Here is a 115,343-nt window from a genome sequence, read left to right as displayed (position 1 = left end):
CTAAGAATAAAGCCATTAGAAGTGTTAATAAAACTTTGATTTGTTTTTGCATAAAATGCTCCTTTATTTAAATTAAAAAATTAAAAGCTGTTCAATAAAAGAGTGCAGGATTTTTTAGATAGCACACTCGACTATTTAAATGGTATCCGACTTCGTTAATTCTTTTATATTAAAATTATAAAATTGTTTATAAATAGAATTAAATTTTACGGTTAAGGATTCTCACCCTCATTCCCATAAAATAAAATATATTATATATGCTTTTTTTATTCTATCAAGCTATAATCTTATTTTTTATCAAAATATTATATTTTTTGCTGAGATTATGATATTATAATTTTTGTTTGAAAGTAATTATTAATTGACATTATTATTATATATAGTATAATTACTGTATATAGTTTCTTAGTAATTTTTTATAAAAATAGGAGTCAATCATGAAAAAATATTTATATTCTTTATTTATTATAACATCACTTATATTTATTTCATGTTCTTCTGGTAACTCATCTTCTTCAAACGCATCAGGAGATAAAGTATTTAAAATAGGAATTTTACAGTTAATAGAGCATGATGCTTTAGATGCTTCTTATAGAGGCTTTGTTGATGGGCTTAAAGAAGCAGGATATGAAGACGGAAAAAATATTATTATAGATTATCAAAATGCTCAAGGCGAACAGGCTAACTGTGTTACAATAGGTCAGAAATTTGTTAATGATAAAAGCGATTTAATTTTGGCAATAGCAACACCTGCAGCACAGGCAGTTGCAAATATGACAAAAGATATACCTATATTAGTTACAGCAGTTACAGATCCAGCCGCTGCTAAACTTGTTGCTGATAATAATGCTCCAGGAGGAAATGTTTCAGGTACTTCTGATTTAACTCCTGTAGAAGCTCAAATAGAATTATTAAATGAGATTACTCCGAACTTGAAAACAGTTGGACTTTTATATTGTTCAAGCGAACAGAACTCAGTATTTCAAATGGATATAGCAAAGAAAAAATTAGATTCTATGGGATTAAAATATATAGATGCCACAGTAACATCTGCTAATGAAATACAGCAGGTTGTTCAAAGTTTAGTTGGAAAAGTTGAAGCTATTTATACGCCAACTGATAATATGATTGCAGCTGGTATGGCTACAGTTGCTTTAGTTGCTGAACCTGCTAAACTTCCTGTAGTTTGCGGTGAGGGCGGTATGACTATGCTTGGCGGAACTGCTACTTATGCAATAAGCTATTATGAACTTGGAAAATTGACAGCTGCTCAGGCAGTATCTATATTAAAAGGCGAGAAAAAACCTGCAGATATGCCTATAGAAACTTTAAAAACTTTTGATTTGGTAGTTAATACTAATATGGTTAATAGTATAGGAATAACAATACCTGAGTCATTATATAATAAGTAATAAATTATAAAAATTGGGCTTTTATATTTAAAAATTTTTATACTCAGTTTTTATTAATAAAATAAACTAGAATATGATAAACCGAAATTTATTATATTCTAGTTAATAAATAGCGATATTATAAAGATATATAAACGACAGTTGATATTTATAATAGAATTAAAAAATATTTTGTTAGCAATGATATATAGAAGGACTTTATATGGAAGGGATTTTTTTGGCAATAGAAGGTGCTGCATCTCAGGGTATCATTTGGGGAATAATGACTCTAGGGGTTTATATTACATTTAAAGTTTTGGATTTTCCGGATTTGACTGTTGATGGAAGTTTTGCATTAGGCGGTGCTGTAAGTGCGATACTTATATCTAATGGTATGAATCCTTTTATAACTTTATTTTTTGCTTTTTTGGCAGGTGCTTTGGCAGGATTTGCAACAGGTTTTTTAAATACAAAACTCCAAATACCCGGAATATTAGCAGGAATTCTTACAATGATTGCATTATATTCTATCAATATCAGAGTTATGGGAAACAGACCTAATATACCGCTTTTGGGAATGGATACTTCTTTGACTATAATTCAAAATATGCTCTCACTAAGTAAAGTATTATCCGATTTGCTAGTAGGATTTATCTTTTCTGTAATAATAATCCTTTTAATGTATTGGTTTTTCGGTACGGAGATGGGCTGTGCTATAAGGGCAACAGGCAACAATGAGAGAATGATTAGGGCATTGGGGGTTGATACTAATGTTATGAAAATAATAGGACTTATGCTGTCAAATGCATTGGTTTCTTTATCTGGTGCTTTGGTTACTCAGAGTCAGGGATATGCTGATGTTGGTATGGGAACGGGTACTATAGTTATAGGTCTTGCATCTGTTATAATAGGGGAGGTTGTATTTGGAAACAGATTCTCATTCTGGTATAAACTTGCTTCTGTTGTAATGGGTTCTATAATATACAGAATAATAATTGCTATAGTTCTTCAGCTTGGATTAAAGGCTACAGATTTAAAACTTCTTACTGCTATTATAGTTGCATTTGCTCTTTCAGTGCCTGTACTCAATAGGAAAGTTACAAGAGCAGTAGGCGGAAAAAGAAAATAAATATTTGGGGGAGTTTATGCTAGAATTAAAAGAAGTTTATAAAACATTCAATAGAGGCACCATCACAGAAAAAAAAGCCATTAAAGGAGTTAACCTCAAATTAAATGACGGTGATTTTGTTACTGTTATAGGAGGAAACGGAGCTGGTAAATCTACGCTTCTCAATTTGATTGCAGGTGTTTATGAAGTTGATTATGGTACTATATCAGTTGACGGAGTTGATATTACAGATAAGAAAGAATATGCAAGAGCAGGACTTTTTGGAAGAGTATTTCAAGACCCTATGGTTGGCACTGCTTCAAATATGGGTATAGAAGAAAATTTGGCACTTGCTAAGAGAAAAGGAAAGAGAAGAACTTTAAGATGGGGCATAACTCATGCAGAAAGAGAAGAGTATGTGGAAAAATTAAAAAGACTTGATTTAGGACTTGAAACAAGGCTTCAGTCAAAAGTAGGACTTTTATCAGGCGGTCAAAGACAGGCATTAACACTTCTTATGGCCACTCTTAAAAAACCTAGACTTTTATTATTAGATGAGCATACTGCAGCACTTGACCCAAAAACTGCTAAAAGAGTATTAGAACTTACAGAAGAAATCATTAGAGAAGATAAACTTACAGCTTTTATGGTTACGCATAATATTAAAGATGCCATTCATTACGGCAACAGACTTATAATGATGAATGACGGTAATATTATATATGATGTTTCAGGCGAAGAGAAAAAATCTTTGGAGATATCTGATTTACTCAAGAAATTTGAAACAGCTGAAGGTTCTTTAAGTGATAAACTCTTATTATCTTAATATTACAATAGCAGACTATATTATAATAATATAATCTGCTTATAATTTATTAATTTTGAGTTAATGTTATTTTTGATACATTTTTTTCATTGATTAAAAGTCTTATTATTATAGATATAAATGTTAATATCAAAAATATTATTCCGCATATAGGCAGATTCTTAATTGTTGTATTTGCTATAAATAGTCCTCCTAAAGAAGTTCCTATGGTTATTCCCAGATTTCCAAAAGATATAAAAAGTCCATTTGAAAATTCAGGAGCTTGAGGAAGTGCTGATGTAATCCAATACTGCTGAATGTTATTACCCATTCCATATACTATTCCCCAAATAAATGCCATTACAAACATTAAAGCAAATATACCTCCTAAAAGAAATACTAAAATATATATTAGAATAAATATAAATGGATATGCTGTAACAAATTTTATAGCATTTTTAGATAAAAACTTTCCTGCTAAAAAATTTCCTACTATGCTTGATATACCAAATAGAAAAAGTATAATGCTTGAATATTTTCCATTGATATTTGATACATCTTTTATATATTGAACAAAATAACTGTATACTGATGACATAGAAGCTGCAATCAAAGCAACAGCGGCAAGTGATATCCAAGTTATAGGAAGTTTTAATACTGAAAGCTGAGATCCATAAGAAAGTCTTTTGTTTACAGGCATTGAAGGAACTAAGAATATTATTGCTATAAATGATACTATATTTAAAGCTGCCGCAAACAACATTGATGCTTTATAGGAATAAGTTTCAGCAAAAAAATTTGATGCAGGAGTTCCTATTACTATTCCAGCAGAAACTCCCATCATTATTATAGATACAACTTTAGGAATATCTCTTTCTTCAGCAGTTTCTGAAGCTACAATAAATGACATAGAACAGTATATAGGGTGAAAAATAGCAGGTATTATTCTAAACATTAAAAGAACATTAAAACTATTTGTAAATGCTGATACTATATTGCTTATTATAAATACTCCAATTACTATTAGCATAGATATTTTTTTATTGATACCAGAAAATAATAAAGGCATTATTATACCAGATATGGCTATTGTAAAGGCAAAAGCACTAACTAAAATTCCTGATTTTTCTATAGTTACATTAAAAGTTTCTGCAATGATAGGAAGCACTCCTACTATTCCTATCTCCGTATTTAATATTGCAAATATAGCAAATGCCAATATTAATACTAAAATATTATTTTGTTTTTTCATTATAATAATTCTCCTAATATTATTAATTTTGAGAATTATATCATTGAAGTTAACTCAAGGTGCAATATGTAAATTAGATTTTTTTTGATATTATACTTTTTAGAAAAAACTCGGCAAGATTATATATAAAATTTCAATAATTTATTAACTATTAAAATAATAGATTTGTTTCAAAAGTACTTGACAAACAATTTTATGAGTTTATTATTTTATACCAATACCGAAAGGTACCTAACTCGGTAAAAGAACTGGGGGTTGGCACGAATGTGTGCTTCGCAGCAAAGTCCCAACTATAATTTAAAATATTAAATAAAAATTTATAAATCTAGTTTTGAAACAAGTCTATTATGTTAGTATAAAATTTGAAATTTTATGTTTTTTATATAAACCATCCCCAGATATATACAATCTATATAATAGAAGAATATAATGAAAAATAAATCAAGCTAACATAATATTATAATATGTTAGCTTGATTATGTTAATTTGGTTATTTATATGTTTTATGTACATGACTCACATACTTCTTCAAGTTCAAAATTAGATTTAGGCGTTTTCATATAATAAAGAGTTTTTAAACCTAAATCCATAGCATATTGAATGTCTTCCCAAAGTTCTTTAGCAGATTCTGGTTTTACATAATATAAATTTAATGACTGAGACTGATCTATATATCTCTGCCTTACAGCAGCAAGCTCTATTATAGTTTTTGCAGGAATATTCCAGCATCTCTGATAATATTCTCTATTCTTTTTTATATTAGGTACTAAGCTAGGAAGAGTTTGTATACCTTCTTCTACAAAGAATAAATCTACTATAGGCTCTATACTTTCTGTTGCAGATACGCTCTTTCCTGATGTAGCAGTAGGGGCTATTGCACCATGGAATGAAAATCTTACTCCGTTATTTTTTATGTTTTCTGCAAGTTTATCCCATTTTTCTTTATCTATGCTTACATCAAGATTATTATTTTTATTATTATTTAAAAGTGATATATGAAATGGAGTTAATCCGTCTTTCCATTTAGATTCATTGAAAGTTTTATAAGGTCCTCTTTCTCTTGCCAATATATTAGATGCTTCATATATGTGATAATATAGATCATCAAAAACTTTATTTGTAAATTCCAAAGCCTCTTTATCTGTATATTTTATTTTATTTGAAGCAAGTAAATTAGCATAATTGATAACCCCTATTCCTATAGGTCTATTTTTTTTGTTGGCAATTTCTCCTTCTTTAACAGGATAAAACTGAGTATCTATGATATTATCGCATCCTCTTAAAAGAGTGTAGCAGAATGATTTTTTCTTTTCAGGTGAGAAAGTTACCCAAGACATTAAATTAACAGAAACCAAATTGCATATACCTATCTCACCGCTTTTCTTTCTTTGTACAATTTCATATTCTCCATCTTCATTAATAATATATTTTTCTTTTATGAGTTTAGAAGGGTAGGAAGGTATTACTATTTCCTGACATAGATTGGAAGATCCTACAAATCTATTAACCATATTCTGTTCATTAATATTATCTACAAATGTAAGATATAAGTTTCCTGTTTCCTGTCTCACTTTTAATATTTGAAATAATAAATCTTTGGCTTTTATTCTTTTTTTTCTTATAGATGATTTACTTTCATAATACATATAAGCAACATCAAATTTTTTTCCGTATTCTTCGTTTAAAAGAGGAGTTTCTTTAGGATCAAAAAGCGTTACATATCCGTCTTTATTAACTCTTTCTCTAAATATATTGCTTATTCTGATAGAATAAACTAATTTTCTAGCCCTAGTATCTTCAGTGCCGCCTGCATCTTTAAGCATAATAAGGTCTAATACATCTAAATGCCACCAAGGAAAAGTTACAACACAAGCTCCTTTTCTTACTCCGCCCTGATTAAATGATGATATAGTTTGCTCAACTCTTTTTATGAAAGGTATAGGTCCGTCAGAACGGCCTCTATTAGTTTGTATTGTAGAACCAGATGCCCTTATATATGAAGCATCATAAGCTATCCCGCCTGAAAATTTTGAGTATAATGCCATATTTCCGTCTGTCTGATTCAAGCTCCAAGTATCATCATCAGGGGTATTTAATATGCAGCTTGCTAATTGTGCTTTTATCGTCATACTATTTGCTATCCTAGGAGTTGCAAATGTAATTTCATGTTTAGAAAGCATATCATAGGTTCTTTTTATATATTTAAGTCTTTCAGTTTTACTTATTTCTAATTTATCTTTATTTTCACCTTTATAATAATCATTATAGAAAGAAAACATAGCAGCTACCATATATGTTATTTGAGGAAGCTCTAATTTTTTATTTCCTATATTTTTACAGTATTTTTTATAAAATATGGCTAATCCTTTATATGTAAAAAGTAAATCCCTATTGGGCTCTATCATAGAATTGATTTTATCTAATTCTTTATCTGTAAAAAGTTTTATTATATCCTTATCGTATATTTTATATTTTATACCTTTTTTTAAGAAATTTTTTATATGAGGATATGATCCTATTTTTTTTAGTCCGCATGTTTCTTTATATATTTTCATTAAATAGAGTTTTTCTGCTATTGTATCGTACATAGGATATAACGGACTTATCATATTAACAGCTGTATTTATAAGCTCATCATATAATACTTCTATTTTCATTTTATCATTGATTTTTATATTGAGTCCTTCTAATAGGTTATTAGTGAAAGCCTCTTTACCTTCGGTAGCCCAATCTATAACTTTTCTTAATTTTTCATCGTTAAAAGGTTCTTCTCTGCCGTTCCTTTTAATTATTATATGTTTTTTATCTTTTGTAAGTTCTATCATAATTTTACCCTGATAATTATTTTTTATTTTGTAATTTTTAATTAAGTATAAATTATAAATCGTTTTTTAAGGCACCTTTTTGATAAGAAGTATTAGTTGTTTCCTGTAAAGCTGCATTTTGTTTATTTATATCTCTATAGCTATTAAACCAATCTATAATGTCTGACTTCTTTTCAGATAGATATTCAGTTTCTACTCCTAAATCTTTTAATCTTACGCCAGCCCAATATTTAATAAAATGCTCGCTTATAGATGAGTTAATACCTGATACTTCATGTCCGTCAAAAAGATATTTAGCCCATTTTATTTCTTCATTAACAGTGAATTCTGTCATTGCTTTAGCCGTATCATTAAACCATCCGCTTTTAAACAAATGCGTGAAGCCTTGTTCATTTTCTTTTCTAAGTATATTCATTAAATTTTTACCTGTAGGTACATGAACATTAAGCTCGTCATGTGCTATAAGTTTAATAGTTTTTGTAAATCCTGCTATGGCATTGTCATAACTATTATTTATTGTGAAAGTTACAAGAAAAGAGAATGGGAATTTTATACCTTCAAGTAAATATATTCCTATTAATAGTTTTAATATAGATTGTTTTTTTTCATCTAATGAAGCATTAGAGTTTTCTAAATTACATAATTCATCAACTTTTCCGAATAATTCAACTTCTTTTTCCATTCTGTGCTTTACAAAATCATCATTATATACTAAATCCAATGTTTCGCTTGCCTGATGACCGAATACTTCAGAAAGTCCGTAAGAATAACTTTCAGCATGTATATTTTCTTCTATGGCTATTCTTGCATAAAGTATAGACCATATTGAACTTGTTACTATTCTATTTAATATAGATGAAAATCCTGATGTAACTCCGCTGTCCATTAGAGTTTGATATGCTATATTTAGTTTGAAAGCCCTTTGAGCATCTTCAGGAAGTGAAGAGAATCTAGTTTTATCAGATTTATAATCAACTTCTTTAGAAAACCAAGTATTTCCTTCGCTTGCTTCCTTTAATTTTTTGGCTATTTCATGGCTTACAGAATCTATTCTTATATAATGCCCAAAATCTCCAAAAAATATTTTTTCATTTTCTGGTTTTTTATCTATATCTATTACCTTCATAATTTCCTCTTAACTTTTTAAGCATATTGGAATTTAATTAGTTATTCTAATTTTCTTTTTTATATTTGTCAAGGATATATTTTATTTATTTTTATATATTTATTGTACATATACTACTAATAAAAAATGTTTTATTAATAATAATATATGTTTTATACTATTTATGATATGAAAACATTTTAATCAAATTTTATAGATATTATTTTATTGACTTTTATTGTTTATACTATTATTATATATTATGTTAATTTATATATGATAATAAGGATAAATTATGAAATTTAATAATAAAATTTATTATAAATTTACAATATTAATACTATTTATAATATTATTGTCATGTTCTAATAGTCAGGAAGAAATTGAACAGAAAGAAATAGACAGAGGCGGAGCATTAATAGATAAAATAATATACGAAGTAAGAACAGATATGACAATAGCCATTAAAGATGTAGCGGCCGGAAGAGCAGATTTAATGGCAAGCGGAATAGACGGAAGTACATATTTATCATTAGGTGAAAGTGATTTGGAGAAACTAGATACATATGCAGTTCCTTCAGGCTCTTGGTCTTTGCTTTTTAATCCTGTACCTAATAAAGCCCCGTATACTGTTACTACAAGAGACGGTAAAACTTATTTTAATCCTTTAGCTATAAAAGAAGTAAGATTTGCTATGAATTTTTTGATTGACAGAAAAAAGCTGGTTGATGAAATATTAAGAGGAGCTGGGGAGCCTTCATTTACTCAGGCTACACCGGGACAGCCGGGTACTTACAGATATAATCTTATACCTTCAAAAATGGGTATGACAGCAAATGGTAATGAAGAGAAAGCAATTAATGATATAAATAAAGCTATGGAAAAAGCTGCCAATTTGCCTGAGAATAGAGGAAAGTTAAAAAAAGAAAATGGCTGGTGGAAATATAATGGTGAAACAGTAACTATTAAATTTGTTATAAGAGTTGATGATCCTACAGGAAGACTTCCAGCAGGTAATGCAATATCCGATTTGATAGAAAAAACAGGTATAAAAGTAGAAAAGTTACTGTATGATAGAAATAAATCTACACAGGTAGTATACGGTTCAGACCCAAAAGATTATGAATGGAATATTATAACAGAGGCTTGGGGAGCAGGTGCAACAAGAGCTTGGTGGGATGTTACATTAAGACAGATGTATGTAAGAGAAGGCAACTATATGCCGGGCGGAAATATTTCTGAGTTTTGGAATTATGATAATAAAGAGGCTTCAAGGATAAGCGATAAAAATTCAAACGGATGGTTTTTGACTGCCGATGAATATTGGAATGGTAATATGCGTTTGCAGGAAATAGGGCTTGAAGACGCTGTAAGAATATATTTAAACTCACAGACTCAGTTTTTTGTAGCGAATAAAGAAAGATTCAATAGAAGAATGCTTTATGGAGTAGGAGACGGTGTTAATGATTGGTCTATAAGAAGTGCAGATATAAAACCAAATCGTAATGGCGAAAAAGTATTAAGAGTTCTTCAGCATTCAGCACAAGGTTCATTATTTATAAGTCCTTGGGATCCTGTGGGTGTCGGCGGATTTTCTGATGCTTATTCTGCTATAATGATAGGTCCTTGTTCAGATGCAGGTGCTACTTTTGAATCGCCATCTACTGCTAAAACAGAGTTTATACTTGGAGAGGCTGACACTAATAGTTTAGAGATAGGAGTGAGAGCTGGAAATAATGGAATACCTGTTGGTACTATAAAGGTGCCTCAAAATGCCAAGATGTATAACCCTTATACTCAGAAATGGGAAGAGGGACTTACTGTAAAAGTTAATGAAAATGGTGAATTAGTTTATCAAAAATCTGATAATCTTACTGCTTATGTGAAATGCGATTTTAAACCTAGAAGTTTTAAATGGCATCATGGCATAGAATCTTCTTTAGTTGATTTGATGTACGGAAGTGTATTTATAGCTAATGTTATAACAAAAACTAATGAAAACGATAAATATTATGATTCTGCCATGGCTGGAAGATATCTTTCTGCTATGGACGGAGCTGTTGGAAGTATTATAAATGAAGACGGAAGTTTTACTCTTTATGGAAATTATTATTGGCCTATGGATATGGACAGACAAATTGCTGTTGCAGCAGTTAGTCCTAAAATAGGAAACCCTAATAGAAATACTGTTATTCCTTTTGAGATAAATGAAGCTATAATGAAAATTGTACTTGAAGGATCTAAATCTGGAAATGTTTATACCATATCGCAGGATCAGTCTTTAACTTCTATAGATGTAAAAAATCCTACATGTGTATCGGATATAAAAGAAAAATTAATTGAGATGAGAGACAGTGAATACATACCTGCCGGCATAGAAGATTTTATAACAAAAGAAGAAGCTGTTAAAAGATATCAGGCTGCTATTGACTTTATAGATAAATACGGACATGCATATATATCAAACGGACCTTTCTTTATATCAAGAATAGATTCAAAGGCTAATTATATAGAATTAACTGCTTTTAAAGATTATAGTTATACTGCTGAATATTGGATTGAAAGACTGTCTACTAAAATGAGCAGGATAGAAGATATTGAAATGCCTGCTATAGCAAATAGAAACAATGATATGAATATAGATATTTATGTTTCTTCATACAACTATCCAGATAATGCTTTGGAGCTTCCAGACCCTAATACTACTGTAAAAGTTCTTCTTCAATTGCAAAATGGAAATGAAAGAGAGTATAAGGCTGTTTTGGAAAATGATGTATTTAAATTAACTATAGCTAAAGAAGAATTAGCATCTTTGCCTAGAGGAAATTATATTATTGTAGTAGAGTCCTATATAGCAGACGAAACTCCATATATAGAAACTAGAAGTTTTGCATTACAATAGGACAGTATATAAATTTTTAATTACGGTATTTAAAATTTATTTAAAATATGTTATTATATCTTTCAAATTAATATATGGGGATAGTTTGTTTATGGAAAATTTAGAAAATAATAACAGTGAAAATAATAATTTAATCAATAATAATCAAAACAATTCAATTAATAATGTAAATTCTAATATTCAAAGAATAGATAAAGCTAAAGAAGCAGAAGAAAATAAAAAATATATATTTAAAGTAGCTGTAGTAGCTTGTGCTATTGTCTTTGTGCTTCTTATTGGTGCCGGTATACTTGTAGGTTTGTTCTTATTTATAAAGGGCAAATCTGATATGGAGAAAATGGTTAGAAACTATGAAATATACAGCGAAGAGATATATAATAAAAAATACGGAGATAGTATCGTAAAAGAAATGGTTAATAATTATGGAGCTGATGTTAATGAAACAGACAATAATAATCAAACACCGTTATTTTATGCCGTGCAGAATAATAATCTTAAAGCTGTTAAATTTTTGATAGAAAATAAGGCTGATACAGAAATAGGCAATGATTCAGGAATTAGTCCTCTTGTACTTGCTGTAAGCAATAATAATACAAAAATAGCTGAACTTCTTATAAAAGAAGGAAAAGCTAATGTATATGGTTCTTATGCGGGCAAGTATTTAGATCATTATCCTATGTATTATGCTGTTTCTCAAACTAATAAAACTATGATAAAACTTCTTTTAGATAATTCATTTGATTTAAAAAGAGAGCCTTCTCTTTTAGGTTATGCCATCGCCAATAGTGATGAAAGTATAGTTCGTTATTTAATAGATAATGGTGCGGATATTAATTATAAAAATGCTGACGGAACTACTGTACTTTATAATGCTGTTTTATCTCTTAATCCTGCTTTAGTTGATTACTTTTTATCAAAAGGGGCTAAAGTAGAAGATGCAGGTGAAAGTGATGTATATGGAAATATAATAATGGCGGCTGCTGGTTCTAAATTTAATAATACTAGTTCATCTCCTGTAGATTTAGTATTGGTTCAGCAGAAATCAGCAGACAGTGCTAGAGTAATGGAGAAAATAATTACAAGCATAGATAAAAATATACTTAATAGGCTTGTTAATGGAAAAAATGCATTGATAATAGCGAGCGGTAATTCATATATAGATACAGTTAAAGTGCTTCTTACAAACGGTGCGGATATAAACTCTTCAGATAATGACGGCTGGACTTCTCTAATGTATGCGGCAAATAACGGAGATATTGAACTTGCAAAAATTTTAATAGAAAATAAAGCTAATGTTAATGCTAAAAGCTATGAAGAGAAAACCCCTCTTTTATATGCTATGAATAGTCCTATAGAATCAAGCAGAAATGATATGATAAAACTTTTAATAGAAAATAAAGCAAATATCAATGTAGAAGATAGTAATGGTCTTAGTCCTTTAACTATTGCTGTTATGAATAATGATATTGAACTTACAAAATTATTAATAGCTAATAAAGCTAATCTTTCAGTTGTAACTAAAGACGGAGAGAGTTTAATTGAATATGCCATTAACAATGATAATGTTGATTTATTACAAATATTAGTTGAAAATGGTGCTGATATAAACTATGCTGGAATATCAAGCTATACGCCTTTGATGATAGCGGCTAAAAGCGGAGCAGAAAACATTACTAGAATATTATTAACTCAGAAGGTGGATTTAAATGCCGTTGATAAATACGGAGATACTGCTTTGCATATAGCTTCAGGATATTCAAAACTTCCTATTGTTAGAATGTTATTAGAAAAAAAGCCCAATCTTAATATACAAGATCAGGATGGGGATACTCCATTGCATAAAGCGGTTAATTCAGGAAATGTTGATATAGTAAGCGAATTAGTACTATCAGGGGCTGATGTTCTTGTTAGAAATAACAGAGGAAAGTATCCTATTGATATAGCAAGGGATAATAATAACAGTGCTATATTTGAGATTTTAAAAGAGGCTGAAGAAAAGCAGAATAATAATTTATAAAGAATTATATTATTTATACCGTTAATAAAAACAGTGATATTTAAATTATAAGCTGTGAATCATGAAAAAAATAATATTATTATTTGTTTTTATATTTAGTATAAGCCTATACCCTAAAATAGGTATGAAAGAATCAACTATAGTAGAGAAAAAAGACTATGGTTATATAGTTTATGCAGAAGATTATTATAGACTTTATGCCTTGCCTTCCTACTATGGAGAATATGATTTGCTTAGAAATGTTGATTATCTTGAAAGAGCGTTAGATGCACCTTTTGATTTTGTTAATAGGGCTTTAACTATCATAGAAACAGAAGAGGCATACACTAGATATAAAGATCTTATGCATATGCAGTTTAACTATCTGATAACTCAGAATTATATTTATCTTGCCGGTCTTTATGATAAAGAAAATTATTATTTTTATAATTCTCAGTTTGATGAGGATATAAAGAAAAGTTTTGAATATGCAGTATTTTTCTATAATCTAGCCAAAGAGAGATGGGCTTTAACTAAAGAATTAGCAGAGAAAGTTATGAAAAATAAAGCTAAACTTGAAATGGATAATTTGATTGATAAAGCATACAAAATAGCACTTGGTGAGATAGATTATAATAAAACAGCAGACAGACAGCTTAAACATATAGATGAAATTTTACAAGAAATGGAAAATTAATAGTTCAATTATAAAAAATAAATATGGGAAGTAAATTATGTTTAAGGCGATGAATAAATACTATGAGATTAACTTTGATAAGATCATAGAAATGAAAGAAATGATAATTAAAGAAAATATAGAGCTTACTTGTATTAACTCTAATGGTATAAGCATCATTATACCGGGGACGGCAGTTAATATCCTGCTAGAGCAAAAAGAGAATGCTTTAATTAAAGGTGCTAAGTTTTATATATCATCATTTTCTACAAAGTTTTTTAACTTAAATAATCCTCAAACCAATAAAAGCAGTGTAATAGATGGCACAGATGAAAATAAATATGGAGAATTTGAATATTTTTATCATATTTATAAAAACTGCATATCTAATAATAATGAAAAATTAAAGACTGCAAATAATGATCTCTTATCCAAAATAGTAAAAGAGAGAGTTAATAACAGACTTTATTTATTAAAACCTAATCTGGATCAATTAAAATTAGAATCTAAAGCTCCAAAAGTTACATCAGAGATTGCAGTTACTATAGAGCGTTTATTAACAGGAATGGGAATTATAGGAAGATTAGACTTTATCAGGCATTTAAAATATATAAAGAGTTCTAGTATAAAAAGAAATGATATTATTAATACAGAAACTGAAATTATGATATCAAGTATAATGAATGCTGTAGTAACATATTTAGAAAAAGAATATTTTTATAGAGATATATTCGATAATTTAGATATGCTTAATGATTCAAATATATTAAGTCATAGTAATAGAGTATGTATACTTATGATAGAATTTTTATACTATTATAATAATATATTCAATAAAGGCTTGAGCAGTAAATTAAGACAAGATTATAAAAGCATATATCTCGAAAAATACAGAACAGTTTTGGGCAGATTTAATATTTCTAAAAGTATAGAAAAATTGGAAAATGTATTTAGACTTGGAATAAGGAAGTTCACAGGCTCTGAAATAGTAAGTTATGCTACAGGTGCTTTTTATCATGATGTTGCTATGCTTAATATGACGGATTTTGTTCCTACAGATGATTTTATTAAAGACGGAGATTTCAAAGATTTTCATACGGCTAAGGCATATTATTTTCTAAAATATGTATTGAATCAGAAAGATGAGGCTTCTTTAATTGTAGGGCTTCATCATGAATGCTATGGTTACGGCAGCGGAATATTAAAGAACTTTATGGATAAAAAAGTAAATGATCCTAAACATAAAATTGATTTTCTAATGAGTTTTGAAACAGAAGATATTATAAATGCAGATGTTCTTGCATATTTTCCTGCTAAAATGTTTGAGATAGTTGATATATATGATACATTAAGTTTTATGGAAGGTCGTAGAAATAAAAATCCTCAGGAAGTTGCATTATTTATGAAGAAGATGTTTACAGAAAATAAAATAGCAGTAGACCCTATAATATTGGATTTATTTATTCAATTTTTATCTGATGTAAAAGGCATAGAAGTTATAGAAGAATAGCATTATTAATTTATTTGATAATTTATATTTGACTTTTAACAATAAAAATATATAATCAATAATGTTATGTATAATGTTATAGTAGCTGGTTCAACCGATTTTACAAGAGATTGTATCTTACAATTAATGGAATTAGATAATGTTAATCTTAATGGAGTAATAGCTCCCATAGATACCAAAAAAGATAGAAAGGGTAATATTATCAATTCTCCTGTAGTAGAAATTGCTTTAGATAAACATCTTAATCTTTTTCAGCCGGAGAGTATAAATAAAGATGACTTTTATAATACTTTATTAGATTTGGCTCCTGATTTTCTTATAATAGTAGCTTATGGTAAAATATTAAATAAGAGAACTTTATCATTACCAAAAATTATGCCGCTTAATATACATGGTTCTTTGTTACCTGTTCTTAGAGGGGCTAGTCCTGTAGAACATGCTTTGCTTTATGGTTTTGAAAAAAGCGGTACTACATTGCAGAAAATGGATATCAAATTAGATGAAGGTGATATTATTCTTCAACATGAGGTTAGTATAGATAAAAATTGGCAATTTAATGATTTATATGATAAAATAAAAGAAAGCGGAGTATATTTATTAAAAGAGTTTTTTAAAGATACTGATAAATATATATCTAGTATGATAAAGCAAGATGATTCTTTAGCTACTTATTGCAGTAAGATAAAAAAAGAGGATGGTAAACTTGATTTTTCAAAGGATGCTCTAAGTTTGCATAATATGACAAGGGCTTTTGTAAGATGGCCTACTGCTTATTGTTTTTACAAAAATATTTCTATAAAAGTTTTTAATAGTGAATATATATATAAATCAAATAGCAGTGATTTTGGTAAAATAGCAGATATTAATAATAATGGTATTTATATAGAGGCTCTTAATGGTTTATATGTAATAAAAGAACTTCAAAGAGAAGGTAAAAAAAGACAGACTGTTAAAGAGTTTTTATGCGGAAATAAATTAGCTGTAGGAGAATATTTTAATTAAAAATGGATAAAATAAAAGAATTTTTTAATAAATTACTATTCTTTATAAAAAAAATAATAAACAAAATTTTACCTGATGGTATAATCAGTGATCCTAAGTCATTTTTAGTATTTAAAAGATTAATACTTTTCGCTGTTTTTCTTTTTGTTTTACAAGGTATTGTTGTTACTTTAATAGTATTTATAGTTGTTAAATCTGGGGGAGAATCGTTTAATCTTCCAGATGTTCAAGGAAAAGAAATATTTGAAGCATTTAATTTGTTAGAAAAAGAGGGTATGAATCTCAATGTTCAAACACACTATTTTGATAATTACCCGTTAGGTACTATTGTAAGTCAGGAGCCTAAAAGCGGAGTAAAGGTTAAAAGAGGCAGAACAGTATATTTGGTAGTTAATGTTGCAGAGCAATCTCTTATAAAAATGCCGGATGTTACAGGTATGAAATATAATGAGGCTGTTAGTATAATCAGTAATAAAGTTTTAAATAGCATGACTAATGTAAATCTTTTACCTAGGGTAAATATATCTGATGATATGTACGAAAATGATGTGGTATTATCTCAAATTCCAGCAGCAGATGAAGTAGTTGGACTTAATAGTGAGATAATATTAACTGTTAATAAAAAAGAATCCAATATTCAATAGAATATATGATATGTTGTTGAATATGTAAAGAAACAATCTTTTTTTCCGAATATATATTGGAGAGTCTTACAGTGGAAAAGAAAGAATGTGAATTTTGCGGCAGCACTGAGTCTGAAGTTTATATAAAAACAGATTTAGTGAGCTATAATAAATGTTTAAATTGCGGGCTTATATATCAGTATCCTGTTTTAAGTCAGGAAGAAATAAATGATATATATAGCGATAATTATTTTGAGTATGAAGTAGCTAATCAGGAAAATTTTTTTAGTCTTATGAAGCTTGCTATGAAGGATATAGGTTTTGAAAAAATAGAAAGCAAACTTCCTAATAAAAATGTTCTTGATATAGGCTGTGCTACAGGTATGATGTTAAATTATTTAAAAACTAAAGGTTATAATGCACAAGGTATTGAAATATGTTCATCTTCGGCTGAGTATGCTAGAAAAAATTATGGTATAACAGTGCATGAAAAACCTTTGCTTGATGTCGGATTTGATAGTGAATATTTTTCTTTCATACATTTTTCGCATGTTATAGAACATGTTCCTAATCCGGCAGATACTATTAAAGAAATTTACAGAATACTTGCCAAAGGCGGATATTTAGCAATAACAACTCCAAATGCGGATGGTTTATTTGCTAAAAAATATGGGGGAGCTTGGAGGGCAGTAATGCCGCAGCATTTATGGCTATTTTCAAAGACTACATTGTCTAAATATATGGAAAGTATAGGTTTTAAGATAATCAGTGATTTTTCTTGGGGGTCTATACCTATAGAGAAAAAGCCCAATAAAATAATTAAAGCTTTTTTTGATAAATATGTTAAATTATTTAATATGGGTGATGTTATGCTTTTCTTATGTAAAAAAAGTTGAGTATACTGATTTGTTTTTTAAGGAGAATATATGGCTAAAGAAGTTGTAAATCAAACATTATCAATTGATCCAAATAATTATGAATTTTATTATGATAATCTTATAAATACAAGAGATATATACGATCAAATTGTAGATGTTGATAGCAATAATGATAGTTTATATAATGAATTGTTAAAAAATTATGTTCGTCCTGGAGATCCCGTATTAAAATCAATTTCAAAAAGAGAGGGTGTAAAAGCTAGTAAAAATATAAAATTTGATAAAATGACAGGTATTTATAAAAGTACCGTTTATGGGTATGTATTTTATGATGAGTTAAAATCAGTTTCTGTAATACCTGTTATCAATGTAGGAGATAAATGGAGAGGTGTAATGGTTCTTCCTCCTCAAAAACATTTGAAAAAGCAGCTTTCACTTGAGGAAATACAAGCTATTATAGCTGAAATGCCTATCAAATTAATGGTTAATTATGATAAAATAGCCGAACTTGTGGCACATAATTTGAAATATGATGAAGGGGTTATGTGTGTATTTGTAGAAGGCAGGAAGCCTATAGATGGTAATGTTCAAAAGGTTATACTTGATTATGATTTTACTTTGGACAGCGGAAAAGAGTCTGAAACAGGTTCTATAGACTTTAAAGAACGGGGATTTATACATAATATAGAAGCAGGAATTCAAATAGCTCATTTTATGGAAGAAAAACCTTCTATTGACGGACTTGATATATACGATGTTCTTATGGAAGCACATTATGATGATGATCCTTGCTATAAATTAGGAAAAAATATAGTCGTTGATGATGACGGTATTACTATTAGAAGCGGTATCAGAGGAATATTAAGCAATCATAATAGTACTTTATCAGTTAGTACGGTAGCTGAAATAGATAAAGTAGATTTATCAACAGGTAATATTGAAGTTAATGGTTCTCTTATTATTAGGGATAATGTTGCTCCGGGATTTTCTATAAAAACAGAGGGCGATATATATGTACATGGTAATATTGAAGATGCATATATAGAATGTGCAGGTAATTTGATAGTATCCGGAGGTATAATAGGAGGTCCTAATAGTACAATACATGTTAATGGAAAGATGTATTCTCAATTCATTAGAAATGCCAATATAATATGTAAAGGTGATGTATTGGCTCAGCAGCTTGTTAATGCCGAAATAGCGGGAAATGATAGAGTTATTGTATTGGAAGGCAAGGGTGTTATTATTGGAGGAAATGTTAAGGCTTTGAATGGGGTTTGGGCTAAAAGTATAGGTTCTATGAGTGAATCAAAAACTACTATTACAGTTGGAAGAGATGCTGAAGCTGATGCAGAGTTTAAAAATATTGTTGCAACAGTGAAAACCAACAAGGAAGAAATGAGTAAGATTAAATCCCTTTTAGGTACAGAGTATTTTAAAAATCCAAAAGCCTTTATAGAGAGAATACCGCCTAATAAAAGAGAGGGTATAAAAGATATACTTAAAAGAATTACAAATCTTGTAAGAGAAACGGCACAATTAGAGGCTAAAAGAGATGAAATGAGTGCAGAATTTGAAAAATTATACCATAGCAGTATTACTTCTATGGAAGGATTTTTCCCAGGAGTTACTATATATATTTCAAGTATGAGAAAATATATATCTAAAAAAATTTCAGGTACAGAGTATTTCTATTCAAAAGAGCTTAGAGATATATCTGAAAAAGCTCCTAAATTACTGCCTTTAGAAGAATATGATTTTCCTAGAGAAATAAAAAAGGATTAATCTTTTAATAGTTATATTTGTATATAATATAAAGAATAGATATGCATAAATAAAAATGCTTTATAATATATTCTAAGTATAGCTTATATAAAAAAGACAAGACTTTAGATAGATCTTGTCTTTTTTATAATCTATAATTTTTATATCGCACAAACAGGTGATTGTCTCACTCTTATTTTTACTGCACTTCCTTCACCGAATATTGAGTTCATATATTTTTTATATTCTTCAACTTTATTTACAGGTATTAAAGCCTGTATAGTTCCTGCAAATCCTCCTCCATGTACACGGCATGCACCTTCTCCTTCTAAGAAGTCTTTTGTAAGTGCAAGACCTAAAGCAACTCCCATATTTTTTGAGCTTGTAACAGAATAGCAGTTTTGTAAATACATAAAGCTTGAAAGTCCGGATTCATTCATAAGTTTTATGTATGTATTTATATCATCTTTTTTAAGTGCATTTATTTGATTAATTACTCTTTCATTTTCCTCTAAGAAGTGATAAGCTCTCATTATAGCTCTGTCTCCAACTTTAGCTCTTAATTTAGAAGCATTATCAATTAATTCTTTTTTAGTTATCTCTCGGCATACTTTTTTACCAAAATAATTAGCCACAGCATTCATTTCTTCTCTTATAGCAGCATATTCATTTGTAAGACCGCTATGATCTCCTTTGGCATCAACTATCATAAGAGCATAACCTTTACTTTCAAAATCATATTCAACTTTTTCTATTATAGGGTTTTCATTATTTTTAAAATCTATGGACATAATACCGCCTACAGAACAGCCCATTTGATCCATAAGTCCGCAAGGCTTTCCAAAATAAACATTTTCAGCATACTGACCTATTTTTGCTATATCAACTTTACTTATTTTATCATCATTGTATAATGCATTCTGTATTTCACCAATCAAAGATTCAAAGCTAGCTGAACTGCTTAATCCGCTTCCTATAAGCACTTTATTATTCAAAGTTACTGTGCATCCTCCTATATTGCATCCTTTATTTTTTATTCCGGCACAAACTCCTCTTGTTAAAGCATTAGATTTACCGTATTCTTCTTTATTTATTTCTAAATCATTAATATCTATAATGTCAGGAGTATTTGAATAATCAGTATAAACTATTATTTTATTATCATCTCTTTTTGAAACTACTGCCAGCTTATCTAAATTTATAGATGCTGTTAATACGCATCCGTTATTATGATCTGTATGATTACCGGATAACTCAGTTCTTCCTGAAGCACTAAAAACATATATTTCCTGAGTATTATCTATACTTTCAAAATGTTTTATTGTATCGCTTAATCTAGTATATGCTTCGGATATACTGTATGCATCATCTCCGTAAATGAAAGAAAATTTATCATTCATATTCTTTTCTTTTAATAGATCTTTTATTTGGCTGATATTATACATATTGAATCCTTGGTTTTTATGATGCTATTATGATATACAATTATATTAATTTTGTCAAAGAAAAAAATAAAAAATAAAAAAATAAAAATAATTTACAATATTATTATAAATTTACTAAATATTTACTTTTTATGTAAAAAAAATAATATTTTTTAATATTTTTAGTAAAAATTATTTACAAATATATAGACTTTTTAAAGAAAATATCATATACTATTATTATAATAATTGAGTTATTTATGGGAGTTATTTATGAAATTCATGCAAACTTTAAAGTTTAAAATGCCTTTTACTATCATATCATCTGTAGCTGTAATGCTTTTGATACTTATGATAGTAATAATATCTGCTTCAGCTGTATTTATAGAAAGAACGGCTTTAAGAGGTTTTCAGGAAACTGCAGATGGTTATAGAGATTTAGTTTCAGTGTGGTTAAATGATCAGAAGGATTTAACTTCTGTAATAGCCAAAGAATCTGAATTTTTAGATTATTTTAAAAATCCTAATGATTTGACTTTTATAATTGCTAAAACTGAATTAGAAGAGTTAGTTCAAGAGTTAGGTACATATGTTTCTTCACTTTCTTTATATGATTTAAATGGAAATCTTTTAACAGATAGTTCAAGCGGAAGTACTATACAAACTAATATATCAGATAGAAGTTTATGGGAAAGATTTATAAATACAGGGTATCAATATTCGATAGATGATGAGATAGAAGTTTCTCCTATTAATCAGGAGTATGTTATTAGTATATTAGCAGGGGTTATTGACTATACAGGAAAACCTGCTGGAGTTTTAGCAGCAGAATTAAAATGGAATAATTTTGCTAAAAAATATTTTTCTGAAATAACTATAGGAAAAACAGGAAATATTTATGTTGTAGATGAAGACGGAAAAAGAGTAGCTCATAAAGATGTTGAAAAAATCAATACTATATCTGAAGGTTCAAGAAATGCTTTACAGGCTGCATCTACTCATAAAAAAGGTTCTCTTCATTATGAAGATGATGGAGAAAAAGTTATGGTATTTTCAAGACTAGAAAATATAGATTGGATAATGTGTGTTACTATGCTTGACAGTGAATTTTATTCCGATAGAAATACACTTATAATGATAACTATCATATTAAGTATATTATTACTCTTTATTACATCATTCATAGTCGTGTTATATGTTAATAAAAATATATCAGGGGTTCTATCAAGAATAGCAAACGATTTAAATAGACTTGGAAATGGGGATTTAACTGTATCTGCACCAAGTAAATTCCTAACTAATAAATATAAAAATCATGAGTTTGGTATAATAGCCAACGGATTTAATAACACTATAGAAAAATTGAAAAATATAGTTACGAATATAATAGATTCTTCTAATAATATAGAATTAACTTCAAAAGAATTAGAAAGCGGAAATAATGATTTAGCTTTAAGAACTCAATCTCAGTCTTCATCATTAGAAGAGACTGCAAGTTCTATGGAGCAGATGTCTTCAAATATAAAAAATTCCGCTGAGAAATCAGTTATAGGAAATAATATGATGAATGATTCTAAAAGATCTGTAGAAGAAGCAGGACTTATAATAGACAGCACTACAAAAAGTATGGAAATGGTTTTTGAAGCAAGCAGAAAAATAACTAATATAACAAAATTAATAGAAGATATTGCTTTTCAAACTAATATATTGGCACTTAATGCTTCAGTAGAAGCAGCTCGTGCAGGAGAGCAGGGCAGAGGTTTCTCTGTTGTAGCTTCTGAGGTTAGAACATTAGCTCAAAATACACAAACTTCTGTTAAAGACATTACTGCTTTGATAGCAGATTCTGATGAGAAGATAAAGATAGCTACAGAAGCGGCTAGAAAATCTCAGGAAATATTTACTGATATAAAAGATAAAATAGAAAATACCGCAAGTATAATGAAAGATATTTCTACAACAGCAGTAGAACAGCAAAGCGGAGTTGAGCAGGTTAATCAGGCGGTACTAAAAATGGATGCAAGCACACAGGAAAATGCTAGTTTAGTGGAGCAGTCAAAAGAAGCTAGTATAACTTTAAGCAGCGAAGCACAGAAATTAATAGATGCTGTAAGTTATTTCAAATTGTAAAACTCTATAATATTAAAATTATATTTTGAATGGGCTTGAGAAATCAGGCTCATTTTTTTATTTAATAAATATTCTTAATTTAAATGAATTAATTTTCATTATAATCTATATATCCTCTTTCTTCCAATAATTTCTTTGTTCGTTTATCCCAATTTTTATCATCGCTTATAATAGATACATATTTCAATCTAGGAGCTGTTTCTTTTGAAAGCATATCTATATTAAAGCATTTTATATTTTCTAATATTAGAGTCCTTATTCTAGTATGATTTAATATAGAGTCCATATTTTCAAGACTCCTTAGATTAGTTAAAATAACTTTTGTTAAATTTTCTAAATTACTTAAATTAGGAATTTCTTTTAATGATGGTATATTATTTAATTCCAATGTTTTAAGTGTTTTCATTTCAGATATAAAATTAAAAGATCTTATATTTTTTCCTTTTTCAATATAAAGCTCTTCTAATTCAGGAAGTTTTTTAGGCATTTCTTCTTCATGAGAAACTCCTGTAAGAATGGCTATTTTTTTCAAATTAGGATTTTTATCAAAAGATTCCATTCTAAATATACCGGCACCTATTTCTCTTATAGTGCTTCTCATAGATAAATAAACATCTTGTTTTAAAGTAAGTCCGTTTTCTATGTACATACTTTCCAAATTTACTATATTATCGAGAGGCTTTAATTCCATATCTTTAGGTAAATCACCGTATAGATGCAGACTTCTTAAATTGATAAGTTTAGAAAATATTGATATATTTTTCAATGGATATTTAAGCGATGCATGATATATAAGATTTCTCATTTCAGGCAAAGCTGTAAGCAAATCATTACCGCTTATATTATTTTTATTACTTTCATTTTTTTCCGATGATATATTCACAAAGAAATCTTCTCTAGTTTTTAAAAGTTCATTAAGCATATTAATATTTTCTTTTTTTATTCCTATATCATCTATAAAAAGAATATGCCTTTCTTTTGAAAGTCCTAAATCAAAAATAGCTTGATTATCTAATTCTGATATTTTTATTTTTTTCATCATAATTATTTACCGTATTCAAAAATATAAACTATTATAATACAGGAGCTATAATTCTGCAAGCTGAATTTCTAAGTCTTACAAGCATTGACTGTTTGGAATACTCCTCTATAGTTACTTTATGAGAATTAAGTATATCTTTTTTAAATATATCCTCAAATTTTTTAGCAATATCAATATCATATATAACTGCATTCATTTCATAATGTAAATAAAAACTTCTTATATCCATATTACAAGTACCGCATGATACTATTCTTCCATCCATAACACAGAATTTACTATGCAGAAAACCTTTTTCATATAAATAAATGTTTACTCCAGCATTGAGCAAAGGTTCAAAATATGTCTGAGCCACCCACCAAGGAATTAATTTATCAGGCTTTCCTGTTATCATAAGATTTACATCTACTTCAGATAATGCCGCATTTTCTAAAGTTCTTAAAAAACCGTCATCAGGTACAAAATAAGGACTTTCTATATAAATACTTTCTTTAGCCTCTTCTATCATTTTGGAGTAGACTTTCTGTATGCTGTCCCACTTTGAGTCTGCTCCTGAAGTTATTATTTGAACAGGAAGAAATTTATCAGTAAATGATTGCGGAAATAGATCTTTTCTTATAATTGAGACTTTTTCTTCGTTTAAATCTTTATCAGCATATTTTATTTTTTTGAAGTGTTTATGTTTATATTCTTCTATATTATAGATTTCTAAGTCTCTTCCTCCGGCATTATACCAATCACATACAAAAACATTCTGTATGAGATTGCATGAATCTCCTACTATTCTCATATGAACATCTTTCCAAGAATTAAAATGTTTTCCTCCGTCTATATATTCCTGCCCTAGATTCATTCCGCCCATATAAGCTACTACGCCATCAACTACAACGATTTTTCTATGATTTCTATAATTAACAAATCTAGTCCATAATATAGAAAAAGGATCATGATAATATAAAAATTTTATACCATTTGCTTTTAACTCTCTTCTGTATTTTCTGCTTATTCTTTTTAATGATCCTACACCGTCGAATATAAGTCTAATTTCAACTCCTTCTTTTGCTTTTTTTATTAGAACATCTTTTATTCTATTTCCAAGCTTATCGCTTCTCCATATAAAATATTCCATGTGTATCGTTTTTTCTGCCAATTTCAAATCCTGAATTATGGCATCAAAAAGTTTATCTCCTTCATCAAAGACATAAACTTCATTTTGAACTGTTATAGGAGAGTAGCCGCTTTTTATTGCAAGCTTAACTAAATTTATATTTTTGCTGTAATTGCCCTGCATATTGTCAAGTATTTTTATTTGTTCTTTCAGAAGCGAAGAAAAATAATTTTTTATCATATCTTCAGGAAGTTTAGCAGAAATTTTCTTTTTTGATTTTTTCCAATCCATACCAAGAAATATATAGAATATTACTCCAATATAAGGCAGAAATACTAAAACGGTTAGCCAAGCTATAAATGAGTATGGAGGTCTATTTTCAAGAAGCATTTTTATAGCTATAGAGACCACATACAAGAAAAATATAATAGTTAATGTATAAAATACCATATTTACCAATACTATTTTCAGTTTATTACTCTCAATAATAAAATAGAAAATAATAAAAGTCAATCAATTAATATTAACATAATAATAAATTTTATTAAAGTACTTGACAAAAATCATTAGTAAGTTAAAATAAAATCACTTCCGAAAATATTTGTAATGAAGGGCGTTGGTTTTTGGCAGCAAAAACTGACACTCTTTTTTTTATTTAGTAGGAAAATAATAAAAAAGTGTTTATATGAATAAAAAAACTAAACCTCAGAAACAAAAAGAATACGGCAGAGAACCTAAAAAAAAGAAATTTAAAAAAGAGAAATCAATTAAGAAAATAGATAATAATATAATAGATGAAGCTGTATTGTTTAATGGTATAAAAGATGTTTTAGAGGAAAATAATATATATCTTCTTGATTTGAAGGTAAGAGCTATTTCTGATAATAAAAAAGTATATGCTGTTATCTTTAAGAATAAAGAAAGTGTATCTCATACTCATTGTATAGAAACTACAAGAAGGATTCAGGATTGCATAAAGGCTAATGGTTATGATGAGGGAGATTATACTATAACAGTTTCTTCTGCGGGGTTCAGATGGAAGTTTAATGACAGATATGAATTATTTGAAGATATGCCTATAAAAATAAAATATAAAAGCGGCGATGAGTTTATTACTGCTTATGCAATGCTGAAAAAGGTTGAAGATGACTGTATTATAATAACTGTAACTGATGAAGATAATGTTATTAATGAAAAAAATATAAAAATATTAAAAAAAGATATCATAAAAGCAAGATTAAATTGTTAATATTGATATACTATAAACATGTTTAATAATAAAAATAAAAAAATGGAGAGTCAAAATGTTTGAAAATGTTGGAACTTATTTACAGCAGCTTTCTGATGAAAAAGATATTAGTGTAGAGCTTTTGAAAGAGGTTATAGCATCTACTATGGAATTAGCTTTGAAGAAAAAATATGGCGATGATATAAAATTTCATATTCATTTTGACAATAAGAATAATCCTACTGTATATAAAGGTGCCAGCGTTGTAGAAGAAGTTAGAAATAAAAATAAAGAAATATCTTTGGAAGATGCTAAGAAATTAGATCAGGATATTAATTTGGGTGATGAGGTATTAATACTTGTAGATCAGGTTGAAGCATTTGGAAGAATAGAGAGTACAGTAGCTAGAACAGCATTTTTTCAAAAAATTTCTGAATTAGAAAAAAATATTATATACAATGAATTTAAAAGAAGAGAAAATCAGCTTGTAAACGGATATTTTCAGAGAGAACATAGAGGAACTATTTATATAAATTTAGGAAAAACAGAAGGTGAATTACAGAAAAAAGATCAGTCTCCTAGAGAACATTATACATCAGGCGATAGAATAAGAGCCTATATATATAAAGTACAGGGCGGTAAAGATGAAAAAGGCAAGGAAATACCTACTAAAATACTGCTTACTAGAACAAAACCTGATTTTATCAAAAAATTATTTGAACTTGAAATACCAGAGATAGCTGATGGTACTATAGAGATTAAAAATGTAGTAAGGCAGCCGGGTTTAAAAATAAAAGTTGCTGTTTCTTCTAATAAGCCTGAAGTAGATCCTATAGGAGCTTGTATAGGTCAGAAAGGTATTCGTATACAGTCTATTATTAAAGAAATAGAAGGTGAAAAGATAGATGTTGTAAAATGGTCTAAGGACATAAGAGAATATATTGCTGAGGCTATAACTCCTGCTAAGCCAATACGAATTATTATTACGGATCCTGAAAAAAAGGAAGCTATGATTATTATACCAGATGAGCAGCTTTCTTTAGCATTGGGAAAAAGCGGTTATAATGTGAAATTAGCTTCTCAGCTTACAGGATATTATTTTGATATAAAAACTGAAACAGATATAAAAGAAAATCCGGAATTATTAAAAGATATAGTTCCTCTAAATCAAATATTCTCAGATAATACAGAAGAAATTGAGTCTGCTGATGAAGAATTAGAAAATACTGAAGTATTTGAAAGTAATTTGTATTCATTGCAGGGCATTAATGAAGCAATTATAAAAACGCTTATAGATAATAATATCAATTCTATAGAAGAATTATATAATATGTCGGCTGAAGACATTATAGAAAAAACTAATCTTGAAAAAGAAATTGTAGATAATTTAATGCTTGTAATGAAAGATGTTGTTGAGGTTGTAGAGGCTTCAGATGATGAATATGAAACTACTTCCGAAGAGGTTGTTGAGGAAATTGAAGTTTATGAATGCCCTAATTGCGGATCAAGTATTACAGAAGATATGACTAAATGTCCTAAATGCGGAATTGAGCTTTCTTTTGAATAATTGAGTTATTTATATGAAATGCAGTGTTTGCTATAGTAATAATTATACTGAAATAGGTATTATAAAAAATATATGGGATAGTGATAAAAAAGTTTATCAGTGTAATGACTGCAAATTATATTATATTGAGCCGCCTACTGAAGATGAAATGAATAATTTATATAAAAATGAATATCATAAATATTGGCTGTACCATAATGGAAATAATAAAATAAAAAATAAAATATTTGAATATGCTAAATTTAGAATTCGTTATTCAAGAAGTTTGTCTCAATTTAAATTTGTAAATTATTTATTTAATGATATTAAAAATAAGCATAATATTAAGGTCTGTGAAATAGGTGCTTTTGACGGACTTTTATTAAAAATATTTAAAGATAATGGTTTTAGTGTCTATGGATATGAACTTAATGATTATGCTAGAAACTATGCTGAAAATAAATATAGTATAAAATTAGAATCAGATTTTTTGAGCAGTAATGAAAAATATGATATTATAATGCTTTCGCATGTTTTAGAGCATTTTGTTAGTCCTAGAGATATATTACTAAAAATAAAATCTATGCTTAATGACAATGGATATCTATATATAGAAGTTCCTAATTCTCCTATGCGGGAAGAAGTTGATAATGATATATTAATTGATTGTTTGACTACGGAACATACTGTTAATTTTAATCCATATAATTTAAAAATGTTATTAGAAAGTGTTAAATTTGAAATAGTAGATATTAAATATAGTAATTATAATGTTGATAAAGATAATATTAGTTTAAAAGCTGATATATTAAAGGGCAATATGACGAGTTTAAAAAATATTGTACCATTTTCTATATTTGGTATAAAGACATTCATCTTTCCAAGTTTATCATTTGTTAATTATGATTGTGAAAAAACTAAATGGAGTTATGGAGAAAATATTAGGCTTATAGCTAAAAATGTTTGTTAATTTTGTATTATAATTACTAATTTCAAAAGTTATAAAACCAACTATTATTGATTATAAAAGAGAAATATATTAAAAAAATTAAAAATTTAAAAAATTATATAAAAATTCATTATTATCTTTGACTTTATGCATATAATTTTCTATATTATTTATAAAGAAGATTATAAATTTTATAAAGGTTATTATAATGAAAAATAAATTAATGATAAAGTTCTTAGCTCCTTTCATAATATTTCTTTTGATTTTATTTATAGGTATATATATTCTTTATAAGCCCTTATATAAATCCAGATTTTTAAGAGAGAAGAATCTTCAATCATTAGAGGCAAAGACTAGAACGGAAGGTTATGTTGAAGGATTGAAAAATACTATTTATGTTATGGATGCATATTTATCATCTAATCCTAATTGGGTGGAGTTTGGTAATTTTATAACTAATGTTCAGAAACTTAATGAAGGGTATTTGAATGTATATTTTGGAAATACTACTCCATATCCTCAAGGCGGAGTTTTTATTAATACATTAGAAGTTTATCCGCTTACTTATGATCAAACTTCAAGAGATTGGTATAAAGATTCTGTTGCAACTAATAATATAATGATTAGCGATCCTTATATAGATTTTGCAGTAAATAAACTTACTATTACATTTGCAAAGGCTGTTTATACTAATGGGGCTTTAAAAGGTGTATGTGCTATAGATTTTGCTAATATAAATACTATATCTGAGAGTATAAAGAAAAATTTTGAAGATGAAATTTATATAGTTTCAGATAATGGTATTTTTATGACGCATGACAATAAAGATTATATATTAAATGAAACTAATAATTTATTTACATATCCTATATTTGCTGATTTTAAAAATAATTTATCATCGCATATAGGGGATTTAGATATAATAGATAATGAATGGTATACTATTAAAAAAACAGATAATGCTCCTTGGATATTAGTATTCAAAGGAAGTGCTGAAATGTTTTATTCTCAATTTAGGTTTCTTATGATAAGTTTGTTTCTATGTATATTATTTCTTATAATTTTAGAATTTCTTTTAGTTGCTAGAATAGTAATACCATTATCAAATAATCTATATCATGCTATTACAGTAATGACATTAATGCAAGATGGAAGATTTGACAGTCAATTTGATGATAAAGATTTAAAAAGAAAAGATGTTGCCGGCGTTTTGGCAAATTCAATCAATGATATGCAGAATATAATGCATACTATTGTTTCTGAATTAAAAGAAAATATATCATTAATTAACAATTCATCAGAAAAAATATCAATGGGCATAGATAATTTATCAGACAGAACATCTTCTCAAGCTGCGGCTGTTGAAGAAATAACTAGTTCTGTAGAAAACCTGCTTTCAGCCATTTCTAATACTTCAAAAAACTCTTATAATGCTAAGAATATGAGTTCTAAAGTTACTGAATCCACTCAAAATGGAGTAGCGGCAGTTAATGAAATATCAAATAATATGAATGAAATTTCAGAATCTAGTAAGGAAATATCAAATATTACAAAACTAATACAATCAATAGCTTTCCAAACTAATATATTAGCACTTAATGCAGCAGTAGAGGCGGCTCGTGCTGGTGAACAGGGAAGAGGATTTGCTGTAGTAGCTTCAGAAATAAGAAGTTTAGCTCAAAATGTTAATGAAGCTGCCGGCAATATTACAAATATTATAGAAAATACTGTATCTAAAATAGAGATTGGTGATGAATCTGTAAAAAGATCTTTGGATATACTTGTGGAAATAGAAAATTCCGCCAAAGAAGTTTCTGATATACTAGTCAATATATATGAATCTACATCAGAAGAAGAAGAGAGTGTAAGACAGATTAATACATCTATGAATGAATTAAATAAAATCACTCAGGAAAATGCTGAATTAGTTAATGACAGTTCATTGCTCGGAAAAGATGTTGTAAATGGAACTAATAATTTATATTCTGAATTAGAATATTTTAAATTAGACAATAATTTTAAATAAATAAAATAGAAAGAGTATACTTATAATAAAAAGTATACTCTTTTTTATTAGATTGTTTCTTAATTATATTTTTAAACTTTTGATGATTTCGCAAACTTTATCTATTTCAGCCATACTTATATCTCTATGAGTAACAAATCTTATTTTATAATCACCAAAAGAACTTGCTTTGATTCCTTTTTCTAAAAGTTTTAGCAATATTTCTGATGATGATTTTTCTGTATCTGCTATTACAATATTAGTTTCTACATTTTCTAAATTAAGAGTTCCCATTCCAGAATCAAGTATTGCTTTTGCTATTTTTTTTGCTTTTTGATGATCTTCCTCTAATGACGGTATATTATTTTCTAAAGCATATATTCCTGCAGCAGCCATAAGTCCTATTTGTCTCATTCCACCTCCTATTAATTTTCTTATTCTAAATGCTTCATCAATAAAATCCTTATTAGAGCATATCATAGCACCCATAGGAGCACCTAAGCCTTTAGATAAACAGAAAGTTATTGAATCAGTATTTGAAGCTATTTCTTTTACAGATACTTTGCTTGCTATAGATGCATTGAAAACTCTTGCCCCGTCCATATGAAGATGAACATTTTTTAATTTAGTGAAATCATGCAATTCTTTTAATATTTCTATAGGATAAACAGAACCTCCATGTCTGTTATGAGTATTTTCTACTTCTACTATATTAACAGATGACATATAATAAGGCTGTTCTTTTAAATAATCTTTAATAATATCTTTAGTTAATATTCCTCTTTCAGCTTTAACAGGTAATGGTATTATATCAGCCAAAGATGAAACACCTCCAAGTTCATAATGTATTATATGAGACTCTTCTTCTAAAAGTACCTGTCTAGTTTTTCTTCCTAATATCATCATAGGTATTAAATTACCCATAGTACCGCTTGAAACGAATATTGCTTTTTCTTTTCCTGTTATATCACAAGCAATTTCCTGAAGTTTATTTACTGTAGGATCTTCCATATAAACATCATCACCGCATTCTGCATTGTATATTGCTTTACGCATTTCTTCGCTTGGTTTTGTAATAGTATCGCTTCTTAAGTCATAAATTTCCATTTTAATTGCTCCGTATATTAAAAAAATATTTTAATGCAATAATTCTAATTCTTTTTTTGTAAATTACAACTATTAAAAAATAATTGAAAAATTTATAATTTTATCTATAATAATTTATTATTTTATAATTTTTTATATTAAGGATAAATAATCTATGATAAAAAGATATACTAGAAAAGAAATGGGAGAACTTTGGAGCTTACAAAATGAGTTTCAGGTTATGCTTGATGTTGAAATTGCTGCTTGTGAGGCTATGGCTGAAATAGGAGAGATTCCTCATGAGGCAGTAAAAAATATTAAAGAAAAAGCAACTTTTACAGTAGAGAGAATTGCCGAAATAGAAAAAGAAACTAATCATGATATAATTTCATTTGTAACTGCCGTTCAGGAAAATGTAGGAGAAGGAGGACAGTATATACATAAAGGTTTAACTTCAAGCGATGTTAAAGATACTGCATTGGCTGTAATGATGAAAAGATCTGCTGAGATAATACTTGATGATTTGAAAAGATTATCAGAGGTTTTATTAAGAAGAGCAAAAGAACATAAATATACTCCTTGTATAGGAAGAACACATGGTATACATGCTGAGCCTATGACATTAGGATTAAAATTTATATTATGGTATGATGAAAATGAAAGAAATATAAAAAGGGTAGAGGAAGCTAAAAAACAGGTTTCTGTAGGTAAACTATCAGGAGCAGTAGGTACTTATAGTAATATTGATCCTAGAATAGAAGAGATTGTTTGTAAAAAGCTAGGAATAGAAGCTGATAAAGTCTCTACTCAGATAATTCAAAGAGATAGGCATGCACAGTACCTTACTACATTGGCAATAGTGGCTAGTTCATTAGAAAAATTTGCTACAGAAATCAGAAATTTGCAGAGAACAGATATAAGAGAAGCAGAGGAATATTTCAGCGAAAAACAAAAAGGTTCATCAGCCATGCCTCATAAAAGAAATCCTATAACTTGCGAGAGAATATCTGGACTAGCAAGAATTGTAAGAGGTAATGCATTGGCTTCTATGGAAGACATTACACTTTGGCATGAAAGAGATATAAGCCATTCATCTGTAGAACGTGTTATACTTCCAGATTCTACTATTGCCGTTGATTATGCTATTAATAAATTTATTGATATAGTAGATAAACTTTTAATATATCCAGAGGCTATGAAGGCTAATATTGAAAAAACAGGCGGTTTGATATTCAGTCAAAGAATATTGATAAGTTTAGTTAATAAAGGCATTGACAGAGATAATGCCTATAGATGGGTGCAGAGAAATGCAATGAAAAGATGGCTAAATAATGAAGACTTCAGAGAGAATGTCCATAAAGATGAAGATATTACAAAATATTTAAGCTCGCAGGAAATTGATGACTGCTTTGATTATGCATACTATTTAAGAAATATTGATGTTATAATGAAAAGGTTTGGAATATAATTTTAATTAAATAAAAGAATGATAATTGATTATAAAATAATTAGTTATCATTCTTTTTTATTGCATTAATTTTAATAATTATACTCGTTTCAAAACATATTAATAAATTATTTTATATATAAAAATAATATAACCTAAAACATTTATTTAGTTTTTAAATAACTCTATTTTATAATTGATTATAGTAAATAAATTTCTACTCAATTATAATCTTATTTAGCACTTTTATTTTTATTATATTTTTTATTCAGAACTCTTGAGAAGCAATCTAAATTATAATCAGCAAAATCCTGTTTATCTTTCATATAGTAAGCAAGCCCTGCAACCATAGCCGCGTTATCGGTTGTATATTTTAAAGCAGGAAGATAACATTCAAAGTCTTTAGAGTTTCCAAATCTATCTCTCAAATAACTATTGCATGCTACTCCTCCAGATAATGTAACTCTTTTTATACCGCTTTTTTCAGCATATTTTAAAGTCTTAATATATAGAGGTTCTATTGCACTTATTTGAAAAGCTGCCGCTATATTTTCATTAGTTGCTTCGTATCCTTCTTTAAGATATTTTTTTGTAGAGTAAACGCATGCTGTTTTAAGTCCGCTATATGAAAAATTAAATTCATCTATGCCATTTAATAATACAATAGGATATTTTATTGCTTCTTTGTTTCCTTCTTTAGCTAATCTGTCTATTATAGGTCCGCCCGGATATCCTAGATTTAAAAATTTTGAAACTTTATCATAAGCCTCTCCAACAGCATCATCTAAAGTAGTGCCTATAACTTTATATTCACCGTAATCATGAACTTCTGTTATTATAGTATGTCCTCCGGATACTACTAACGCTATATAAGGAAACTCTATATCATTTGTAAGGTGAGGAGAATAAATATGTGCTGCTATATGATCCAAGGCTAGTAATGGTTTATTTAAGGAAAATGCCAATGATTTTGCACTTGCCACCCCTACAAGCAGGGAACCTAACAACCCCGGTCTGTTAGTAACGGCAAATAAATCTATATCATTTAAAGTAGTGTCTGCATCTTTTAATGCCTTATCTATGACATATAGTATAGCTTCTAAATGTTTTCTTGCCGCAATTTCAGGAACTACTCCCTGAAATTCTTTGTGGGCATCTATTGATGAGCTTAATACTGAAGAAAGTACATTTTTTCCATCTTCAACTATAGCCGCAGAAGTATCATCGCATGAAGTATCTATACCTAATATTTTCATCTTATCTCCGATATTAATTTTATCTTAAAGTATAATATATTTTTTTATATTATTTGTAAATAGTATATTTTTTAATTATCTTTATAATTTATTTTTATAAGCTTCAAATCTGCTGATATCATAAAAAGACAAGGCAGAAGAATCAATGTTAAAAGTGCTGAAAATAAAAGTCCGTAAGCCATAGCCATAACCATAGGTACGATTAAATCGGCACTTCCTCCTATACCATAAACAGTTGGAAGGAGTCCGAATATTGTAGTTACAGTTGTAAGAAATATGGCTCTGAATCTGTCTCCTGCACCTTCCACAACGGCATTTAATACATCTTGTTTGTTATGTATATTGCCTCCTTCAAGTATTCTGTTTATTAAATCAACCATTATAATACCATTATTCACAACAATTCCTGCAAGCCCAACTATACCAACAGCACCTACAAATGACATAGGCATTCTATGGGCTGCAAATCCAAGTATAACGCCGATTATTCCAAAAGGTATTATACCAAGTATCATAAAAGGCTGAACGAATTTATTAAACTGAAGCAGAAGTATTACATATATAGCTATTATGGCAATTAAATATCCCCATGCAATACCTATTATAGATCCTCTAGTTTCTTTTACCTCTCCTGCAAACTCTACGCTTATATTAGGATAATCTTTAGATATAGAATTAAAATAGTCCTGCATTGCATAAGTTACTTGTATGGCAGTATTTTTTCCCTGTTCAAGATCTGCAGTCATAGTTATAGATTTTTTACCGTTATAGTGTCTTATGCTTGACTGATTGTTTGTGATATATATATGTGCTATATCTTTTAATTGTATGAGTCTGTTATATGTATTCGGTATATAAAGATTATTAAGTACATTAGTGTCATAAGTATATTTTTTATCTAATCTTACTCTGAAGTCTAATTTATTTTCAAACTGCTGAATTGAAGTGGCTACTATTCCAGCATAAGCCGCTCTTAATTCTCTTGCTGCATAAGCTACATTAACTCCAAGTTCTGACATTCTGTCATAATCAAATATTACTCTCAATTCTTCCTGTCCTATTTTATCATCATCATCGTAATTAACCACTCCATTTAAACTTAAAAGATGCTCTTTCATTTTATCTTTTACTTCTTTAACCATAGCAGTGTCATTTCCTATTATCTTTATATCAACTGCTTTTCCGGGATTTATAGGAAGTTTAGTATTTACTGTGATTAATGATAATTCATCTTTTATTGTGCTTTTTTCTATAGCCGCATTTAAATCATCTGCTATATCATAAGCTATCTTTTCTCTGTTATTAGCAGGTACTAAATATATCATAATACCGGCAAGATTATCCATCTCTTCCGATACTTCTACAGTATTTTTATCTAATTGCTTTCCAAGTAAACTGTATACTGCTACTATATCATTGGTATTTATTGTTTCATATATAATATTTTCTACTTGCTGAAGATATTTTTCTGTTTTGTATATAGAACTTCCAACACCTGTATCGATATTAACTACTATAACATCAGCACTTGTATCATAAATTAAAGTAAACTTAGAAAATATTACTTTTGCTATTAAAAGAGTAATGAACAATGTAACTATAAAAAATATAAGAACAATATACCTAAACTTTAATGTAAATCTTAAAAACTTAACAAAAGGAATTTTTAATTTATCAAATAATTTATCTTTATCAAAATCAAGCGGATTTTTAAAATTAAATCTTTTTCTTTTATGTTCGCCTGTTAGTTCTTCTTTAGTGATTAAGTTATTTGGAAGAAGCAAAACAGCCTGAAAAATACTCACTACTAATGCCACAATAACAACTCTAGGATACTGATTAATTAATCTTCCCATAGTACCTGTAACAAATATTATAGGAGCAAATGATGCAACTGTTGTGAGAGTAGAAACAAGCATAGGCATAAATACTTCTCCTACAGCATTTTTTGTAGCTTCAAGACCTCTTATACCTCTTTGATGATAGTTAAAAATATTTTCTGACACTACTATAGAATTGTCCACTATCATACCAAGTACGGTTATGATTCCTCCGAGAGATATTATATTGAAAGTAATTCCAGAATATGTCATATAAATAAGTGAAACTGATATAACTATAAGCATTCCAAGCGAAGTGAATACTGCACTCTTAAAATCCAGAAATATTATAAGTATTATAAATATGATGATAAAACCTGTTATAATATTTGAAGAAACTGCATTAAGCAAGTCTGTAATAGTTCTTGAGTTATCAGCCATAGGAACTATTTCTATATTGCTTGGAATGGTAGATTTATTTTTTTCAAAATATTGATTAACATTATCAATAGTTTTTAATATATCAGCATCTTCTTTTTTTATTATATTTATAGAGTATCCATGCTTACTATTAACTCTCATATACACACTTTTATCGACGAATAATTCTTCAACTCTTGCAATATCTCCAATTCTTACAGGCTGTCCGTTAAATATAGAACGCACTATAACATTTGTAATAGATAAAGGGTCTTGAAATTGCCCTGTAGTAACAAGAAGTTTATTTTTATCTTCTAAGTTATCACTTTCCGAAGGCTTCATACTTCCGCTTGTAGAGCGTATATTTCTTAAAGATAATGCCTGTATGATTTCGGTTAATGAAGTATAGTATTCTCTTAATTTATAAGGATCAGCTAGTATTTGTATTTCTGGGTCTGTTCTTCCGTATACTTCTATATTTGCAACTCCGTCTACATATTTTAATTCTTTTTCGAACCTTTTTGATATATCATAAAGTTCTTGTTCGCTTCCTTCCTGTCCTTCTTTAAATCTTATACCCAAATTGTATATAGGCATTCTGTTTGCATTGGCTTCAAAAATTTTGATTTCTGAAACATCTTTTGATACATTAGGAGCATTCTGAAGTCTTCTAAATATTTCATCTTTTACAGGTCTTGAATCTTTTAAATTCATATCTATTCTTATAGTAAGTATTCCTGCATTTTCTATTATTATAGAATAAAACTCATCAATACCAGCTATAGTCTGAAGCTCATCTTCTATTGGTATCATAGCATATTGTTCAACATCTTCTGGAGAAGCTCCAGGGTATATAACCTGCACTATCATAACATCAAAGTTTGTAGATGGAAATGCCTCTTTTTTTATATTAAGATAAGAGTATATTCCAACTGCTAAAGTTATTAAAATGATTACATTAACTAATAATCTGTTTTTTGCAAATAGTTCTATAATTTTATTCATATATTATTTTTCCAACACAAAATTAATTTATTATTGTTTTTTTTAATAAAACTAATAATTCGCTAATTACTAAGAAGCACCAGAGAATTATAGTCCATTACAGTACTTATTATCATATATTCAAGATTTAAAAGCTCTGCTCTTGCCTGTGCTAAATCAAGCCTAGCATTTATTATCTCATCTATAGGTAAACGCCCCTGTCTGAATTTGGCATTTTGAGTATTTATTCTTGATACTATAGCATTAACTTCTAATTTTTTGTTTTCAAGCATTTTTTTATACGCTTCAAACTCATCATAATAAGTACCTATCTGCACATCAAAATCCCTATTCACTCTGTCAAAGTCAGCAGTAACAGCATTCAAAGCAGCATAAGCATCTTCCATTTTAGCTTTGGCATCTCGTCCGCCTATAGGATAAGAAAACATAAGACCTACAAAATAATCAACATTTGTCATAGTAGAAAAAGATTTAAAATACCCGCTGTCGTCCAAACTTGATAATGATACGCTTCCTACTATTGATAAGTCCGGCAATGCATTATTTTTCATTATAGAGAGTGCATATTCGCTTCTTAGTTTTAATTGATAAGCCATTTGTCCCTGAGCACTTTCTAAAAAAGGCACTATATCCACTTTGGCATTAATAGAAGTTTCAAGAGTCTGAGTCCAATCATCTTCGTTTGGTATAATATTCTCTTCTGGTATGAAGAACTTTATATTTCTTATAATTTTTTTTAGCATCAATTCTGATTTATCTTTTGCTTCTATATATTTCAAAGTTTGTCTTCTTGCATTCTGATATGAGTCATTATCTATAACTCCGCTTGAATATCTTCTATATACCTGATTTTCAAAACTTCTTGCTTCTCTAATCATCGCATCATACAAAGCTATTAATTTTCTTGCCATTATCCATTGATAATATATTTTCTGATAAGAGGTTAATACGCTGTTATCATCTATCATTCTTTTTAACTTAGCTATAGTAAGCTGATATTCTGCATCTTTAATTGGGTATCTGTCTAGTTTTCCGAAAAAGTCTCTAAGTATTGGCTGAGCTATTTGTATTCTTATGCTTGGAGAATAGTATTTAAAATCATTGGTACTCATATTCGGCAATTTGCCATTTACTGTACCAAATGGAGTATCTACAGGAAGAGAAATATCTCCTGTTTTGAAATCACCAAAAAAACTGTCATGCTTAATTTCTACAGACCATCTAGTTCCTGAGTAGGGTATAAGTCCGCTGAAACCTGCACCTATTCTAAAACCATTATAACTAAAATCTGATGTTGGTAAAAAACTATATTCATCAAAATGACTTTGCTTTCCTATAGCACCAGCCTGCAAATCGAACTTTACATCGCCTGAGCTTTTTGCTTTAGTTAAATTATTATATGCATTACTTTCTTGAGATGCTGTTAATTTCATCTCTGGTATTAAGATTTTTATTCTCTCCATGTATTGAGTATATGGAAGTACTATATTGTTATTAGTTTGAGCAAAAATAAAAAAATTAAAAAAAACTGACTGTAAAATAATAATATATATCAATTTCCTTAACACTTTATAACACCTATTAAAAATATTGTATACATTTTATTATTTTTAGTTTTTTTATCAAGTACAATAAAATTACTATTGTATGATAAACTACATTTTTAATTTTTTGTAAATTATATATATTTTAATTTTTTTATATAAACATCTTAATATATTATACAATAGTTTTTATGATTTGAATTTTTATCAATATATTCTTATTTATATAAATACTTAATGATATTTATATACTAAAACAATAAATTATACAACATATAAAACATTATTTTTATAATTTATAAATTACTAAATTTTATACATAATCTTTTCAAGTAGTATTGAAATAAGTCTAAAACTAATTTTATTTATACTAGCCTTAGGAAGTACACTAATGCAATAATATTTATTATATAAAAATTGCAAAACATTTTTATTATAAACTTTATTTTTATTGAAATATATGGCATACTTTATACATGAAAAATGATAAAAAAGATTTAAGAATTATAAAAACTCAAAAACTTTTAAAAGAATCCTTACTTGAACTTTTAAAAAGCAATTCATTAAAAGATATAAGCGTAACAGAGATATGCGAACATGCACTAGTAAATAGAGTTACATTTTATGATCATTTTAATAATAAAGAAGAACTTTTAAATTCTATTATAGATGATATAAAAGAGGATATCATAAAAGAATTAAGAAAGGATAACTCTATATACGATTTTAGAAAGAACTATAGAAAAATATTAGAAAAAGTTATTAATTACTTCGATGATAATAAACAATATTTTAATATATCATTAATAGACTATAATAATACATCATTATTTATTTCATCATTATACAAAATATTCATAGACTACTTAGATGAAACTATGAAAGGTGATGATATTGAAAAAACAAAAATTATGTCGCAGTTTTTTTCTGGTGCTTTAGTTTCTGTAATACTTCGCTGGGTTAAAGATGACAATAATAAAAAAATAAAAAAAGAGGATTTACTAAATAATATATGTGAATTATTGGATAAATCTCTTAAATAAAATATAGTTTACATAATATTTTTAATTTTTATATTGATAATAATTATTTTTTATGTATACTAATATATACTATATTATAAAATGAAGTAGGGCAGATTATGGCAAATATAGGTATTATAGGGGCAGGAGGTTGGGGACTTGCTCTTGCAAATATTTTCTCTGAAAAACATAATATTAAAGTATGGGTTCATAGTGAAAGCAGTTACAAATTATTAAGCACTTCATATAGAAATGATAATTATTTGGAGAATATAGAATTAAATAGAAGCATCAAATTTACAACAGATGTAGGAGAGGCAGTGAATGATAGTGAGATAGTGATAATAGTAACTCCTTCATTTGCTTTTGCTGAAGCTTGTACAAATATAGAGCCTTATATAAGCAATGAGCAAATATTGGTATCTGCAACTAAGGGACTTGATAGAAAAACAGGTAAAACTATGAGCGAAGTAGCTAGAAGCATAATATCAGGCGATTTATCAATACTTACACTTTCAGGACCATCTCATGCTGAAGAAGCTGCTAAGGGAGTGCCTACTGCAGTAGTTGTGGGAGGTGAAAAAGGCGTTTCTGAATATGTAAGAGATACTTTAACAGTTCCTCCAAAGTTTAGAATATATAATTCTACAGACCAGAAAGGTGTTGAAATAGGTGGGGCTTTAAAAAATATTATAGCTATTGCAGGCGGTATAGTAGACGGACTTCATCTTGGAGATAATACAAAGGCTGCTCTTATAACAAGAGGACTGCATGAAATAGTAAGATTTGCTTTGAGTAAAGGTGCTAGAATAGATACTATGTATGGACTTTCTGGAATAGGAGATTTAATAGTTACTTGTTCCAGCGGACTTAGCAGAAACAATAGATTAGGAAGAGAACTTGCTAAAGGTAAAAAATATCAAGAGGTAACAGCTGAAAGTCATGGGCAGGTTGCTGAAGGAGTATATGCTACTACTGCAGCTTATGAATATGCTAAAAAAAATAGTATTTACATGCCCATAACAGAAGCAATATATAATATACTATTCAATAATGCTAATATAAAAAATACAGTAACAGAACTTATGAGTAAAGAAGCTAAGAGCGAAGGATTCTTTTAATTAGTATATTATAAAAAATAAGGAGATACTATGATAGCATCTCCTTTTATCTTAATTAGAAATACAGTATTAATTTAAATATGAATCTCTTATATCTTTAAGATATTTTACAGATCTTTTTAAGCCTTCATCTTGATCCTTAAGAAGTTTTTCCAAATATTCATTAGAAATTTCTTGAGGATAATAGTATTCTAAAGGCTTTATTTCATTGTATGGATAAGGCTGAGGATGTATTTTAAATGCATTTTCTCCTACTTTATCTACTCCACCTACACCTGGAGCTCTTTTAAACTGTGCACAATATGGGTGGCATGATTCTATATTAATTCTTTTTAGAGGAGATTTATTATATAAAATATCATATATTTTTTTTATATCTAAATTACCTTCACCTATAGGTATTCCGCATACAACATATTTATAAACATCTTCAGGATCTTCTATTATAATATGATCTTTAGCATGTGTTGAGAATGTATATGGAGCCATATTATTAGCAGCTTCTATCGGATCTTCCCAAGCCATCATAGAATTTCCAAAATCAAATAATAAACCTATCCAAGGACTTGATAATTTTTCAACAACCCAAACTAATTCTTTAGAAGTTTCATATTCATGATTTTCTAAAGCTATTTTGATCCTATATTTTTTTAAAATAGGTATAATTTTTTCTAATTTAGGTATTGCTTCTTCGTATATTGAAGTATCAAAATATTGTCTAACCTTGGCCGGATCATATTTGCCGCCTGCCCCAGATTCTTCAGATATTACAGGATCCTTCGTTGGAATATATGTTCTTACAACTTCTGCATCTAATATATGAGCTACTTTCAGAACTTTTTCCAAATGCTCAAACTCTATTCCTTTTGTATCTACTTCTATATATAATCCTAATTTATCACATAATGCTCTAACTTTTTTCAAATGATTAATTTCATCTGTTTCTAAAGTTCCCCAATTAGGATCTAAATTATAGTCTTTTATTATATTAATTTGAACACCGTCTAAACCAAGCTCACTTGTTTTATTAATAAAATCAAATATATTCATTCTTTTATTTTGAAAGAATAAATGATAACTTTCTGTTTCTAAACCTAATTTCATTCTTGAACTCCTAATTTTTCTCTTCTTTTAATCATTGATAAAAGTAAACTAGATATTAATATACCAAGTACTGAAAAACCTGCCATTATAAAAAATACTATTCTATATCCTGCAAATCCGGGATTATTATCTAATATATTTCCATATAATGCAAAAGCAAACATTTGAGGTGAATATCCAAATATACAAGCTATAGACATAGCAGCACCTGATATTTCTCTAGGTACTTTTACTTCATCAATAGGAGCAAAAAATACTGCTCTCATAGAAAATATTATAGCACCATAACTTAATGTAAGAACCATACCTATATAAGGATTGAATTGTCCATGCGGAATAAATGTAAATCCTATTATTGCAATAGCAGATAAGAAAAATGCAAATCTTAAATATTTAGTAGGCGAGTGGAACACTTTATCTGATAATACACCACCTATAGGACCTCCTACAATTTTTAATCCATATTGATTTATTACACCATAAGCCCCAACTAAAGCCACAGGTATACTGTATATATCTTTTAGAAATGGTATAAAATAAGTTAAACCGCAATATACAGAATATACGCTAAATATTGTTAATGAAACTACCCAGATTTCTAAACTTTTTATTGCTTTTATAACACCCTGTATAGCTACCTTATCTCTTGAAACTTTATTTCCGCTTTCATCTTCTAATTTTACAACATCATCTTCTAATAATATGTATGATAATATTCCAGCTACTATAACAGCAGCAGAGAAGAATATTATACCGCCTCTCAATCCTGCAGAACCAGAGCCTAATAATGTAAACACACCTAAAGCACTATAAGCGATAACTACATCCACAATACCTCTTCCAGCTTCTAAGAAACTAAATAATCTCCCTTGTTCATTACTATCACCTAATAATCTTACAGATTTCAATAATACAGGCCAATATATAACTTCACCAAATAATGATAATAATCCCCAAGAAATCAATATACCGTAATATGGCGGAAATGTAGACATATATAATCCTACTAAACCAACACCAATAAGTCCAACAGGTATTAATATTCTTTTAGAAAATCTATCAGATATGTAAATAGAAAAGAAATTACCTATGGTTTGTACAAGTCCGTAAACAGATAAAGCAAATCCTATTTGTGTATGAGTTAAATTCATAAATTCCTGCATAGGTACATAAAATGCATCTTTTAAAGATGACAATTTAAATACAGTTCCGCCTCCAAATACCAGAACACAGAATGTGAACCATTTCTTAAAACTATTTTTTACAGCTTTTTCTTCTTTTGACATAAGTACTCCTTATTTTTATTTATTATGATAAATTGGATTTATCTGAAATAATATTTGATTTTGTATGATTAATAGAAAGTTTATTTTTTATACAAAAATACTTATAATAGAAATGTATACAATAAAATACACTATAATTTAAGTTTTTATTTAATTTATATAAAAAATCTGTTGACTGTTGACTGTTGACTGTTGACTGTTGACTGTTGACTGTTGACTGTTGACTGTTGACTGTTGACTGTTGACTGTTGACTGTTGACTGTTGACTGTTGAACATAAATAATAATCCTATATTATTTAATATAGTTAAAATTATTAGTTTGTCAAATTTATTTTATGAAAAAAGTATGAAATATTATATTTTAGTCATATCAAGAGACTGCTGTACAACTCCTTTTAATATCACAGAAGCTCTGGCATTATCTAAATCTTTAAACTCTAGTATTACATAAGTTATATTATCTATATCTAATCTAAATTTTTTAGCTTCAGAATTAGGATCACCAACTTTTACAAGCCCCCTATAAACCATCCAGCCCTTTAATACAACATTAGCATAACCATTCTCTTTTAAGTCAATATTAAAAGTAAAATACGGACTTTTGCTCTTATAATATCCAGCTCTATCCCTTAATGTAATGGCTTTAGGTAAAGAAGTTGTATCCTTATTATGTATTTCTTCTGGTATAGCGGCCATTTGAGTATTTGTACTTTTACATGATATAAAAATTAATATAGATAAAACAATTAATATATATTTCATACTGTATAATATATAAATTATTTTTATAAATTCAAGTTTTTTTATACTTGAAAGAATATTGCATTTAGTATATTATATACTTTACTTTAATATTAAAAATAAATGAGGATACATATTTTGAATAAAAAATTAGATGAAAATAGAATTAAGGAAGGAGTAGGCGGGCAGGCGGTTATAGAAGGTATAATGCTTAGAAACAAAAGCCATTATGTAGTTGCGGTTAGAAAGCCCGATAAACAAATAGACTTTATTAAAGCTGCTATTACTGAAAATAAAAACAAATTAAGTAAATTGCCTTTCATTAGAGGTGTTGTCAATTTTATTGATATGATGAAATTAGGATATAAAACTTTGGTATTTTCTGCAAATACTGCAGGTATTGAAGAAGAAAATAATAAAAAAGATAATAAGCCTAAATCGGAAAAAAGTGAAAGTATAGCTATGACTTTGAGTATGTTAGTATCTTTGGCATTTGCAGTTGGGCTTTTTATTGCCTTACCTTATTTTATAACTACACTTATAGGAATAGATGAAAAAAGCAATTTTATTGTATTTAATCTAGTGAGAGGATGCATAAAATTGTCTATATTTGTTTTATATCTTCTTGTAATATCATTTTTTAAAGATATAAAAAGGGTATTTGAATATCATGGTGCAGAACATATGGTTGTTAATGCTTATGAGCATGGACTAGATCCTGATTCAGGGAATATTAGAGATTATACTACTATACACCCTAGATGCGGTACTACTTTTATGTTTTTAGTATTAACAGTTTCAATTCTGCTTTATATGTTTACAAGCTATTTTGTATATACATATATATATGCTTCGTATACTCCGCCTAAAATAATTGGAAATTTAACTGTGCTTGCTATCAATATAATTTTGCTTCCTATAGTTTCTGGTATATCTTATGAAATACTAAAATTAGGATTTAAATTTTATAATTTTCCTCTAATGAGACTTGCTATACTTCCGGGGTTAGCTCTTCAAAAAATAACTACTAGAAGACCTCAAGATGATGAAATAGAAGTAGCATTATTTGCCTTATCTAAACTTTTAGATACATCAATCGAAAAAAGAACTGAAGAAGAAGTGCAGGCTGATATGAAAAAAGTCTTGGAAAATAATGATAATATAGCAGAAGAAAGATTATGCGTATAAAAAAGAGGCTTATAGCAAACGATAATTATTATGAATATTCTTCAAGCTATATAAAAAAATATATTTTTATTATAGCAGCTCTTATATTCATTTTATTATCTATAATTATTTTTGTGCATATTAATTATAGGATAGTTCCTTCAAAATCATATATGAGAAATGACACTCCTTTACTTGATGCTAATACAGTCTCTATTACTAATAACAATGGTATATATTATACAGGAGATTTTACTAGTATTCCAAAATCTATACATATAAATGAGGATATGGTAGAAAATTTATATTTATATTTATTTCATGATAATCATATAATATTTTGGAAACTTTATAAATATGGATTAAAGAGATATTTTTCTTATTATGCTTTTAATATACTCGATGGAGATTCTCAGTCTTTTATTATAAAAGAAAAGGAAAAAGATTTTTTAGATTTTTATGATAATTTTGTGAGAGCTCAATTTAAAAAAAATGTTGGTGAATTCAATATTGAAATTCCAAGTTTTTATAATACTAAGATAAATGTAAAATCTTTTATAAGCAATTTGATTAATGCTGAATATTCATTTAAATTTACTAATTTTACAGCTTCTATGGTAAATTGGAAATATAATAGAGCATTATATACAGCATTTTATTATGGTATTCCTAGCGGATATTTAGTTGTTCCGGGAAGTGAAAATGCTATAACGGATACGAGTTCAGTTATAGCTATTAATACAGTTGGGAGAAATCCTTCAAGATATACTCATAATATTACGGCTGCTTTAGTTTATACTTCTTATAATACAGAACCTATTCCTGTATTTATTTATGATTCTAAACCTGAATCGCAAAATTCAAAAATTATTAAATTTCTATTTAATAAAAAATGGTATGTATATAAAAATTTTGAATCGCATGAATATAAAGATGTTATAGATTATTATTCTAAAGAAGAAGGATTCAGTTTTGTATTTACAGTTACAGGAAATTATTTATACGATTCTTTTGGAGGTTTCAATAAGATAGATATGGAAACTACTAAAGGAGTATTGGACGGATATTTTACTGTAAATAATGAGCAGTTTAATATTAATGGCAATGCCGTTAAAGAATTTGTACATAGTGTATTTTAAAAAAGGATATTATATATGTCAGATAAAAAGAAATTTGAAAGGTTATTTGAATTATATACTTCATTAATGTTAGATGGGTTAATAGATAAAAATAAACTTATGTATCAGAATAATATTTCTTTAAGAACATTTCAAAGAGATATAGAAGAAATACAGCTATATTTACAAATAGAGCTGATTTTAGAAAATGACAGATATACTTTAAAAAAAGAAGATTTAAAGAAATTAAAAAGAGGTTTTCATTTTGATAATGATAATCTTAAAAAAAATATAGATATACTATTTTCTGTATTTATGAAAAAGGTAAGTTCAAATTTATCTTTTATACCTCATTCAACAATATCTAAATTATTACCTCAAAATATAGATGATGATTATTATGATGTTATTGTAATTTCAAATAATGAGATAAATAATATATCCGGCGATAGTGAAAGTATAGAAAAATTACTTTCATGTGTTAAAGATTTAAATGATATAAATTTTGATTATTATATTCAAAGCAGTAATATTAATTATAAAGTTAAAGCTATAGCATATCTTATTTATTATTTTCAGGGTATATGGTATTTAGTTGCTTATGATAAAAAATATAAAAAGATAAAAACTTATTCTATAACTAGTATATCTAATATAGAAGTAATGCAGAAATTAAAATTTAATAGTAATAAAGAAAAAGAAGAGTATTATAAAGAATATAAAAACAGAATTAATAATAGAGAAAAATTGATAAAATTAATAGAGAAAAAAAGAAGTATATATTGGAGTGATAATGAATTAACAAAAACTACTATTCGTTTTAATTCTGATGTTGCTCATTATTTTAAAAATAGAGATTACGGATTCAATCAAAAAATAAAAAATACATTAAAAGATGGTTCTATAATAGTTAATTTTGATTTTTCATCTTTTACAGAATTAAGAATATTTTTAAGTCCTTGGCTAGGTTCTTTTAAGATAATATCACCAGAAAAATTTAATAAAGAGTTTATAGAACATTTGAATAATGCTTTATCTGTAATGCAAGGTGAATAAAAAAATTTATATTATAAAAAATAAAAAAGCAGGTAAATAATTTATACCTGCTTTTATTATTTAACTTACTATTTATGATAAACTATAAAGCATATCCCCATAAGTTGGAAGTTTCCAATATTTTTTAGAAACTGTTCTTTCTAATTCATCTATTGTAACTCTCATATCTTCTAAACATGCAAATATTTTATCTCGTGAAAAATTAGCAGATTTTGAAACATCTGTAATTTTTTTACCTTCTGAAATGTATTCTTCTAATTTTGCCAATTTACTGTATAAATCTGAAATAAGTTTGTTAAGTTTATTAATTAAATCACTTTCAACATCAAAGTTTACTTTTAAATTATTTTTCTTATCAGCAATATCCGCAAGCTCTCCGGTGTACTCCATAGAAGAAGGAAGTATATGCTTATAAACCATGTCTATTAATGTAAGAGCTTCTATATTAATTTCTTTAACATACTCTTCCATTCCTATTTCATATCTTGAATGTATTTCAGCTTCTGTTAGCACTTTATGTTTTGTTAATACATCTATATTTTTTTGAGATATAAAATGAGGCAATGCTTCTGGGGTTGTCTTCAGATTAAATAATCCTCTTTTTTCAGCTTCTTTTACCCATTCATCAGAATAATTATTTCCATTATAAATTATTCTTTTATGTTTTTTAATAGTATCTCTTATAAGTTCATCTAAATCTTTTTCAAAATTTGAAGACTTTTCTAATATATCAGCAAACTGCGATAAAGCTTCAGCAACTATTGTATTTAATATTATATTAGGTCCTGATACTGAAAGACTTGAGCCTACCATTCTAAATTCAAATTTATTTCCTGTAAATGCTAAAGGAGAAGTTCTATTTCTATCAGTAGAATCTTTAGTGAGTCTTGCTAAAGAATTAACTCCCATTTCCATTTCAACCTTTCCTTTTCCCTCATAATCTTTGGAATGTTCCATAGATTCAATCACTTCAGTTAATTCATCACCAAGAAACATTGATATAATAGCAGGAGGAGCTTCAGAAGCACCAAGTCTGTGATCATTGCTTGCACTTGCAGTTGTAACTCTAAGTAAGTCCTGATATTCATCAATAGCTTTAATTATAGCTACTAAAAATAGCAAAAACTGTTTATTTTTGGCAGGATTATCTGTAGGATCTAATAGATTCATACCTGTATCTGTTGCTATAGACCAATTATTGTGCTTACCGCTTCCATTTACACCTGAAAAAGGTTTTTCATGAAGTATACAAGCTAAATTATGTTTTTCAGCTATTACCTTCATAAGCTCCATTGTAATTTGGTTTTGGTCGGTCGCCATATTTGTAATAGTAAACTCTGGAGCTAATTCATACTGACCTGGAGCTACCTCATTATGTTCTGTTTTAGCAACTATACCTAGTTTCCAAAGCTCAATATCAAGTTCTTTCATGAAGGCAAGCACTCTAGGTTTAATAGCACCGAAATAATGATCTTCTAATTCCTGACCTTTAGGCGGACAAGCACCAAATAAGGTTCTTTTACAGTATCTTAAATCAGGTCTTTTTAAATATAGTTCTCTGTCTATTAAAAAATATTCCTGTTCTGCACCAACAGTTGTAAATACCCTATTAACATTATTATGTCCGAAAAGTTTCAATATTCTTTTTGCTTCCTTTTCTATAACCTGCATTGAACGAAGTAGGGGAGTCTTTTTATCTAAAGATTCACCGCTATATGAACAAAAAGCACTAGGTATGCATAAAGTATCATCTTTAATGAAAGCATAAGAAGTAGGATCCCATGCTGTATATCCTCTTGCTTCAAATGTAGCTCTTAATCCTCCTGAAGGGAAACTAGAAGCATCTGGCTCGCTTTGAACTAATTCTTTACCGGTAAACTCCATACGAGTTGCACCGTCATCTGTTTGAGCTATAAAGCTAGTATGTTTTTCTGCAGTTACACCTGTCATAGGTTGAAACCAATGAGTAAAATGAGTAGCCCCTTTTTCTATAGCCCATTCTTTCATAGCATGAGCTACTACATTAGCAACTTCTAAATTTAAACGCTCTCCATTTTTTATGGTTTTTATAAGTTTTTTGTAAATGTCTTTAGGGAGTTTATCTTTCATAACATTATCATTAAAAACCATACTACCAAAAATTTCTGGTATTTTTTTCATTTTATATATTTCTCCTAAGAAATTTATTATAAAAATTATAATGCAATATTATATCATTACTTTAAATTAATTCAATATTACTATTAAGAGTTATAAGAAAAAAATAAGAATTTTACAAGTTTTCATGTATTAATTGTTTCAGTTTATATAATGCTTTTAATAATTCTTTTCTATCTATATTATTCCTAGCTGAAAACAAAACTTTTATATCATTAATTTCGGAAAGGGACATATAATCACTGCTTGCAATCCTTTCATAAATATATTCAATAGTCTTTAATATAGCATCATCATAATTATTAAAGTTAAAGTATTTATCGGGCAAATTCCATATAAGAGCTTCTATTATAGGCGGAGTAAGTTCATTAATATATTTAATTTCAGAAGAGAAAGTAAGGAATATATGTTTGAATATTTTTATTAAATTAATAAAATTGGATCCGCAGTTATGTTCTTTTTTATCAAAATTTTTATTATCTAGTTTTGGATAGAAAATTTCATTTTTTTCATTACTATCTGTAACCAAAGCACCTTCAACATTATTATCTAAATTTTTAAACGATGGTATTAATACAATTTTTTCATTTTCATATTCTAAAATTAAAGATGATGATGTAACATTAACTTTATTTGAATATAAATCATCATTTTTGATTAATTCCAAAATAGAAGATTTGAATTTTCTAGTATCAGATGCATTGTTATTATCATCTAATATTAAAAAAACATTAAGATATTCCATGTAAGTTACATCTGTTCTGTTTCGTTTTGAACCAGTTGGAATAATAGAAATATTATTAAACTGCTTATGAGTTGATATTAATTTGGATATAAAATCCAATTTTTTTTCTATTTTATAGTATGGGTAAGCTGTAAAACCGCTTACCCATTTATTTATATAATCATATAAATCTATATATTCTTTCATTTTTTAATTTATACTCTTTTCAAAGCCGCAGCTAATATTTTATCTAAAGGAAGAACTTCATCAACGCCGCCTCTAGCTATTGCTTCTCTAGGCATACCAAATACAGTGCAAGTTTCTTCGTTTTGAGCTATATTATAAGCACCAGCATCTTTCATTTCTTTCATACCATTAGCACCGTCATCACCCATACCAGTAAGTATAATTCCTATAGCTTTGTTTTTAGCATAAACAGCACCGCTTCTAAAAAGTACATCTACAGAAGGTTTATGTCTTGTAACAGGTTCTCCATCTCTAACTTCTATATAATATTTACCTCCTTTAACCTTAATCATAGTATGCTTAGCACCTCTTGCAAGTACAGCCTGACCTCTTCCTATACTCATACCATCTTCAGATTCAGCGACATCAATTTTTAATATACTATTCAATCTTTTAGCAAAAGAGGTAGTAAAATGTTCAGGCATATGCTGAGCAATAACTATAGGAGGAGCAGATGGAGTAACATTTTTTAAGCATTCTATTAAAGCTTCAGTACCGCCTGTAGAAGAACCTATAAGAATAATTTTATCCATAGGAGTTTCTCTTGAAGGAGTAAGCGGAAGTATAATGTCTGCAGTATTTTTGGCATAAACCTTAAATCCAGCAGTTTTAGGAGCTTCCAAGCTAATAGGTGTTCTTTCTACTGTAGGAGTAGTATCAGTAGGCACAGTAACACCGTGCTTTCTGTAGAATTTAGCTCTGTTTGCATAAGCATTTTTGATTTTTTCAACTAAATCTGTAGCTAGTTCTTCAACACCGTCTCTAACATTAGCAGATGGTTTTATAACATAATCAAAAGCACCTATATTTAATGCATCTAAAGCCAATTCTCTATGTTTATCTAAAAGCGAACTAAACATTATTACAGGGATAGGGTTATTAAGCATAAGTTTTTTAAGATAAGTAATACCGTCCATTTCAGGCATTTCTATATCCAAAGTAATAATGTCCGGTTTAAGATTTTTTACCTTATTTTCAGCTAGAATTGGATTTGCAGCAGTTCCTACCATTTCCAAAGCAGGATCTGAGTTTACAATTTTAGTAAGTAATTGTCTAATTAGTGCGCTATCATCAATAGCTAATACTTTAATTTTTGTAGCCATATAAAATCCTTAATTATTAATATATTAAAACAATGTAATATCTGATTTTTCTTCAAGTTTATGCTGTAAATTTTTAGAGTATTTAATTTCTTGTTCAGCAGAAAATTCTTTAGTTTTACCTTCTAATTTTTTCATAAGCACTCTATTTTCTGTATTGAAGAAGAATACTTTTCTAGGCCAATTACCGCCTATATCCTCACTTACTATAGGTATTTTTTCATCTGCCAAGAATTTTTTAGCAAATTGTATATTCTTATCAGGTACTTGAAGGATATTACTAGTCATACCTGAAAGCACATGTCCGCCTCCAAATATTTTAGCTGTAAGATTTTCCTTTTTTCCTCCTAATTTGATAATTTCGTTTATAAGAACCTCCATAGCAAAAACACCATATCTAGTATTATTATAATCGTCAGCCGGATTTTCCCATTCTCTCATTTCAGGAAGCATAAAGTGATTCATACCTCCGAATTTTAATTTATTCTCAAACAGGCATACAGATATACAACTGCCTAGAACTGTTTTTATTACAGCAGGTTCTTTCGAAGCATAGTAACCACCTATATATATTGTGATTCTTTTAAAATTGCTATTGGCTGCTGCCGGAAAATCAATCATTATTATCTCCCATAATTAAATCTTTTTATAGATATTGCTTGCTACATATTTAAATTTATCAGATACACCGAATAATGTTTCTGAGTGTCCTATAAATACTAAACCGTCATCTTTCAAATATCTATGAAATTTATTAAATAATTCCTTTTGGAATTCTTTATCAAAATAAATAATAACATTCCTGCAAAATATCAAATCGAATTGAGTATGAATATCAAAATCTTCATCTTTAAAATTTAATTGTCTAAAAAATAAATTCTTTTTTAAGATATCCTTAACTTTATATAATCCTTCTTTATCGCCTGTACCTCTTAAAAAGTATTTTCTTAATATGTTATCCTGTATTGGATCAACAGATTCATCTTTATAAATACCAGCTCTTCCATGAGCTAATACATTAGTATCTATATCACTAGCCAAAACTTTTATGTCATACTTATCATAGTTAGAACCAAAATACTCATGCAAAGTCATTTGAATAGTGTAGGGCTCTTCTCCGGTCGAGCAAGCTGCTGACCATATTCTAAGATTTTTAACTTTTCCTGCTTTAAAATTTTTTTCCCACTCTGGAAGAAATGTACTTTTCATATATTCAAAATGCTTATTTTCTCTAAAGAAGTCAGTTTTATTAGTAGTAACAGCATTAACAAAATTTGTCAATTCCTCATCTTTAGCATTTTTAACAAAATCTATATATTCTCTGAAAGAGTTCATTTTTAAAGCTCTTAGTCTCTTACTCAATCTAGAAGTTACTAAAGCTCTCTTATGACTAGTCATTTGTATTCTAGTTTTATCATAAATAATTTTAACTAATTCATTAAACTCAGCATCGCTTAAAGCAGGCATATGCTCATTTATATCTTCCATTTTTATACCTCAATGATATTATACTGTTTGATTATTGGCATCATTAGATTTTATAATTTCTTCTATAGGAAGAACCATAATAATCTTATTTTCTAATCTAATAACATTAGAAATTTGAAGTCCTCTCATATTATCAATAGGGGTTTCTGTCATCTGACTTTCATAAACTGTAATAACATCGCTTACCATATCAGCCAATATACCAAATTTTCTATTAGTAGTTGATATTACTATAATAACATCATCTTCAATAGAATGATCGTCTCTTCTATCTAAACCAAATCTTATTCTTATATCAACTATATGAAGAATATTACCTCTCAAATTCATAAGTCCTCTCATAAATTTAGGGCTGCCGGGAACAGGAGTTATATTAGTTACACCTACAATACCTTCAATACTTAATACATCAAGAGCATATTCTTCATTGTCTATTTTAAATACTAAAAATTGCTGGCTAGGTTCAATAGAAATATTTTCATCATGTTCTAAAGATGTACCTCCAACCTGAGGTATATTAGCTGCATTTATTTTTTGATTATCTAACATATTACAATCCTTTATTTTACGCCGTTATTTATTTTTCCTTGTAGAGACATATTTACTAGTCCTTGTATATCTATAATAAGGGCTATTCTTCCGTCTCCAAGTATAGTACCTCCGGCTATTCCTGCATGTTTGCTGAATGCTGAGTCTAAAGATTTAATAACTACCTGCTGCTGATCTAAAAGTTCATCAACAAAAATAGCACATTTTCTATATCCGGCTTCAACAACTACTACTATACCATCATCTATATTATCCACTTGTGTTTCTATTTCAAATACTTTATGAAGTCTTATTAAAGGCAAATATTCATCTCTAATTTTTATCATTTCACCTTTGCCTTCAAAAGGTTTTACCTGTTCATTTTTTACTTTTATTTGTTCTATAATAGAAATTAGAGGCATAATATATATTTGCTTACCTAAAGCAAAAGTAATACCTTCAATAATAGCCAAAGTCAAAGGAAGTTTAACTATAAAAGTACTGCCTTTACCTTCTACAGATTTAATTTCTATTTTACCTTTCATTTTTTCTACATTTGCTCTAACAACATCCATACCAACACCTCTTCCTGATATGTCTGTTATCTTATCCGCAGTTGAAACTCCAGGATAGAATATAGTTCTGTATATTTCTACATCAGAATATTTTCCGTCTTTTGAAAGAAGTCCTTTTTCAATAGCTTTACTTAATATTTTTTCTTTATTTAATCCATTTCCATCATCAGATACTTCTATAACAACATGTCCTTCTTGGTGAGCAGCTGACATTGTTATTGTACCATATTCGGGTTTACCTCTAGCTATTCTTTCTTCTTTAGTTTTTTCTATACCATGGTCCATAGAATTTCTTATCATATGTTTAAGAGGGTCAGATAACTGCTCCAACATATTTTTATCTATCTCAGTAGTTTCACCTTTAAGAACTAGTTTTACTTCTTTATTCAATTCTAAATTCAAATCTCTAACATATCTATGGAACTGATTGAATATAGGACCTATAGGCATCATCCTAATATTCATAACTTCTTCTTGTATTTGTCTGGAAGTTCTATCCATTGAACTTACAGCCTCTTTTAATCCGTTATCAATATCTAAACTTTGAGTAAGCTGCATTATTCTTGACTGTGCTATAACAAGTTCCCCAATTAAGTTCATTAAACTGTCTAATTTTCTAGTATCAACCCTAACTGTTGAAGGAGCCTGAACTTTAGCTTTATGTACTGCAGGTTGAGCCTGAGCATTATTAGCAGGAGCATTTTCTGCAGGTTTAGCTTCTTCAGCTTTAGGAGCTTCTGCAGGTTTAGCTTCTTCAGCTTTAGGAGCTTCTGCAGGTTTAGCTTCTTCATCATCTTTAATATCTGCTTTTGTATTTACAATATTAATATCATTATCATCTATTACAAATAAGAAAATATTTTGCACCTGTTCATCTGGGGCATTAGTATCAAAATCCAAAGAAAACTGAGTATAGCAAACATAAGGATCTTCAAGATTTAAAATAGTTGGTAAATTATTACATTCTATTTTTAAATTATTAATAGTACCAATAGCTCTAAGGTCATTCAAAAACATAAGAGGGTCTATACCATTATCAAAAATAGTAGCTTTAAATCCCATATCAATATGGAAAGAATTAGAGCCTCCGCTAGATGATACTGCTTCTGCAGGCTTTTCCTCAGCCTTAGGAGTTTCTGCAGGCTTTTCTTCAGCTTTAGGAACTTCTGCCGGTTTTGGAGCAGGAGCTACTGCGGCAGGATCATTTCCATCAGCTATAGCCTTAATCTTAGCCTTCAATGAATCTATATTAGTAACACCATCTGTTTCACCCTTACCATCTACAATATTTTGCAGCATAAGTTTAACAGTATCTAAAAACTCAAGAAGTACTGTTATCATTTGCGGAGTTACATCTAATTTACCGCTTCTCACCTTTTCTAATAAATTTTCTGCAACATGGTTTAACTCACTCATAGTAGTGAAACCAACAGTACCCGCTGAAGATTTAAGAGTATGAGCACTTCTGAAGATTTTATTTAAAAGGTCTTCGTCACTTTTATTATCCTCTAACAAAACTAAATCATTTTCTAAACCTTCTACAATCTCTTTAGCTTCGCTTAAGAATATCGAAATAAATTCATCACTATCAAACATGTATTACACCTCTACCTTTGATAAAATTCTTATTAAAAAAATAATAATAAGATGGTTGGACATTAATTTAAAAAACGTTTAACAACGTCCAAAAGTTGAGTCGGGTTAAATGGCTTTACTAGCCAACCACTTGCACCTGCGGCTTTACCCTCCATTTTTTTCTCATCCTGAGATTCTGTTGTAAGCATTAGAATAGGGGTATATTTATGCTGATCTACCTTTCTTACATGCTTAATAAATTCTATACCGTCCATTTTTGGCATATTAAGGTCTGTTATTATCATATCAACATTTGGAGTTTTACCTAGAACCTCTAAACCTGTAGTACCATCATCTGCAGACACTACAGTATAACTGCCCTTTTTCAAGGTATATTCAACAGATGCTCTAGCTGTATTTGAATCGTCTACAATTAGTATTGTTTTAGCCATACTTTAACCTCTTATATCATTAATTATTTTTATCGTTAATTATATTTAAATATTCTACAAATAAATTATCCATGCCTTCTACTATAAGGTTTTTTTGATTTTTCGCAAGCTCTTTTTTCATAGCATACAATATTTGCAAACCTGCTAAATCAACATGGGCAGGACCTTCACAATTAAATTTTACAGTTATATCTTCATTATAATTAGCACTTTTTATGACATTCTTAAAATATTTACCCATAGTTCGTATATTAAGATTATCACTTATTTCTATAACTGACATAAATAAATACCTCCATTACTTTTATTAAAACATAGTAAAATCACCGCTATCGGCACCCACATCTATACTTATATCGACATTTGGTGCATCTTCTCCAGATAAAATACTATTAGCAATAGCTCTTTCTTTTTTTATTGTATAAGAATTAACTATATCCAAATATTTATCACTTTCTATTTTCCAATTATCTATACCTAATGATTGATAATATTCATTCTTTTTATTTCTTATAACATTTCTCATGCTATTAAATATTTCTATTATTTCATTAATTTTGGTTAGTAATGTACTTAAAGAACTTAAATCTATTAAAGTTTTATCTATAAGTCCGAATAATTCATCAGCATAGCTATCTAATCTTTTTATATTATTATTAATAATATATTTTGATTCATCTAAACGTTTGCTTACACTTTCTGTCATAGATTCTATAAAAGAATGCTCGCTTGACTGCTGATTAATATTTGATTTAAATTTATTAATTGAACTGAAAATAGCAGATTTAATATTATGGAACTGCTCCAAACATCCATCTACTGTTTCTGTAATGTTAGTAGCTATAGATTCAACACTTTCTATAGAAAAAGTCTTAGAATTATTAAATATATTACTATTTTTTTCAAGTTCTATTTTCGCTAAAAAGTTAATTGAGTTAAAAGTTTTAGCAATATTTTTTGTTTCCAAGAACATACTTTCCAATTCTTCTATTGAATCTATTATAGCTATATTACTGTCAGATATTCTGTATTTATTAGTTAAAAATAATTTAAAATTTTCTAAATAAAGCTTAATAAAGCCCATATATTCATTAAATAGGGATTCGGAAACTGTAAAAGGAAATTCAGATTTACCTGTTTCTCCGCCTATCATATATTCTACTATAGTGGTTCTATCTGATGTAATATCAGTTAAAGCATCTTTTAAGCCTTTTAAGCTTTTATAAATATCTGAGTTAGTAAGATCTATTTCTTCATGTATCGATTTGAAATTTTCTATTATTAAAGTTAAAACAACATCATCAAATGTAAGCAAATCTAATAATCTATGCTCTAAAGTCTGATTTTCTGTTTTCTCTAAATCTTCAGCATCCATAGTCTCAACTTGAGAACCATAATAATCTATAAAATTTCTGTTTTCATAAACTATAGAATTTATTGATTCAACTATGTGTTCTGTCTGCTGCCTCACTATATCCTCACGAGGAAGAACCATCATTACTTCAAATATAAAATCATAAGTATTATCAACTCTTGATATTATATCTGATATTACATTAGAAAATACTGCAAAAGAATTAACCATGTTATTATGTTCTTTATCAAGCTGTTCTTTCATGATTGTAAAATTTTGTCTTTGCAGTTCATTTGTTTTTAATATTTCAGTTTTAAATGATTCAAACCTTACAAATAATTCCTTACCGATTCTATTCATTTGATCTGCCTGTTCATTTGATGTTTCAGACATTTTTATTATATTTTTAGATATTTCTCCGAAAGCCTTACCGCCGGCACCATATTTAGAAGATATAATAATTGCATTCAATGAATAAACTTTAATTTGATCAGCAAGCATTCTAATTTGTTCTATAGAATCCATAATATTACTTGTTTTGCCTACATCTTCAACTAAGGAATCGGAAAGCTCATTATCCTGTGATATAAAATTCTGCATTCTATCGAATGATCTAAAAAAGTCTTCCTGATTTTCGTCCAGATCATTTGAAAAGTTTTTTTCACCTTTTTCTTTGTTAGTAAAATATGAAAGCAGATTATTAGCTTTTTCATTTTCATTTTTCATTTCTTGTTCTATCATAGGAAATTTTTCACCTATAAAGCTATATACTCTTCCTACTTCTTCAAGAAAAGAATTTATATCTTTTACTGTTGTTTCCAATATTGCGGAATAGTCAAGGATATCCTGCTTTATATTATTGTCTATAATACTAGTTGCTGCCACTTTACATTATTTCCTAACATTCTAAAAAATTATATATTACAATATAAATATAACATTTATTATTGCTTTTTGCAAGTAAAATTTTAATTACACAATAATTTTACAGTAAAATTATATTTAATTAAAGTTTTTTAATATTGTTCAAAAATTTTATTTTTCAGATATAAGTATTTAGAAGTGTAATAGATCCTATTTTGTGATTCTCTGTTACCAAATCCAAAAGTTCTTCTGCTTACTGCAAGTATTGGAGGAGCCTGTATTCTCTTAGAAATGGCCATACCCATATATTGCTTCCACCATCTTTCTAAATCATCTACAAAGCCGGCTCCGCTATTAAAATATTTTTTTAATATTCCTTTTTGGCATCCTATTTTTTCCTCTAACTTTCCTGATATATAAAATTCTAGTATATCTTCTAATATTGCTCTGTTCCAAGATTCCATTAAAAATTTAAACAAATAATCATGATAATCATATTTTATCGGATCTCCCTTGCCTTCATCAACAGCCTGAGCAGTTGAAAGTTCCGCACTAGGCACAATATTTATAGTGCCTTCAGGTATAATTTCATTTTTAAATATTTCCTTGTTAACATAATTAGCTAGTCCGTATATCTGATATTTCCATAAATCTGCTAAACATGCAAAAAATCCTGCTCCGTCTCCATACATAGTTGAATATCCTACCATAGTTTCAGTTTTATTGGCATTGCATGTAAATACACCGCCAAAACTAGCAGCTATAGCAGATAATACTCTTGATGATCTGTCTCTTGCCTGTATATTCTCTATAACAAATGATGATACTTTTAAATGATCTTCTTTTCCATCTTTTATAATAGGGGAGCTTTCTAATTGTTTTACAGTATGATCTACAGATTCCTGTATAGGAACTACCATATAAGCACAGCCTAAATTATCAGATAGACTTTTTGCAAGATTTTTAGTTGTATCAGAATTGAATTTACTAGGCATATTCACAAGTAAAACATTATCCTTGCCGATAGCACTTACATACATTGCAGACGATAAAGCAGAATCAATACCTCCTGATACACCTATAACTACTTTATTAATTCCAATAGATTTCATGAATTTTCTAATTCCGTAAATAACAGTATCATATATTAATTTGTATTCATTTTCTTCCTTTATTTCTATGGACTTTACAAATGATTTATTTTTTACATCTATATCAATGAAGTATAAATCTTCTTCATATCTTTTTCCCGTTAATAATAAATTACCTTTATTATCGTAAATAGAACTTCCGCCATCGAATGTGTATACTGTTTTACCGTTATTTTGTATTCCTACATTATTAACATATATAAGAGGTGTATTATGTTTACTTGCTATTTCTCCATACATGCTATGTCTTTTAATGTCTTTTACCAAAGTATATGGAGAACTTGATATGTTAATAAATAAATCTACATCATTATTGGAATTTATAATGTCCATAGGCGAAAATAAATAATTCTTACTCCATGCATCTTCACATATAGTCAAACCCAATTTTATATTTTCTCCATTGCATTCTATATCTAATGGCTTTAAATATTCTTTTATATCTTTATTGTTTTCAAAAGCTAAATCTTTTAAACTAAAAAAATGTCTTGGATCTTCAAATTCTTTATAATTAGGAAGTAATGATTTTATAATAAAAGGATATTCAGTAGTATTATTATGTATTAATTTACCGTCTTTAGCTACAAACATAGCATTATACTTTCTAAGTCTTCCGTCAAAGTTCTTTTTAGTTTTATCAGAAGCTGCATTTCCAAATATTACATATATTCCATTTGAAGATTTTATTATTTCTTCACCAAGTTCCTCACATTCTCTTATAAATGACTCACTTTCCCACATATCTCCAATCATATATCCTGAAATACATAATTCTGGAAATATTACTATATCCGCATTCTCCTTTTTTGCTTTGCTTATAAAACTTATTATTCTTGCTGCATTATCACAAGGCATAGATGGTATTATTTCTAATTGAGAAACAGCTATTTTCATATTAAGTAACTCCAAATAATTTAAATAATTAATTTATAAAGAAAAAATATAATAAACCGTTATATATATTATAATAAAAATTATTAATTTAGTCTACAATTATAATATAATTATTATAGAAGGTTATATTTGGTATATGAGAAGAAAAGATTTTATATTTGAAGACAAAGAAGAAATACATAATATGCTTAACAGCATAGAATTCGGTGTTATGGCTTTACCTGATGATATACCTTATGCTGTACCTATAAGTTTTTGCTATAAAGATAATGAAATATATTTTCATGGTGCTATGGCTGGAAGGAAATATGAAATTTTAAAAAATAATCCAAAAGTATCTTTTAGTGCTTCAAAACCATATTCATATATACCATCTGAATTTTTAAATGGGAAAATGATACCAACACAGTTTTTCTTTTCAGTCTTTATAGAAGGTGAATTTGAAAATATAGATGATATATCAAGAAGAAAAGAAATTTTATACAAAATAGTAAGAAAATATGAACCTAATAATAATAATTTATCTATAGACAATAAAATATTTGATTATGCCCAAAAGAATATGCTTATAGGCGTTATAAAAATTGAAAATATTACTGCAAAAGCTAAATTTGGGCAAAATATATCAGATGAGGAGATAAAAATTATAATAGATGAACTTAATACAAGATCTAGATACATTGATATTGAAACTATAGATATGATAAATAAACTAAGAAAATGAAAAAAATAACTTGAAAAAAGTATTATAAGTGATAGAATAATATAATAAAATAATCTTTTTTTATTCTAAAAAACTTTAGATATAATTAAATTATTAGTTAAGGAAAAAATTTAATGCAAACAAGAGTATATAAAGCAGGTTCCATAGTATATTTTACAGGCGATACCTCAGATAGAGTTTATATATTAAAACAAGGTCAGGCTCAAAGTATATTTTTATCGGAAGAAACAGGATATGAAACTAGGGAGCTTATTAATATAGGAGAGTTTTTTGGAGTAAAAAGTATACTCGGCACTTATCCGCAGGAAGATACTGTTCAATGCTTAACTGATTGTGTTGTTATTATCATTACTTATGAAGAATTTGAAAGTTTGATTGAAAAGAACAAACCTATAATAATAAAAATGTTAAAGGTATTTTCAAATCAGCTTAGAAGAATTAATAAAAGAGTAAGAGAACTTGTAGAAAATGATATAAGTGAGGAAGGTCAGGATCCTTTAGAGGGATTATACGGAATAGGGGAGTTTTACTTTAAAAATAAAAAGTATAGAAATGCTCTTTATGCTTATAAAAGATATATACAATATGCTGATGAAGATTCTGCTTTTTACAATACCGTAAAAGAAAAAATTGAAGAATGTAAAGAAGAATTAGATATTACAGATGATAGTGATATAGCACCTCCTGTTTCAAATGCTCCTGTTTCAGCTCCTAAAACTCAGACTAAAGCCGCAATTAATGATCCTGCATATAATAAGGCTGTTGAATTATATAACAACAATGATTATATTAATTCATTAAAAGCATTCAATAATTTAATTAAAAGCCCTGATGCTGCTGTTGCTGAGAATTCTATATTTTATATGGGTAAATGCTATTATAATATAAATAAGTATGATAATGCTTCAACTGTGTTATTATCAGCGATAAAAAAATATCCTAAATCTTCAAATGTTAAAGAGGCTATACTCTTTTTAGCTAAGAGCTGTGAGGGCAGCGGAAATAAAACTAAAGCAAAAGCATATTATCAAAAAGTTATTTCAATGCCTCCTATGGATAATTTCTCAAAGGAAGCAAATGCAAGTATTTCAAGACTGTAATTTTATATAAAAAGAAAGTAAGGAACAAATATGGATAATAATTTAAGTTCTCATACAAAAAAATACAATACTGATGATGTTATATTTCTGGAATATGAAAGAGGAGATAAATTCTATTTAGTTCAAAGCGGATCTGTAAAAATTACTAAGGTTATAAAAGATGTTGAAAAATTATTAGATATAGTTTATGCAGGTGAATTTTTCGGCGAAATGGCTATATTAGAAGATACAACAAGAAGTGCATCAGCCATAGCAAATGAGCCTACAGTGCTTTTGGAGTTAAGAAAAGAAAATTTCCAAAATATATTGGCTAACAATACAGTTATGGCTTTGAAGCTGTCAAAGACTTTTGCTAAAAGAATATTTGATGCCAAAAGAAGACTTTTAATACTTCAGTTAAATGAAACTGATTTGAGAGTATATGACTGTCTTTTACTTCTGGCAGAACTTCAGAATATACCTAGAGATCATTATTATGAACCTCAGGAATTGAATGCTACTATAAACGATATAGCTAATTGGTGCGGTGTAAAGGTAGTTGAAGTACAGAAAGTTTTAAATACATTGGTAAAAACAGGTAAAATAGATATTAGAACTAATACAATTTATGTTAAAAACTTAAAAGAGATTCAAAGGCAAATAGATTTAAAGAGAAAGAAATCATAATAGTAAATAATTTTAAATAAGTTAGCTGATGACTGATTATTTCGGTTATCAGCTTTTATTTTATAATAATATAAAGATATTTATTTTCATTAATTATTTAAATATATTCACTAAAAAACATATATTAATAATATAATAATTCACAATATAATTATATTAAAATACATAATAATTCTTTTTATCATCTACGATAAAATATTCATATTGACAAAATAATATAATTAATGTATCATATGTAAAATATTTTTATTAAAGAGGTTTATATGAAAAAAATTGTATTAATGGCAGTATTGTATACTTTATTTAGTTTTAATGCTTTATATTCAGGAAAAGCTGAAAACGCAGCACAATTATTATCGTATATAGTATCTGGTGACAGCGAAGGGGTTTTAGAGCTTATAAATGATAAAAAAGTTGATATAAGTGGCAGAATAGAAGATGGTCTAACCCCATTAATGTTTTCTATCATTTATAAGCAAGATGAAATATCTAAAATGCTCATAGAAAAAGGTGCTAATATCAATGTAAAAGACAAGTCTGGATTTACTGCTCTAATACATTCTATAATGTATAATAGAACAGAAATATCCAAAATCCTTATAGAAAAAAAAGCTGATGTCAATATAAAAACTTCATTAAATGAAAATGGGGTGTATATGAAAAATATTACTCCTTTAATACTTAACCAAGATAAAGAAATAGCGAAATTATTAATAAATGCTGGTGCTGATATTAATCTTAAATTATCTTGTAAAAATAGAGATATAAAATTAGAAAATGCTGCACCTTTAATGTGGTTTATTATTAGTGATAATACAGAAATATCTGAATTATTAATAGAATCTGGAGCCGATATCAATGCTAAAGATAAAGACGGAAAAACAGCATTGGATTATGCAAGAGAGAAAAATAATTCTAAAATAGAGCAGCTGCTCATTCAAAAAGGTGCTAAGCAATAAAATAATTTTATTATAATTGTGAAGAGTAACAATACGAAGCAAACATAGTGCCTCTAAGTACTATCATGTATGGTGTATAGGAGGAATACTTTGTTTGCTTTTTTACATTATAAAGAAGGCATTTTTATATATTAGACTTGTTTCAAAACTTTTTTATTTATAATTGCGTGGACTAGCTGCGAAGCACACAGTCGTGCCACACCCCCACTTCTTTTGGTACCCCATACGAAGTACGCTTGCGGCGAGAAGCAAAAAGACTGCATATTTATATACTAAAATAGTAAATTATGCAACATGTAAAACATATGATTTACACAATAATTAATATTATATAATTTAGCATAAAATAATAAACTATTAAAATTATTTGTCAAGCACTTTTAAAACAAGTCTATTATTATTTTCCATACTGCATAAAATTATAAAATTGAAACAAGCATAATTATATTGACAAACAATATCATTAATATATTATATATGAATATTTTTATTAAAGAGATTTATATGAAAAAAATTGTATTTACGGCAATATTGTATGCTTTATTTAGTTTTAATGCTTTGTATCCAGAGCTTAGTAAAGATGAAAAAGAATTCGCATCATATATAGCGAATGGTGATAGAGAAGAAGTTTTATATTTTTTAAATAATAAAAAAGCCAATGTAAATTTAGATATTATAGATGGCATTACACCTTTGATGTTATCTATTATCTATAAGCAATATGAAATAGCAGAGATACTAATAGAAAAAGGTGCTAATATCAATAAAAAAGAGAAAGAAATCGGTGCTACACCTTTAATATTATCTATTATTTATGGTCAATATGAAATAGCAGAGATGCTAATAGAAAAAGGTGCTAATGTTAATATAAAAGACAATGCCGGGTTTACAGCTTTGATACATGCTATACAACGTGAGAAAACAGATTTATCAAAAATGCTTATAGAAAAAAAATCTGATGTAAATACAAAAGTATCATTCAAGACAGATGGATTATATTTAAAAGATTTTACTCCTTTGACATTTAATGTAGATACAGAAGTAGCTGAGTTATTAATAAAAGCTGGGGCTAATGTTAATACTAGATTATCTATAAAAGATGATTCAAGAAATATACAATTAGAAAATATTACTCCTTTAATGTGGGTAATTTTTGATTATAATACAGAAGTAGCTGAGTTATTGATAGAAGCTGGAGCTGATCTTAATGCTAAAGATAAAGATGGAAACACAGCATTATATTATGCAATAACTAAAAATAATAGTAAAATAACGAAGTTGATTTCTGAAAAAGGCGGTAGATTCTAAAAATAATTTTTATAACTAGCTTTATAATATTTTTTAATTACTATTTTTATTTTATTTTTCATTAGTTCTTAATATTATTCTATGCACTAGTATTATTAAAATATTATATATAAGTAATGCTATAAAAAATATTTTCATTATGAACATGAAATTTTCAAAAGTTCTAAGTCCGTTTCTTAATGAAAAATACACATAAGCAAATATAATTAAGTATCCGTAAAATGGTGCAAATAATTTATAAGCAAGTCCGTAATTAAATGCAATAACCGTAAAGCCTAAAGAAAATCCAAAAATTACAGCCTGAGGAATCAATGGAATAATGGCTTCATATCTGTTTGTAAATTGTATTAATACTATTTGTTTTGAGAATACAATTAAAAACGCTGACAGACAAATAGAAGCAAATACAAAAAGTGCAATAGAATAATAGAGTATTTTTGTTTCTTTATTTTTATTATTATCTTTTTTGGCTATTAAAATATAAGAAAACATAACTGAAGCTATTGGAGTTCCTATATAAAAAAACATTTTTATTATTAATGATATAGTAGAGTAGTAGCCTGCACTTGTTTTATCTAAATATCTATTAGCCATTAACACATCGCTTAATGATATCCAATTAAATATAAAATTTATTATAGCTATATGAATTATATAACTAAAGAATATATATATTTTTTGCTTTGAGAAATATGTTTTTATTTTATTCAATATTGTAAAGTAGGGTAGATTAAGTTTTTTTAATTCTATTATATTTATAATAAAATATAGTAAAGCAAATGCTGTTACAGTGATAACTGCTTTTTCTAAAGTAAGACCTGTTATGATAAAATAAGCTAGTAAAACTATTTTTGATATGAATGCCGCTATTAGATTTGCAGTATAATCATAACCTATATAATTATTAATTCTTAATATGGATTGAGAAACTATAAATAATATAGTAGCAAATATTGCAATAGACATAATTAAAAGAGAGCTGTAACTATTTATATTAAAAAGTATATTAATTAATGGTATAGATAATATATAAAGAACAGATATTATAATTGCAATAGTGTATCCGTAAGCCCAATAAGTATATGCTTCTTCATCGTCTTTGTAATTATGCATTATATAATAACTAAAGCTGGAAACTGTTAAAACTATTATGGAATATATATTTATTATACCATTGTAATGAGCAAAATCCGATATTGATAAACTTCTATTGACATATATTGAAGATACATAATTTAATACACTTGCAATACCATTTATTAATACTAATAAAGCATAGTTAATATAATATGAATATTTTTTGTACAGCAATTTTATATTATTCATATTATATTAACTTATGCATAAACTTCATTGTAATACATTATCTTCTTCTTAAGAACCATATTAATATGCCTAATATACCAAATAAGCAAGGCAAACCTATTTGAGCAACATATCTTATAAAATTAGTTTGAGTAGTAGTAAGAGTAAGATTTTTTATGCTTGCTTCTTTTGGTCTTATAGTAATTTTCTGTCTTGCTTCTAATAGATAGGCAACTGTATTCATAAATAAATCTTTATTTCCAGCAAAGGCTATGTCCACAGACTGACCTTGTTCCGGATTAATATATGCATTCAAAGCAAATGTAGCATCACCGAAAACAACTATTCTTGCAGGTTCTTTTCTGCCCTCTATTTCATAAGTACCGCTTATAGCCAAAGGCACAGGACCTTGTATATCCGTTCTAGGATTGAATCTTGCTCTTGATAAATCAAAAGTAGCTTCTTCCTTTCCATATCCCTGAGGTGTAGTTGTAATTATATTTTCAAAGCTGCCATTATATTTATTTTCGCCGCTTAATATACTTCTTGCAACAACTAAGCATGCAAATACATTTCCCTCTTTTAATGTCTGAGTGATAGGGTGCGAAGTATATTGAGGTACTATATTAACAGGTATAACAACACTTGAAGCAGTATCTATTATATAATCATTTTTCGTTTTAAAGCCCCAATCAGATAGGAAAGCACCCAAATTACAATTAAATTTACTTCTATCCATAAAACTATCATATAAAACAAGAAGTTTTCCTCCTGTTTTTACATAATTATTTAATTTATCTATTTCAAAATCACTGAATGTTTCAACCGGTGCAGCTATTACTATTAATGATGCATCTGTAGGAATATTTTCAAGTATAATATTCAATTCTTTTACCTTATAATTTTCATTTTCTAAATAGGTTTTCACATAAGACAAACCTTCTCCGCCTCTGTCTTGTATTTGTCTTTCTCCATGCCCTACTGTGAAGTATACTGTATAAGATTCTGTATCAAGTAAAGTATATATTGCCTGAGTAAATTTTTCTTCTCCTACAAATAGAGGATCTGAAGTTACTTTAGACTGAGTTGTTAAATCTTTTCTGTATACTCTAACTTGTTTACCTTGCCCATAAGTAAATACTATTTCTCCAACCTGAGTCATTTGATATTTACTTTTAGCAGAAGGTTTTTCTATAGGGTTAATATATTCTACGGATATATGTTTATTTATCCTTTTATATTGCTCTAATAATAAATCAGCTCTCCAATCTGCTGATGTAGGATCTGTACTAGGAGCTCTAAGTACAACTATAGAAAGCGGACTGTCTATTCTGGATAATACATCGGTAGTCTGCTGAGATACTGTATATGATTTATTTTGTGTCAAGTCAAATCTTATAGGGAAATTTATACTTATAATGTATAAACCTACAAGTATAGCAAGAATTATTATTAATGATAATATGCCGAAAAAAGCTTTATGTACAAATCGCATCTTCAAAAAAGATACTATCTGTTTTCTGTCTACTATTAATGTAATAATTGTTATAATGGCCGATATTGCAAGTACAATCCAAAAAACTGTAGTAGGTCTTTGGGTTACTGCATAAAAGAAAATCCAAGCAAAAAATAATAATACCCATGAAGCTAATGTAGCTATTTTTAAATTAAATTTCTTATTTGACATTTAGTAAAAATCCATTATTTTTAAAATTTTAAATTAATTTGAATAAGTATTATATATAAATTAATGATAAATTTCAATAGTTATGTTTAGTTATGCTTATTCCGAAATATTATCGGCTATTAAAAAAAATACATAAAACAATATTTTTAATTTATATCTATTTATTAATTTATGATTTTGATATATTATATTTTAATTAAAAAAATATTTGGGAGCATTTAGCAGGAATATGAAAAAAAGAATTCTTTTATTAGGAGCCACAGGTTCTATTGGTACTAATACTTGCTCAGTTGTGAGGGAGTTTAATAATGACTTTGAAATAGTAGGAATGTCGGCAAACAGCAAAATAGATATATTGAGAACATTATGCGAAGAGTTTAATCCTAAAACTGTAAATATAGCTGATAAGAATGCAGAAAATATTTTTAAAGATTATGACTTAGCAAAAAACATAAACATTTATGAAGGAACTATTGCTGATTTTGTAAAGCATACTGATTTTGATATATTAGTTAATGCTCTAACAGGATATGCAGGATTTTTACCTACAGTAGAAGCTATAAAAAAAGGTAAAACAATCGCATTAGCTAATAAAGAAACATTAGTTGTAGGCGGAGATATAATAAACCAATTATTGAAAGAGCATAATGCAAAATTAATACCAATAGACAGCGAGCATTCTGCAATATTTCAAATGTTACGGCATTTTCCTAAGGAATCGCTTTCAAAAGTTATAATAACAGCATCAGGCGGTCCTTTCTTTAGAACTCCAAAAGAAGAATTAAAAAATGTTACAGTTGAAATGGCATTGAAACATCCAACTTGGACTATGGGAAGTAAAATAACTATAGACAGTGCCACTATGATGAATAAGGGCTTTGAAGTTATAGAAGCACATCATTTATTTAATTTGGATTATGATAAAATAGAAACCATTATTCACCCGCAAAGTTTAATACATTCTATGATAGAAATGAATGACGGGGAAATTTATGCTCAGATTGGTAAAAATGATATGCGTCTTCCTATACAGCATGCACTTACCTATCCTGAAATTAGAAATACTCCTTTTGAAAAATTAAGATTATATGAACATTCAGAAATCAATTTTTATAAAATGGACTTTGATAAATTTGTAATGCTTAGACTAGCTTATGAATGCGGAAAGAAAGGAGGACTTTATCCTTGCGTTTTAAATGCGGCTAATGAAATATGTGTATATTCATTTTTGCAAAAGAAAATTAGTTTTACTGATATATTTAATATAGTATCAAAGGTATGCGAAATAAAAATAAATGTACCATTAACCATAGATAATATTATAAATATGGACAGCGAAATAAGAAAAGAAACGGCTTGGATGATTAACTCTATTTCAAAATAAGAATTATTAGAAAGTACAATATTTATAACTATATGATATTATTAAGTTTTTATATAGTTGATAATTTTAATCTTATAATATATGATTATCAAAAAATTATTTAAGGAAATATTATGCGTTTATCGAAACTATTTATGCCTACATTAAAAGAAGCACCAAGTGATGCAATAATAGCTTCAAACAAATTAATGTTAAGAGCAGCACTTGCAAGAAAAATATCAAATGGTCTTTATTCATATTTACCTCTTGGGGTTAGAGTATTAAATAAAATATCTAATATTATAAGAGAGGAAATGGATGCAATAGGTTCTAATGAATGCATAATGCCCATACTTGTTTCCAAAGAATTATTAACGCCTTCTGGAAGGTGGGAAAGATTTAAAAAGGAATTATTCAGATTAAAAGACAGAAATGATGTTGATATGGCTATGGGACCTACTCATGAAGAGGCTTTCACCATAACAGCACAGAATGAAATACAGTCATATAAAGATTTGCCTTTAACTTTATATCAAATACATACAAAATTCAGAGATGAGATAAGACCAAGATTTGGAGTTATACGCTCTAAAGAGTTTACAATGAAAGACGCTTATTCATTTCATATAACTAAAGAATGTCTTGATAAAACATATAATGATATGAGCAGTGCTTATACAAAAATTTTCAAAAGAATGGGACTTGATACTGTAAGCGTAAAAGCAGACAGCGGTGCTATGGGCGGAGAAGGAAGCGAAGAGTTTATGGTACTAAGCGAAGTAGGTGAGGAAACAATTATTTTCTGCTCAAAATGCGGTTACAGAGCTAATGTTGAAAAAGCTAATGTAAAAGAAGATGAAGCAGCTAAGTCTTATACAGATAAAGCATTGGAGGAAGTTAATACTCCTGATATAAAAACTATAAATGATTTAGAAAAGTTTTTTAATACTTCTTCAAAAAATTTTATAAAAAGTATAATTTATAAAACAGAAGAAGGAGAAGTTATACTAGCAGCTATTAGAGGTGATTTAGAAATTAATGAAACTAAACTCTCTAATGCATTAGGAGGACTTGATATAGAACTTGCCGATGAAGAAACTGTAAAAGAAGTTACAGGGGCTAGAGTTGGTTTTGCTTCACCTATAGGATTAAAAAAGAAAATAAGAATATTTGCTGATAACTCTATAAAATCTGTATCTGATGCAATAGTTGGAGGCAATAAAGATGATACCCATATAAAAAATGTTAATATAGAAAGAGATTTTAATATTGATGTATGGGGTGATTTTAGAACTGCTAAAGAAGACGACAGATGTCCTGAATGCGGAGAAACACTATATCAAAAAAAAGGATTAGAATTAGGACATATTTTTAAACTTGGTGATAAATATACTCAGGCTTTCAATTTTAAAGTATTAGATGAAAATAATAAAGAAATAACTCCTATAATGGGCTGTTATGGTATAGGAGTTAATAGGGCTTTGGCTTCTGTTATAGAACAAAATTATGATGATAAGGGCATAATATTTCCTATAAGTGTTGCTCCTTATGAGGCTATAGTAGTTGCCATTGATAAAGAGGCTGAAGAGTCATTTAAAAAAGCAGAAGAAATATATAATGCTCTAAACTCTATTGGTGTTGAAACTATGTTCGATGATAGAAAAGAAAGACTTGGTGTTAAACTTAATGACTGCGATTTGATTGGTATTCCTATGAGAATAATAGTAGGTAAAAAATCACTTCAAAGAGGAGTGGTTGAGTTTAAACTTAGAAGTTCATCTGAAAGTGTTGAAGTAAAAGCAGGTGAAATAGTTGAATATGTAAAAACAAAAAAACAAGAATTATTCAATGAGATAAATACTAAATTATAATAAAATTCAATTATAAATAAATGAATAGGGAAGTTATTATGAACTTTCTTATTCATTATTTTTTTATAGAGTATGGAAAATATAGAAATTGTAAATGATATTGATAATAATATAATTAATTCAATTCTTTTTATATCTTCAAAAAGCGAATATATTAGTTTATCAGAAAATAATTTAAAACAGTATATAGAAGATAAATATCATAATGTTATAATTATAAAAAATAATAATGAAATAAAAGGATTTTTGATTTATTTTTTATTAGAACCTGAAATAGATATAATATTTATAGCGGTTTATCCAAATAATTATGGATACGGCAAAAAATTATTATCATATTTATTTGAAGATGCTAAAAATCATAATATCCTAAGCATAAAATTAGACTTGCATGAAAATAATATAACAGCTAAAAAATTTTATATAAGAAATGGATTTAAAGAAATAGCTATAAGAAAAAAATATTATAATAATAAATTTAATGCTTTAATTATGGAAAAAAAATTAAATTAATTTTTTAATGAAATAAAATTAATGGAATTTCTTAAATGCCAATATACAGAGTACAGCAAATATAATATTTGGCATCCAAGCTGCAATAAAAGGATTCATATTTCCAGCCTCACCCATAGATCTGAATATCATAAGTATAGAATAATATAACAGAGCAACTATGATAACCATTACCAAACTTATAACTAAAACGCTTTGAGTAGAAAACTTAGAAAATAATGAAGCAAGTAAAACAATAATAAAGCCTGAAAAACAATACGATATTCTGTAATGCAAATCCGTTTCTAATCTTGAAGTATTCATATTAACTTCTTTTTGCAATTTTATAATATGAGCTTCTTCAGTTAAACTCATAGAATCTAAAAGAGGTCTGCCATAAAAATGTTCTGGACGCTCCAAAACATCTAAAGGATAATTATTTATTTTTTCTACTTTTATTTCTTTATTTTCACTGAATGTAGTTAATATACCATCTAAAACATACCATTTTCTATCTTCATTATTCCATTGTATATGAGGACTTGATATTCTAAATCTAATTCCTCCGTCATCATTCAATTTTATTACAATAGTATTTTTCATATATTGTTCATCATAAAAATAAGTTTCGATAAAATATAAATAATTATCTCCTCCAAAAAGTTCCCAAGGACCGCTTTTAGTTGCTTTTTCATTTCCCCTCATAGCATCATTAGCAGCAAAAGATATTTTATTTAATGGGGCAGCCACAAATTGCCAAAACAGTACTAGAAATAAACATAAACCAATTACAATAATAAACATAGGCATAGAAAATTTAAATAAACTAATACCAGAATTTTCAATAGCAAGCATTTCTTTATTTTTTACAAAATTACCAAGTACATAAGTAGATGAAAACATTAAAGCAACAGGGAATATATAATATGTATTATGAGGTGCTCTTGCTAAATGATAAGTAATAAAATAATTAATTAATTCAGGATGTTCAGTATAAAAAGATAATCTGCTGCTTAAGTCTGCTATTGTAACCAATACGACAAACAGCAGCAAAGAACCAAAAAAGAAAGATAGAAATTCTTTTAATAAATAAGCATTTAATTTCTTCATTAACTTACATCTATACCATATTCTTCATGAATTTGATTTAATTCTTCAGTTATAGCAACATGAAGCTCTTTTATTTTTTCAAGCAAAGCAGAAGGTTTTGACTTGCTGCTTTTTCCAGATCCGAATATCTTACTTATTTTTCTCTTAGCCTGTACAAGAGTTTCAGCTTTAACTTTAGGATCCGGTATAAATTTAGAAGCATCCATTCCAAGCAATGCCCCCATATAAAGCATACCTTCATATCCGAAATTATTATCTATATCAGGACCAAATGATTTTATTTTCTCAAAATTTTCCTTACCATTTTGCATGCATTCTATTGCAGCTGTATATAATTCGCTTGCTTTATATTGAAAGAAAGGGATAAGTCTGTCATAATTTTCATCAGGATATATGTTTGCCAAATCTTCCAAAGTCCAGCTTAATCTCAAAGAACATAAAGCCTTTTTTAAAGTAGGAGCACTGTCTTTTCCAATATAACGATATCCGTCTAAAGCTAAAAAATAACTAGCAGCACCTTCTAAAAGTGTTCTATTTTTTGTAAAATCTACATTGTTTCCAAAAAATTCTTTCATATATGAAGCTCTTTGCCTTGATGTTTCGGCAGCTTCCTCTATTTTTTTATGATCTATTAAATTAAAATCCTCTTGAAAAGCAGCGTATAAACAATGAGGACACACTACTACAACATATATTAAAGGATAAACTGTACCATATTTTTTGCTTTTTTCATAAGTTCTTCTTAAGTCATTCCTTAATTTTCCGGCAATCAATCTGCCTCCGCCTGTAAGAAGCATTTCATGATAAAATTCTCCATTACATACAGGACATGTTCTTGGGTTTTTCTCTATAAACGATACTTTTGGTTGTTCATCACTCATAAAAAATCCTACTATATACTTATTTCTATAACATTTATAATATCAAAATGTTAAATCAATTATCGGTTTATTTTAATTTTTCAATATCACTTATATTAATCTTTGTAATTCTAAGTTCATTAAATATATTATTATAATATAATATATAAAAATATGGATATTGTGCCGATTTCAATCTTACATTACCTATACTTGTTCCTAAAACTGATAAATCTATTACTCTATTATCCATAAATAAATATTTATTTCCATTCTCTTTTGTATATAAAACCATTATTTGTGCAGCATAATCCAATGTGGAATCTAATGAAATTATATTTTCATCTTCAGAAACTATTATTCCATTAGTGAATACTCCATCATAAAATCTGGTATAATTAATGGTATTAGGATTATCTCTTGTGAGATAAACTATATTAAATCTATTATGCTCTTCATAAGAAACCGAATAAATACTAGAATTAGTTACTATTGCCATATTATCAAAAAATTGAAAAGCTGTATTAGTTTTCCTAGAACCATATAATATATTGCCTGTTTGATATTCATGCATATAAAGTGCATATCCGTCTTTTTCTGCAACAGGATAAACACTATCAACTATTTTATTAGTATAAATAAAATCCGAAAAGAAATTATCTCTATAAAACCTAGATACAGATAATATACCTCTATTGTCTACAAAAAATAATGTAGGATAATTGAATGCAGACATAACTAGTTTTAAATCATTGATCTTTCTATTTTGCCTTATATCCATAGTATAATTATTGAAAGTACCAGAATTATTATTAGCATATAATATTTTATTTGCTTTATTATATGATACATGTACATTTCTATTATTTAATGCTATACTTATAAAATTACCAAGTTCTCTGTTATTATCTAATATAGTTCTTGTGAAATTACCATCTTTTCCTGTAACATATACCGCTGTATTTAGAATATTATCATAATATGCAAAATGTACATTGTTATATCCATCTATAAATAATTCGCTGATATAAGGCTCTTCCCTTAAAGAGGCTACAGACCAAGTATATAAAGATTCAAAGCCACTCATTCTTACATAATGCTCTGTAAGAGGAGGAGCATCTTTTTTTATTTCTTTCTGATATTGTGCATTTAAACTTGTAAATAATATTATGAAAATAATTAATACAATGAATGCACTATTTCTTTTTAGATTTTTTAACATCTTCTATTTTACTTACAGCTTCAATTCCTTCTTCTTTAGGTCTTATAAATCTGCATTTTATAATATTTCCTTTATCGTCAAGTAATGATTTTATATGAGAATAATAGAATATACAATGTTCTATATATGCATTATCATCAACAATAGAACCGTAAAGATAACTAACACCTTTAATAAGAACATTAGAGCCTATATTCACAGGGTGATTATCGCTTCCTGTAACATTAACCCCTCTCTCCAATGTAGTATTCTTTCCAATATATACATTACCCTTAATCTGATTGCCTGAATATATTTTAACATTATCATCTAATATAAGTCTCTGATTTTCCAAACATGATAAAAGAACATTATCTCCAATGTACGCATTTTCTCCTAAATGCACATTTCCCTCTATTTTAGCACCATGTGATATAGTAACACCATAATTGAGCGTAACATTCTTTCCTATATAAGCACCTTTTCCTACATATATATCTAAAGGTTTTTCATCTTTATCTCTCTCAAGTATCTGTTCTACTACAGTATCATCTATAAAAAAGTCCTCTCCATCATATATAGTAATTATATTTTTAAGTTTATTATAAACATTAGATCTGGCTATGGATTCCATCTCTTTAAGAACAGTTTTATCATTAAATCCTAAAACAACTCTGCTGTCTTTAGGCATATAAGTAGATATAGACAAATTATTATTTACAAAAATCTCTATTAAATCAGTAAGATATAATTCATTTTGAGCATTATTAGATTCTAATTTTTGTATAAGCTCTTCTAAAGGCTTCATTTTAAATCCGTAAATGCCTGCAACATATTCGTTAAAGTTATCTAATAGTTCATCTTTTTCATAAGAGAATTTTTCATCTTTATAAACTTTATACAGTTTTTCATCATCTCTCATTGCAAGTATATCTTTATATTCAATAACTCCTATAACATTGCCTTGAGAACCCTGTCTGTATTTAGTTTTTTTACCATCGTAGGTAAGACCTCTGCTTCTAAGTATTCTTCCATAATAGTTGCTTCCCTTAGGCCCGTCATATTTAGCAGTCATAACTATCATATCAGTTTTAGATTTCAAAAATTCTTCATGGAACTCCTTCATAGTTTCAGAGTCAATAAGTCCCATATCAGCATATATAACATAACAGTATTTTATATTCTTTAAATCACTCTTATCAAGTCCAATTTTTACTGCATGCCCTGTACCTCTTTGCTCTTCCTGATAAGCAAAATTTGTATTAGCCTGTTTTCCAACAGCATTGGCAACATCAAGAGCTTTTATTCCAACAACTATTGTAATATTACTCTTAGGCATACCATTTTTTACAGCAAGTCTAACTCTTTCTATACTAGGAACTCCCCATATAGTATGAAGCATTTTAGATGTGGAACTTCTTATTCTTTTACCATGACCAGCAGCTAAGATTATCACCAATGTATCATTTTTTGAAAACTTAGATGATAATGAAGCAAGAGCATTCTCAATTTCAACTACATTTTTTTCCATAGGTAACTCCTAATTATAATATTTATTTTTTGTTTTGTTTATTTGTATATATTTGTTCAAATACAGGTTTTTTTATATTGGCACTTTTAGAGTAGAAGTCAGAATTTACAGTTTTATTATTAACTTGTGAATTATTACTTTTAGAATCTATATTTTCTTTTGCTTTTAAAATATCTTCTAAAGTATTTTTTTTATAATTATTTGGCAGAGCTGCATTTTTACTATCTAATTCCAATTTATCATTTTTATTATTAGCATTAAAAGTTTCATCTTCTTTCAGCCATTTTCTAAGCACTTTAGCCACAGATTCTGCCAATTTATCTAATTTCTGTTTAGCTCTTACATTTCCTCCAAGATTAGAGTCTTCTTTCATGATAAACTTATAAAGCTGCATAGCCTTTATTATGTTTTTCTTTTCAAAATTATAATAATCTGCAACTTTTTCTATGCCTCCATAATAAGAAGCTGTAAGATAACATCTGTAAGCACCTTCTATATCTTTCTGATTAAAAAGCTCATTACCTTTTCTAACTAAAGCACTTCTTGTAGAATCTTTTATTTCCATATCATACATTATATACTTATAATAGAAAACTGCAAGTATTAATTTAACAAATATATTATGTTAAATTTATTTCAATTCTGATTTCATTTCTTTTATAATACTATATCCAAGAGGTATTGCCAATATAAATGTTAGTAAATCCGAAAAAGGCTGAGCTATTTCTATTCCAATTAAGCCAAAAAATTTAGGAAATATATAAATAATAGGTATAAAAAATATTCCTTGCTTAGCTACAGCCAATATAGAAGCTCTTATAGTTTTTCTAGTTGTTTGAAGCATCATGCTGGATAATGTTATAAATCCCCATAAAGGAAGACTAAATGCCTGATAACGAAGTGCCATGTATGCAGTATCAAGTAATGCCTCATCTTTATCATTAAATAAATGTACTATTTGTGCTGAATTAATAAATATTATAAATGCTAGTACAAAAAGAACAAGAGTTGATATTTTTACACAGAAATAAAAAGCCTTTATAACTCTGTCGTATTTTTTAGCACCATAATTAAATCCGCATACAGGCTGAAAACCCTGACCAAAACCTATAATAGCCGAATTAGCAAACATAGCAATCCTATTCACTATAGACATAGCAGCTATGGCAGCATCTCCAAATGCAGCAGCAGATATATTTAAAAATGCAGTTGAAAAACTTGATATACTCTGCCTGCAAAGACTTGGAAGTCCGCCTACTATAATCGCCTTATATTTTTGAAGGCTAGGGGAGAAGTCTTTTAATTTTATAGGCAAAGTACCCCATACATTAGTACCTATTAAAAGTATACAGAAACCTACAAACTGACTTATTATAGTACCTATAGCTGCACCTTTTACACCCATAGAAAAATGAAATATTAAAATAGGATCTAATATTATATTTAAAATCGCACCTGTTATCAAACCTATCATAGCAAACAAAGCATTGCCCTGAAGTCTTAATTGATTATTAAGAACTAAAGAGGCTGTCATATAAGGAGCCCCTATAAGAATATATTTCATATAACTTATAGAATATGGAAGTATAGTTTCTGTAGAGCCTAATAAATATGCTAAAGGCTTAATAAATATGATACCTAGTATAAGTATCATAAACCCTACTATCATAGCAGATAAGAACCCTGTTGCCGCCATCTTTGAAGCCTCATCTGTTTCCTTAGCACCTAATTTGATTGATATATAATTGCCTGAACCATGTCCGAAAAAAAATCCTATGGCCTGTATTATTGCCATCATTGAAAATACTATTCCAACTGCAGCTGTTGACTGAGTATTTACCTTACTCACAAAAAAAGTGTCTGCCATATTATAAAATGATGTTGTAAGCATGCTTATAATTGTTGGGATACCCATTTTTATAACTAAAAATTCAATTTTTGATTCTGTTAATTCTTTAAATTTTTTGTTTTGTCTTTCAGTTTCTTTTAATGCCGCATCATCACATACATTCATAATATATCCTAAAAATCATAATTTTTAATAATATATAACTTTTTTATATTATTTCAATATGATTTTTTATTTGACTTTTTTTGTTTTTCTAGTAGGATATTAACATAATATTTAGGATATATATGATGAATAACGATGTAGAAAACTTTATAAAAAAACTAGAAAACAAAGATAAATATACATTCACATTAGAAATATCGCCTCAGGCAAAATACGATTTAGGATACATAGAAGAAAAAATAAATAGGGCAGACATATCAAATTATATAGATGGATTTGTTGTAACGGATTCTCCATTTGCTAATTTAAAGATATCTTCAATACTAGCAGCATTGCAATTGCAGCAAAGATTGAATAATAACAAACCATTCATAACAACTCAAACTATGAGAGACAGAAACTCTATAGCTATACAAAATGATTTAATAGGTGCAAATTATTTTGATATAAGAATGGTACTTGCAGTTACAGGAGATGCTATAGCTAATGGTAATCAAAAACAGGCAAAAGCGGTATTTGAAGGTAATTCTCAATTATTAATAAATATAATCAATGATTTAAATAAAGGAAAAAGTTTAGGAGAGTTTAATTTTAAAGAGCCATTGAAACATATATATCCGTTTTGTGTAATAAACAGTTATGCTAAAAATAATGATACATTGAAATTAAGACTTGCTAAAAAAGCAAATTCAGGAGTTAAAGCTATATTTACTCAGCCTATATATGAAGCTGAAAGATTAGAACTTTTCTTAAAGTGGATAGATGAACTTCCTTTAAAAGAAAAGCCTATACTAGTGCCTGGATTTTTTCCTGTATTAACTTATAAAACTGCTTATTTTATATATTATAAACTTCCTGGTGCTTATATACCTGAAATCTGGCTTAATAAATTAAAAGAGGCTAGTGATAAATCCCCTGAAGAAGAGAAAAAAGCTGCAGTAGAATTATCAACTAACCTATTTAACAGCATGATTAAAAAACATAAAAAAATGCATATAATGAGTATGAATAATTATGATTTTGTTGTTGAGCTTCTTAAAAATATTTAAAAATTAAATTACTATTAATTAGCAAAATAATAAGAATCCTCACAAAATGAAACTATAGCAGCTGTACTTATTTCTGGTTCTACCATATAGCTTTCTGTAAGTGTAATACCGAACTCCTCTGGTCTTAATTTATCAAAAATTATTCTGTTGCCGTACATATTAGTTAATGCTTTATAACCGAAAGAGTACCTGCAGCCTACATGTTTTCTTTTGCCTTTATTTTTTAAATTGAGTAAATTATCCATATTAGTTTGAAGTATATCAACATAATTTTCTATGATATTTGTTCCTATTGCATTATAAAAATAATAGTCTTTATAATCATCATTATCATAAAGTCCTTTTAAAAATTCATGAAATTTAGTACCAAGACTTACAAGAGTAAAGCCTATAGTATCTTCTTCTTTATCAAAGAAATCAACTATAGAGTTATAGGGCTCTTTTTCCATACGCTCTAAAGGTATTTCTATTTTTTCATTTTTTAATTCATTATTTTCAACATCATATATATAAAGTTTATCATTTTCCGTAACCGTCTTATAAAATCCGTAAATCATTACAGGTTCGATTAAATTATTTTCTATAATATTATTTTTCATCTCTTCGTATTTAGGTTCTACTTTTGTTTTAATCATCTCATTATATTTTTCCATATCCTGATTTCTAGCAGAATATCCGAAACCCACTCTAAAAAGCCTAACTTTATTAATCATATCAAATGCTTCTTTTTCTATTTCTTTATTAAACTCAAAAACTTTTCTTCCATAGAAAGGAGGTTTATTCATATAATGTTCATGATTTTTGTGATTTATTTCTGGCATAATTCTTCCTTATTATTGTTATGTTCGCCTCAGCCTGTAATAAGCTAGTGAGTAAACTCACTAGCTGGCTTCGGCTAACTCTTGTTATTTTTCCTAGTCGGTCGAACTCGCCTTATAGTTTCAAGCAAATAAATTTGCTTGAAGGTTCGTTCTCACCTTTGTTTATTGCTAGCCTAAGCCTGTAATAAGCTAGTGAGTTTACTCACCAACTGGCTTCGGCTCACTCTTGTTATTTTGCCTAGTCGGTCGAACCCGCCTTATAGTTTCAAGCAAATAAATTTGCTTGAAGGCTCGTTCTCGCTTTTTTTATTTTTATTGCTAATTTATCGTCTCAGCCTGTAATAAGCTATAGAGTAACTCACTAGCTGGCTTCGGCTAACTTTTATTTTTCTTTGTCTCTGTCAGCTATTATTTCTTTTATTGCTAATATATCATCAAAACCGTCTTTACAGTAAAATATTTTAGCAGTATCTCCATAAACTTTTTTGCAAATATTTTCAACAAAATCTTTAGTTAAAGCAGCTCCTCCAAGCAGAATTGGTATCTTTAATCCTTTATCTCTAATGTATGCCAAATTATCTTTCATAACTTCAGTAGATTTTACCAAAAGCCCAGACATACCTATACAATCTGCATTATGTTCATGATAGGCTTCTAAAAATTTTTCTATAGATACTTTAGTACCAATATTAACAGTTTCAAATCCATTATTTTTTATAATGATTTCAACTAGGTTTTTACCTACATCATGTACATCGCCTGCCACAGTACCAAGTATTATTTTAGCTGTTTTCTCCTGTTTCTTTTTCTCCAAAAATTCTGATAAAAAGTCAACACTCTTTTTCATAACTTCTGCAGAACCTAAAACAAAAGGAAGCTGTATAGTGCCTTCTCCGAATTTTACTCCGATATCAGCCATAGTAGGAAGAAGTATTTCATCTATTATAGCCTGAGCAAATAATTTTTCTCCTCCGAACTCTTCACTGTTTTCTTTTACTTCATTAAGCAGAACCTGCATATCTTTCCATTCGCCGTCAAGCATAGCATCTCTTATGGCTTCTCTTATAGGCTTTTTTATATTTTCTTCATTGTTTAATTCTTTCTTTTCCTTTTTGTCAGAGAAATGATTTATATAATTTATAAGAGGCTCTTTACTGTTGCTTTTATTATATATTAATTCTCTTGCTAATTCTATTTCTTTTTCATCTATTTTTGATAAAGGAAGTATCTGAGCTACATTAACTATTGCAGTAGTAAGTCCATGATTAATAGCTTCATATAAAAATACAGAGTTCATTATTTTTCTAGCTTCTTCTTTAAGCCCGAAAGATATATTAGATACTCCCAAACTTATAGAACATTCAGGATATTTTTTTGATAACTCTTTTATAGCATTAAGAGTTTGAACTCCTGCTAAAAAACTTTTTTCATCACCGCTTGCAAGTGTAAATGTAAGAGGGTCAAATATTATATCATGAGGAAGTATTTTGTGAACATTAACCGCTCTTTCATACATTCTCTCAGCCATTTTCAATTTATCTTCGCATGTGAAAGCCATTGACTTTTCATCTATTGTAAGAAGCATAATAGAAGCCCCGTATTTTTTGGCAAGAGAACATATTGCATCAAATTTTTCTTCTCCCTGTTCCATATTAGCAGAGTTTATTATAGGTTTTCCTCCATATACTTTTAAAGCCGCCTCTATAACATTAGGTTTTATAGCATCAATAACTAATGGCAGCGAAATTTGTTTAACATAAGATGAAATAATTTTTGTAATATCTTCTACTTCGTCTCGTCCAGCCCAAGCAGCATTAACATCTATAGCATGGCTTCCGGCTTTTACTTGTTTTATTCCTACATCAAGCATACCGTCCATATCACCTGCAATCATAAGCTCTCTAAATATTTTACTTCCTGTAGCATTACTTCTTTCTCCAATCATTAAAGGAGCAGGATTTTGTTTTATGCTTACAGTATTAAATAAACTTGCTATATAAGCTCTTGGTTTTTCTAATGCTGTTTTTTTAGGTTTTATTCCTTTTACTTTATCGGATAATGCCTTTATATGGAGTGGGGTAGTACCGCAGCAGCCTCCTATGAATGAAAGTCCGTCTAATTCAAAAAACTTACTATTAATATCTGCAAATTCTTCAGGTGTCATACTATAATATGCTTTTCCGTTTCTATTTTCTGGAAGTCCTGCATTTGTATGTATTGATATAGGAAGACATGATATTTCTGAAAGTTTTTTTATATGTCTTGATGCCATGTCCGGACCTGTTCCGCAGTTCATACCTATAGAAAATATATCCAAATTAGAAAGTATAGTATATGCTGTTTCTATATCAGTACCCAAAAGCATAGTACCTTCTTTTTCTATTGTTACAGAAACCATTATTGGTATTTCTTTATTCAATTTTTCTGCTGTATCATTAACTGCAATTATAGCTGACTTTAACTGCAGTACATCTTGAGCTGTCTCAAGAAGTATAATATCAACTCCTCCGTCTATTAATCCTCTTGCAGCTTCGATGTATCCATTATACATTTCATCGAAAGTAATCTGTCCAAGGCTAGGAAGTTTTACTCCCGGACCTAAACTGCCGGCAATAAATATATCTCTGTTCAAATCACCTTTAGAATTAGGATTTTTTAAATATTCTTCTCTAGCTTCATTAGCTATTAATGCAGCTTTTTTAGCTAATTCATAAGTTTTATCTGCAATATGATATTCACTTAATACCCAAGGTATAGCCCCAAAACTATTAGTCTTTATTATATTGGCATTGGCATTTAAATAATCCGTATGTATTTCTTTCATTATATATGGTGCTGTTATATTTAATATTTCATTACAGCCTTCTACATTATTGCCGTTTATAATCCAAGACTCTTTTTTAATTTCTTTTTTTTGAAGTTCTGTACCTGTGGCTCCATCTATTATTAAATACTGTTCTTTTATAAGTTGCCTTAATTTTTCTTTTATATTTTTCATTTTATAATGCTCCAATCTCTTATATAAAAGTACATTCGTCTATTTTAATATAAAAAGTCAAATATCACAAGTTTTCAGATTATAGTTTTAATTGATAATAAAAAAGTATTATATAAAAAATGGAACTGATGTATATGTTTAGTCTATATATTCTTCAATATTTCTTTTTGATGTTTCCCATTTTCCAATACTATGCCATTTAGTTATATCACAATATCTACAAAAAGGCATAGGTTTTGCTAAAAACTGTAATATTTCATTATAGTCTTTAGCTTTATATATATCTATATAATCATGCTCTGTAACCTCTAAATTTTTATTGAAATAGTCATTAAAATGTCTTATATTTGAAACTAATCCGCAAGAAAATAATTTTCCATGATTTAAAAATAAACAATTGTTTGCTATAAAACAATTAATAAAATTATTAAATGGATCGGATTTTCCTTCAATATTTAAAACAGCTTTGTAACTTTCTTTTTGAATATTAGTATCATTATAAAAAGATAGAATTATACCATATTTATTACATAATTCTAATATATTTTCCCAATTTATATTAATTGGATATTTTGTTGGATGTATTTCTACATTGTTTTCTTTACAATATATCCAAAAACTTTCATCTTGTTTTGGAAGTAAAATACCATTAGTTATTAACCATATTGAACTATTTTTAAAATATTTTCTTATTATGTAAAAATAACCTTTGCAATTTTTATTTAGCAAAGGCTCTCCACCCATAAGCTGAAATCTATTTATTAAGCCATTAGTTAATTCATATAATCTTCTAATATCATTTTCAAATATTTCTATGTCATAATACTCTTCTTTTGCTAATTGAGAAAAATGATCACAACTATAACAATTTAAATTACAATGTTCTGCCAAATGTATCTCAACAAAATTAATATGTGACTGTGGAGTCAGTCTTTTCATTTTTGTATATAAATCCACATAGTTGTTATATACACTACTTTCTAGTATATTAATTTTATTATTTATTTCCAACAACTTATCATTAAAATTATTAATTTCTAATAAATATTCTCTTAAAGAATTTCTTAATTTTTTAAAAGGTATCCACCATACTATGTTATCTATAGTTTTATTATCCATTTTTTATCCTTTTATAGTCAAAATAAATTTTCCCAAGTTCTTGGATCTGAACAAGTTGAGCATATTTCTATTCTTTTTGCTTCAACCATTAATTTTTTTCTAAAATTTATCATTTTTCTACCCATAAAAATATCAAATATTGTAGAATCTTTTATATTACCCAAAATATAATTTTCATGCTTTCTTACATCACTTCTTATATTACAGCATAAAGTGTAATTACCATCATAATCTACAGCTAAATGAAAATTAGGCATAAAACATAAACCATTATTGTTAATAATATTTACACTATCTTTTAATAATTGCCCCCTATCTGTAGCATGTCTTATAAAATCTACTGCCCTATAATTTATATATATATTTTTATAGCTACAATCTACTTGATAATATGAATCATTCTTTATAACTACTTGATATTCTAACTTTAATTTACTTAATAATTTTAGCATACCAGGATGAATTATATTATCTATATCAAATGGAATATTTTTATCATTATAATTATAATAATATGTGATTATCATATTATTAACACCACATTTATTTAGTAATTCTAAGTAATCTAATGTTAAATAATCTCCATTGGAAAAAAGAGTTATATTGCAATTTGGTAAATATTCCCTTACTTGTTTTATTCTTTTTATCAATAAATCTTTATCATATAATGGTTCATTATATCTATGTAAATATATTCTATTTGAGTAATCAATTTCCTGAAGTTCAGATAATACTTTTATAAATAATTTTTCTTCTAATATTATATTTTTACTAAATCTATCTATAAATGAATTTGGACAAAACCAACATTTTCTATTACAAAAAGATGATATTCCTATTTCAACCCAAGTAACATTTTTTTTAAAAATACTTTTAATATAATCATAATCAAGATTGTCAGTAGTTAATTCCACACTTCGCTTTATAGCTTCTGTTATTAGATTAGAATTGATAGATGTTTCATCATTATTACTACATTTTTTTAGATTATGTAACTCTAATAAATATTCTCTTGTAAAATTTCTCAAACTTTTTATTGGTATCCACCATACTATATGATCTATAGTCTTATTATCCATTTTTTTTCCTTTATTAATTATAATACAAATCTCTTATATACCATAAATTTCTTTTATCACATATATCTAAAAAAATCTCTTCACTTATATATCCATCTTTTATATTATCTATAATTAATTGTTTTAATAATTCTCTTTGAGTCTTATAAATATTAATATCATTTTCTGTTTGTTTAGTTTTATAAAATTTCATATCTATAAAAATATAACATAATCTATATAATGTTACTATATAATTATTCATTTCAATTTCTTTCTCTTTTAATAGAAAATTATTTCTAAAATAATTAAATATATTTTCTATTGAAAACTTTCTATCATCAAAAATATATTTTTTATCAATATCATTAGTTATAGATATTGATCTTCTATTATGAAAATACAGAGGTATAGGTATATATTCATAAATATTAGCAATACTAAATATTTTTATAATAGCTATCATATCATCAAGCTTATTTTTATCAATAAACAAATCAAATTTAAATTTATCTATTAATTCTTTTTTATAAATTTTATCCCATAAAGGTCCATGCATTTTTTCTATAGATAATAAATGCAATATATTATTTCCATATAAAAATTGCGGTATATTTATATGCATATCTGTTATTTCATCATTTTCTATCCAATAAAAGCTAAAACATACTATATCTGTATTATTTATAAGCATTCTTGAAACAGCTATTTCATAAGCATTTAAAGCAACTGTATCATCAGGATCAACAAAACCTATGGAATATCCTTTAGATTCCTTTAATCCAGTCATTCTAGCTCCGCCAGGTCCTTTATTTTCTTTATGTTTTATATATTTTATTCTTTTATCTTTTAAAGCATATTCTTTGCATATTAAATCATCTTCTTCATTAGGAGAACAATCATTAACTAATATGATTTCTATTTCTTTTAATGTTTGATGAACTAAACTATCTAAACAATTTACCAAATAGTCTTTACCTATATCATATATAGGTACTATTATTGAAATATATGGTGGATTAATATTATTGAATATGTTTCTATCATAATTGTATTCAGTTGAAGCAATATGATTCAATTTTACTTTTATATCTCTATAAAAATATGGTATATTATTAGATTGATTTTCTATATTAATAGACCTTACATCAGTATTTATTGTCCTTATATCTATATTATCAATTTTTGCTTTAACCTCATTTATTTGAGACAATAACATATTTATTCTATTTTCTAAAGGCTTTGTAGTTATTTTTATACCACAAATATTTCTTACTCTATATATACCATCATCATATTTATTGTAAAAAAATCCCATAGTATTACCTCTATAAAAAATTATGCAATAAAAAACCTATGCAGAAATTTAATATTGCTGCATAGGTTGTATTTTTTATTTTATATTTTAAATTATTATAAGAATATATATACGCTATACGAGAGTGTCTTGTCTTGTCTTGTCTTGTCTTGTCTTGTCTTGTCTTGTCTTGTCTTGTCTTGTCTTGTCTTGTCTTGTCTTGTCTTGTCATAAGATACTTAAAAATATATTTTTGATATTATAATCTAAAATATTAATTTGTCAATAATAAATTAAGCTGCAATATCTAATGCAGCTTGTAATTTATTATTTATTATTATAATATTATTGTTATCATTATATATGTATTCTCTACATACTAGGGTCTGGTCTGGTCTGGTCTGGTCTGGTCTGGTCTGGTCTGGTCTGGTCTGTATTTAACATTTTATTTCTAAAATTATCTCGCCATTTCCTTATAGGTATCCACCAAGCTAATTTATTAATATTTTCTTTTATTTTTTCTAATTGTTGCATATATACACCTTCATTATTATTAAAAGTAGGGTATACATCTATAGGTATTATCTCTCCATATCTAAAATATTTACCAGTAGGAGGATTTTCTTCATTTAAAAAACATGCTTGTATAATGGAATTAGCCCCATCTTCTGCTGTTGTTGGAGCAAATTCAGATCCCATATCAGTTTTACACCAACCAGGACAAACACAATTTACAAATATATTTCTATCTTTTACAGCTCCACTCAATTTTTTTGTAATCATATTAAGTGCAACTTTAGAACTAGCATATCCAACATTTACATCTTCTTCTGTATAAGGCTGCCAAAATTCTGAATTACCAGAAGATACATTTACAATTCTTCCACCTTTCTCAATTTCATTTATAAAATATTTAGTTGTTAAAATACTCGCAATAGTATTTACTTTATACATTCTTATTATATCATCTGATTTTAAATCTAAAGTTTTAATATGTTCATTTGGAGGAAACCAATCTAATCTAATACCAGCATTGTTAATAAAAATATATATTTTTTCATCTTTATCTTTTATTTTTAAATATTCTTGATAAGCTTCTTCTATTGACTTCTCAAATTCAACATCTATTTCTATTGGTATAATATTACTTGGAGAGCTTAAATATTTAATAGCTTCTTTAGCTTTATTTAAATCTCTAGCTCCCATATAAACTTTGAAATTATATTCTATAGCAAATTTTTTACATAATTCTAAACCTATCCCTCTATTACCTCCTGTAATAAAAACTACATTTTTCATATATTACTCCGATATTATTAATATATGTTTATTATACCATATATAAAGTAAATATCAAGAGTAATTATATTTATTTTATGATCTATTATTATTAAGCATTTTATTTCTAAAATTATCACGCCATTTTCTTATAGGTATCCACCAAGCTAGTTTATTAATATTTTCTTCTATTTTAGATAATTTATCTTTACAATTATATAATTCATTTTGAACATTAATATTTTGTTCTGGTATTATCGTATTATGTATTCTAATAAGATTATAATCTTGGCTGTCACCATACTTTTTTATGAATTTATTAATTTCATTTCTTATATCTTTAGAAAACTTAACATACTTTGGATCTCCAGGACTATTTTCAGAAAATAATATTGGAATTATACCAGTATATTTTAATATTAAACAATATAGTTTAGCAGAAAACTCTGCATATTTAATATCAACTTCTGTTTCACCATAAAAAAAGTTAATGCTTATTGTAATGCTATTGGGTCTTATAGCAGCAATTAAAAATAAAAATCCGTATAAATCATCATCATTCATATTCTCATCCGTTATTATATATTTAATATCTAGATGATTTGTACCACTACTTTTATATTTTATCAAATTATCTACTACTCTTGTGTATACATTAGCCCCATGTATATTTTTATATGTACTTACTGTACCAGCATCTACTGAAGTAGATAGTAATATTTTATTATCTTTAAGGGCTTGAAATATTTTCTCACTATATTTAACACTATTGGAATATAAAGCTATAGTTCCAAGATTATTATCAATCAAATATGATAATATCTCATCAAAATTTTCTAATAGTGAAGGTTCTCCTCCATTAAAATCTATCCAATTATTTCCCAATAATTTTCCTTTTTCTCTAAAAAGTTCCAAATAATCTATGATATTATATTTTGATTTAAAAAATGTATTATCCTTAGTATAAGAACAGTAATTACATCTTAAATTACAATAAGAATAATGTTGTATATTAAATGAAGAAGGAAGTCTAGAACCGCCAAGATATTCAAAATTTACATCTTTATATTTTTTCTCTACTAATGATATACAATTTTTACAAGATCTAGTATATTGATCTCTTAAACCATTTACTGCCTCAAAAAGTTCTTTTCTCCTTTGAACAACTAAATCATATGTTACATTACCAGAATTCATTTCTTCTGCTGTTATAATTTCAGGAGAGGCATAAACTCCCAAACAACAACATCCTATTCCTCTTATATTAAACCATACTCCTGTTTCCATATATATGCAACTTTTTACTATATCATCTGGCTGAAATTCTTTCATTTTTCTTTTCTCCTTAATTTATTTAATATTATTTAACATTTTATTTCTAAAATCATTACGCCATTTTTTTATAGGTATCCACCAAGCCAATTTATTTATTAATTTTACTTTTTTTTCTTTTTCTGTAATAAAAATATTAATATATTTATTCTTATTTTCTATTCTGTCTTTATATGTTTTAATATTTTCTATATTTTCAATTTCTACAGTAGAATTATAAATTAGTCCACCACCAACAAAATTAACATCCACTTTTAATATATCTGTACATATATAATATATGGTACCTGCGGCTTTAAGCATATCATTACTAATTTTTGTTCCATTAGTTCTTAAATCCTTATCTAAAGTGACAGTGGTTTTATTTTTATTTTTATTTTTAATAAGTTGAATAATTTTACAAAAACCTATTACATTTTCTTCAGATAAATTATTCATATCCCTTTCATTATCTTCCAGTAATATATATTTTAAATCCATTTCATCAAATGTTGAGTTTTCAGCATATAAAGTTAAATTATTGATCAAATTTTTGTATAAATTATTGCCTCTAATTTTAGTATAAGCTTCTTCTGTTCCAGCATCTATTGATGTATACAAAAATTTATATACCCCTGTTATATTTTTAAATTCTTCTACAATTTTTGATACTGCATTAGTTATAGTGGAATTGGATTGTAGATTTAAAGAAGAATTAGTTAAATTTTTAGACATGAATCTAACACAATCTATTAAGTCTTTTATAAGAAGTGGTTCTCCACCTGCTAAACCCAAACAAAAACCATCTTTTTTTATAGCACCAGAATCATAAAAATTTTTTAAAATAGGAAGTACATAACTATCTTCTTCTATTAGTTTTTCTCCTAATTCTTCGTGTGTATAATAACAATATTTACATCGTAAATTACAAGTTTTAAAATTAGCTATTGATAAATAAGACAAAGCACCAACATTAATTTCTGAAGAATCTCTTTCCACAAGAAATTCACAGTTATCACATTCATTTCTTATTCCACTATTTATATCTTGTACTAATTTATATCTAGCTTCTTGTAATTCTTTTACATTAATATCTTTTAATTTTACTTTTCTATTATCATCAAATATATTATAATTAGGTTTTATACAGCAAGCATAGCAACAATTTCCATTAATTAGTAAAATTCCTCCCCATAAATTACTATCTAACCAATTACATGTTTTCATTTTCATATTTAAATTTCTCCTATATTTTATGCAACAAAAAAACCTATGCTGCAATTTTATATTGCAACATAGGTTGTAATTTATTATTTATTATTATAATATTATTGTTATTAGTATATATGTGCTCTTTACATATCAGTCTGGTCTGGTCTGGTCTGGTCTGGTCTGGTCTGGTCTGGTCTGGTCTGGTCTGGTCTGGTCTTTATTTAACATTTGATTTCTAAAATTATCACGCCATTTTCTTATAGGTATCCACCAAACTAACCTATTAATATTTTCTTCCATCTTACTTTTATAAGTATCAAAATCTTGTTTTATATTATAAAATTTTCTCTGACAATCTATTAAATCAGCATTTTCTTTGCCAGCAAAATATTCATTTGCATATAAAGTATTATTAATGTTAATAATATTAGTTTCATTAACAACATAATCATCTTGTTCTTTTAATTTTTTAAATTCTTGCCTTATATCTTTAGATAATTGTACAAATATAGGATCTCCTCCACTATTATCTGAAAATAATATAGGAGTTATATTTCCATATTTTTCTAAAAGATACCATATTTTAGCCATAGTTTTGGCATATTCAATAGACATATTAACATTTACAACATTAAAATCTATACTGATCATAACACTTCCAGGCTGTATATTTAAAACAAACAATAAAAAACCATATATATCATCATCATTCATATTTTTATCTGTAACAATATATTTTAATTGTATATTTTTAGTTCCACTGCTTTTATATTTAATTAAATTATTAAAAACTTTATGAAAAGCATTTCCTCCATGGATATTTTTATAACTACTAACAGTACCAGAATCTATAGAAGTAACTAACATTACATTATCATTTTTTAATGCATTTAGTATTCCATCACTATATTTAACAGCATTAGAATATAAAACTATTGTACCAAGATTATTATCTATTAAATATGATAGTATTTCATCAAAATTTTCTAATAAAGAAGGTTCTCCTCCATTAAAATCTATCCAATTATTACCCAATAACTTACCTTTTTCCCTATACAATTCCATTATTTTTAATATATCATATTGAGGTTTTACAAAATTATTTGATATTGTATAAGCACAATAAGTACATCTTAAATTACAGCTTGTAAAATGTTGAATATTAAAAGATGAGCCTTTATGGACTCCGCCTAAATATTCAAAATTAACATCTTTATATTTTTTCTCAATCAACTGTAAACATTTTTTACATGATTTAGTATCTAAATCTCTTAGACCATTAACTGCTTCAAATAATTCTTTTCTTCTTTGAACTAATAATTCATAAGTAAGATTATCAGAATTTATTTCATCAGATGTTACAAGTTCAGGTGATGTGTATGTTGATAAACAACAGCAAGCCATTCCTCTTATGTTAAACCATACACCTGCTTCAATATATGGACAACTTTTTACTATATCATCAGGCTGAAATTCTTTTATCATTTTTACTCCTTGTATTTTTAGTATTCATTTTTGTTATAGCTTCATTTTTAGATATATTAGTATTAGCAATTAAATCATTAATATTATCATAAGAAGTTATTTGATTATCAGAATATTTTTGTAAATCATAAAAAATATTAGATAACTTGTCAGTTTTTTTTATATCTTTATTTGCATACGCATATAGTTTTGGAATTTTATAATAAGATTTTGCCATAATTTTTATTTTTAAATTAAAAAATAGAAACCAAATTTTTAATTCATGAGCACTTTTCACAAATCCAAATAGAGCAGAATCTAAATTATAAAATACAATTCTAAATATTACTAAATAAACGTATTGACCTGCAACATGTTCATATGAAAAAGGAGAAATTGAAATTCTAAAATTACTTCTTATAAATAAATTATATATATATTTATAAACCTTTGGATTTAATTTTTTTAGTTCACTATTGTTTAAAAATCTTTTTATTTCTTTTTTAGTTGTTTTAGTACCAAATGATTTAACAATTCTATCCCTTATATACCAGTCTGCTAACTTTATAGGGATATATTCTTTCCAAAATTCTTTTTGATCAGGATACAACTCTGTATATCTTTCTATAAGTGCATCTATGAGTTTTAATGCTGAAATAATAGGTTTATCTAAATTATCTAAATTGGATGTTTCTCTTATACCTTTATGAAGTCTATAACAGCCCATAAACTCATTTAAAAAATATATATCTCCCAATGAAGTATTATATAATTTTATTGCCACATCAGCACTATCTGTAAACCATTTAAATATAGGATTTCTATCAAGATCCTCTTTTTTTACTAAAAAAAATAAACTTATAATTTCCGGATACTTTCCACCTAATGTCATACTTGATTGGTTTATAAAATAGTCTATACCTTTTATTAGACTTTCATTATTATATGGTATAGTATAATATTTATCATATTCTTCAAAATACATCTGTACATGACCCGTTACTATTGTAACATTAGGATTAGTTTCAAACACTTCAACAGCATTAGAAAAGAATGTATTACCCATTAAATAATCATCATCACATAGAAAAAATATATATTTTCCTTGTGCATAATCTTCATAGGCTTTATATCCATTAATTTTAGGTCCTAAATTTTTTTCTCTTTTTATATATATTATATTATCATATAAAGATTGATATTCTTGCATAAGAATATCTGTACCATCTGTTGAAGCATTATCTGATATTATTATTTGAATATTATCATAATCTTGTTGCAATACACTATCTACTGCTTCTTTAAGCATATCTTTTCTATTATAAGTTGGAATTACTACAGACAATAAAGGTTTTTTAGGATTTTTATTATACATATTATCTCCTTTTAATATTTATCTTTATACCTAAAAAAAAGAATTGAATAAGTTTTTCATTTATTTCTATACCTAAAAAAATAAACTTAAATGGAACAGAAAAACTTAATGAACCAAATATTTTAGATTTTATTCTAGGATATTTTTTTATTATCTCTTTTGATTTCATTATCTTAAATGCTTTTTTCTTACCAACAAGTTTACTAAGTTGTGCTGTATGCCAAATTAATATATTAGAAAATATTATTTCAATTTTAATATCTATTTCATTTTTATAATCAGGATATAAAGTCTTAGCCTTATTTTTCAAATCTATTATTAATTCATTCATATAATCTATATTTGAAATTGTATCTATGTTATATTTATCCTGACCTAAATTATGTTCAACATAACAGCCTATAATTTCATTGGATAAAAAGTAAACATCTCCATACAAAAATAAATATAACCATAACCAAGTATCAGTAGAAGGTAATGCTCTTTGAAACACTTCAGTTTTATCAGAGGCAGATTTCTTAAACATAGCAAAAAATGATGTTATATTATCATATCCTTCATGATTAGCATAATTTAAAAGATAATCAATACCTTTTATGTATTCTTTAGAATTATATACATCTATAAAAATATTGTTATTATTTTCATTAAAACATTTTACAATACCTCTAACAATAACAATATTTTCGTTTTCTTCCATTGCTTTTACCGCATTTTCAAAAAAAGTATTGCTTAAAAAATAATCATCATCGCATAAAATAACGGCATATTTACCTTTTAAATGAGTATACGCTTCAGAACCATTATATAGTCCACCAATGTTTCTATCTCTCCTAGAATAAATAATTCTTTTATCACTCTTTGAAAATTCTTGCATAAAATCAAAAGTACCATCCGTTGAGGCATTATCTGAAACATATATTTCTATATTCTTATATGTCTGATTTAACACACTCTTTATGGCTCTTTTCAGTAATTCTTTTCTATTATAAGTAGTTATAAGTACTGAAACTAATGGACAGTTATTCATTTTTTACTCCAATAGATAAATTCCATTTTATAGTTCTATTTATAGATTCTTCTAAAGTATAATTTTCTTTTACTTTTAATTCTTCGATAATTTTAGAATTATTTGGTATATATTTAGGAGTAGGGTAGCTATAGTTAGGTTTTGTTAATACTTCTATATTTCCATTATAATTATTAATAGAATTAGAAATCTTTTTTGCTAAATCATATATAGATATTTCATTAGAAGAACCAACATTATATATACTTTTATCATTTGAATTTAACAATATTGACAAAAGCCATATTACTAAATCTGCTGTATATAAATAACTCCTTAAAGGTCTTCCATCACCTTTTATTATTATATTTTTATTTTGAATGATATCTCTAATAAAATTACCAATAGCAAAATGTATATTTAAATTTAAATATGGTCCGACAAATGCAAAACATCTAGCTATACTAACATTAATACCTGATTCTAAAAATAATTGTTCAGACATTTGTTTGGCTTTACCATAAAATGTCGTAGGGTAACCATGATATGTTTCTTTAAATGACTTTATAGATTCATATTGCTCACCATAAACAGCTCCAGAACTAGTAAACAACAATTTTTTAATATTCATTTTACTAGCAATATTAATAATATTTTTAGTACCATCTAATATTACAGAGTACATTTCTGATGGATTTTCTTTTTCTAACTTTTCTGAAGCAGGCGTGGCAGCATGAATTATATAATCATATTCTTTATCACAATTAAAATATCTAATATCCCCATTTATAAAATGAATAAAATCTGTATTATATTGAGGATAATTAAATAAAAAACTATATTTATTTCTAGTTAATATAGTAATATCAAAATTATAATACTTCCTGGCATAGAATAAAAAATTTAGTATAGACTTTCCAAATAAACCAGTACCTCCAGTAATTAATATACTAGACTTATATAATTTGGATAAATCTGATATATTTTTTAATTCATGAAAAATTAATTTAACATCATCAAATATTATACTATTAAACATTATATTCCTTATATTATTATTATTCTACCATTAATTTTATTAGATTTTAATAAGAAGTCTCTTATTTCATTTTCAAATATTGGAGAAGATATAATTATATTCACATTGTAATTATATTTTTTTAAAAAATCAATATTTTCATTTTCTACAGTATAAACAGGTATTTCTTTACCATTAAATATTTTTATATAAAATCCTTTAAAAGTTGGATTTCTATCTATAACACCAACTATATCTATATTATTAAATATTTTATCATTCATTAATATACGTCTTCCATAATATCCTAATCCATATAGTAATACAGGATAATTATTATCTATATCCAATTTAAAATTATTTTCTATTTCATATGATTTTTGTATATATTCTTTTACTAACTTTATTCCATTATTATCTTTAACTATTTCTAAAGAATTATTTTCATTATTTTTAAATACTGAATATAAAATAGGATATTTTTGATTATTAGGCATATAAAAATATGAAGAATTTGTATCAAGAATATCAAAATTATCAAATAACATATTTAAAGTATTTTTTGAAAAATGATTTATATGCTCAAAATTAAAATAATAAAAAGGTTTATAAAAATATTTCGAATAATATTCCAAATTTGGAACTTCTACATATAACAACCCATTTTTACTTAAACAATTTTTTAATATATTTTTAGCTAATTTTAAATCCCATATATGTTCCAATACTTGAGAAACCATTATAACATCAAAAGTTTTACCAAATTTTTCTATATCAAAAATAGTACCTATATTTGAAATGATATTTTTTTTATGCAATATGGAATGGCAATTTCTTTCCGGTTCTATACCATAAATTTTATTATATCCTCTTTCTCTAAAACGATTTAATAATCCTCCCTTTGCACAACCTATATCTAATATATAAATATCTTTATTTTGTATAAATTTTTCAATAATATCTATTTGAAAATCATATCTCTGAATATCTGTTATTCTATTCCCACCTGTACCAGCTGAAGCTGTTGATGATGTTTTTATAGAGGCATAATGTTCATTATAATCATATTGATTATAATCATTATTATCAAATATAAAACCACACTTATTGCAAAAAACTATATAAGAATTTTCTAAAATTTTTTCTTGATAAGACTTTGCCAATTTTAACTCATATAATATCTCATAATTTTTAGCTCCACAAATTGGACATATCCTAGATAATTTCATTTATAAATCCTTAAGGTTTTATTTTTTTATATAAATTTACGATAATAAAATAAAATCTATGCTACTTCTTTGTAGTAATTATTAAATATTAGCTCTGCTCTGCTCTGCTCTGCTCTGCTCTGCTCTGCTCTGCTCTGCTCTGCTCTGCTCTGCTCTGCTCTGCTCTGCTCTGCTCTGCTCTGCTCTGCTCTGCTCTGCTCTGCTCTGCTCTGCTCTGCTCTGCTCTGCTCTGCTCTCAATTCATATATTTTTCCATTAAAATTTAAATCATTTAACAAATCTTGTTTAATAATTTCAGAATATAAGACGGATGTTATTATAACATTATCAGTATTTTTAAGTATATTAGGTGTAAATACTTCTATTTTATTACCTTTATGATCAATAATCTTCTTACCAGCAAAAGTCTCATTCTTATCTATTATACCATCAATATTACAATTAGAAAAATATTTTTTATCTAATAATATCCTTCTTAACAATGCTCCAAATCCCCAACAATAAGTTAACTTAGTATTATCTATATTATCTATATTATATTTATCTATTTTATTACTATAATTTATATATTCTTTCATTTTATTTATAGCTTCATTATCTTTTAATTTGTTAACAATTTTATTGGTTACTTTTTTAAATATACCATATATTATATATGATTTTATATTTGAAACATTATCAAAATAAAATGAATCTTTTTCTACTAATTTAAAGTTATCAAATAAATATTCTAATGTAATTAATGAAAAATGATTTATATGCTCCAAATCAAAATAATAATATGCTGCTAACTTATTTTTTATATACGATGTACCATCAGGAATATCTATATATAATATACCATTATCATTTAATATATTCTCTAATATATACTTTACATTTTTTAAGTCATATATATGCTCTAAAACTTGGCTTAATATTACAACATCAAATTTTTTGTCAATATTTTTTAAATCAAAAATACTAGAAACTTCTCCCCCTATATTATATTGTTTCAGATTTTCTATAGCTTCCTTAGAAGATTCAATACCATATAGATTACGATATCCTCTATTTTGAAAAGTTCTTAGAAGTCCTCCCTTAGCACAACCAATATCAAGTATACTACTATCTTTACAAATAAATTTTTCTATTCTATCTATTATAGCATTATATCTTATCTTATCTAAATTTGACAATCCACCAGCACCTGAAGTAAAATTAGATGAATATTTTGTAGTATCTGAATAATATTTATCATAATCTTTTTGAGTCCAAGTTGTATTATTAAAAATAAATCCGCAATTATTACAGGCAACTATATCATAATGTTCTGGTACAAATTCATCTTTAGCTTTAGCAAAATTTATTTCATAAAGATTTTCACCTTTTTCACAATTACATATAGGACATATTCTTTGCAATACCATAAATTATCCTTTATAAATATTTTCACCTAATTCTTCTTTAGAAAGTAGGGGAGTCATATCTTCTAATGAACGGCTTACCATTTTACCATTAGGAAGTTCCTTAGATGAAATTTTTGGCAAAAATAAATAATCTTTTTCTAAGATTACATTACAAAATATGGGACCATTTATATTTAAAATTTCATCCAACATATTATTAATATTTTCTTTTTTATCTATACAATAATATTTCAAATTAAATGCCTTAGCAATAAATTCCCAGTTAGGAAAAGATACACCAGAATTAAAATCACAACCTGTTCTTCTTTTGAAGAAACTATCTTGTGTTTGTCTAATGGAAGCATACTCATTATTATTATATAAAAATAGCTTAATATTCAAGTTGTAATGAGAAATAGTTTGAAGCTCTTGAATATTCATCATTAAACTTCCATCACCTTCTAAACAAATAACATTTTTATCTTTAGATGCAACTGCTGCACCAATAGATGCCGGCAAACCAAATCCCATAGCAGCACATCCTGAATTACAAAACATTCTGTTATTTTCCTTTACTATACCTACTTGAAATAAAGCTAAACTAGGCGTAGCATTTGTACAAGTTACTATATCATCATTTGATAATTTATTTGTTAATTCATAAGTAAAATAATAAGGATTTACATCATTAGAAACTGTATATTCATCTAAAAGTTTTGAATATTTATTTTTTATATTTAAAGTCCATTCTCTCCATTTGGTGTGTTTATTTACTTCAATATTCTCTAATGAATCATTTAAAGTATTAATAAATAAATGCACATCATTATTAATTTTTAATGTATAATTTATAGTAGGCTTATTAAGTTCAGCATTATCTATATCAACAGCTATAATATGTTTAGCATTTTTAGCAAAATTTTCATAATTATAGCTAATTTGTCTTATATTATTTCTTGAAGCCAAAGACAATACAACGTCAGCATTTTGTAAAATTATATTTCCATACCTATTACCAATAGTACCTATACGACCAACATAATTTTTATTATCTGTAGGAATTATATCAAATCCATTAAAAGTTGATAATACAGGAATATCTAGTTTATCTATTAACTTATAAAATTTCTTTATAGAATTAGAAAGTCTTATACCATGACCTGCTATAATAACAGGAGATTTTGCATTCTGCAATATATTTATAACTTCATCAATTTGTTCTTTTATAATTGGAGTATTTATGTTTTCTATTTTATATTCTTCTAAATTATTTTCATCAATAACTGAAGCCTGAACATCCAAAGGAACATCCAACCAAACAGGACCTTTTCTTCCAGATTTTGCTATATGTATTGCTTTCTGTATTTCATATTTAATTCTTAATGGATCTTTAACCATAGAGGCATATTTAGTAACGGGCTTAACTATATCTATAATATTTATTTCCTGATCGCCAAGCTGTCTTAAATTAAGTTCTCTACAAGACTCTATTGTAGTTTCAAATTTAACCTGCCCTGAAATATATAATACAGGAACAGAATCTAAATATTCTCCAATAACCCCAGTTAATGCATTCGTTCCTCCAGGCCCAGTAGTAACATTAACAACAGATAAATTTCCATTAATCCGGCTGTAACCATCAGCAGCTATTGCACAAGCCTGTTCATGATGGCAACATATAACATTAATATTTTTATTATTACCAACTGAATCATTAAGATGCATAGCACCTCCGCCGGAAACCATAAATACATCTTTTACATTGTATTCTTCATTTAGAAATTTAAATATAAAATCAGAAACCTTCATAAAAAACCCTATAGAACAGCTGCTGTACTCTTATTGTATTTAATTAAATTTTGTATAAGCATAGTTTTTAATCTAGTCTGTTCATATCCAGGGTTATAATTATATTTTCTTAAAAAATGCTCAGTAGATAGATTACCATCATGCCATTTTCCACCAAGTCCCATCATAGTAATATCAGTATATTTGCATCCATAATGCAAAGCTACTTCCAAAAGCATTTCAGCTGTACCATTTTTATCATGAAAATGCATACCTGCTTCAATACCTTCTTCACGGCATGCTTCTAATGTATTTCTAACATATTCAGTGGTAAAGATACTTTCTGTATCAGCAAAATATATGACTGGTATTTCATGCTGTTTAGCAAATTTAGCAAATTCTCTATTTTTATCTATTGTATTATGACCAGAACTTGTAAAATTAATAAACACCTCATAACCTAAATCTTTAATTTCTTTTACATGCTTTTCTAAAACTGAGAAATCTGTTTCACTAGATCTTGTAAGTATTCTAACTGCATCTATAACCGTTTCTTTTCTTGGAAGCAATTCACTTAAAGGTCTTTGAATATCTCTCATAGCAGAAAGCTTAACTGTATTTTTTGTAATTGAAAAAATATTTTTTATTTCTTCATTATCTAAACTACAATAACGGAAATGTCCTCTGTTAGGATCTGCTTCTTTATTATGGAAAAAACCTAGTTCTAAATAATCAATACCAGCAGATTGAGCAAATTTATAATAATCTCTGCAAAAGTCTTCATCAAAAAACCAACCTGTTTGATATCCAGCTTCTCTAAATGTACAATCAAATACTGTAATATTCCCTATCATTATTTTCCTCCTAAATTTGATATAAACTCTCCAATAATAAGTTCAACATAATCAATCATAGAATCATCAATTCCAGGATAAACCCCAATCCAAAAAGTATTATTCATAATAAAATCAGAATTTATCAAATTTCCTATTACCCTATAATTTCTTCCAATCATATAAGGCTGCTTGATAATATTACCAGCAAATAATAATCTAGTACCTATTTTATTTTTATTCAAATATTTTACTATATCATTTCTTGTAAATGGAGCATCTTCTTTAACACTTATAAGAAACCCAAACCAAGAGGGATCACTATTTTCTTGTTCCTTAGTCAGAATTAAATATTTACTAAATTTTTCTAATTTATTTTTTATTTTTTTAAAATTTTCTTTTCTTTTTAGTATAAAACTATTTAACTTTCTAAGCTGAGCAACACCGCATGCGGCCTGCATATCCGTAATTTTTAAGTTATAGCCTAAATGTGAATATGTATATTTATGATCATATCCCTCAGGTAAATCACCTAGTTTTTGTGAGAATCGCTGTTTGCAGGTATCATCACATCCCGGAGCACACCAACAATCGCGTCCCCAATCTCTAATACTTTCCATTGCTTTTTTTAAAATAGGGTTATCTGTAAGAACTGCTCCGCCTTCACCCATAGTAATATGATGTGCCGGATAGAAACTTAATGTAGCAATATCTCCGAAAGTTCCAACTTTTTTATTATTGTAAGTACTTCCCAACGCATCACAGCAATCTTCTATAAACCATAGATTATATTTATCACAAAATTCCTTTACTTTTTGTATATTAAAAGGATTTCCTAAAGTGTGTGCTAGAATAATGGCTTTAGTTTTATCACTTCTAGCTTTTTCTAATTCATCAACATTTACATTATATGTTTCTAATTCTACATCTACAAACACAGGTACTAAATTATTTTGAAGTATTGGATTAACAGTTGTTGGAAAACCTGCAGCAACTGTTATAACTTCATCTCCGGCTTTTAATGCCCTATCTTTTAATAAATGGCTTGTTAATGAAGTTACTGCAATTAAGTTTGCTGAAGAACCTGAATTACAAGTCAAAGCATATTTTAGTCCGAAAAACTCTTTTAAACCTTTTTCAAATTCATCATTATATCTGTATGTTGTAAGATGAAAATCTAAAGCACTATCAACTAATGCAGCAACATCATCTTCATCAAATATTCTTCCAGAAACAGGTACAGAACTTACTCCTTTTACAAATTCTTTAGGAGCATATTCTTTTCTAGCATATTCTCTAACCATTTCTAATAATTTATTTCTATCCATACTTTATTGACCTTCAATTAATATATTCTTTTATTTGTTTATTAGTTATTATATTTAAATCATTATTATTTAAATATTCTTTATACCAAATAGCAGTTTGTTTTATAGCTTCTTCTGTACTAAATCTCTCATTCCATTTTAATTCTTTTCTTGCAAGAGATGAATCTAATCTAAGCATATTCATTTCTTTTTTATCTGTATCTTGAATATTTATTTTATAACTACCTTTTCCAATATTATCTATAAAAGATTTAGTTATATACTCAACAGTAAATTTATTTCCTTCATCTATAGGAGCGAAATTATAACTATCAGACACATCATTTTTATTAATTATATTATAAGCAAGTAATAAATAACCGTAGAGAACATCAAGTACATGCTGCCAAGGTCTCACACTATTAGGATTTCTTAATTCTACAGGAATATTTTTTTCTATAGCCCTCACAATATCAGGTATTATTCTATTATCAGCAAAATCCCCGCCACCTATAACATTACCTGCTCTTACGCTAACTATATTTAAATCTTTAAAAAATGATTTTTTATAACTTTTTATAGCTATTTCAGAACAAGCCTTAGAGGCTGAATATGGATCATGACCGCCTAAAGAATCATTTTCTCTATATCCCCAAACCCATTCTTTATTATCATAAACCTTATCAGTTGTAATCATAACTGCACATTCTAAATTATTTAATTGCCTCATAGCTTCCATTAAGTTAATAGTACCAATAACATTAGTTTCAAATGTATATAATGGATTATTGTAACTATCTATTACTAACGGCTGCGCTGCTAAATGAAAAATTATATCAGGATTAATATCTAAAACTATTTTTTTTATATTATCTACATCTCTAATATCTAATATATATGAATTTAATTGATTATCCAGACCTAACAAATTATATAGAGACAAATCATTAGCTTTTAAAGATATTCCGCTAATATTAGAACCTACTTCTAATAATAATTTTGAAAGCCAGGCTCCTTTAAATCCTGTATGACCTGTAATTAAAATATTTTTATTTTTAAATATCTCAAATATTGTTTTTATTCCCAAAGTTTCCATGGAGCATTGCCTTTATTCCACATTTCTTCTAGTATAGATTTATCTCTTTGAGTATCCATACACTGCCAAAAACCTTCATGTCTAAAAGCCATAAGCTCATTATCACTAGATAATTTTCTTAAAGGTTCCTGTTCAAATACTGTACTATCATCTCCTAAATAATTAAAAATATCATTATTTAATACAAAAAATCCTCCGCTTATATATGCATTATCTCCTCTAGGTTTTTCTATAAAATTTGATACACTATTATCACTTTCTATTTTTAAAGCACCAAATCTAGCAGGAGGATAAACCGCTCCAACAGTAGCTATTTTTTTATGCTTATTATGAAACTCAATTTCATCTTTTATATTAATATTTGAAACTCCATCGCCATAAGTAAAACAGAAACTTGGCTCATCTTTTAGATATTGGTAAGCCTTCTTTAACCTTCCACCTGTCATAGTACTTTCACCTGTATCTACAAGCTCTATAACCCAATTTTCTTCTTCAAAAGAATTTTTATCTTTTTTTAATGAAATAGAATTATTATTTTTAAAATCTATTTTCATATCATATAAATGTCTTCTATAATTATCAAAAAACTCCTTAATCATATAGCCTTTATATCCAAGAAGTACTACAAAATTATTAATTCCAAAATATGAATAATATTTCATTATATGCCATATAATTGGCCTTCCGCCTATTTCTACTAAAGGCTTTGGTCTTATTGTTGTCTCTTCACCTAACCTTGTACCAAGACCTCCAGCTAATATAACAGCCTTCATTAATTAACCTCATACTATAAACATAATTATAATTAGTGGAATTATAATATTAATAATTCAACTAATTGAATTATTATAACTTATAAAATATAAATGTCAAGAAATAAACAATATATTTTATTACTTATAATTAAATATAATTTCATATTTATTATAACTATATTTAATTATAATCAATATCATTTTCTGATAATTATAATTATGTTAATTTAAGGTTTATATGTGCAAAATTAATTGTTTCTTTTCAATAATTATACCTGTGTATAATACTGAAAAATATTTAAAAAGGTGTATAAACAGTATTATAAATCAGACATTTACCAAATTTGAAATAATAATAGTTAATGATTGTTCTAATGGTAATTGTGAAGAAATTATAAATTCATATAATGATAATAGAATAATATATATAAGGCATGAACAAAATAAAGGTACATTATCAGCAAGAAAAACTGGAAGTATAGAGGCTAGAGGTTATTATATAACATATATAGATCCGGATGATGAATTAAATTTAAATGCATTAGAAAATGTATTTAAGACTATAAAAGATAATGATTATGATGTAATTCAATTTAGTGTAAGATCTGTATCGTCAAATCCAAATAAAAAAGAAAAATTAAAAGAAGAAAAAAGAGTTTCTTGGTATCTTTCAACTAAGAGAAGCAATATAGATAATAATTATTTGCTAAATGAAGTTCTAAATGAAAAAATATCCCATAATGTATGGGCAAAATTTTTTAAATCTTCCATAGTAAAAAAGGCTATTATCTATATACCTGATAGTCATATAACATTTGCTGAAGATATGCTGCAATGTTTAATCTTTTTCTATTTTGCTAAAACATATAAAGCTATTTATGATGAATTATATATATATTATTGTGATATAAGCTATAGCAATAAAACTACAGATTATCTAACAGAAGAAAAATTTAATAAAATGTGTATGGATTCAAGAAATTCATTAGATGAGTTTTATAATTTTTTGATAAAAATGAATGATAATATTTTATATAAATATGATTACATGAAATTAGCATACAATCAATATAAATTTTTATTATATAAGATTAATAATAATAATGAATACATATCTATATTAAATAAATACTTTGATAAAGATTTTTTAGAAGAATACAATAAATATAAATATCATTATAATTATTATTTAAAAACAGAAGAAAGACTAAAAGTTATAAATAATAAACTATTACCTTATTTTTTCTCTATAATATTAGATGGATTTTACACAAATATTAGAATATTCGGTATTAATATAAATATTAAGAATAATAAAAATTATACTACCCCCGTAGTTATAACTTTTAGTAATATATTGAGAATTCTGTTTTCTATACAATTTTCAAACGAAAATACAAAAATAAATCTTTTAGGATTTAATTTTGTAATTGAAAAGCGAGGATGATATTGTGATAAAATCTAATCCTTTAATATCAATAATAATACCTGTTTACAATGGTGAAAATTACATAGAAGATTCTATAAGTAGTGCTCTTAATCAAACTTATAGAAACATAGAAGTGATAGTAGTTGATGATGGTTCTAAAGATAATACAGCAAATATTATCAATAACTTTTCAAGTAAAATAACTTATATTTATAAAGATAATGGAGGAGTATCCAGTGCATTAAATTGTGCCATAAAAGCAGCAAAAGGGGATTATATATCTTGGTTATCACATGATGATATTTACTATCCTAATAAAATTGAAGAAGAAGTAAACGAATTAAAAAATACTGATGAAAAAACAGTAATATATTCTGGTTTTGAATTTGTTAATGAAAAACTAGAACTTATAACAGCATTTGAAAATTCATCTAAAACAGAATATAGAAGATTAAACAATAATTTTTATTCTATATTACTTTCTGATATTGGCGGATGTACATTACTAATTCCTAAAGTTGTTTTTTCTAATGTTGGTTTCTTTAATGAAAATCTTTTATGCGTGCAGGATTATGATTTTTGGTTTAGAATGTTCAAACATGGATATAAAGTTAAATATATACCTAAAGTTTTATTGCAATATAGAATCCATAAAAAACAAGATAGTAATTCAAAAAAAGATTTATTGAGAAATGAAGGAAATAAACTGTGGATTAATATCCTAAAAAATATAAATGATGATGAATATCAAAGTATATTTTTTAATAGATATAATGTTCTTAATAAAATAAAAAACAGAATGCAAAATTCTGTTTATGATAAATTGATAGACTTTATAAATACTGAACTTGAAATATATAAAGAAGATAATAAGCAATATTATTCCAATAATAATAAAATCTCTATCATTATTAATATTTATAATAGAGATTATGATAATATTAATTCTATTATTAATTCTATTATAGATCAAAATTATAATAACATAGAAATAATATTTATAACAAACAATAAGTTGAATGTTAATTTTAATATGGAGTATAAAATTTTTAATCCTGAGAAAAATAATAATATTTTAGATATAATAGATGGGAATTTTGTACAATTTATAAATAATAATGAAATTTTACTCAAAGATAAATTACATTCACAATTTAATGAATTTATAGAAGATCCGTCTATAGATATATCATATTCAAATTATTATTTTGAGAAAAATAATAAGAAAATATACCCAAAATTAGAATCGTTAAATTTTAATGAAGATAAACAATTTGAAGATATGTTATATTTCTGGGATAATCCAATATATATACCATTATGCAGCATGCTTATAAAAAGAAAAGTATTTGAAAAAATAAATATGATATATGACAATGACTATAATATTATTATGCAGTTATCTTTTTATGGAAAAATGAAATTTATAAATAAATACTTTTTCTATTATACTGATGATTTGCAAAATACAAATTATTATATCAAAGTAGAAAATGAAATTAATGAGAATAAATATATAGTAGATAGATTTAAAGATTATATATTATTAGATAATTTTTATTTATACAGAAGTAAATTTTTGAAATACTACTCATTAAAAAATTTAGATAAAAAAAGTACATGCCATCTATTCAAAATAGAGTTTAATGTAAGTTATTTATACATAAACATCTTCAACATAAGAATAACTTTAAAAAGAAGTAAAAAAATTTTCTATAGAATATTTTTATTATTATATCTATTACTAAACAAAAACAGGAAAAAGAAATGAAAGTAATGACTATACTTGGTACCAGACCTGAAATAATAAAACTTACACAAGTTATAAAAGAATTAGATAAATATACTGATCATATATTAGTTCATACCGGACAAAATTTTGATTATGAACTTAATGAAGTCTTTTTCAATGATTTGGAATTAAGAAAACCTGATTACTTTCTAAATGTTGCTGATTCAACATTATCAAAAACGATAGGAAATATTATAGCAAATTCTGATGAAGTTATGGAAAAAGAAAAACCTGATGCATTACTTTTATATGGTGATACTAACTCATGTCTTTCTATAATACCAGCAAAAAGAAAAAAGATACCTGTATTTCATATGGAAGCTGGAAACAGATGTTTTGATGAAAGAGTTCCTGAGGAAATAAATAGAAAAATAGTAGATCATTTAGCAGATATTAATTTAGTAATTACTGAACAGGCTAGACATTATTTACAAAGAGAAGGTATAGCCTCTGAAAGAATTATTAAAATTGGTTCTTCTATGAAAGAAATATTTGAAATATATAAAGATAAAATTAATAATTCAAATATATTGGATAAATTATCATTAGAGAAAAATAAATATTTTGTAGTTAGTTCGCATAGAGAAGAAGTTGTTGATATAGAAGCTAATTTAAGATCTTTAATAGAATCATTAAATGCATTATCTGAAAAATATGATTATAAAATAATATTTTCAACTCATCCTAGAACTAGAAGACTTTTAGATAAATTAAAAAACATTAAAGTTCACAATAATATTATTTTTTCTAAACCATTTGGATTTTTTGATTATATAGCATTACAAAAAAATTCTTTCTGTACTCTTTCGGATAGTGGTACAATAACAGAAGAAAGTTCTTTATTAAAATTTCCTGCAGTAACTATAAGAAATGCTCATGAAAGACCTGAAGGTAATGACGAAGGTACATTAATAATGTGCGGATATAAAAAAGATAGAGTATTAAAAGCTGTTGAAGTTGTTACGGAACAATATAAAAATAATATGATGCCAAAAACTGTAGAAGATTATGATGTTGATAACTTATCTATGAAAGTAGTTAGAATAATACTTGGATATACTGAATACATTAATGATAATATTTGGAGGAAATAATAAAAATGAAATTATTTGATTTATTTAAAAAAAATAAACTATCAAATTTAGAGTCAGAAGAATTAAAAAAATATCCTGAAAAAATATCAATAGTTAACTTTAATAAAAAATGGGAAGGAAAAGAAATTTGGCACTGCGATGTATTCACTAAATGGATATTATTTAGCTATAATACAATAACTTTTTGTTGTGAAGGAAGACCAATAAAAAACTTAAAACCTTATAATGAAGAACGACTGAACTTATCTAAGTATATACAAAAATTAGATGAAGTATTAGAAGATATGCAAAAGGATAATAATCCATGTACAGGATGTAGAAATTTAGTAAAAAAAATATTTCCAAAATATAAATTATCAGAACAAATAGAACTATTTACAATAGCACATTATACAAAATGTCATATTAATTGTGCTTATTGTTTTCTAGAGCATAAAAATACAGATATGCAATATAATGCTGAAGAAGCAATACAATATTTTAGAGATATGAATATGGTAATTCCTCATGCACATGTTGCTTGGGGGGGGGGGGGACCTACAGTTAGTAAATATTTTGAAGACAATATTAAAAATATTTCAAGCTTTGGTTATAATCAATTTATTAATACTACAGGAATAATATTTTCTGAAAATATTATGAATGGTTTAGAAAATGGAAATATTGAAGTTAGAATTTCTGTTGATTCTGGTACACCAGAAACATTTAAAAAAATTAAAGGTGTAGATAAATTTGATATTGTTTGGAATAATATTAAAAAATATTGCAAATTTCCAGACAGAGTACAAGCTAAATATATTTTATTTGAGTGGAATGCAAATGAAAATGATATAATAGGTTTTGTAAAAAAATGCAAATGGGCTGGTGTAAAAAATATTATTCTAGCTCCAGAAATGAATGCAGAACATTCATTTCCAAAACCTCCATCTAAATGGAATATGAATGATAAAAAAGTTACAGATATGGCAGCTCTATTAGAATACTTATGTATAAAAAATAATATTATTCTAAATCAAACTGACGGACTAGTCTTCACAGAACAACATAATATAGATATAAAAAAAGAATTTGATAGATTATCATCTAATAATACAGGAGAAAAAGTATGAATTTTAATCCATTAGTTTCAATAGTTATACCAGTATATAATGGCAGTAATTATGTTAAAGAGGCAATAGATAGTGCATTGGCACAAACTTATAACAACATAGAAATAATAGTAGTAAATGATGGATCAAGTGATAATACAGAAGAAATAGTAAAATCTTATGGAGATAAAGTAAGATATTTCTATAAAGAAAATGGTGGTACGTCAACAGCTTTAAATTTGGCAATAAAAAATATGAAAGGAGATTATTTTTCTTGGCTTTCACATGATGATATGTATTATCCTGATAAAATAAAAATAGAAGTTGAGGAGTTATCAAAATTAGATAATAAAGAAACTGTTATAATGGCGGATGTAGAAGGAATAAATGAAAAATATGAAACGGTATATAAAACAAATTATATAGATCATATTAATGCTTATCCCCCAAGAGCTAAATCAATGTTACATCCTATAATATATAATCAAACACATGGATGTACATTATTGATAGCTAAAACTTGTTTTGATAAAGTAGGTTTATTTGATGAAAAAGTATTAATAGCTCAAGATTTTGAATTTTTTTATAGGCTTTTTAAAATTTTTCCTCATAAATTAGTGAGTCAAATATTAATTAAAGCAAGGCATGTATCTACAAGTCAAGGAATGAGAGCAGGGGAAAAAAGAAATATAGAATATTCAAAATTATTTATTTCTATAATGGAAAATTTCACAGAAGATGATTTCACATTATTGGCAAAAACTAAACTAGACTTTTATACAGAAGTGGCAGAATTTTATAATACAGTTGGATATACAATAGCTTTAGACTATGTACATAAAAAAGTTATGAAAAATATACAAATTAATGTTACAGATCTTATAGGAAATAAATTTAATGGTTATGATTTACATTTATATTTAAGAGATAGAAATATAGACTCTGATTATTTAACATCAATAAAAGATTCTGATGATATACATACACACAAATATTTTGATATTATGAATATACCTAATACTGAAAATTTTATAAAGAGTGAATTTTTTCTTCATTCTGAATTAATTCATATGCATATAATACATAATGCTCTCAATAATATAATTGATTTAAATTATCTGCCAATTATGAGTAAATTAAAACCTATAATATGGTCTATTCATGATCCATGGGTACTGGGGGGACATTGTGTTTATCATTTTGATTGTGAAAAATGGAAAGACCATTGTTATGACTGTGATTACTTAGATAAACCATTTATAATTGAAAATGATGATACAGCATTTAAATTTGAAATTAAAAAACAAGCTATAAAAGATTCTAATATAGTAGCAATTGTTGCCTCAAAATGGATGGAAGATAAATTAAAAGAATCGCCTATATGGAAAGATAAAAAAATATATAGAATTCCATATGGTATTAATCAAAATATATTTAAGCCTAGAGATATTAATGAAGCTAAAAGAGAATTAGAAATACCTGAAAATTCAATCACATTGATGTTTAGGGCAGATGCAGGTCCTTTAAAAGGTGCTGATATTATAAAAAAAGCTTTAAAAAATATAAAAACAAATAGTCAAATATCATTAATTATATTGGGATTTGAAATTGATAAATTTAAGGATTTAGAAAGCAATTATAATATAAAATTCTATAATTGGATAAAGGATGATAATTTTATAGCTAAATTATATCAAGCATGCGATATATTTTTGATGCCTTCCAGACAAGAAGCTTTTGGAGCTATGGCAATAGAAGCTATGAGTTGTGGTAAAATGGTTCTTTCTATTGAAGGTACATCTTTACCTGAAGTTATAAATTCTCCAGAATGTGGATTAGCCTGTAGAGAAGAAGAATATACTAACAAATTGCAGTACTTTATAGATAATTTAAATGAAGTAAAAGAAAGAGGTAAAAAATCATTAGATTTTGCTATAAAGAACTATAATAAAGATATTTATATTGATAGAACAATTGAAGTATATAAAAAAACAATAAGTGAACATAAAATAGACAATGAATATGGCTTAATTATAAAACAACTTAAGCAAAATTATATAGAGAAAGTAAAAGAAAAATTAATGAAAGATTATATTGATAATGTTAATAATAATGTTAATAATAATAATGTTAATAATAATAATGTTAATAATAATACAAGTAATAATTATTATATTAATAATTCACCAATTAATAGTAATAATATATTTGGAATTTATATTATAAACAATAAAAAATATTTTATTATCAATATTTTAGGAATAAAAATTACAATTAAGAAGAAAGCAAAATGAAAAAGATTTTAATATTAGGTGGAACAGGGATGCTTGGCAATACAGTTGTTAGGCATTTTATAAAAAATAAAAATTATGATGTCTATTTTACATATAGAAATGAGAAAGTAGCTTTTGATAATTTTGATAAAAATAAAGGCATTAAATTTGATTCACTTACTGATAATATAAATAATTTTAATATAGATTTTGATTATGTTATCAATTGTATTGGTATCATAAAGCCTTTTATGTTTAACAATATGAGAGATTCTATATTTATAAACTCTATATTACCATGGAATGCTGCTAATTGGTGTAAAGAAAATAATATTAAATTTATTCACATAACTACAGACTGTGTCTTTGATGGACTTAAAGGTAAATATAATGAGCTTGATGAACATAATGCATTAGATGAATATGGAAAATCTAAATCTTTAGGTGAACCTAGAGGAAAATGTATGATATTGCGTACAAGTATAATAGGTGAAGAAATACATAAAAATGCTAGTTTAATTTCTTGGGCTAAATCACAAAAAGGAAAGTCTGTAAATGGATTTTTAAATCATTTTTGGAATGGTATTACAACAAAACAATATGCAATAATTTGTGAGAAAATAATAGAAAATAATCTATATGAAGAAGATTTATTTCATATACATTCTAAAGATATAGTAAGCAAATATCAAATGTTAGAATATTTTAATAAGAAATATGATTTAAATCTTAAAATAAAACCATATATAACTAATACTATATGTGATAGAAGTTTATCATCCATTAAAAAATTATGTAGTAAATTAAATATACCTACAATAAAAGAACAAATAAATAATTTGGAGTGAGCATTATGTTTAAGGATAAAATTTTATTAATAACCGGAGGTACTGGATCTTTTGGTAATAAAATGCTTAGATACTTTATAAACAATACTGATATAAAAGAAGTAAGAGTATTTTCTAGAGATGAAGAAAAACAAGATAGAATGCGTACAGAATTAAAAGATGATAGAATTAAATATTATATTGGTAATGTTAGAGATTATAAAAGCATAAATGAGGCTTTAAGAAATGTAGATTTTGTATTTCATGCTGCCGCATTGAAGCAAGTACCTTCTTGTGAATTTTATCCTATACAAGCAGTGCATACTAATATAATTGGTTCAAGTAATGTAATAGATGCATGCATAGAAAATAAAGTAAAAAAACTTGTTATGTTGTCAACAGACAAAGCTGTTTATCCTATTAATGCTATGGGGATGACAAAAGCTATTATGGAAAAATTAATGATTTCAAAGTCTAGAAATTTACCAAATGATGGTAATACAACTTTATGTGCCACTAGATATGGAAATGTTATGGCTTCAAGAGGTTCTGTTATTCCATTATTTATAAAACAGTGTAAAGAGGATAAACCTTTAACTGTTACAGATCCTAATATGACAAGGTTTTTAATGTCACTAGATGAATCAGTAGACTTAGTGTTATTCGCTTTCAATAATGCTGTAAATGGGGATATTTTTGTTCAAAAAGCACCAGCATGCACTATCATGGATTTGGCGTTAGCTATTAAAGAAATATTTAATCCGAATGTAGAAATAAAAATAATAGGTACTAGACATGGAGAAAAAACTTATGAGACCTTAATAAATAAAGAAGATATGATTAAAGCTGTTGATATGGGAAATTTTTATAAAATACCTGCAGATAATAGGGATTTAAATTATGATAAATACTTTATAGATGGTAGCATAGAAGTAGGATCTAGAGAAGAGTATAATTCAGATAATACAACTCGTTTAAATAAAGAACAAGTAAAAGAAAAGCTTTTATCTTTAGATTATGTAAAAAATGAACTTTAATTATTGTTTGTGTAAATAATTATAATTAAATTATAGAAACTAGGAAATTAATATGTTCGAATTAAAAGTAAAAGATAAAGAAGAGAATGGGTTCATATATAAAATAATGACATTAGATTTTGGAAATAGAATAGAAGAAATATATATAAAATTACCAATATCAGAAAAAGAATATTTAACAAAAAATTATGATCCATATGTATTTTTTAATATATTTAAGATGATGTCTATAGGAGGAGATTGTAAAATAAAAGGTAATGTAAATAAATCATTTTTAGATAATCTTGAAATGTTTATTGAATGTTGGAAAATATGGTTACCTGATAAATGTAAAGATATAAAAATCATTGCTTATGATGAAATAGATGATGAACCTAAAAAACTTAATGATGATGCTGTAATGTGTTTCTCTGGTGGATTAGACTCAGTTTCAACTTTATACAGACACTATAAAGGATTAGCAGGAAGAAACAACAAAAATATAAAAAAACTGTTAAAAATAGGTGGAGCACGGACTCCTACAGTGATAATGGCAAATACTGATTTAGATTATAACAAAATAGATGAAGAAATATCTAAAAGAATCATAAATATAGCAAATGATATAAAATATGAAGTTATTGATATTGATACTAA

General features: G+C 27.0%; 91 protein-coding genes (2 of these 91 running past the window's edge). 39 read left to right on the top strand and 52 right to left on the bottom strand.

All coding sequences use genetic code 11. The annotated features are described in order from the left end of the window. Nucleotides 1-52: the start of a hypothetical protein gene (locus BFL38_RS02070; RefSeq protein ID WP_069725501.1), read on the bottom strand. It extends 455 nt beyond the left edge of the window; only the first 52 of its 507 coding nucleotides appear in the window; its start codon is at nt 50-52; its stop codon lies off the left edge, out of view. A 385-nt stretch (nt 53-437) separates the two neighbouring features. Here BFL38_RS02070 and BFL38_RS02065 point away from each other — a divergent pair, with 385 nt between their 5' ends. The 3 genes from BFL38_RS02065 to BFL38_RS02055 all read left to right on the top strand — a co-directional run bounded on the left by BFL38_RS02065 (nt 438) and on the right by BFL38_RS02055 (nt 3,325). Continuing rightward, nucleotides 438-1,412 carry an ABC transporter substrate-binding protein gene (locus tag BFL38_RS02065; protein WP_069725500.1) on the top strand — a complete coding sequence of 325 codons (975 nt, stop codon included), beginning with the start codon at nt 438-440 and terminating at the stop codon, nt 1,410-1,412. A gap of 202 nt (nt 1,413-1,614) precedes the next feature. Then, nucleotides 1,615-2,520 carry an ABC transporter permease gene (locus tag BFL38_RS02060; RefSeq protein WP_069725499.1) on the top strand — a complete coding sequence of 302 codons (906 nt, stop codon included), beginning with the start codon at nt 1,615-1,617 and terminating at the stop codon, nt 2,518-2,520. Between the two features lie 16 nt (nt 2,521-2,536). Then, entirely contained in the window at nt 2,537-3,325 is a 789-nt protein-coding gene (locus BFL38_RS02055; protein ID WP_069725498.1) for an ABC transporter ATP-binding protein, read from the top strand. A gap of 49 nt (nt 3,326-3,374) precedes the next feature. Here BFL38_RS02055 and BFL38_RS02050 read toward each other — a convergent pair whose 3' ends face one another. The 3 genes from BFL38_RS02050 to BFL38_RS02040 all read right to left on the bottom strand — a co-directional run bounded on the left by BFL38_RS02050 (nt 3,375) and on the right by BFL38_RS02040 (nt 8,507). Then, nucleotides 3,375-4,556, bottom strand: coding sequence for an MFS transporter (locus tag BFL38_RS02050; RefSeq protein ID WP_069725497.1), 1,182 nt, complete (start codon nt 4,554-4,556; stop codon nt 3,375-3,377). A gap of 503 nt (nt 4,557-5,059) precedes the next feature. Then, a complete protein-coding gene (locus tag BFL38_RS02045; RefSeq protein WP_069725496.1) occupies nt 5,060-7,381 on the bottom strand; it encodes a ribonucleoside-diphosphate reductase subunit alpha in 2,322 nt (773 codons plus the stop codon). Between the two features lie 52 nt (nt 7,382-7,433). Then, on the bottom strand, nt 7,434-8,507 hold the full coding sequence (locus BFL38_RS02040) for a ribonucleotide-diphosphate reductase subunit beta (protein ID WP_069725495.1): 1,074 nt from the start codon (nt 8,505-8,507) through the stop codon (nt 7,434-7,436). Between the two features lie 274 nt (nt 8,508-8,781). On the opposite strand from BFL38_RS02040, the gene BFL38_RS02035 reads away from it, so the two are divergent. The 8 genes from BFL38_RS02035 (at nt 8,782) to BFL38_RS02000 (ending at nt 19,858) form a co-directional block, all read left to right on the top strand. Further along, nucleotides 8,782-11,388 (top strand): ABC transporter substrate-binding protein, encoded by a 2,607-nt coding sequence (locus BFL38_RS02035; protein ID WP_069725494.1) that lies wholly within the window; start codon nt 8,782-8,784, stop codon nt 11,386-11,388. A 91-nt stretch (nt 11,389-11,479) separates the two neighbouring features. Continuing rightward, nucleotides 11,480-13,405, top strand: coding sequence for an ankyrin repeat domain-containing protein (locus BFL38_RS02030; RefSeq protein WP_069725493.1), 1,926 nt, complete (start codon nt 11,480-11,482; stop codon nt 13,403-13,405). 61 nt (nt 13,406-13,466) lie between these two features. Then, nucleotides 13,467-14,081, top strand: a complete 615-nt coding sequence (locus BFL38_RS02025) for a DUF8513 domain-containing protein (protein ID WP_069725492.1) — start codon at nt 13,467-13,469, stop codon at nt 14,079-14,081. Nucleotides 14,082-14,118: 37 nt separating this feature from the next. After that, nucleotides 14,119-15,570 carry a hypothetical protein gene (locus BFL38_RS02020; RefSeq protein ID WP_083249359.1) on the top strand — a complete coding sequence of 484 codons (1,452 nt, stop codon included), beginning with the start codon at nt 14,119-14,121 and terminating at the stop codon, nt 15,568-15,570. A gap of 66 nt (nt 15,571-15,636) precedes the next feature. Beyond that, nucleotides 15,637-16,572, top strand: coding sequence for a methionyl-tRNA formyltransferase (gene fmt / locus BFL38_RS02015; RefSeq protein ID WP_069725491.1), 936 nt, complete (start codon nt 15,637-15,639; stop codon nt 16,570-16,572). Nucleotides 16,573-16,574: 2 nt separating this feature from the next. Beyond that, nucleotides 16,575-17,216 carry a PASTA domain-containing protein gene (locus BFL38_RS02010; protein WP_069725490.1) on the top strand — a complete coding sequence of 214 codons (642 nt, stop codon included), beginning with the start codon at nt 16,575-16,577 and terminating at the stop codon, nt 17,214-17,216. A 71-nt stretch (nt 17,217-17,287) separates the two neighbouring features. Next, nucleotides 17,288-18,091, top strand: coding sequence for a class I SAM-dependent methyltransferase (locus BFL38_RS02005; RefSeq protein WP_069725489.1), 804 nt, complete (start codon nt 17,288-17,290; stop codon nt 18,089-18,091). Nucleotides 18,092-18,121: 30 nt separating this feature from the next. After that, entirely contained in the window at nt 18,122-19,858 is a 1,737-nt protein-coding gene (locus tag BFL38_RS02000) for a flagellar assembly protein A (RefSeq protein ID WP_069725488.1), read from the top strand. Between the two features lie 140 nt (nt 19,859-19,998). Here BFL38_RS02000 and BFL38_RS01995 read toward each other — a convergent pair whose 3' ends face one another. After that, nucleotides 19,999-21,282, bottom strand: coding sequence for a galactokinase (locus tag BFL38_RS01995; RefSeq protein ID WP_069725487.1), 1,284 nt, complete (start codon nt 21,280-21,282; stop codon nt 19,999-20,001). A 252-nt stretch (nt 21,283-21,534) separates the two neighbouring features. On the opposite strand from BFL38_RS01995, the gene BFL38_RS01990 reads away from it, so the two are divergent. Further along, nucleotides 21,535-23,391, top strand: a complete 1,857-nt coding sequence (locus BFL38_RS01990) for a methyl-accepting chemotaxis protein (protein ID WP_069725486.1) — start codon at nt 21,535-21,537, stop codon at nt 23,389-23,391. An 88-nt stretch (nt 23,392-23,479) separates the two neighbouring features. On the opposite strand, the gene BFL38_RS01985 is transcribed toward BFL38_RS01990, so the two are convergent. Continuing rightward, nucleotides 23,480-24,433 carry a leucine-rich repeat domain-containing protein gene (locus tag BFL38_RS01985; protein ID WP_176720533.1) on the bottom strand — a complete coding sequence of 318 codons (954 nt, stop codon included), beginning with the start codon at nt 24,431-24,433 and terminating at the stop codon, nt 23,480-23,482. Between the two features lie 31 nt (nt 24,434-24,464). Next, nucleotides 24,465-25,991: a phospholipase D-like domain-containing protein gene (locus BFL38_RS01980; protein ID WP_069725485.1), complete on the bottom strand. Its 1,527-nt coding sequence runs from the start codon at nt 25,989-25,991 to the stop codon at nt 24,465-24,467. A gap of 235 nt (nt 25,992-26,226) precedes the next feature. Here BFL38_RS01980 and BFL38_RS01975 point away from each other — a divergent pair, with 235 nt between their 5' ends. The 4 genes from BFL38_RS01975 (at nt 26,227) to BFL38_RS01960 (ending at nt 31,290) form a co-directional block, all read left to right on the top strand. Beyond that, nucleotides 26,227-26,790: an LSm family protein gene (locus BFL38_RS01975; protein WP_069725484.1), complete on the top strand. Its 564-nt coding sequence runs from the start codon at nt 26,227-26,229 to the stop codon at nt 26,788-26,790. A gap of 55 nt (nt 26,791-26,845) precedes the next feature. Continuing rightward, a complete protein-coding gene (gene nusA / locus BFL38_RS01970; protein ID WP_069725483.1) occupies nt 26,846-28,336 on the top strand; it encodes a transcription termination factor NusA in 1,491 nt (496 codons plus the stop codon). 13 nt (nt 28,337-28,349) lie between these two features. Beyond that, nucleotides 28,350-29,285: a class I SAM-dependent methyltransferase gene (locus tag BFL38_RS01965; protein WP_069725482.1), complete on the top strand. Its 936-nt coding sequence runs from the start codon at nt 28,350-28,352 to the stop codon at nt 29,283-29,285. Nucleotides 29,286-29,472: 187 nt separating this feature from the next. Continuing rightward, entirely contained in the window at nt 29,473-31,290 is a 1,818-nt protein-coding gene (locus BFL38_RS01960) for a methyl-accepting chemotaxis protein (protein ID WP_069725481.1), read from the top strand. Nucleotides 31,291-31,353: 63 nt separating this feature from the next. On the opposite strand, the gene BFL38_RS01955 is transcribed toward BFL38_RS01960, so the two are convergent. Next, nucleotides 31,354-32,376, bottom strand: a complete 1,023-nt coding sequence (locus BFL38_RS01955) for a threonine aldolase family protein (protein WP_069725480.1) — start codon at nt 32,374-32,376, stop codon at nt 31,354-31,356. A gap of 154 nt (nt 32,377-32,530) precedes the next feature. On the opposite strand from BFL38_RS01955, the gene purB reads away from it, so the two are divergent. Beyond that, nucleotides 32,531-33,823 (top strand): adenylosuccinate lyase, encoded by a 1,293-nt coding sequence (gene purB, locus BFL38_RS01950; RefSeq protein ID WP_008729345.1) that lies wholly within the window; start codon nt 32,531-32,533, stop codon nt 33,821-33,823. 212 nt (nt 33,824-34,035) lie between these two features. Here the strand turns inward: purB and tsaD are convergent, their stop codons facing one another. From tsaD to BFL38_RS01935, 3 genes are all read right to left on the bottom strand, one after another. Then, nucleotides 34,036-35,058, bottom strand: a complete 1,023-nt coding sequence (tsaD, locus tag BFL38_RS01945) for a tRNA (adenosine(37)-N6)-threonylcarbamoyltransferase complex transferase subunit TsaD (RefSeq protein ID WP_069725479.1) — start codon at nt 35,056-35,058, stop codon at nt 34,036-34,038. Between the two features lie 71 nt (nt 35,059-35,129). Further along, nucleotides 35,130-38,303: an efflux RND transporter permease subunit gene (locus BFL38_RS01940; protein ID WP_069725478.1), complete on the bottom strand. Its 3,174-nt coding sequence runs from the start codon at nt 38,301-38,303 to the stop codon at nt 35,130-35,132. Between the two features lie 62 nt (nt 38,304-38,365). Continuing rightward, entirely contained in the window at nt 38,366-39,871 is a 1,506-nt protein-coding gene (locus BFL38_RS01935; protein WP_069725477.1) for a TolC family protein, read from the bottom strand. A 452-nt stretch (nt 39,872-40,323) separates the two neighbouring features. Between BFL38_RS01935 and BFL38_RS01930 the strand changes: the two genes are divergently transcribed. Further along, nucleotides 40,324-40,890 carry a TetR/AcrR family transcriptional regulator gene (locus tag BFL38_RS01930; RefSeq protein ID WP_069725476.1) on the top strand — a complete coding sequence of 189 codons (567 nt, stop codon included), beginning with the start codon at nt 40,324-40,326 and terminating at the stop codon, nt 40,888-40,890. A 98-nt stretch (nt 40,891-40,988) separates the two neighbouring features. Next, nucleotides 40,989-41,990, top strand: coding sequence for an NAD(P)H-dependent glycerol-3-phosphate dehydrogenase (locus tag BFL38_RS01925; RefSeq protein ID WP_069725475.1), 1,002 nt, complete (start codon nt 40,989-40,991; stop codon nt 41,988-41,990). Between the two features lie 69 nt (nt 41,991-42,059). On the opposite strand, the gene BFL38_RS01920 is transcribed toward BFL38_RS01925, so the two are convergent. The 3 genes from BFL38_RS01920 to BFL38_RS01910 all read right to left on the bottom strand — a co-directional run bounded on the left by BFL38_RS01920 (nt 42,060) and on the right by BFL38_RS01910 (nt 45,143). Next, on the bottom strand, nt 42,060-43,094 hold the full coding sequence (locus tag BFL38_RS01920) for a sugar phosphate isomerase/epimerase family protein (protein WP_069725474.1): 1,035 nt from the start codon (nt 43,092-43,094) through the stop codon (nt 42,060-42,062). After that, nucleotides 43,091-44,380, bottom strand: coding sequence for an MFS transporter (locus tag BFL38_RS01915; protein WP_069725473.1), 1,290 nt, complete (start codon nt 44,378-44,380; stop codon nt 43,091-43,093). The genes BFL38_RS01920 and BFL38_RS01915 overlap by 4 nt, the downstream gene beginning before the upstream one ends. Nucleotides 44,381-44,735: 355 nt before the next feature. Beyond that, nucleotides 44,736-45,143 (bottom strand): hypothetical protein, encoded by a 408-nt coding sequence (locus tag BFL38_RS01910; protein ID WP_069725472.1) that lies wholly within the window; start codon nt 45,141-45,143, stop codon nt 44,736-44,738. Between the two features lie 117 nt (nt 45,144-45,260). On the opposite strand from BFL38_RS01910, the gene BFL38_RS01905 reads away from it, so the two are divergent. From BFL38_RS01905 to BFL38_RS01895, 3 genes are read left to right on the top strand one after another with little or no spacing between them, the layout of a single operon-like run. After that, nucleotides 45,261-46,310 carry a DUF1385 domain-containing protein gene (locus tag BFL38_RS01905; RefSeq protein ID WP_069725471.1) on the top strand — a complete coding sequence of 350 codons (1,050 nt, stop codon included), beginning with the start codon at nt 45,261-45,263 and terminating at the stop codon, nt 46,308-46,310. Then, entirely contained in the window at nt 46,301-47,428 is a 1,128-nt protein-coding gene (locus BFL38_RS01900; protein WP_069725470.1) for a hypothetical protein, read from the top strand. The genes BFL38_RS01905 and BFL38_RS01900 overlap by 10 nt, the downstream gene beginning before the upstream one ends. Nucleotides 47,429-47,443: 15 nt before the next feature. Continuing rightward, nucleotides 47,444-48,463 (top strand): helix-turn-helix transcriptional regulator, encoded by a 1,020-nt coding sequence (locus BFL38_RS01895; RefSeq protein WP_069725469.1) that lies wholly within the window; start codon nt 47,444-47,446, stop codon nt 48,461-48,463. A 72-nt stretch (nt 48,464-48,535) separates the two neighbouring features. Here BFL38_RS01895 and BFL38_RS01890 read toward each other — a convergent pair whose 3' ends face one another. The 11 genes from BFL38_RS01890 to nadE form a co-directional block, all read right to left on the bottom strand. Next, a complete protein-coding gene (locus BFL38_RS01890) occupies nt 48,536-50,623 on the bottom strand; it encodes a glutamine synthetase III family protein (protein ID WP_069725468.1) in 2,088 nt (695 codons plus the stop codon). A 112-nt stretch (nt 50,624-50,735) separates the two neighbouring features. Further along, the gene (locus tag BFL38_RS01885; RefSeq protein ID WP_069725467.1) at nt 50,736-51,551 is read right to left on the bottom strand and encodes a nucleotidyltransferase-like protein; all 816 of its coding nucleotides are present in this window, start codon (nt 51,549-51,551) and stop codon (nt 50,736-50,738) included. An 8-nt stretch (nt 51,552-51,559) separates the two neighbouring features. Beyond that, nucleotides 51,560-52,693: a protein-glutamate methylesterase/protein-glutamine glutaminase gene (locus tag BFL38_RS01880; protein WP_069725466.1), complete on the bottom strand. Its 1,134-nt coding sequence runs from the start codon at nt 52,691-52,693 to the stop codon at nt 51,560-51,562. A 24-nt stretch (nt 52,694-52,717) separates the two neighbouring features. Next, the gene (locus BFL38_RS01875; protein WP_008725296.1) at nt 52,718-53,311 is read right to left on the bottom strand and encodes a chemotaxis protein CheD; all 594 of its coding nucleotides are present in this window, start codon (nt 53,309-53,311) and stop codon (nt 52,718-52,720) included. A 15-nt stretch (nt 53,312-53,326) separates the two neighbouring features. Next, the gene (locus BFL38_RS01870) at nt 53,327-54,178 is read right to left on the bottom strand and encodes a CheR family methyltransferase (protein WP_008725294.1); all 852 of its coding nucleotides are present in this window, start codon (nt 54,176-54,178) and stop codon (nt 53,327-53,329) included. An 18-nt stretch (nt 54,179-54,196) separates the two neighbouring features. Continuing rightward, complete coding sequence (locus tag BFL38_RS01865) at nt 54,197-54,727, bottom strand: chemotaxis protein CheW (protein WP_008725292.1); 531 nt, start codon at nt 54,725-54,727, stop codon at nt 54,197-54,199. Between the two features lie 11 nt (nt 54,728-54,738). Further along, nucleotides 54,739-56,877, bottom strand: coding sequence for a chemotaxis protein CheA (locus BFL38_RS01860; RefSeq protein ID WP_069725465.1), 2,139 nt, complete (start codon nt 56,875-56,877; stop codon nt 54,739-54,741). Between the two features lie 62 nt (nt 56,878-56,939). Then, entirely contained in the window at nt 56,940-57,308 is a 369-nt protein-coding gene (locus BFL38_RS01855) for a response regulator (protein ID WP_008725288.1), read from the bottom strand. A 19-nt stretch (nt 57,309-57,327) separates the two neighbouring features. After that, nucleotides 57,328-57,591 (bottom strand): hypothetical protein, encoded by a 264-nt coding sequence (locus tag BFL38_RS01850; RefSeq protein WP_008725274.1) that lies wholly within the window; start codon nt 57,589-57,591, stop codon nt 57,328-57,330. A 24-nt stretch (nt 57,592-57,615) separates the two neighbouring features. Then, nucleotides 57,616-59,547, bottom strand: coding sequence for a chemotaxis protein (locus BFL38_RS01845; protein ID WP_069725464.1), 1,932 nt, complete (start codon nt 59,545-59,547; stop codon nt 57,616-57,618). A gap of 131 nt (nt 59,548-59,678) precedes the next feature. Then, nucleotides 59,679-61,571, bottom strand: coding sequence for an NAD(+) synthase (gene nadE, locus BFL38_RS01840; protein ID WP_069725463.1), 1,893 nt, complete (start codon nt 61,569-61,571; stop codon nt 59,679-59,681). A 136-nt stretch (nt 61,572-61,707) separates the two neighbouring features. Here nadE and BFL38_RS01835 point away from each other — a divergent pair, with 136 nt between their 5' ends. From BFL38_RS01835 to BFL38_RS01815, 5 genes are all read left to right on the top strand, one after another. Continuing rightward, nucleotides 61,708-62,295: a pyridoxamine 5'-phosphate oxidase family protein gene (locus BFL38_RS01835; protein WP_069725462.1), complete on the top strand. Its 588-nt coding sequence runs from the start codon at nt 61,708-61,710 to the stop codon at nt 62,293-62,295. Between the two features lie 113 nt (nt 62,296-62,408). Then, nucleotides 62,409-63,395 carry a cyclic nucleotide-binding domain-containing protein gene (locus tag BFL38_RS01830; RefSeq protein ID WP_069725461.1) on the top strand — a complete coding sequence of 329 codons (987 nt, stop codon included), beginning with the start codon at nt 62,409-62,411 and terminating at the stop codon, nt 63,393-63,395. A 30-nt stretch (nt 63,396-63,425) separates the two neighbouring features. Further along, the gene (locus tag BFL38_RS01825; protein ID WP_008729254.1) at nt 63,426-64,061 is read left to right on the top strand and encodes a Crp/Fnr family transcriptional regulator; all 636 of its coding nucleotides are present in this window, start codon (nt 63,426-63,428) and stop codon (nt 64,059-64,061) included. Nucleotides 64,062-64,324: 263 nt separating this feature from the next. Further along, nucleotides 64,325-65,020: an ankyrin repeat domain-containing protein gene (locus BFL38_RS01820; RefSeq protein ID WP_069725460.1), complete on the top strand. Its 696-nt coding sequence runs from the start codon at nt 64,325-64,327 to the stop codon at nt 65,018-65,020. Between the two features lie 504 nt (nt 65,021-65,524). After that, entirely contained in the window at nt 65,525-66,328 is an 804-nt protein-coding gene (locus tag BFL38_RS01815; protein ID WP_069725459.1) for an ankyrin repeat domain-containing protein, read from the top strand. 51 nt (nt 66,329-66,379) lie between these two features. Here the strand turns inward: BFL38_RS01815 and BFL38_RS01810 are convergent, their stop codons facing one another. Continuing rightward, nucleotides 66,380-67,654, bottom strand: a complete 1,275-nt coding sequence (locus BFL38_RS01810) for a lipopolysaccharide biosynthesis protein (RefSeq protein WP_069725458.1) — start codon at nt 67,652-67,654, stop codon at nt 66,380-66,382. Nucleotides 67,655-67,691: 37 nt separating this feature from the next. Next, the gene (locus BFL38_RS01805) at nt 67,692-69,320 is read right to left on the bottom strand and encodes a GldG family protein (protein WP_069725457.1); all 1,629 of its coding nucleotides are present in this window, start codon (nt 69,318-69,320) and stop codon (nt 67,692-67,694) included. A 229-nt stretch (nt 69,321-69,549) separates the two neighbouring features. Between BFL38_RS01805 and dxr the strand changes: the two genes are divergently transcribed. The 3 genes from dxr (at nt 69,550) to BFL38_RS01790 (ending at nt 73,067) form a co-directional block, all read left to right on the top strand. After that, nucleotides 69,550-70,704, top strand: a complete 1,155-nt coding sequence (dxr, locus tag BFL38_RS01800) for a 1-deoxy-D-xylulose-5-phosphate reductoisomerase (protein ID WP_069725456.1) — start codon at nt 69,550-69,552, stop codon at nt 70,702-70,704. 113 nt (nt 70,705-70,817) lie between these two features. After that, nucleotides 70,818-72,554 (top strand): proline--tRNA ligase, encoded by a 1,737-nt coding sequence (locus BFL38_RS01795; protein WP_069725455.1) that lies wholly within the window; start codon nt 70,818-70,820, stop codon nt 72,552-72,554. Nucleotides 72,555-72,626: 72 nt separating this feature from the next. Next, the gene (locus BFL38_RS01790) at nt 72,627-73,067 is read left to right on the top strand and encodes a GNAT family N-acetyltransferase (RefSeq protein ID WP_069725454.1); all 441 of its coding nucleotides are present in this window, start codon (nt 72,627-72,629) and stop codon (nt 73,065-73,067) included. A gap of 18 nt (nt 73,068-73,085) precedes the next feature. Here the strand turns inward: BFL38_RS01790 and BFL38_RS01785 are convergent, their stop codons facing one another. From BFL38_RS01785 to BFL38_RS01760, 6 genes are all read right to left on the bottom strand, one after another. After that, entirely contained in the window at nt 73,086-74,156 is a 1,071-nt protein-coding gene (locus tag BFL38_RS01785) for an LptF/LptG family permease (RefSeq protein WP_069725453.1), read from the bottom strand. Further along, nucleotides 74,156-75,037, bottom strand: coding sequence for a DUF2225 domain-containing protein (locus BFL38_RS01780; RefSeq protein WP_069725452.1), 882 nt, complete (start codon nt 75,035-75,037; stop codon nt 74,156-74,158). Before BFL38_RS01780 ends, BFL38_RS01785 begins: the two co-directional genes overlap by 1 nt. 67 nt (nt 75,038-75,104) lie before the next feature. Continuing rightward, nucleotides 75,105-76,238 carry a hypothetical protein gene (locus BFL38_RS01775; protein WP_069725451.1) on the bottom strand — a complete coding sequence of 378 codons (1,134 nt, stop codon included), beginning with the start codon at nt 76,236-76,238 and terminating at the stop codon, nt 75,105-75,107. Continuing rightward, on the bottom strand, nt 76,213-77,748 hold the full coding sequence (locus BFL38_RS01770; RefSeq protein ID WP_069725450.1) for an NTP transferase domain-containing protein: 1,536 nt from the start codon (nt 77,746-77,748) through the stop codon (nt 76,213-76,215). The genes BFL38_RS01775 and BFL38_RS01770 overlap by 26 nt, the downstream gene beginning before the upstream one ends. A 22-nt stretch (nt 77,749-77,770) precedes the next feature. After that, the gene (locus BFL38_RS01765; protein ID WP_069725676.1) at nt 77,771-78,313 is read right to left on the bottom strand and encodes a hypothetical protein; all 543 of its coding nucleotides are present in this window, start codon (nt 78,311-78,313) and stop codon (nt 77,771-77,773) included. Nucleotides 78,314-78,379: 66 nt separating this feature from the next. Continuing rightward, nucleotides 78,380-79,762, bottom strand: a complete 1,383-nt coding sequence (locus BFL38_RS01760) for an MATE family efflux transporter (protein ID WP_069725449.1) — start codon at nt 79,760-79,762, stop codon at nt 78,380-78,382. A gap of 125 nt (nt 79,763-79,887) precedes the next feature. Here BFL38_RS01760 and BFL38_RS01755 point away from each other — a divergent pair, with 125 nt between their 5' ends. Next, the gene (locus tag BFL38_RS01755) at nt 79,888-80,811 is read left to right on the top strand and encodes a methylenetetrahydrofolate reductase (protein ID WP_069725448.1); all 924 of its coding nucleotides are present in this window, start codon (nt 79,888-79,890) and stop codon (nt 80,809-80,811) included. Between the two features lie 14 nt (nt 80,812-80,825). Here the strand turns inward: BFL38_RS01755 and BFL38_RS01750 are convergent, their stop codons facing one another. From BFL38_RS01750 to rfbF, 19 genes are all read right to left on the bottom strand, one after another. Continuing rightward, nucleotides 80,826-81,632: a vitamin B12 dependent-methionine synthase activation domain-containing protein gene (locus BFL38_RS01750; protein ID WP_069725447.1), complete on the bottom strand. Its 807-nt coding sequence runs from the start codon at nt 81,630-81,632 to the stop codon at nt 80,826-80,828. Nucleotides 81,633-82,014: 382 nt separating this feature from the next. Beyond that, the gene (locus BFL38_RS01745) at nt 82,015-84,630 is read right to left on the bottom strand and encodes a homocysteine S-methyltransferase family protein (RefSeq protein ID WP_069725446.1); all 2,616 of its coding nucleotides are present in this window, start codon (nt 84,628-84,630) and stop codon (nt 82,015-82,017) included. Nucleotides 84,631-84,768: 138 nt separating this feature from the next. Then, complete coding sequence (locus BFL38_RS01740) at nt 84,769-85,749, bottom strand: radical SAM family protein (protein ID WP_069725445.1); 981 nt, start codon at nt 85,747-85,749, stop codon at nt 84,769-84,771. A 17-nt stretch (nt 85,750-85,766) separates the two neighbouring features. Beyond that, complete coding sequence (locus tag BFL38_RS01735) at nt 85,767-86,828, bottom strand: radical SAM/SPASM domain-containing protein (protein WP_069725444.1); 1,062 nt, start codon at nt 86,826-86,828, stop codon at nt 85,767-85,769. A gap of 13 nt (nt 86,829-86,841) precedes the next feature. After that, entirely contained in the window at nt 86,842-88,125 is a 1,284-nt protein-coding gene (locus tag BFL38_RS01730; RefSeq protein ID WP_069725443.1) for a glycosyltransferase family 2 protein, read from the bottom strand. Between the two features lie 351 nt (nt 88,126-88,476). Beyond that, complete coding sequence (locus BFL38_RS01725) at nt 88,477-89,403, bottom strand: SDR family NAD(P)-dependent oxidoreductase (protein WP_069725442.1); 927 nt, start codon at nt 89,401-89,403, stop codon at nt 88,477-88,479. Between the two features lie 75 nt (nt 89,404-89,478). Beyond that, nucleotides 89,479-90,714 carry a radical SAM protein gene (locus tag BFL38_RS01720; protein WP_069725441.1) on the bottom strand — a complete coding sequence of 412 codons (1,236 nt, stop codon included), beginning with the start codon at nt 90,712-90,714 and terminating at the stop codon, nt 89,479-89,481. An 18-nt stretch (nt 90,715-90,732) separates the two neighbouring features. Further along, the gene (locus BFL38_RS01715; RefSeq protein WP_069725440.1) at nt 90,733-91,926 is read right to left on the bottom strand and encodes a radical SAM family protein; all 1,194 of its coding nucleotides are present in this window, start codon (nt 91,924-91,926) and stop codon (nt 90,733-90,735) included. A 129-nt stretch (nt 91,927-92,055) separates the two neighbouring features. Then, on the bottom strand, nt 92,056-93,390 hold the full coding sequence (locus tag BFL38_RS01710; RefSeq protein WP_069725439.1) for a radical SAM protein: 1,335 nt from the start codon (nt 93,388-93,390) through the stop codon (nt 92,056-92,058). Next, entirely contained in the window at nt 93,368-94,744 is a 1,377-nt protein-coding gene (locus BFL38_RS01705) for a glycosyltransferase family A protein (protein ID WP_069725438.1), read from the bottom strand. Before BFL38_RS01705 ends, BFL38_RS01710 begins: the two co-directional genes overlap by 23 nt. A 1-nt stretch (nt 94,745) precedes the next feature. After that, the gene (locus tag BFL38_RS01700) at nt 94,746-95,774 is read right to left on the bottom strand and encodes a glycosyltransferase family 2 protein (protein ID WP_069725437.1); all 1,029 of its coding nucleotides are present in this window, start codon (nt 95,772-95,774) and stop codon (nt 94,746-94,748) included. Beyond that, nucleotides 95,767-96,792 carry an NAD-dependent epimerase/dehydratase family protein gene (locus BFL38_RS01695; RefSeq protein ID WP_069725436.1) on the bottom strand — a complete coding sequence of 342 codons (1,026 nt, stop codon included), beginning with the start codon at nt 96,790-96,792 and terminating at the stop codon, nt 95,767-95,769. The genes BFL38_RS01700 and BFL38_RS01695 overlap by 8 nt, the downstream gene beginning before the upstream one ends. An 8-nt stretch (nt 96,793-96,800) precedes the next feature. After that, the gene (locus BFL38_RS01690) at nt 96,801-98,000 is read right to left on the bottom strand and encodes a class I SAM-dependent methyltransferase (RefSeq protein ID WP_069725435.1); all 1,200 of its coding nucleotides are present in this window, start codon (nt 97,998-98,000) and stop codon (nt 96,801-96,803) included. 56 nt (nt 98,001-98,056) lie between these two features. Further along, nucleotides 98,057-99,409, bottom strand: a complete 1,353-nt coding sequence (locus BFL38_RS01685; protein ID WP_069725434.1) for a class I SAM-dependent methyltransferase — start codon at nt 99,407-99,409, stop codon at nt 98,057-98,059. 3 nt (nt 99,410-99,412) lie between these two features. After that, nucleotides 99,413-101,197, bottom strand: coding sequence for a thiamine pyrophosphate-binding protein (locus BFL38_RS01680; RefSeq protein ID WP_069725433.1), 1,785 nt, complete (start codon nt 101,195-101,197; stop codon nt 99,413-99,415). Nucleotides 101,198-101,205: 8 nt separating this feature from the next. Further along, nucleotides 101,206-102,030: a hydroxymethylglutaryl-CoA lyase-like TIM-barrel protein gene (locus tag BFL38_RS01675; protein WP_069725432.1), complete on the bottom strand. Its 825-nt coding sequence runs from the start codon at nt 102,028-102,030 to the stop codon at nt 101,206-101,208. After that, on the bottom strand, nt 102,030-103,337 hold the full coding sequence (gene rfbH / locus BFL38_RS01670; protein WP_069725431.1) for a lipopolysaccharide biosynthesis protein RfbH: 1,308 nt from the start codon (nt 103,335-103,337) through the stop codon (nt 102,030-102,032). Before rfbH ends, BFL38_RS01675 begins: the two co-directional genes overlap by 1 nt. Nucleotides 103,338-103,350: 13 nt before the next feature. Continuing rightward, on the bottom strand, nt 103,351-104,412 hold the full coding sequence (gene rfbG / locus BFL38_RS01665; RefSeq protein ID WP_069725430.1) for a CDP-glucose 4,6-dehydratase: 1,062 nt from the start codon (nt 104,410-104,412) through the stop codon (nt 103,351-103,353). Further along, nucleotides 104,394-105,185 (bottom strand): glucose-1-phosphate cytidylyltransferase, encoded by a 792-nt coding sequence (rfbF, locus tag BFL38_RS01660; protein WP_069725429.1) that lies wholly within the window; start codon nt 105,183-105,185, stop codon nt 104,394-104,396. The genes rfbG and rfbF overlap by 19 nt, the downstream gene beginning before the upstream one ends. Before the next feature lie 220 nt (nt 105,186-105,405). On the opposite strand from rfbF, the gene BFL38_RS01655 reads away from it, so the two are divergent. The 8 genes in view from BFL38_RS01655 to BFL38_RS01620 are tightly spaced (at most 52 nt apart) and all read left to right on the top strand, a layout consistent with a single transcriptional unit that may run on beyond the window. Beyond that, nucleotides 105,406-106,614 (top strand): glycosyltransferase family 2 protein, encoded by a 1,209-nt coding sequence (locus tag BFL38_RS01655; RefSeq protein ID WP_069725428.1) that lies wholly within the window; start codon nt 105,406-105,408, stop codon nt 106,612-106,614. A gap of 4 nt (nt 106,615-106,618) precedes the next feature. Further along, entirely contained in the window at nt 106,619-108,367 is a 1,749-nt protein-coding gene (locus BFL38_RS01650) for a glycosyltransferase (RefSeq protein ID WP_176720532.1), read from the top strand. After that, nucleotides 108,364-109,482: a non-hydrolyzing UDP-N-acetylglucosamine 2-epimerase gene (gene wecB, locus BFL38_RS01645; RefSeq protein ID WP_069725426.1), complete on the top strand. Its 1,119-nt coding sequence runs from the start codon at nt 108,364-108,366 to the stop codon at nt 109,480-109,482. The genes BFL38_RS01650 and wecB overlap by 4 nt, the downstream gene beginning before the upstream one ends. 5 nt (nt 109,483-109,487) lie before the next feature. Then, the gene (locus tag BFL38_RS01640) at nt 109,488-110,591 is read left to right on the top strand and encodes a radical SAM protein (protein WP_069725425.1); all 1,104 of its coding nucleotides are present in this window, start codon (nt 109,488-109,490) and stop codon (nt 110,589-110,591) included. Beyond that, nucleotides 110,588-112,864: a glycosyltransferase gene (locus tag BFL38_RS01635; RefSeq protein ID WP_069725424.1), complete on the top strand. Its 2,277-nt coding sequence runs from the start codon at nt 110,588-110,590 to the stop codon at nt 112,862-112,864. Before BFL38_RS01640 ends, BFL38_RS01635 begins: the two co-directional genes overlap by 4 nt. Continuing rightward, nucleotides 112,861-113,691, top strand: coding sequence for a dTDP-4-dehydrorhamnose reductase family protein (locus BFL38_RS01630; protein WP_069725423.1), 831 nt, complete (start codon nt 112,861-112,863; stop codon nt 113,689-113,691). The genes BFL38_RS01635 and BFL38_RS01630 overlap by 4 nt, the downstream gene beginning before the upstream one ends. A 5-nt stretch (nt 113,692-113,696) precedes the next feature. Continuing rightward, entirely contained in the window at nt 113,697-114,707 is a 1,011-nt protein-coding gene (locus BFL38_RS01625) for a polysaccharide biosynthesis protein (protein ID WP_069725422.1), read from the top strand. 52 nt (nt 114,708-114,759) lie between these two features. Continuing rightward, nucleotides 114,760-115,343: the 5' portion of a hypothetical protein gene (locus tag BFL38_RS01620; protein WP_069725421.1), read on the top strand. It continues 565 nt past the right edge of the window; the window shows 584 of its 1,149 coding nt (coding positions 1-584); the start codon lies at nt 114,760-114,762; the stop codon falls past the right edge of the window.

It is taken from the genome of Brachyspira hampsonii (genome assembly GCF_001746205.1).
In the GTDB taxonomy this organism is placed as follows: Bacteria; Spirochaetota; Brachyspiria; order Brachyspirales; family Brachyspiraceae; genus Brachyspira; species Brachyspira hampsonii_B.
The sequence above is the reverse complement of the archived record's forward strand: the minus strand, read 5'-3'. Positions and strand labels throughout refer to the sequence as shown.

Bases quoted from the DNA above. Each gene is read 5' to 3' on its own strand.
- BFL38_RS02065 (WP_069725500.1), top strand. From the start codon at position 438: ATGAAAAAATATTTATATTCTTTATTTATTATAACATCACTTATATTT.
- BFL38_RS02060 (WP_069725499.1), top strand. From the start codon at position 1,615: ATGGAAGGGATTTTTTTGGCAATAGAAGGTGCTGCATCTCAGGGTATC.
- BFL38_RS02055 (WP_069725498.1), top strand. From the start codon at position 2,537: ATGCTAGAATTAAAAGAAGTTTATAAAACATTCAATAGAGGCACCATC.
- BFL38_RS02050 (WP_069725497.1), bottom strand. From the start codon at position 4,556: ATGAAAAAACAAAATAATATTTTAGTATTAATATTGGCATTTGCTATA.
- BFL38_RS02045 (WP_069725496.1), bottom strand. From the start codon at position 7,381: ATGATAGAACTTACAAAAGATAAAAAACATATAATAATTAAAAGGAAC.
- BFL38_RS02040 (WP_069725495.1), bottom strand. From the start codon at position 8,507: ATGAAGGTAATAGATATAGATAAAAAACCAGAAAATGAAAAAATATTT.
- BFL38_RS02035 (WP_069725494.1), top strand. From the start codon at position 8,782: ATGAAATTTAATAATAAAATTTATTATAAATTTACAATATTAATACTA.
- BFL38_RS02030 (WP_069725493.1), top strand. From the start codon at position 11,480: ATGGAAAATTTAGAAAATAATAACAGTGAAAATAATAATTTAATCAAT.
- BFL38_RS02025 (WP_069725492.1), top strand. From the start codon at position 13,467: ATGAAAAAAATAATATTATTATTTGTTTTTATATTTAGTATAAGCCTA.
- BFL38_RS02020 (WP_083249359.1), top strand. From the start codon at position 14,119: ATGTTTAAGGCGATGAATAAATACTATGAGATTAACTTTGATAAGATC.
- fmt (WP_069725491.1), top strand. From the start codon at position 15,637: ATGTATAATGTTATAGTAGCTGGTTCAACCGATTTTACAAGAGATTGT.
- BFL38_RS02010 (WP_069725490.1), top strand. From the start codon at position 16,575: ATGGATAAAATAAAAGAATTTTTTAATAAATTACTATTCTTTATAAAA.
- BFL38_RS02000 (WP_069725488.1), top strand. From the start codon at position 18,122: ATGGCTAAAGAAGTTGTAAATCAAACATTATCAATTGATCCAAATAAT.
- BFL38_RS01995 (WP_069725487.1), bottom strand. From the start codon at position 21,282: ATGTATAATATCAGCCAAATAAAAGATCTATTAAAAGAAAAGAATATG.
- BFL38_RS01990 (WP_069725486.1), top strand. From the start codon at position 21,535: ATGAAATTCATGCAAACTTTAAAGTTTAAAATGCCTTTTACTATCATA.
- BFL38_RS01985 (WP_176720533.1), bottom strand. From the start codon at position 24,433: ATGATGAAAAAAATAAAAATATCAGAATTAGATAATCAAGCTATTTTT.
- BFL38_RS01980 (WP_069725485.1), bottom strand. From the start codon at position 25,991: ATGGTATTTTATACATTAACTATTATATTTTTCTTGTATGTGGTCTCT.
- BFL38_RS01975 (WP_069725484.1), top strand. From the start codon at position 26,227: ATGAATAAAAAAACTAAACCTCAGAAACAAAAAGAATACGGCAGAGAA.
- nusA (WP_069725483.1), top strand. From the start codon at position 26,846: ATGTTTGAAAATGTTGGAACTTATTTACAGCAGCTTTCTGATGAAAAA.
- BFL38_RS01965 (WP_069725482.1), top strand. From the start codon at position 28,350: ATGAAATGCAGTGTTTGCTATAGTAATAATTATACTGAAATAGGTATT.
- BFL38_RS01960 (WP_069725481.1), top strand. From the start codon at position 29,473: ATGAAAAATAAATTAATGATAAAGTTCTTAGCTCCTTTCATAATATTT.
- BFL38_RS01955 (WP_069725480.1), bottom strand. From the start codon at position 32,376: ATGGAAATTTATGACTTAAGAAGCGATACTATTACAAAACCAAGCGAA.
- purB (WP_008729345.1), top strand. From the start codon at position 32,531: ATGATAAAAAGATATACTAGAAAAGAAATGGGAGAACTTTGGAGCTTA.
- tsaD (WP_069725479.1), bottom strand. From the start codon at position 35,058: ATGAAAATATTAGGTATAGATACTTCATGCGATGATACTTCTGCGGCT.
- BFL38_RS01940 (WP_069725478.1), bottom strand. From the start codon at position 38,303: ATGAATAAAATTATAGAACTATTTGCAAAAAACAGATTATTAGTTAAT.
- BFL38_RS01930 (WP_069725476.1), top strand. From the start codon at position 40,324: ATGAAAAATGATAAAAAAGATTTAAGAATTATAAAAACTCAAAAACTT.
- BFL38_RS01925 (WP_069725475.1), top strand. From the start codon at position 40,989: ATGGCAAATATAGGTATTATAGGGGCAGGAGGTTGGGGACTTGCTCTT.
- BFL38_RS01920 (WP_069725474.1), bottom strand. From the start codon at position 43,094: ATGAAATTAGGTTTAGAAACAGAAAGTTATCATTTATTCTTTCAAAAT.
- BFL38_RS01915 (WP_069725473.1), bottom strand. From the start codon at position 44,380: ATGTCAAAAGAAGAAAAAGCTGTAAAAAATAGTTTTAAGAAATGGTTC.
- BFL38_RS01910 (WP_069725472.1), bottom strand. From the start codon at position 45,143: ATGAAATATATATTAATTGTTTTATCTATATTAATTTTTATATCATGT.
- BFL38_RS01900 (WP_069725470.1), top strand. From the start codon at position 46,301: ATGCGTATAAAAAAGAGGCTTATAGCAAACGATAATTATTATGAATAT.
- BFL38_RS01895 (WP_069725469.1), top strand. From the start codon at position 47,444: ATGTCAGATAAAAAGAAATTTGAAAGGTTATTTGAATTATATACTTCA.
- BFL38_RS01890 (WP_069725468.1), bottom strand. From the start codon at position 50,623: ATGAAAAAAATACCAGAAATTTTTGGTAGTATGGTTTTTAATGATAAT.
- BFL38_RS01885 (WP_069725467.1), bottom strand. From the start codon at position 51,551: ATGAAAGAATATATAGATTTATATGATTATATAAATAAATGGGTAAGC.
- BFL38_RS01880 (WP_069725466.1), bottom strand. From the start codon at position 52,693: ATGGCTACAAAAATTAAAGTATTAGCTATTGATGATAGCGCACTAATT.
- BFL38_RS01875 (WP_008725296.1), bottom strand. From the start codon at position 53,311: ATGATTGATTTTCCGGCAGCAGCCAATAGCAATTTTAAAAGAATCACA.
- BFL38_RS01870 (WP_008725294.1), bottom strand. From the start codon at position 54,178: ATGGAAGATATAAATGAGCATATGCCTGCTTTAAGCGATGCTGAGTTT.
- BFL38_RS01865 (WP_008725292.1), bottom strand. From the start codon at position 54,727: ATGTTAGATAATCAAAAAATAAATGCAGCTAATATACCTCAGGTTGGA.
- BFL38_RS01860 (WP_069725465.1), bottom strand. From the start codon at position 56,877: ATGTTTGATAGTGATGAATTTATTTCGATATTCTTAAGCGAAGCTAAA.
- BFL38_RS01855 (WP_008725288.1), bottom strand. From the start codon at position 57,308: ATGGCTAAAACAATACTAATTGTAGACGATTCAAATACAGCTAGAGCA.
- BFL38_RS01850 (WP_008725274.1), bottom strand. From the start codon at position 57,591: ATGTCAGTTATAGAAATAAGTGATAATCTTAATATACGAACTATGGGT.
- nadE (WP_069725463.1), bottom strand. From the start codon at position 61,571: ATGAAAATAGCTGTTTCTCAATTAGAAATAATACCATCTATGCCTTGT.
- BFL38_RS01835 (WP_069725462.1), top strand. From the start codon at position 61,708: ATGAGAAGAAAAGATTTTATATTTGAAGACAAAGAAGAAATACATAAT.
- BFL38_RS01830 (WP_069725461.1), top strand. From the start codon at position 62,409: ATGCAAACAAGAGTATATAAAGCAGGTTCCATAGTATATTTTACAGGC.
- BFL38_RS01825 (WP_008729254.1), top strand. From the start codon at position 63,426: ATGGATAATAATTTAAGTTCTCATACAAAAAAATACAATACTGATGAT.
- BFL38_RS01820 (WP_069725460.1), top strand. From the start codon at position 64,325: ATGAAAAAAATTGTATTAATGGCAGTATTGTATACTTTATTTAGTTTT.
- BFL38_RS01815 (WP_069725459.1), top strand. From the start codon at position 65,525: ATGAAAAAAATTGTATTTACGGCAATATTGTATGCTTTATTTAGTTTT.
- BFL38_RS01810 (WP_069725458.1), bottom strand. From the start codon at position 67,654: ATGAATAATATAAAATTGCTGTACAAAAAATATTCATATTATATTAAC.
- BFL38_RS01805 (WP_069725457.1), bottom strand. From the start codon at position 69,320: ATGTCAAATAAGAAATTTAATTTAAAAATAGCTACATTAGCTTCATGG.
- dxr (WP_069725456.1), top strand. From the start codon at position 69,550: ATGAAAAAAAGAATTCTTTTATTAGGAGCCACAGGTTCTATTGGTACT.
- BFL38_RS01795 (WP_069725455.1), top strand. From the start codon at position 70,818: ATGCGTTTATCGAAACTATTTATGCCTACATTAAAAGAAGCACCAAGT.
- BFL38_RS01790 (WP_069725454.1), top strand. From the start codon at position 72,627: ATGGAAAATATAGAAATTGTAAATGATATTGATAATAATATAATTAAT.
- BFL38_RS01785 (WP_069725453.1), bottom strand. From the start codon at position 74,156: ATGAAGAAATTAAATGCTTATTTATTAAAAGAATTTCTATCTTTCTTT.
- BFL38_RS01780 (WP_069725452.1), bottom strand. From the start codon at position 75,037: ATGAGTGATGAACAACCAAAAGTATCGTTTATAGAGAAAAACCCAAGA.
- BFL38_RS01775 (WP_069725451.1), bottom strand. From the start codon at position 76,238: ATGTTAAAAAATCTAAAAAGAAATAGTGCATTCATTGTATTAATTATT.
- BFL38_RS01770 (WP_069725450.1), bottom strand. From the start codon at position 77,748: ATGGAAAAAAATGTAGTTGAAATTGAGAATGCTCTTGCTTCATTATCA.
- BFL38_RS01765 (WP_069725676.1), bottom strand. From the start codon at position 78,313: ATGGAAATAAAAGATTCTACAAGAAGTGCTTTAGTTAGAAAAGGTAAT.
- BFL38_RS01760 (WP_069725449.1), bottom strand. From the start codon at position 79,762: ATGAATGTATGTGATGATGCGGCATTAAAAGAAACTGAAAGACAAAAC.
- BFL38_RS01755 (WP_069725448.1), top strand. From the start codon at position 79,888: ATGAATAACGATGTAGAAAACTTTATAAAAAAACTAGAAAACAAAGAT.
- BFL38_RS01750 (WP_069725447.1), bottom strand. From the start codon at position 81,632: ATGCCAGAAATAAATCACAAAAATCATGAACATTATATGAATAAACCT.
- BFL38_RS01745 (WP_069725446.1), bottom strand. From the start codon at position 84,630: ATGAAAAATATAAAAGAAAAATTAAGGCAACTTATAAAAGAACAGTAT.
- BFL38_RS01740 (WP_069725445.1), bottom strand. From the start codon at position 85,749: ATGGATAATAAAACTATAGATAACATAGTATGGTGGATACCTTTTAAA.
- BFL38_RS01735 (WP_069725444.1), bottom strand. From the start codon at position 86,828: ATGGATAATAAGACTATAGATCATATAGTATGGTGGATACCAATAAAA.
- BFL38_RS01730 (WP_069725443.1), bottom strand. From the start codon at position 88,125: ATGGGATTTTTTTACAATAAATATGATGATGGTATATATAGAGTAAGA.
- BFL38_RS01725 (WP_069725442.1), bottom strand. From the start codon at position 89,403: ATGAAAAATGTAGTTTTTATTACAGGAGGTAATAGAGGGATAGGTTTA.
- BFL38_RS01720 (WP_069725441.1), bottom strand. From the start codon at position 90,714: ATGAAAGAATTTCAGCCAGATGATATAGTAAAAAGTTGCATATATATG.
- BFL38_RS01715 (WP_069725440.1), bottom strand. From the start codon at position 91,926: ATGAAAATGAAAACATGTAATTGGTTAGATAGTAATTTATGGGGAGGA.
- BFL38_RS01710 (WP_069725439.1), bottom strand. From the start codon at position 93,390: ATGATAAAAGAATTTCAGCCTGATGATATAGTAAAAAGTTGTCCATAT.
- BFL38_RS01705 (WP_069725438.1), bottom strand. From the start codon at position 94,744: ATGTATAATAAAAATCCTAAAAAACCTTTATTGTCTGTAGTAATTCCA.
- BFL38_RS01700 (WP_069725437.1), bottom strand. From the start codon at position 95,774: ATGAATAACTGTCCATTAGTTTCAGTACTTATAACTACTTATAATAGA.
- BFL38_RS01695 (WP_069725436.1), bottom strand. From the start codon at position 96,792: ATGTTTAATAGTATAATATTTGATGATGTTAAATTAATTTTTCATGAA.
- BFL38_RS01690 (WP_069725435.1), bottom strand. From the start codon at position 98,000: ATGAAATTATCTAGGATATGTCCAATTTGTGGAGCTAAAAATTATGAG.
- BFL38_RS01685 (WP_069725434.1), bottom strand. From the start codon at position 99,409: ATGGTATTGCAAAGAATATGTCCTATATGTAATTGTGAAAAAGGTGAA.
- BFL38_RS01680 (WP_069725433.1), bottom strand. From the start codon at position 101,197: ATGAAGGTTTCTGATTTTATATTTAAATTTCTAAATGAAGAATACAAT.
- BFL38_RS01675 (WP_069725432.1), bottom strand. From the start codon at position 102,030: ATGATAGGGAATATTACAGTATTTGATTGTACATTTAGAGAAGCTGGA.
- rfbH (WP_069725431.1), bottom strand. From the start codon at position 103,337: ATGGATAGAAATAAATTATTAGAAATGGTTAGAGAATATGCTAGAAAA.
- rfbG (WP_069725430.1), bottom strand. From the start codon at position 104,412: ATGGAAACTTTGGGAATAAAAACAATATTTGAGATATTTAAAAATAAA.
- rfbF (WP_069725429.1), bottom strand. From the start codon at position 105,185: ATGAAGGCTGTTATATTAGCTGGAGGTCTTGGTACAAGGTTAGGTGAA.
- BFL38_RS01655 (WP_069725428.1), top strand. From the start codon at position 105,406: ATGTGCAAAATTAATTGTTTCTTTTCAATAATTATACCTGTGTATAAT.
- wecB (WP_069725426.1), top strand. From the start codon at position 108,364: ATGAAAGTAATGACTATACTTGGTACCAGACCTGAAATAATAAAACTT.
- BFL38_RS01640 (WP_069725425.1), top strand. From the start codon at position 109,488: ATGAAATTATTTGATTTATTTAAAAAAAATAAACTATCAAATTTAGAG.
- BFL38_RS01635 (WP_069725424.1), top strand. From the start codon at position 110,588: ATGAATTTTAATCCATTAGTTTCAATAGTTATACCAGTATATAATGGC.
- BFL38_RS01630 (WP_069725423.1), top strand. From the start codon at position 112,861: ATGAAAAAGATTTTAATATTAGGTGGAACAGGGATGCTTGGCAATACA.
- BFL38_RS01625 (WP_069725422.1), top strand. From the start codon at position 113,697: ATGTTTAAGGATAAAATTTTATTAATAACCGGAGGTACTGGATCTTTT.